108 protein-coding genes, 15 tRNA genes, 3 rRNA genes and 1 riboswitch (3 of these 127 running past the window's edge) are annotated in these 115,343 nt (G+C 38.7%); of the genes, 41 read left to right on the top strand and 85 right to left on the bottom strand.

Features of this window, described 5'->3' with window-relative positions:
• From CEQ21_RS09615 to CEQ21_RS09635, 5 genes are all read left to right on the top strand, one after another.
• Positions 1 to 1,325, top strand: partial view of a YheC/YheD family endospore coat-associated protein gene (locus CEQ21_RS09615; RefSeq protein WP_185764429.1) — the 3' portion only. The gene continues 40 nt to the left of window position 1, outside the view; 1,325 of the gene's 1,365 nt are visible here — the last part of the coding sequence; its start codon lies off the left edge, out of view; its stop codon occupies positions 1,323 to 1,325.
• Positions 1,322 to 2,494 carry a YheC/YheD family endospore coat-associated protein gene (locus CEQ21_RS09620; protein WP_185764430.1) on the top strand — a complete coding sequence of 391 codons (1,173 nt, stop codon included), beginning with the start codon at positions 1,322 to 1,324 and terminating at the stop codon, positions 2,492 to 2,494. The genes CEQ21_RS09615 and CEQ21_RS09620 overlap by 4 nt, the downstream gene beginning before the upstream one ends.
• A 55-nt stretch (positions 2,495 to 2,549) precedes the next feature.
• Positions 2,550 to 2,726: a hypothetical protein gene (locus tag CEQ21_RS09625; protein ID WP_185764431.1), complete on the top strand. Its 177-nt coding sequence runs from the start codon at positions 2,550 to 2,552 to the stop codon at positions 2,724 to 2,726.
• Positions 2,727 to 2,858: 132 nt separating this feature from the next.
• Complete coding sequence (locus CEQ21_RS09630) at positions 2,859 to 3,767, top strand: PucR family transcriptional regulator (RefSeq protein WP_185764432.1); 909 nt, start codon at positions 2,859 to 2,861, stop codon at positions 3,765 to 3,767.
• 112 nt (positions 3,768 to 3,879) lie between these two features.
• A complete protein-coding gene (locus CEQ21_RS09635; protein WP_185764433.1) occupies positions 3,880 to 4,506 on the top strand; it encodes a metal-dependent hydrolase in 627 nt (208 codons plus the stop codon).
• A gap of 105 nt (positions 4,507 to 4,611) precedes the next feature.
• Here the strand turns inward: CEQ21_RS09635 and CEQ21_RS09640 are convergent.
• Positions 4,612 to 6,170 (bottom strand): IS3 family transposase gene (locus CEQ21_RS09640; RefSeq protein ID WP_235907232.1). Its coding sequence is split into 2 segments (ribosomal slippage): positions 4,612 to 5,519 and positions 5,519 to 6,170, totalling 1,560 coding nucleotides; the frame shifts between segments, so codons are not numbered across the junction.
• A 492-nt stretch (positions 6,171 to 6,662) separates the two neighbouring features.
• Between CEQ21_RS09640 and CEQ21_RS09645 the strand changes: the two genes are divergently transcribed.
• Complete coding sequence (locus CEQ21_RS09645; RefSeq protein ID WP_185764434.1) at positions 6,663 to 7,760, top strand: ABC transporter ATP-binding protein; 1,098 nt, start codon at positions 6,663 to 6,665, stop codon at positions 7,758 to 7,760.
• A gap of 36 nt (positions 7,761 to 7,796) precedes the next feature.
• On the opposite strand, the gene CEQ21_RS09650 is transcribed toward CEQ21_RS09645, so the two are convergent.
• A complete protein-coding gene (locus tag CEQ21_RS09650; protein ID WP_185764435.1) occupies positions 7,797 to 8,036 on the bottom strand; it encodes a hypothetical protein in 240 nt (79 codons plus the stop codon).
• A gap of 263 nt (positions 8,037 to 8,299) precedes the next feature.
• Here CEQ21_RS09650 and CEQ21_RS09655 point away from each other — a divergent pair, with 263 nt between their 5' ends.
• A complete protein-coding gene (locus CEQ21_RS09655; RefSeq protein ID WP_127736396.1) occupies positions 8,300 to 8,503 on the top strand; it encodes an alpha/beta-type small acid-soluble spore protein in 204 nt (67 codons plus the stop codon).
• 62 nt (positions 8,504 to 8,565) lie between these two features.
• On the opposite strand, the gene CEQ21_RS09660 is transcribed toward CEQ21_RS09655, so the two are convergent.
• Positions 8,566 to 10,569 carry an ABC transporter ATP-binding protein gene (locus tag CEQ21_RS09660; protein WP_185764436.1) on the bottom strand — a complete coding sequence of 668 codons (2,004 nt, stop codon included), beginning with the start codon at positions 10,567 to 10,569 and terminating at the stop codon, positions 8,566 to 8,568.
• Positions 10,566 to 12,332, bottom strand: a complete 1,767-nt coding sequence (locus tag CEQ21_RS09665) for an ABC transporter ATP-binding protein (protein ID WP_185764437.1) — start codon at positions 12,330 to 12,332, stop codon at positions 10,566 to 10,568. Before CEQ21_RS09665 ends, CEQ21_RS09660 begins: the two co-directional genes overlap by 4 nt.
• A 641-nt stretch (positions 12,333 to 12,973) precedes the next feature.
• Here CEQ21_RS09665 and CEQ21_RS09670 point away from each other — a divergent pair.
• Complete coding sequence (locus tag CEQ21_RS09670; protein ID WP_185764438.1) at positions 12,974 to 13,267, top strand: hypothetical protein; 294 nt, start codon at positions 12,974 to 12,976, stop codon at positions 13,265 to 13,267.
• Between the two features lie 65 nt (positions 13,268 to 13,332).
• Here CEQ21_RS09670 and CEQ21_RS09675 read toward each other — a convergent pair whose 3' ends face one another.
• Together CEQ21_RS09675 and CEQ21_RS09680 are read right to left on the bottom strand one after the other, a co-directional pair.
• Positions 13,333 to 13,791, bottom strand: coding sequence for a helix-turn-helix transcriptional regulator (locus CEQ21_RS09675; RefSeq protein WP_185764439.1), 459 nt, complete (start codon positions 13,789 to 13,791; stop codon positions 13,333 to 13,335).
• A 151-nt stretch (positions 13,792 to 13,942) separates the two neighbouring features.
• Positions 13,943 to 15,217 carry a methyl-accepting chemotaxis protein gene (locus CEQ21_RS09680; protein WP_185764440.1) on the bottom strand — a complete coding sequence of 425 codons (1,275 nt, stop codon included), beginning with the start codon at positions 15,215 to 15,217 and terminating at the stop codon, positions 13,943 to 13,945.
• 270 nt (positions 15,218 to 15,487) lie between these two features.
• On the opposite strand from CEQ21_RS09680, the gene CEQ21_RS09685 reads away from it, so the two are divergent.
• From CEQ21_RS09685 to CEQ21_RS09695, 3 genes are all read left to right on the top strand, one after another.
• Positions 15,488 to 16,042 carry a GNAT family N-acetyltransferase gene (locus CEQ21_RS09685; RefSeq protein ID WP_328593471.1) on the top strand — a complete coding sequence of 185 codons (555 nt, stop codon included), beginning with the start codon at positions 15,488 to 15,490 and terminating at the stop codon, positions 16,040 to 16,042.
• 194 nt (positions 16,043 to 16,236) lie between these two features.
• On the top strand, positions 16,237 to 17,535 hold the full coding sequence (locus tag CEQ21_RS09690; RefSeq protein WP_185764441.1) for a hemolysin family protein: 1,299 nt from the start codon (positions 16,237 to 16,239) through the stop codon (positions 17,533 to 17,535).
• A 436-nt stretch (positions 17,536 to 17,971) separates the two neighbouring features.
• Entirely contained in the window at positions 17,972 to 19,348 is a 1,377-nt protein-coding gene (locus CEQ21_RS09695) for a hemolysin family protein (RefSeq protein ID WP_185764442.1), read from the top strand.
• Between the two features lie 37 nt (positions 19,349 to 19,385).
• Here CEQ21_RS09695 and CEQ21_RS09700 read toward each other — a convergent pair whose 3' ends face one another.
• Together CEQ21_RS09700 and CEQ21_RS09705 are read right to left on the bottom strand one after the other, a co-directional pair.
• Positions 19,386 to 20,087 (bottom strand): response regulator transcription factor, encoded by a 702-nt coding sequence (locus CEQ21_RS09700; protein ID WP_185764443.1) that lies wholly within the window; start codon positions 20,085 to 20,087, stop codon positions 19,386 to 19,388.
• 318 nt (positions 20,088 to 20,405) lie between these two features.
• A complete protein-coding gene (locus CEQ21_RS09705; RefSeq protein ID WP_185764444.1) occupies positions 20,406 to 21,032 on the bottom strand; it encodes a nitroreductase family protein in 627 nt (208 codons plus the stop codon).
• Positions 21,033 to 21,181: 149 nt separating this feature from the next.
• Between CEQ21_RS09705 and corA the strand changes: the two genes are divergently transcribed.
• The 5 genes from corA to CEQ21_RS09730 all read left to right on the top strand — a co-directional run bounded on the left by corA (position 21,182) and on the right by CEQ21_RS09730 (position 26,074).
• Positions 21,182 to 22,132 (top strand): magnesium/cobalt transporter CorA, encoded by a 951-nt coding sequence (gene corA / locus CEQ21_RS09710; RefSeq protein ID WP_185764445.1) that lies wholly within the window; start codon positions 21,182 to 21,184, stop codon positions 22,130 to 22,132.
• Between the two features lie 195 nt (positions 22,133 to 22,327).
• Complete coding sequence (locus CEQ21_RS09715; protein ID WP_185764446.1) at positions 22,328 to 23,230, top strand: YitT family protein; 903 nt, start codon at positions 22,328 to 22,330, stop codon at positions 23,228 to 23,230.
• Positions 23,231 to 23,404: 174 nt separating this feature from the next.
• A complete protein-coding gene (locus CEQ21_RS09720) occupies positions 23,405 to 24,193 on the top strand; it encodes an SGNH/GDSL hydrolase family protein (protein ID WP_235907233.1) in 789 nt (262 codons plus the stop codon).
• On the top strand, positions 24,190 to 25,101 hold the full coding sequence (locus tag CEQ21_RS09725) for an ABC transporter ATP-binding protein (protein WP_235907234.1): 912 nt from the start codon (positions 24,190 to 24,192) through the stop codon (positions 25,099 to 25,101). The genes CEQ21_RS09720 and CEQ21_RS09725 overlap by 4 nt, the downstream gene beginning before the upstream one ends.
• Positions 25,094 to 26,074, top strand: coding sequence for an ABC transporter permease (locus tag CEQ21_RS09730; RefSeq protein WP_185764448.1), 981 nt, complete (start codon positions 25,094 to 25,096; stop codon positions 26,072 to 26,074). The genes CEQ21_RS09725 and CEQ21_RS09730 overlap by 8 nt, the downstream gene beginning before the upstream one ends.
• 27 nt (positions 26,075 to 26,101) lie before the next feature.
• On the opposite strand, the gene CEQ21_RS09735 is transcribed toward CEQ21_RS09730, so the two are convergent.
• Both CEQ21_RS09735 and CEQ21_RS09740 read right to left on the bottom strand, forming a co-directional pair.
• Complete coding sequence (locus CEQ21_RS09735) at positions 26,102 to 26,431, bottom strand: DUF3889 domain-containing protein (RefSeq protein WP_185764449.1); 330 nt, start codon at positions 26,429 to 26,431, stop codon at positions 26,102 to 26,104.
• Between the two features lie 27 nt (positions 26,432 to 26,458).
• The gene (locus CEQ21_RS09740) at positions 26,459 to 27,451 is read right to left on the bottom strand and encodes a M14 family zinc carboxypeptidase (RefSeq protein ID WP_185764450.1); all 993 of its coding nucleotides are present in this window, start codon (positions 27,449 to 27,451) and stop codon (positions 26,459 to 26,461) included.
• Between the two features lie 173 nt (positions 27,452 to 27,624).
• Here CEQ21_RS09740 and CEQ21_RS09745 point away from each other — a divergent pair, with 173 nt between their 5' ends.
• Positions 27,625 to 27,870 carry a YhdB family protein gene (locus CEQ21_RS09745; RefSeq protein WP_185767212.1) on the top strand — a complete coding sequence of 82 codons (246 nt, stop codon included), beginning with the start codon at positions 27,625 to 27,627 and terminating at the stop codon, positions 27,868 to 27,870.
• A 57-nt stretch (positions 27,871 to 27,927) separates the two neighbouring features.
• Here CEQ21_RS09745 and CEQ21_RS09750 read toward each other — a convergent pair whose 3' ends face one another.
• Both CEQ21_RS09750 and CEQ21_RS09755 read right to left on the bottom strand, forming a co-directional pair.
• Positions 27,928 to 29,475, bottom strand: coding sequence for a bifunctional GNAT family N-acetyltransferase/carbon-nitrogen hydrolase family protein (locus CEQ21_RS09750; RefSeq protein WP_185764451.1), 1,548 nt, complete (start codon positions 29,473 to 29,475; stop codon positions 27,928 to 27,930).
• Between the two features lie 142 nt (positions 29,476 to 29,617).
• On the bottom strand, positions 29,618 to 30,007 hold the full coding sequence (locus CEQ21_RS09755) for a DUF5365 family protein (RefSeq protein WP_185764452.1): 390 nt from the start codon (positions 30,005 to 30,007) through the stop codon (positions 29,618 to 29,620).
• Between the two features lie 154 nt (positions 30,008 to 30,161).
• On the opposite strand from CEQ21_RS09755, the gene CEQ21_RS09760 reads away from it, so the two are divergent.
• Positions 30,162 to 31,091 carry an RluA family pseudouridine synthase gene (locus tag CEQ21_RS09760; RefSeq protein ID WP_185764453.1) on the top strand — a complete coding sequence of 310 codons (930 nt, stop codon included), beginning with the start codon at positions 30,162 to 30,164 and terminating at the stop codon, positions 31,089 to 31,091.
• Positions 31,092 to 31,137: 46 nt separating this feature from the next.
• Here the strand turns inward: CEQ21_RS09760 and CEQ21_RS09765 are convergent, their stop codons facing one another.
• The 3 genes from CEQ21_RS09765 to CEQ21_RS09775 form a co-directional block, all read right to left on the bottom strand.
• Positions 31,138 to 31,392 carry a GlsB/YeaQ/YmgE family stress response membrane protein gene (locus CEQ21_RS09765; protein ID WP_185764454.1) on the bottom strand — a complete coding sequence of 85 codons (255 nt, stop codon included), beginning with the start codon at positions 31,390 to 31,392 and terminating at the stop codon, positions 31,138 to 31,140.
• Between the two features lie 200 nt (positions 31,393 to 31,592).
• Positions 31,593 to 32,420, bottom strand: coding sequence for an aldo/keto reductase (locus CEQ21_RS09770; protein ID WP_185764455.1), 828 nt, complete (start codon positions 32,418 to 32,420; stop codon positions 31,593 to 31,595).
• Between the two features lie 81 nt (positions 32,421 to 32,501).
• The gene (locus tag CEQ21_RS09775) at positions 32,502 to 33,341 is read right to left on the bottom strand and encodes an SDR family oxidoreductase (protein ID WP_185764456.1); all 840 of its coding nucleotides are present in this window, start codon (positions 33,339 to 33,341) and stop codon (positions 32,502 to 32,504) included.
• Between the two features lie 331 nt (positions 33,342 to 33,672).
• On the opposite strand from CEQ21_RS09775, the gene CEQ21_RS09780 reads away from it, so the two are divergent.
• Both CEQ21_RS09780 and CEQ21_RS09785 read left to right on the top strand, forming a co-directional pair.
• A complete protein-coding gene (locus CEQ21_RS09780) occupies positions 33,673 to 34,290 on the top strand; it encodes a DUF47 domain-containing protein (protein ID WP_127736466.1) in 618 nt (205 codons plus the stop codon).
• Between the two features lie 16 nt (positions 34,291 to 34,306).
• Entirely contained in the window at positions 34,307 to 35,305 is a 999-nt protein-coding gene (locus CEQ21_RS09785) for an inorganic phosphate transporter (protein WP_185764457.1), read from the top strand.
• A 353-nt stretch (positions 35,306 to 35,658) separates the two neighbouring features.
• Here the strand turns inward: CEQ21_RS09785 and CEQ21_RS09790 are convergent, their stop codons facing one another.
• On the bottom strand, positions 35,659 to 36,630 hold the full coding sequence (locus CEQ21_RS09790) for a LacI family DNA-binding transcriptional regulator (protein WP_185764458.1): 972 nt from the start codon (positions 36,628 to 36,630) through the stop codon (positions 35,659 to 35,661).
• 173 nt (positions 36,631 to 36,803) lie between these two features.
• Here CEQ21_RS09790 and CEQ21_RS09795 point away from each other — a divergent pair, with 173 nt between their 5' ends.
• Positions 36,804 to 37,376 (top strand): YitT family protein, encoded by a 573-nt coding sequence (locus CEQ21_RS09795; protein ID WP_185764459.1) that lies wholly within the window; start codon positions 36,804 to 36,806, stop codon positions 37,374 to 37,376.
• A 38-nt stretch (positions 37,377 to 37,414) separates the two neighbouring features.
• Here CEQ21_RS09795 and CEQ21_RS09800 read toward each other — a convergent pair whose 3' ends face one another.
• The 8 genes from CEQ21_RS09800 to CEQ21_RS09835 form a co-directional block, all read right to left on the bottom strand.
• Positions 37,415 to 40,276 (bottom strand): ATP-binding protein, encoded by a 2,862-nt coding sequence (locus tag CEQ21_RS09800; RefSeq protein ID WP_185764460.1) that lies wholly within the window; start codon positions 40,274 to 40,276, stop codon positions 37,415 to 37,417.
• Complete coding sequence (locus CEQ21_RS09805) at positions 40,266 to 40,634, bottom strand: response regulator transcription factor (RefSeq protein ID WP_185764461.1); 369 nt, start codon at positions 40,632 to 40,634, stop codon at positions 40,266 to 40,268. Before CEQ21_RS09805 ends, CEQ21_RS09800 begins: the two co-directional genes overlap by 11 nt.
• Positions 40,635 to 40,647: 13 nt before the next feature.
• Positions 40,648 to 43,893 carry a hypothetical protein gene (locus CEQ21_RS09810; protein ID WP_185764462.1) on the bottom strand — a complete coding sequence of 1,082 codons (3,246 nt, stop codon included), beginning with the start codon at positions 43,891 to 43,893 and terminating at the stop codon, positions 40,648 to 40,650.
• Entirely contained in the window at positions 43,890 to 45,242 is a 1,353-nt protein-coding gene (locus tag CEQ21_RS09815) for a glycosyltransferase family 2 protein (RefSeq protein WP_185767213.1), read from the bottom strand. Before CEQ21_RS09815 ends, CEQ21_RS09810 begins: the two co-directional genes overlap by 4 nt.
• A gap of 61 nt (positions 45,243 to 45,303) precedes the next feature.
• Positions 45,304 to 46,353 carry a HEAT repeat domain-containing protein gene (locus tag CEQ21_RS09820; RefSeq protein WP_185764463.1) on the bottom strand — a complete coding sequence of 350 codons (1,050 nt, stop codon included), beginning with the start codon at positions 46,351 to 46,353 and terminating at the stop codon, positions 45,304 to 45,306.
• A 1-nt stretch (position 46,354) separates the two neighbouring features.
• Positions 46,355 to 47,971 (bottom strand): GGDEF domain-containing response regulator, encoded by a 1,617-nt coding sequence (locus tag CEQ21_RS09825; RefSeq protein ID WP_185764464.1) that lies wholly within the window; start codon positions 47,969 to 47,971, stop codon positions 46,355 to 46,357.
• A 112-nt stretch (positions 47,972 to 48,083) separates the two neighbouring features.
• A riboswitch (cyclic di-GMP riboswitch) is annotated at positions 48,084 to 48,167 on the bottom strand.
• Positions 48,168 to 48,402: 235 nt separating this feature from the next.
• Complete coding sequence (gene proC / locus CEQ21_RS09830) at positions 48,403 to 49,212, bottom strand: pyrroline-5-carboxylate reductase (RefSeq protein ID WP_185764465.1); 810 nt, start codon at positions 49,210 to 49,212, stop codon at positions 48,403 to 48,405.
• Positions 49,213 to 49,592: 380 nt separating this feature from the next.
• Positions 49,593 to 49,820 (bottom strand): helix-turn-helix transcriptional regulator, encoded by a 228-nt coding sequence (locus CEQ21_RS09835; protein WP_185764466.1) that lies wholly within the window; start codon positions 49,818 to 49,820, stop codon positions 49,593 to 49,595.
• A gap of 168 nt (positions 49,821 to 49,988) precedes the next feature.
• On the opposite strand from CEQ21_RS09835, the gene CEQ21_RS09840 reads away from it, so the two are divergent.
• Together CEQ21_RS09840 and CEQ21_RS09845 are read left to right on the top strand one after the other, a co-directional pair.
• Entirely contained in the window at positions 49,989 to 50,372 is a 384-nt protein-coding gene (locus tag CEQ21_RS09840) for a helix-turn-helix domain-containing protein (RefSeq protein WP_185764467.1), read from the top strand.
• A gap of 141 nt (positions 50,373 to 50,513) precedes the next feature.
• Positions 50,514 to 50,948, top strand: a complete 435-nt coding sequence (locus CEQ21_RS09845; RefSeq protein ID WP_185764468.1) for a DUF4395 domain-containing protein — start codon at positions 50,514 to 50,516, stop codon at positions 50,946 to 50,948.
• A gap of 37 nt (positions 50,949 to 50,985) precedes the next feature.
• Here CEQ21_RS09845 and CEQ21_RS09850 read toward each other — a convergent pair whose 3' ends face one another.
• The 5 genes from CEQ21_RS09850 to CEQ21_RS09870 all read right to left on the bottom strand — a co-directional run bounded on the left by CEQ21_RS09850 (position 50,986) and on the right by CEQ21_RS09870 (position 54,460).
• Positions 50,986 to 51,429 (bottom strand): DUF6376 family protein, encoded by a 444-nt coding sequence (locus CEQ21_RS09850; protein WP_185764469.1) that lies wholly within the window; start codon positions 51,427 to 51,429, stop codon positions 50,986 to 50,988.
• 366 nt (positions 51,430 to 51,795) lie between these two features.
• Positions 51,796 to 52,686 (bottom strand): phosphotransferase, encoded by an 891-nt coding sequence (locus CEQ21_RS09855; RefSeq protein WP_185764470.1) that lies wholly within the window; start codon positions 52,684 to 52,686, stop codon positions 51,796 to 51,798.
• A 48-nt stretch (positions 52,687 to 52,734) separates the two neighbouring features.
• On the bottom strand, positions 52,735 to 53,214 hold the full coding sequence (locus CEQ21_RS09860; RefSeq protein WP_185764471.1) for a VOC family protein: 480 nt from the start codon (positions 53,212 to 53,214) through the stop codon (positions 52,735 to 52,737).
• A gap of 94 nt (positions 53,215 to 53,308) precedes the next feature.
• Positions 53,309 to 53,707: a YbaN family protein gene (locus CEQ21_RS09865; protein WP_185764472.1), complete on the bottom strand. Its 399-nt coding sequence runs from the start codon at positions 53,705 to 53,707 to the stop codon at positions 53,309 to 53,311.
• Between the two features lie 162 nt (positions 53,708 to 53,869).
• Positions 53,870 to 54,460 carry a hypothetical protein gene (locus tag CEQ21_RS09870; protein ID WP_185764473.1) on the bottom strand — a complete coding sequence of 197 codons (591 nt, stop codon included), beginning with the start codon at positions 54,458 to 54,460 and terminating at the stop codon, positions 53,870 to 53,872.
• 150 nt (positions 54,461 to 54,610) lie between these two features.
• On the opposite strand from CEQ21_RS09870, the gene CEQ21_RS09875 reads away from it, so the two are divergent.
• Complete coding sequence (locus tag CEQ21_RS09875) at positions 54,611 to 54,841, top strand: hypothetical protein (protein WP_185764474.1); 231 nt, start codon at positions 54,611 to 54,613, stop codon at positions 54,839 to 54,841.
• 113 nt (positions 54,842 to 54,954) lie between these two features.
• On the opposite strand, the gene CEQ21_RS09880 is transcribed toward CEQ21_RS09875, so the two are convergent.
• A complete protein-coding gene (locus CEQ21_RS09880; RefSeq protein WP_185764475.1) occupies positions 54,955 to 55,605 on the bottom strand; it encodes a FusB/FusC family EF-G-binding protein in 651 nt (216 codons plus the stop codon).
• A 115-nt stretch (positions 55,606 to 55,720) separates the two neighbouring features.
• Entirely contained in the window at positions 55,721 to 55,993 is a 273-nt protein-coding gene (locus tag CEQ21_RS09885; RefSeq protein WP_185764476.1) for a CD3324 family protein, read from the bottom strand.
• 330 nt (positions 55,994 to 56,323) lie between these two features.
• On the opposite strand from CEQ21_RS09885, the gene CEQ21_RS09890 reads away from it, so the two are divergent.
• Positions 56,324 to 56,995, top strand: a complete 672-nt coding sequence (locus tag CEQ21_RS09890) for a cupin domain-containing protein (protein WP_185764477.1) — start codon at positions 56,324 to 56,326, stop codon at positions 56,993 to 56,995.
• A gap of 219 nt (positions 56,996 to 57,214) precedes the next feature.
• Here the strand turns inward: CEQ21_RS09890 and CEQ21_RS09895 are convergent, their stop codons facing one another.
• Both CEQ21_RS09895 and CEQ21_RS09900 read right to left on the bottom strand, forming a co-directional pair.
• Positions 57,215 to 57,706: a hypothetical protein gene (locus CEQ21_RS09895; protein WP_185764478.1), complete on the bottom strand. Its 492-nt coding sequence runs from the start codon at positions 57,704 to 57,706 to the stop codon at positions 57,215 to 57,217.
• Between the two features lie 174 nt (positions 57,707 to 57,880).
• Positions 57,881 to 58,315, bottom strand: a complete 435-nt coding sequence (locus tag CEQ21_RS09900; protein ID WP_185764479.1) for an HIT family protein — start codon at positions 58,313 to 58,315, stop codon at positions 57,881 to 57,883.
• Between the two features lie 187 nt (positions 58,316 to 58,502).
• On the opposite strand from CEQ21_RS09900, the gene CEQ21_RS09905 reads away from it, so the two are divergent.
• Complete coding sequence (locus CEQ21_RS09905; protein ID WP_185764480.1) at positions 58,503 to 58,802, top strand: hypothetical protein; 300 nt, start codon at positions 58,503 to 58,505, stop codon at positions 58,800 to 58,802.
• A gap of 41 nt (positions 58,803 to 58,843) precedes the next feature.
• Here CEQ21_RS09905 and CEQ21_RS09910 read toward each other — a convergent pair whose 3' ends face one another.
• Positions 58,844 to 59,362 (bottom strand): spermidine/spermine N(1)-acetyltransferase, encoded by a 519-nt coding sequence (locus CEQ21_RS09910; RefSeq protein WP_185764481.1) that lies wholly within the window; start codon positions 59,360 to 59,362, stop codon positions 58,844 to 58,846.
• Between the two features lie 123 nt (positions 59,363 to 59,485).
• On the opposite strand from CEQ21_RS09910, the gene CEQ21_RS09915 reads away from it, so the two are divergent.
• Both CEQ21_RS09915 and CEQ21_RS09920 read left to right on the top strand, forming a co-directional pair.
• Positions 59,486 to 60,118, top strand: a complete 633-nt coding sequence (locus CEQ21_RS09915) for a YczE/YyaS/YitT family protein (protein WP_185764482.1) — start codon at positions 59,486 to 59,488, stop codon at positions 60,116 to 60,118.
• A 100-nt stretch (positions 60,119 to 60,218) separates the two neighbouring features.
• Entirely contained in the window at positions 60,219 to 60,425 is a 207-nt protein-coding gene (locus tag CEQ21_RS09920) for a DUF5348 domain-containing protein (RefSeq protein ID WP_185764483.1), read from the top strand.
• Positions 60,426 to 60,480: 55 nt separating this feature from the next.
• Here the strand turns inward: CEQ21_RS09920 and yhbH are convergent, their stop codons facing one another.
• The 6 genes from yhbH to queG all read right to left on the bottom strand — a co-directional run bounded on the left by yhbH (position 60,481) and on the right by queG (position 67,498).
• Complete coding sequence (yhbH, locus tag CEQ21_RS09925; RefSeq protein ID WP_127736547.1) at positions 60,481 to 61,656, bottom strand: sporulation protein YhbH; 1,176 nt, start codon at positions 61,654 to 61,656, stop codon at positions 60,481 to 60,483.
• Positions 61,657 to 61,880: 224 nt separating this feature from the next.
• Entirely contained in the window at positions 61,881 to 63,776 is a 1,896-nt protein-coding gene (locus tag CEQ21_RS09930) for a PrkA family serine protein kinase (protein ID WP_185764484.1), read from the bottom strand.
• A 177-nt stretch (positions 63,777 to 63,953) separates the two neighbouring features.
• Positions 63,954 to 64,703 carry an oxygen-insensitive NADPH nitroreductase gene (nfsA, locus tag CEQ21_RS09935; protein ID WP_185764485.1) on the bottom strand — a complete coding sequence of 250 codons (750 nt, stop codon included), beginning with the start codon at positions 64,701 to 64,703 and terminating at the stop codon, positions 63,954 to 63,956.
• 132 nt (positions 64,704 to 64,835) lie between these two features.
• Positions 64,836 to 65,321, bottom strand: coding sequence for a tRNA (uridine(34)/cytosine(34)/5-carboxymethylaminomethyluridine(34)-2'-O)-methyltransferase TrmL (gene trmL, locus CEQ21_RS09940; RefSeq protein WP_185764486.1), 486 nt, complete (start codon positions 65,319 to 65,321; stop codon positions 64,836 to 64,838).
• A 77-nt stretch (positions 65,322 to 65,398) separates the two neighbouring features.
• Positions 65,399 to 66,268 (bottom strand): amidase domain-containing protein, encoded by an 870-nt coding sequence (locus tag CEQ21_RS09945; RefSeq protein ID WP_185764487.1) that lies wholly within the window; start codon positions 66,266 to 66,268, stop codon positions 65,399 to 65,401.
• A 96-nt stretch (positions 66,269 to 66,364) separates the two neighbouring features.
• Entirely contained in the window at positions 66,365 to 67,498 is a 1,134-nt protein-coding gene (queG, locus tag CEQ21_RS09950; RefSeq protein ID WP_185764488.1) for a tRNA epoxyqueuosine(34) reductase QueG, read from the bottom strand.
• A 95-nt stretch (positions 67,499 to 67,593) separates the two neighbouring features.
• Between queG and CEQ21_RS09955 the strand changes: the two genes are divergently transcribed.
• Positions 67,594 to 68,259, top strand: a complete 666-nt coding sequence (locus tag CEQ21_RS09955) for a B3/B4 domain-containing protein (RefSeq protein WP_185764489.1) — start codon at positions 67,594 to 67,596, stop codon at positions 68,257 to 68,259.
• A gap of 217 nt (positions 68,260 to 68,476) precedes the next feature.
• Here the strand turns inward: CEQ21_RS09955 and CEQ21_RS09960 are convergent.
• Together CEQ21_RS09960 and CEQ21_RS09965 are read right to left on the bottom strand one after the other, a co-directional pair.
• Positions 68,477 to 68,550, bottom strand: a tRNA-Gly gene (locus CEQ21_RS09960).
• A gap of 282 nt (positions 68,551 to 68,832) precedes the next feature.
• Positions 68,833 to 70,308, bottom strand: a complete 1,476-nt coding sequence (locus CEQ21_RS09965) for an MFS transporter (RefSeq protein WP_185764490.1) — start codon at positions 70,306 to 70,308, stop codon at positions 68,833 to 68,835.
• Positions 70,309 to 70,719: 411 nt separating this feature from the next.
• Between CEQ21_RS09965 and CEQ21_RS09970 the strand changes: the two genes are divergently transcribed.
• Positions 70,720 to 71,511 carry a formate/nitrite transporter family protein gene (locus CEQ21_RS09970; RefSeq protein WP_185764491.1) on the top strand — a complete coding sequence of 264 codons (792 nt, stop codon included), beginning with the start codon at positions 70,720 to 70,722 and terminating at the stop codon, positions 71,509 to 71,511.
• 60 nt (positions 71,512 to 71,571) lie between these two features.
• Here the strand turns inward: CEQ21_RS09970 and CEQ21_RS09975 are convergent, their stop codons facing one another.
• The gene (locus tag CEQ21_RS09975; RefSeq protein ID WP_185764492.1) at positions 71,572 to 77,739 is read right to left on the bottom strand and encodes a lamin tail domain-containing protein; all 6,168 of its coding nucleotides are present in this window, start codon (positions 77,737 to 77,739) and stop codon (positions 71,572 to 71,574) included.
• Between the two features lie 290 nt (positions 77,740 to 78,029).
• On the opposite strand from CEQ21_RS09975, the gene CEQ21_RS09980 reads away from it, so the two are divergent.
• On the top strand, positions 78,030 to 80,249 hold the full coding sequence (locus tag CEQ21_RS09980; RefSeq protein ID WP_185764493.1) for a choice-of-anchor I family protein: 2,220 nt from the start codon (positions 78,030 to 78,032) through the stop codon (positions 80,247 to 80,249).
• 106 nt (positions 80,250 to 80,355) lie between these two features.
• Here the strand turns inward: CEQ21_RS09980 and CEQ21_RS09985 are convergent, their stop codons facing one another.
• From CEQ21_RS09985 to CEQ21_RS10010, 6 genes are all read right to left on the bottom strand, one after another.
• Positions 80,356 to 80,508: a hypothetical protein gene (locus CEQ21_RS09985; RefSeq protein ID WP_185764494.1), complete on the bottom strand. Its 153-nt coding sequence runs from the start codon at positions 80,506 to 80,508 to the stop codon at positions 80,356 to 80,358.
• Positions 80,509 to 80,570: 62 nt separating this feature from the next.
• Complete coding sequence (locus tag CEQ21_RS09990; protein ID WP_127736580.1) at positions 80,571 to 80,792, bottom strand: hypothetical protein; 222 nt, start codon at positions 80,790 to 80,792, stop codon at positions 80,571 to 80,573.
• Positions 80,793 to 80,871: 79 nt separating this feature from the next.
• Positions 80,872 to 81,729, bottom strand: a complete 858-nt coding sequence (locus CEQ21_RS09995; RefSeq protein WP_185764495.1) for a type II toxin-antitoxin system SpoIISA family toxin — start codon at positions 81,727 to 81,729, stop codon at positions 80,872 to 80,874.
• Positions 81,730 to 82,017: 288 nt separating this feature from the next.
• Positions 82,018 to 82,656, bottom strand: coding sequence for a nuclease-related domain-containing protein (locus tag CEQ21_RS10000; RefSeq protein WP_185764496.1), 639 nt, complete (start codon positions 82,654 to 82,656; stop codon positions 82,018 to 82,020).
• 151 nt (positions 82,657 to 82,807) lie between these two features.
• Positions 82,808 to 83,632: a hypothetical protein gene (locus CEQ21_RS10005; RefSeq protein WP_185764497.1), complete on the bottom strand. Its 825-nt coding sequence runs from the start codon at positions 83,630 to 83,632 to the stop codon at positions 82,808 to 82,810.
• A gap of 24 nt (positions 83,633 to 83,656) precedes the next feature.
• Positions 83,657 to 84,250, bottom strand: coding sequence for a matrixin family metalloprotease (locus CEQ21_RS10010; protein WP_185764498.1), 594 nt, complete (start codon positions 84,248 to 84,250; stop codon positions 83,657 to 83,659).
• A gap of 229 nt (positions 84,251 to 84,479) precedes the next feature.
• On the opposite strand from CEQ21_RS10010, the gene CEQ21_RS10015 reads away from it, so the two are divergent.
• Positions 84,480 to 84,692 (top strand): helix-turn-helix transcriptional regulator, encoded by a 213-nt coding sequence (locus CEQ21_RS10015; RefSeq protein ID WP_185764499.1) that lies wholly within the window; start codon positions 84,480 to 84,482, stop codon positions 84,690 to 84,692.
• Positions 84,693 to 84,866: 174 nt separating this feature from the next.
• On the opposite strand, the gene CEQ21_RS10020 is transcribed toward CEQ21_RS10015, so the two are convergent.
• The 21 genes from CEQ21_RS10020 to CEQ21_RS10120 form a co-directional block, all read right to left on the bottom strand.
• A tRNA-Leu gene (locus CEQ21_RS10020) sits at positions 84,867 to 84,947 on the bottom strand.
• 13 nt (positions 84,948 to 84,960) lie between these two features.
• Positions 84,961 to 85,034: transfer RNA gene (locus tag CEQ21_RS10025), tRNA-Cys, on the bottom strand.
• Positions 85,035 to 85,044: 10 nt separating this feature from the next.
• A tRNA-Gly gene (locus CEQ21_RS10030) sits at positions 85,045 to 85,119 on the bottom strand.
• A gap of 4 nt (positions 85,120 to 85,123) precedes the next feature.
• A tRNA-Gln gene (locus CEQ21_RS10035) sits at positions 85,124 to 85,198 on the bottom strand.
• Positions 85,199 to 85,242: 44 nt separating this feature from the next.
• Positions 85,243 to 85,318: transfer RNA gene (locus CEQ21_RS10040), tRNA-His, on the bottom strand.
• Positions 85,319 to 85,331: 13 nt separating this feature from the next.
• Positions 85,332 to 85,405 (bottom strand) — tRNA-Trp (locus tag CEQ21_RS10045).
• Between the two features lie 8 nt (positions 85,406 to 85,413).
• Positions 85,414 to 85,497: transfer RNA gene (locus CEQ21_RS10050), tRNA-Tyr, on the bottom strand.
• Positions 85,498 to 85,505: 8 nt separating this feature from the next.
• Positions 85,506 to 85,581: transfer RNA gene (locus tag CEQ21_RS10055), tRNA-Phe, on the bottom strand.
• 21 nt (positions 85,582 to 85,602) lie between these two features.
• Positions 85,603 to 85,679 (bottom strand) — tRNA-Asp (locus CEQ21_RS10060).
• Positions 85,680 to 85,683: 4 nt separating this feature from the next.
• A tRNA-Met gene (locus CEQ21_RS10065) sits at positions 85,684 to 85,757 on the bottom strand.
• Between the two features lie 9 nt (positions 85,758 to 85,766).
• Positions 85,767 to 85,842, bottom strand: a tRNA-Val gene (locus CEQ21_RS10070).
• 18 nt (positions 85,843 to 85,860) lie between these two features.
• Positions 85,861 to 85,935: transfer RNA gene (locus tag CEQ21_RS10075), tRNA-Glu, on the bottom strand.
• A 26-nt stretch (positions 85,936 to 85,961) separates the two neighbouring features.
• Positions 85,962 to 86,053, bottom strand: a tRNA-Ser gene (locus tag CEQ21_RS10080).
• 6 nt (positions 86,054 to 86,059) lie between these two features.
• Positions 86,060 to 86,134, bottom strand: a tRNA-Asn gene (locus CEQ21_RS10085).
• Between the two features lie 10 nt (positions 86,135 to 86,144).
• Positions 86,145 to 86,261 (bottom strand): 5S ribosomal RNA (gene rrf, locus CEQ21_RS10090).
• Positions 86,262 to 86,435: 174 nt separating this feature from the next.
• A 23S ribosomal RNA gene (locus CEQ21_RS10095) occupies positions 86,436 to 89,370 on the bottom strand.
• A 240-nt stretch (positions 89,371 to 89,610) separates the two neighbouring features.
• Positions 89,611 to 91,160: ribosomal RNA gene (locus CEQ21_RS10100) — 16S ribosomal RNA — on the bottom strand.
• The 16S, 23S and 5S rRNA genes sit together here with 14 tRNA genes alongside, the layout of an rRNA operon.
• Before the next feature lie 302 nt (positions 91,161 to 91,462).
• Positions 91,463 to 92,338 carry a nucleotidyltransferase-like protein gene (locus tag CEQ21_RS10105; protein ID WP_185767214.1) on the bottom strand — a complete coding sequence of 292 codons (876 nt, stop codon included), beginning with the start codon at positions 92,336 to 92,338 and terminating at the stop codon, positions 91,463 to 91,465.
• 213 nt (positions 92,339 to 92,551) lie between these two features.
• Positions 92,552 to 92,995: a peroxide-responsive transcriptional repressor PerR gene (perR, locus tag CEQ21_RS10110; RefSeq protein WP_419181587.1), complete on the bottom strand. Its 444-nt coding sequence runs from the start codon at positions 92,993 to 92,995 to the stop codon at positions 92,552 to 92,554.
• A 341-nt stretch (positions 92,996 to 93,336) separates the two neighbouring features.
• A complete protein-coding gene (gene bcp, locus CEQ21_RS10115) occupies positions 93,337 to 93,801 on the bottom strand; it encodes a thioredoxin-dependent thiol peroxidase (RefSeq protein WP_185764501.1) in 465 nt (154 codons plus the stop codon).
• 79 nt (positions 93,802 to 93,880) lie between these two features.
• Positions 93,881 to 94,291, bottom strand: coding sequence for an ion channel (locus tag CEQ21_RS10120; RefSeq protein WP_127741635.1), 411 nt, complete (start codon positions 94,289 to 94,291; stop codon positions 93,881 to 93,883).
• 189 nt (positions 94,292 to 94,480) lie between these two features.
• On the opposite strand from CEQ21_RS10120, the gene CEQ21_RS10125 reads away from it, so the two are divergent.
• Positions 94,481 to 95,779 (top strand): glutamate-1-semialdehyde 2,1-aminomutase, encoded by a 1,299-nt coding sequence (locus CEQ21_RS10125; RefSeq protein ID WP_185764502.1) that lies wholly within the window; start codon positions 94,481 to 94,483, stop codon positions 95,777 to 95,779.
• Positions 95,780 to 96,186: 407 nt separating this feature from the next.
• Positions 96,187 to 97,275 carry an FUSC family protein gene (locus CEQ21_RS10130; protein WP_185764503.1) on the top strand — a complete coding sequence of 363 codons (1,089 nt, stop codon included), beginning with the start codon at positions 96,187 to 96,189 and terminating at the stop codon, positions 97,273 to 97,275.
• Positions 97,276 to 97,318: 43 nt separating this feature from the next.
• On the opposite strand, the gene CEQ21_RS10135 is transcribed toward CEQ21_RS10130, so the two are convergent.
• From CEQ21_RS10135 to CEQ21_RS10160, 6 genes are all read right to left on the bottom strand, one after another.
• Complete coding sequence (locus CEQ21_RS10135) at positions 97,319 to 99,067, bottom strand: ABC transporter ATP-binding protein (protein ID WP_328593472.1); 1,749 nt, start codon at positions 99,065 to 99,067, stop codon at positions 97,319 to 97,321.
• Between the two features lie 144 nt (positions 99,068 to 99,211).
• A complete protein-coding gene (locus CEQ21_RS10140; RefSeq protein WP_127741643.1) occupies positions 99,212 to 99,742 on the bottom strand; it encodes a nucleoside tri-diphosphate phosphatase in 531 nt (176 codons plus the stop codon).
• A gap of 185 nt (positions 99,743 to 99,927) precedes the next feature.
• Positions 99,928 to 100,188: a YgaB family protein gene (locus CEQ21_RS10145; protein WP_185764504.1), complete on the bottom strand. Its 261-nt coding sequence runs from the start codon at positions 100,186 to 100,188 to the stop codon at positions 99,928 to 99,930.
• Between the two features lie 298 nt (positions 100,189 to 100,486).
• Complete coding sequence (locus CEQ21_RS10150) at positions 100,487 to 100,660, bottom strand: gamma-type small acid-soluble spore protein (RefSeq protein WP_185764505.1); 174 nt, start codon at positions 100,658 to 100,660, stop codon at positions 100,487 to 100,489.
• A 131-nt stretch (positions 100,661 to 100,791) separates the two neighbouring features.
• Entirely contained in the window at positions 100,792 to 101,577 is a 786-nt protein-coding gene (locus CEQ21_RS10155; protein ID WP_185764506.1) for an SDR family oxidoreductase, read from the bottom strand.
• A 29-nt stretch (positions 101,578 to 101,606) separates the two neighbouring features.
• Entirely contained in the window at positions 101,607 to 102,344 is a 738-nt protein-coding gene (locus CEQ21_RS10160; protein ID WP_185764507.1) for an SDR family NAD(P)-dependent oxidoreductase, read from the bottom strand.
• Between the two features lie 188 nt (positions 102,345 to 102,532).
• On the opposite strand from CEQ21_RS10160, the gene CEQ21_RS10165 reads away from it, so the two are divergent.
• Entirely contained in the window at positions 102,533 to 103,147 is a 615-nt protein-coding gene (locus CEQ21_RS10165; protein ID WP_185764508.1) for a TetR/AcrR family transcriptional regulator, read from the top strand.
• A 36-nt stretch (positions 103,148 to 103,183) separates the two neighbouring features.
• On the opposite strand, the gene fabL is transcribed toward CEQ21_RS10165, so the two are convergent.
• Positions 103,184 to 103,927 carry an enoyl-[acyl-carrier-protein] reductase FabL gene (gene fabL, locus CEQ21_RS10170; protein WP_185764509.1) on the bottom strand — a complete coding sequence of 248 codons (744 nt, stop codon included), beginning with the start codon at positions 103,925 to 103,927 and terminating at the stop codon, positions 103,184 to 103,186.
• 117 nt (positions 103,928 to 104,044) lie between these two features.
• Between fabL and CEQ21_RS10175 the strand changes: the two genes are divergently transcribed.
• The gene (locus CEQ21_RS10175) at positions 104,045 to 104,269 is read left to right on the top strand and encodes a hypothetical protein (protein ID WP_185764510.1); all 225 of its coding nucleotides are present in this window, start codon (positions 104,045 to 104,047) and stop codon (positions 104,267 to 104,269) included.
• Between the two features lie 342 nt (positions 104,270 to 104,611).
• Here the strand turns inward: CEQ21_RS10175 and mutY are convergent, their stop codons facing one another.
• Positions 104,612 to 105,700, bottom strand: a complete 1,089-nt coding sequence (gene mutY, locus CEQ21_RS10180; RefSeq protein WP_185764511.1) for an A/G-specific adenine glycosylase — start codon at positions 105,698 to 105,700, stop codon at positions 104,612 to 104,614.
• A 279-nt stretch (positions 105,701 to 105,979) separates the two neighbouring features.
• Between mutY and CEQ21_RS10185 the strand changes: the two genes are divergently transcribed.
• Positions 105,980 to 106,960 (top strand): metal-dependent hydrolase, encoded by a 981-nt coding sequence (locus CEQ21_RS10185; protein WP_185764512.1) that lies wholly within the window; start codon positions 105,980 to 105,982, stop codon positions 106,958 to 106,960.
• Positions 106,961 to 106,987: 27 nt separating this feature from the next.
• Here CEQ21_RS10185 and CEQ21_RS10190 read toward each other — a convergent pair whose 3' ends face one another.
• A complete protein-coding gene (locus CEQ21_RS10190) occupies positions 106,988 to 107,257 on the bottom strand; it encodes a YfhJ family protein (protein ID WP_185764513.1) in 270 nt (89 codons plus the stop codon).
• Between the two features lie 128 nt (positions 107,258 to 107,385).
• Between CEQ21_RS10190 and CEQ21_RS10195 the strand changes: the two genes are divergently transcribed.
• A complete protein-coding gene (locus CEQ21_RS10195; protein WP_185764514.1) occupies positions 107,386 to 107,535 on the top strand; it encodes a small, acid-soluble spore protein K in 150 nt (49 codons plus the stop codon).
• Positions 107,536 to 107,563: 28 nt separating this feature from the next.
• Here CEQ21_RS10195 and CEQ21_RS10200 read toward each other — a convergent pair whose 3' ends face one another.
• Together CEQ21_RS10200 and recX are read right to left on the bottom strand one after the other, a co-directional pair.
• Complete coding sequence (locus CEQ21_RS10200; protein WP_185764515.1) at positions 107,564 to 107,887, bottom strand: YfhH family protein; 324 nt, start codon at positions 107,885 to 107,887, stop codon at positions 107,564 to 107,566.
• A 79-nt stretch (positions 107,888 to 107,966) separates the two neighbouring features.
• Positions 107,967 to 108,773 (bottom strand): recombination regulator RecX, encoded by an 807-nt coding sequence (recX, locus tag CEQ21_RS10205; RefSeq protein WP_185764516.1) that lies wholly within the window; start codon positions 108,771 to 108,773, stop codon positions 107,967 to 107,969.
• Positions 108,774 to 108,888: 115 nt separating this feature from the next.
• Here recX and CEQ21_RS10210 point away from each other — a divergent pair, with 115 nt between their 5' ends.
• Positions 108,889 to 109,788 (top strand): TIGR01777 family oxidoreductase, encoded by a 900-nt coding sequence (locus CEQ21_RS10210; RefSeq protein ID WP_185764517.1) that lies wholly within the window; start codon positions 108,889 to 108,891, stop codon positions 109,786 to 109,788.
• Positions 109,789 to 109,848: 60 nt separating this feature from the next.
• On the top strand, positions 109,849 to 109,974 hold the full coding sequence (locus tag CEQ21_RS10215) for a YfhE family protein (RefSeq protein ID WP_127741671.1): 126 nt from the start codon (positions 109,849 to 109,851) through the stop codon (positions 109,972 to 109,974).
• Between the two features lie 677 nt (positions 109,975 to 110,651).
• Here the strand turns inward: CEQ21_RS10215 and CEQ21_RS10220 are convergent.
• Positions 110,652 to 111,722, bottom strand: a complete 1,071-nt coding sequence (locus CEQ21_RS10220) for an ATP-grasp domain-containing protein (RefSeq protein WP_185764518.1) — start codon at positions 111,720 to 111,722, stop codon at positions 110,652 to 110,654.
• Positions 111,723 to 111,951: 229 nt separating this feature from the next.
• On the opposite strand from CEQ21_RS10220, the gene CEQ21_RS10225 reads away from it, so the two are divergent.
• Positions 111,952 to 113,010 (top strand): lactonase family protein, encoded by a 1,059-nt coding sequence (locus CEQ21_RS10225; protein WP_185764519.1) that lies wholly within the window; start codon positions 111,952 to 111,954, stop codon positions 113,008 to 113,010.
• Positions 113,011 to 113,242: 232 nt separating this feature from the next.
• Here CEQ21_RS10225 and CEQ21_RS10230 read toward each other — a convergent pair whose 3' ends face one another.
• The gene (locus tag CEQ21_RS10230) at positions 113,243 to 113,767 is read right to left on the bottom strand and encodes an acyl-CoA thioesterase (RefSeq protein ID WP_185764520.1); all 525 of its coding nucleotides are present in this window, start codon (positions 113,765 to 113,767) and stop codon (positions 113,243 to 113,245) included.
• Between the two features lie 68 nt (positions 113,768 to 113,835).
• Positions 113,836 to 115,343, bottom strand: partial view of a HAMP domain-containing sensor histidine kinase gene (locus CEQ21_RS10235; RefSeq protein WP_185764521.1) — the 3' portion only. The gene runs 34 nt beyond the window's last position; only the last 1,508 of its 1,542 coding nucleotides appear in the window; its start codon lies beyond the right edge, outside the window; it ends in the stop codon at positions 113,836 to 113,838.
• Positions 115,316 to 115,343, bottom strand: partial view of a response regulator transcription factor gene (locus tag CEQ21_RS10240; RefSeq protein ID WP_185764522.1) — the final stretch only. Its footprint extends 662 nt past the window's final position; only the last 28 of its 690 coding nucleotides appear in the window; its start codon lies off the right edge, out of view; the stop codon is at positions 115,316 to 115,318. Before CEQ21_RS10240 ends, CEQ21_RS10235 begins: the two co-directional genes overlap by 62 nt.

A 115,343-nucleotide genomic window follows, 5' to 3' on the forward strand; every position in this document is an offset into this window, starting at 1 on the left:
AAAATACTATCCTCCTTCCTGCAGATGCCTCCATTCCTGCAAATCTCAAGCGAGCGGCCTTCGGAACAATAAAGGTAGATTGCTCCATCGCCCTGCAAAAATTTGGCGGCAATGTTGTCAGGATAAGCGAGGACTTATTGCAAACATTAAAAATCCCGCCTGTTTCACCTGTCCTACATGTTTTTTTTGAGGGAGAGATTCTCTATCTCGGCCCTCTTGTTGGAATATTTACCTCGGGATTCGGTTCTGGTGAGGTCAGACCCATTGGCGACCGCTCTATCATTTTCTCTAAGCTTTTAGCCGTCCAAAATACTGCTGGTGTTACTGCCTTTTTATTTGGAGCCCAGCATATTAACTGGGATACAGGCACAATAAACGGATTATTTTATCATGATGGCTGGAAACGGTTTGAGGTGCCATTTCCAGATGTTATATATGACCGCATCCCAAACCGTCGCACAGAGAATATGCCGAAAATAAAAAGGGTAAAAGAGCGGCTCCAAAAGGATTACTTAATTCCTTGGTACAATCCAGGCTTTTTTAACAAGCTCGACATTTATGAACGCTTGCTTCAAGAGGACAGTATTGCAGATTTTTTGCCAGAAACCTTGCCATTTACCTCCTTTTCCATCGTGGAACGAATGCTGGGAAACTATGGGCATATTTACATTAAACCGAAGAACGGCAGCCTTGGAAAAGGAATCCACCAAGTCCTCTTTGACAAAAAAGACCAAAACTATTATATGCGCTTTAAAGAACAAAGTGGTGAGAAGCGACTGTTGAAATTCGATACACTCGAAAAGCTCGTGCAGCATATTACCGCAAAGCAAAGCATATCGAATTTGATTGTCCAACAAGGCATCCATTTAATGCGCTCTGAGCAAAAACCAGTCGATTTCCGTGTCCATACAAATAAGAATAAACAAGGGATTTGGGAAGTGACAGCTATCGCTGCCAAGATTGCTGGCGCAGGCAGTGCTACTACACATATGAACAGCGGCGGTATTGTCAAAGCAGTCGACGAGCTAACCGATCTCGATAAGGATTACGAACTGCTTAAGGAGAAACTGATCAGCTCCGCATTAAAAATCAGCAAATCATTGGAAAAGCATACGGAGGGTACAATCGCCGAGATAGGCTTTGATATCGGCATTGACCGTAAAGGGAGAGTATGGCTGTTTGAAGCAAATTCAAAACCGGGCCGAAGCATCTTTAAGCATAGCTCCTTGAAGAAGGATGATTTGCTCACAAGAAGATTGTCCTTAGAATATGCTGTCTTTCTACATGAACAAAGCATTAAAAAGCCTGAGGACATATACAGATGATGATCTATTATGATGGTAATGCAAAGTCATGGCATTCCAATCATTCCGGTTTCACTTTAGGAAGCAACAACCAGCCGCTGTTGCCTTCATTTACTACTCCGCTTGAATTTCTGCCATTTAAAATGATGACAAGGGGAAATAATATTGGGCCAATTGTCGGTATATTAACTTCCTATAATTCTAATAACAAGCTTATCGGCAATCGTCCCCTTTTCGAAAAGCTGCAAAGAGAACTAGATGAGTTCGGGGGGATGATTGTCATCTTCCCTCCCGAACAACTAACAACCACGAAGGTGGATGGATTTACGTACATCGCCTCTCAAGATAAATGGTTGCCAATAACTACTCCTCTTCCACATGTAATCTATAATCGTGTTCCATTCCGCAAGACGGAGGAAGGCTATTCGTTTGCAGCAGCCATTGAGCTTATTAAAAATAATAGCCTTCCTTTTTTTAATCCACATTTCATTAATAAGTACGAATTAAGTCAACTTCTCAAACAAGATATCATGCTACAAAACTACCTTCCTGACACTGAATTGCTTCACTCAGAACAAACAGTAACAGATTTCATAACAAAATATGGCTCAGTTTATGTTAAACCGGCAGCTGGATCTAAAGGAAAGAATATTTACAGGCTCAGCAAAAAAAACGATGGCTCCATACTGCTGCAAAGTATTCAAGGAGAACAGCAATTTTCCTCACTCCACGAAGTAGTTAATGATTATTTGTCGATATGGACTACGAAAGAACATATTATCCAAGAGGAAATAAATGTAGACTTATTTAATGGGCACCGCTATGACTTTCGGATACTTGCAACATATCTTGATGGCAATTATAAACTGACTGGAGTCGGCATAAGACAATCCTCTCGTCAGGATGTCACTACACATGTGCCTGCAGGCGGGAAAATCATTTCATATGAACATGTACAAAACAAAGAGCATGACCGTTTTTTTCTGCTTGCTGTTAAACATTGCGGTGAATTGTTAACAAGCCGGTTTGGCTTTTTCGGCGAATTTTCGATAGATGCCTGCATAGATAAAAGCGGTAATTATTATATTTTTGAAGTAAATTCGAAACCAATGCTGTTCGATGAGCCTGAAATCGAAACAAACCGCTGCAGACAGCTTGCCAAGCTTTTCTATGAGCTGTCAGGCTTTTAAGTAGCCCGAATGAAATATATCCACCTGACACATTCTAACAGCAGGAGGGATAATAATGGACAAAAAATACGAAGACACGGGTTTTGAAGGCAGAGACAAAGCTTATGTAGACATTGACAGAATGATTAATGAAGGCCTATCTGGCGGCAAAGTATTTCGTCACGACAGTAACACGAATATTGAAGAAGCAAGGGAACTGGCAGAAGAAGCACCACCACATGTTACGGAGTAAATAAGTGGTTCAGAAGAAACACAGCTATATCAGGCTGTGTTTTTCATTGCCGTTTTTCTGTAACTATTATAAGATTATGATAGCGATTTCATCTAACTAAGACAGTGTAATTCACCCTTATAAGGAGGGATAATGATGAAGCAAAAATTATTAACGTATTTTCATGGTGCAGTAGAGCAAACGGCACCTCCTTCTGATTTTCAGCTTGATAGCTACCACTGGTTTCACATTGATGGGGAAAACGGATGGTTCGGGTTTCAAAAAAATGAAATGGACCTTTCCCAATTCGATTTATTAAAAACCCTATTTAATCATTATTTGCCAGAGGGAACGAAGGAAAATCGTGAAGAGGCAATGTGGAGCGAATATTTGTTTTTCGGTGGCATGCTTCCAGATAATCCTTGTGAAAATTTTCGAATCATCCAGTTTCAAATAAATGACCCACATGTTGACAAAGACGCAATTGAAACTGTATTTAAAGGATTTACCCATAGCAGCAGTATGGTCATTTGGAATGGTGCTAACAGAGGAATTATTGTAGAACGTAACGGAAACTTTCTGGAAGACGAGGAATATTCCTCTTTTGCAGAGGCTATCCAGTCTGATTTTTATTTTACAATAACCTTTTATATTGGAAAAGTTATGGCTTTTCTTCAAGAAAGTGCAGCAATATTCTCGCAAGAAAAAAGTTTTTTCACAGCAGGCTTAGCTATAAATCCTGGAGACAGGACTCTTTCCTTTGAGACAATTCTGCCCCACTTACTCATAAGCAGGCTTGATGAGCAAGAACTGGAGCCCTTTAAAAAATGGTTCTCCATCCTAGAGGAAGATAAGGAACTGCTTCTAACGATAAAAACATTTATTGAAAACAATGGTCATAATACTAATACTGCAAAAAAACTGTTCATCCACCGCAATACATTGCAATATCGACTTGATAAGTTCACTGAAAGAACAGGTCTGCCATTAAAAAACTATCATAACTTTTTTACAGCCTATCTTGCTTGTTTATACTTTAGCAATAAAAAGCCTCGAAATTAAATAGACAAGAACGTATGTTTCCATTTTTTTACTGGTCAACTCTAACTTCCTATCATATAATAGAGCATTAGAATACTAACTTATATGATAGAAAGAAATGAGGATTAACAGTTTGAAAGGTACAGCACATTCTTGTATTGGCGCAGGAGTCGGGTTTGCAGTTGCCAATTATGTTGATGCCGCTCCATCCACTACTCTTCTTTTAGTTGGAATCGGCGGGATTGCGGCACTTATGCCTGATATGGACATTGACGGTAAGCTGAGTAATAAAATAACTATATCTCATAAAGTATTTCGAGCAATTGCTCAAGCGGTTGGCGCGCTGATGATTTTATACAGCATTTACGCTGGAAACGAGACAGAGCTTTTGTTCAGTATAGGAGCAGGGCTTGCGATAATTCTGATTTCTTGTTTAATCAAGCAGCGGCATATGCTGACGATAACAGGGGCTGGTGTCCTGTTTGGCGGGATTTCTCTACAGGAAACCTGGCTGATACTTTTGGCAATTTTCATTATTATTGCCTCCTTCACCCCACATAGAAGCTATACCCACTCCATTATCGGAACCATTTATTTTGCTTATATTTCGTTCCAATTTGCACAGTCACTGCAAATTGATGGTGTTTATTTGACTTGTTTGCTTGCCTACATAAGTCATCTTGTCGCAGACATGTCCATTTTCCCTTTCAACAAAAGGGGCGTCAAATTATTTCTACCCTTGTCATCAAAGGATTTCTAAACGAAGAGGCTTGGACAAAAGTATGTGAACTATTGTAAAAACCGAACTATAATCGTATATTGAAATGCCCCCTGTCAAGTAGACAGTTGAAATAATAAAAAAGATTTAAACAGCTTGAGCTCTATATTCCATAGGGCTTAAGCCGTTTAATCGTTTTTGATATCTTTCATAATTATAAAAATGAATATACTCCTCTATCGCATGTTCAAGTTCCTCAAATGTATTATATTTATGTATATAATACTTCTCACATTTCAGTGTTCCCCAAAAAGATTCCATCGGTCCATTATCAATACACCGACCAACTCTTGACATACTCTGCGTCATTTTCGCCGCATCTATCCTTTGCTTAAATCCTTTGGAGGTATATTGATACCCACGATCACTATGGATAAGTGGATGTTCCTCCTCTAATAATAGTGCAGTTGCTTGGTCTAGCGTCTTAAATACAAGTCTATTATTATTGGAATGTCCTATAACAAAACTTACAATGGAGCCATCATAAAGGTCACGAATCGCACTTAAATAAGCCTTCCTTGATTGGCCATACTTAAATTCCGTTACATCTGTAACCCATTTTTCATTTGGTTTTTCCGCAGTAAATTCTCGATTTAGTCTATTTTCCGCCACCTGTTTAGGAGTAAAGTGTTTATAACGTTTTTTCTTGGTGCGGATAATCGAGCGTAAGCCCGCCACTTTCATTAGTCGATAGATTCTTTTATGATTAAGTTTCTCTTTAAACTGTCTATTCATGTGAAGCGTCATTTGACGATAACCGAAGGTGCTATCCACTTTTTCATGAAGAATCTTCATTTCTTTTATGATTTTTTCATTCAGTAAATCCTGGGAAGTAGGGAGACGATTCAGCCATTTATAATAGGCGGATCGTGCTATTTTGACTATTTCACAAAGTAAAGAAATACTTATGTTTTCTTCCCTGTGAAGCTCCTGGATAGCGATATATTTATCCTCGAATCGGATAGGCTTTATTTTCTCCTCCTTTCTATCTCCTCCAACTTTTTTAAATACAAATTCTCCGCACGTAACCGTTCATTTTCTTTTTCTAGCTTTTTCATTTGAAGCTTGAATTTTTCTTCTGGAGTTAGCTTTGATTCCTCTTTCCTTTTACCACGTCTATCTTTCAACGCTTCTTCTCCGCCATCTTCATACTTCTTTACCCAGTGATAAACTTGTTGATAAGAAACTTGATACGTATCCGCTGCTTCTTGATAATTTTTTCCGTTCCCCAAGCAATCAAGTACAATATGTAATCGTTCTTCCCAAGTTAGTTTGCTTTCATTAGTCATAGAGCCCGTCCTTTCTTGTGACGCATCTTTTAATTCACTATGACTATTATACTTCCTAATCCAACTTCTGAGGACAGAGGGATGGGATATTTCATACATTCTAGAAACCTCACGAATCGAAGAACCACCGGACAAATACTCTTTTATGGCGGATAACTTTAGTTCTTCCGAATATTTTCTCCATGCGGAAGACTCCTTTAATCCTTCTAAGCCAAAGGTATCAAACTTATATTTCCATTCCAAAACGGTGGCATGATGTACTTTATAAATGGATGCCACTTTAAGTGAAGAAAGTGATTCATCAAACGCCTTCACTATTTCATATTTTTCTTCTGCAGAGTAAAACTTTCGAGACATAAAAAATACTCCCCTATAGTATCCAGATTTTATTTTTTAACCTGTCTACCTATAGGGGAGCTTATCATATCGATTTAATGGTTCGGTTTTTTAGTTTTAATACAATAATTAGAAATCTTAGTGAAATGGAGTGGAGGCACTCGACTCCTGCGGGAAATAGAGGAAAGGATGAGACCCCGCAGGCGAAGACTAGGAGGTTCCATAACCTCCCCGCGGAAAGCGCGAGGACGAGCGTGCAATGAAACGAACTAATTTTAACTCCAAATTCAATTTAGTCACAAGCTTCATTTTTCATTTTTCAAATATTGATGTAATTTTATTATTCGTGTTTAGAAAGGTTATCTTTTGTTTTGTCCCAGCCTCCCAATATAAAGAAAGCGCTTTTATGCAAATTGTTCAAAACAAGCTGTTATTTTTCATGCAAACCGCCGATGTGAAAACGTTATCAATCATGTTACATTATATATATCAAATTGCAGGGGGTATGGAACGATGGCAGAATTAGTATTGAAGAATATCTATAAAATTTATGATGAAAAGGTAGAAGCTGTACGCGACTTTAATTTACATATTGAAGATAAGGAATTTATCGTGTTTGTCGGGCCTTCAGGCTGTGGTAAATCTACGACACTTCGAATGATTGCAGGATTGGAGGATATTTCTAAAGGCGATTTCTTTATTGATGAACAGCGTGTCAATGACGTTGCTCCAAAGGACCGCGATATTGCAATGGTATTCCAAAACTATGCTTTATATCCACATATGACAGTTTACGATAATATGGCATTTGGATTAAAGCTGCGCAAATTCCCAAAAGCTGAAATTGATGAAAGAGTAAAAAACGCAGCGAGAATTCTTGGCTTAGAAGAGTATTTAAAGAGAAAACCAAAAGCTTTATCAGGTGGTCAGCGTCAAAGGGTTGCACTTGGCCGTGCGATTGTCCGTGACGCAAAAGTCTTCCTTATGGATGAGCCGCTTTCCAACCTTGATGCTAAGCTTCGTGTGCAGATGCGTGCGGAAATTTCAAAGCTTCACCAAAGACTGCAAACAACTACAATTTATGTAACACATGACCAAACTGAAGCAATGACAATGGCTTCAAGACTTGTTGTTATGAAGGATGGCATTATCCAGCAGGTCGGTGCTCCAAAAGAAGTATATGAAAAGCCTGAAAATGTTTTTGTAGGCGGATTTATCGGATCACCTGCAATGAACTTCTTTACAGGAAAAATCACTGACAATAAATTAGTAATTGGTGATGCTTCTTTCGTTATCCCTGAAGGAAAATTAAAAATTCTTCGCGAGCAAAACTACATCGGGAAAGAAGTTATTTTCGGAATAAGACCAGAGGATATCCATGATGAGCTTGTATTCCTAAGCAGCTCTGAAAATACGAGCTTTGATGCAAGAGTTGACGTATTTGAATTGACTGGTGCAGAAAGCTTAGTCTACTCAACACTTGCTGGTAAAGAGTTTGTTGCACGCCTTGATTCAAGAGCTAATTTGGCAGCAGGAGCAACTGTGCAATTAGGCTTTGATATGAATAAAAGCCATTTCTTCGACAAAGATTCAGAAAGCCGTATCCGCTAATATACTGAAAAGGAAGGGTTAATCCCTTCCTTTTTTCTATTCCTGAATAAACACTAAGTCCTCCATCCCGCATGACTCACATAATACAAGATGCGGACATAAATGCTTTTCCAAATCTGGATAGCCGTTCTCTAGCTTCATTTGATCAATTGGCATATATGCGCTGTAGTCATCATAATAATCCATGATTCTTCCCTTATCCTCTACCTGCTGTCCGCAATCGGCACAGACTTTATTAAGTTGTTCCAAGCCATTGCATAAAGGGCAAATATTCATTTCCACACCTCATTAATAAAAAAGTTTCCGTTTATTTTCTGTTTGATAAGAAAAAACTATTCGAGATCAATAATTCTCCACACAGTTAATTGGAATATATTTCATTAAAAAATAAATGCATAGAAAAGCTCCTGGTAACCATAATAAGAGTACAAGCAGCACATCAATGGACCATATCAAGCGATAGTAAGATTCTCTTACTTGCTGGTGCAAATCCAGCTGGTCCAACCAAAAAACTAATTATACAAGGAGCTGGAAACAAAATGGCAAACAACAATTCATCTAACAACCTTTTAGTACCAGGAGTATCTGAAGCTCTAGACCAAATGAAATACGAAATCGCATCAGAGTTCGGTGTTAACTTAGGTGCAGAAACAACTGCTCGCGCTAACGGATCTGTTGGTGGAGAAATCACAAAACGCTTAGTACAAATGGCTGAACGTCAACTTGGCGGTTCTCAATTCTAATTTGCAAAACTTAATATAAAATGGCAAGAAGCCCCCATGTAAATGGGGGCTTCAGCGATTTTTTAACCTGCCTTCGAACCTTGTTGAAGCTGGTACATTTGATAATACCTTCCTTTAAGCTCCATCAATTCTTCATGATTTCCTTTTTCTACTATTTGACCGTGATCAAGAACAATTATTTGATCAGCATTACGGATTGTTGAAAGACGATGGGCAATAATAAACGTCGTTCTGCCCTTTTTGAGAACCTCCATTGCCTGCTGGATAATCTGCTCTGTTTCCGTATCAATACTGCTTGTTGCTTCATCCAAGATGAGGATAGCAGGATCAAAGGCAAGTGCGCGTGCAAAGGAAATGAGCTGGCGCTGGCCACTCGACAACGTGCTTCCCTTTTCAATAACAGGTTCATCATAGCCTTTCTCAAGGTTTTTGAGAACTCGATCTGCCCCAACATCCTTTAATGCTTTTTCGACTATCTCTCTTGTAATGGCAGGATTGTTAAGGGTTACATTTGAGGCAATCGTTCCTTTAAAGAGAAACGGGTCTTGCAAAACAATACCCATATGCTTCCTTAAATCCTGTCTCGACATTTCGGAAATATCCATACCATCAATCGTTATTTTACCTGACTGGATATCATAAAAACGGAACAATAAATTCATGATAGAACTCTTCCCTGAACCGGTGTGCCCAACAAGTGCGACCGTATCTCCATGCTGCGCCTCAAATGAAATGTCTTTTAAGACATATTCATCCTCCTTATAAGCAAAGTTAACGTGTTCAAATGCAACATTGCCTTTATATCTCGTTATGCTTGGGCTTGCTACGTCAATACCGTCCTCACGAAGCAATTCAAATACTCTGTCACCTGCAACTAGTGCCTGCTCTAAATTTGCCAATTGATTGACAATTCCCTGCACTGGCTGAAACAAGCGGTTAATATAATCCACAAACGCGTAAAGAACACCTAATGAAATGGCAGAGGATACACTTAATGTCTGCCCTGCAACAAACCAGATAAATGCTACAAAAATAAGGTTTCTGAGTACAGCGACTAAATTATGTGAAGTCAAGCTGTTCAAATTAAGCATTTTGTTCTGGTACTTAAAATGCTCTTCATTTAGGGTCTCAAATTCACTAGAGGTTTGTTTTTCCTTGCCAAATGCCTGAATGATATTCATCCCTTGAATGGATTCATTCACCATTCCGTTAATATCACTGATTCTTGCTCTAATAACATGATTATATTTTGCTGCAAATCGTCTGTATCCGATCATCCATAAATACAGGATCGGCAGCAGCACAAGACAAATCGCCGCAAGCTTCGCATTAAGGATAAATAATGCAACGTATATACCAATAATATAAATACCGCTTGAAAAGAAGTTAGAAAGAACTGTCACATACAGCTCTCTGATTGCTTCTGTATCATTTGTTACTCTTGCAACAACCTTGCCTGCTGGCAGGTTATCGAAGTATTTAATTGGCATCCGCTGAATTTGGGCAAATACGTCCTCTCTCATCTTCTGAATTATTCTGTTTGCAGATTTCTGCAAGTAGAGATGCTGTCCATATTGAAATATGGAAGCAATAATAACAAGCCCGAAATAAAAGGCAAGCAATTTAATAATCGAAGGCACTTCTAGTTTAAAGAATGCAAAGACATCCTCCATACTGAGACGCTCTGCTTCATACTTGGCAATATCACTGCCTGAGGAAATCGTCAAGACTCCATCTTTATAGCTTCTTTCTCCATCAAAGCGAATGTCTTCTTGTACAAACAAGAAGTTCCTTCCGACTTGAAAAATCCTCGCATCCGCTGTATCATTTTCTCCTGTCGGCTTAACTTTCGTGTACAAATTGCCGTCATACTCGACTGCTCCTGTACTTGAGGTAGTTTCATACCATTTATTTTCAATCCCCATAATATGGTCATCAATAATTTTTTTGGCGATAAATGGTCCAGCTAAATCTGCAACAACCGCTATCGTGAGCATGATGAGAGCGAATATTATTATTTTTTTAAATTGTAATGCATATTGAAGCAATCTTCTTCCAGTGCTCATGCTTGCACCTCAATCCCTGTAGACTGTTCCGTTTTTGTTTGCTGGATTTCAAACTGTTCTTTATACCAGCCGTTTTTTTGCAGCAGCTGTTCATGTGAGCCATGCTCTATAATTCTTCCGTCTTCTAGGACGATAATTTGGTCTGCATGCTGAACCGCTGTCATTCTATGTGTTGTGATAATTGTTGTTTTCCCTGAACGTTCTTTTTTAATATTTTGGATAATATTTTGTTCTGTTTTGGCATCAACTGCAGATAAGGAATCGTCCAAAATCAGAATTTCAGGATTTCTAATTAACGCTCGCGCGATTGAAATCCGTTGTTTTTGTCCGCCAGATAAAGCAACACCCTTTTCTCCCACAAGCGTTTCCAATCCTTCTGGCAGCATTTCAATATCCTGGTTAAATGAAGCTAAGCGAATTGCTTCATCTAGCTGACTTTCCGTTGCACGCTCTAAATTCCCAAATAGGATATTTTCTTTCACTGTTTTTGAAAACAGAACATGATCTTGCGGTACATAGCCAATCCAGCTACGGAGCTTTTGCAAATTTATTTCGTCAATGCTCGTGCCATTGATCGATAATTCTCCTGCACCTTTTGGATACTCTCTCAGCAGCTGCTTCACCAATGTTGTCTTACCGCTACCGGTTTTCCCGACAACCCCAATTGTTTCACCTCTGTTAACCCGCAAATTAATATCGTTAAGATTAACAACGGCAGATGACGGGTACTGGAATTGTACTGCATTAAATAATATAACGTCAGGAACAACTACTTCATTTCCTGTACTAGGATTTACGACATCAGGCTCATAATCTAATGTTTCCTGCACCCTGTCTAATGAAGCGTTTCCTCTTTGCATGACATTCATTAATTCACCAATCGCAAACATTGGCCATACAATCATTCCAAGGTAGACGTTAAAGCTAACAAGCTGACCAATGGTAATTTGCTGCTGAAAAACCAGATAGGACCCGTAACCTAGGCCAATAATATAGCTCAGCCCAACAAGGATACGAATCGTTGGTTCAAATAAAGAATCAATCTTTGCAACCTGAATATTTTTGTTATAAACATCCTCTGTCATCTCATGAAATTCTTTTTCATCATCCTTCTCCAATACATATGCCCGAATAACACGGACACCACCGATTGACTGAAGGACTTGATCATTTAAATCTCCAAAAGCATCCTGAGCCTCTGTAAATCGTTTATGAATTCGATCACCGTATATTTTCATGATGATAGCCATAATCGGCAGTGGCAATATCGCTGCAAGTGTCAGCTTCCAGCTGACTAAAAGGCACATCGTAATAAGAATGGTAATCATAAACGCTGTCGAATCAATCAATGTTAATATCCCGAATCCCGCTGTAATACTAATTGCCTTCAAGTCATTTGTCGCCCTTGCCATTAAATCACCAGTACGGTTTTTTTGAAAAAATGTCGGTGTCATTTTAAGCAAGTGTCCCATGAAATTACTCCGCAGCTTTCGCTCTAACACAAAAGCTCCGCCAAACAGCTTATACATCCAAAAATAGGTTATTGCATATGAGCTGATTGTGATGATTGCTACCGCAGCAATATATTGCATTGTCTTAACGCTTGTTAACGAACCTACATTAATTTCGTCAATAAACATTCCGAGAATTTGCGGCGGCAAAATATCGATAACGCCCACAAGGATAAGTAACGTGATAGCTATCGTATATCTTTTCCAGTGTTCTTTAAAAAACCATTTTAATTTAAATAAAATCGAAAACATATTTTTCTCCCCTCATCTCACAAAACTTAACTAGCCGCTTTCCAGATCCATTCTGTTTGCTCCAAAACTTCTGTTACTTACAATCATTAACATCTTCCTCCTTAAATTTTCAGTAATATATATAGAAAAGAGGCAAATTATTATTTCCCTCTATTTCTCCAACACAAAAAAAGAGACAGACCGCCCCATGCGATCTGTCTCTTTTGATGCTTGCCATTTAACATAAAGCCGAAAATATTCGGCAATTATCTTTTGTGCATCAATTATCCAGATAGAAGCTAAGGCCACTGATATATAAAATTCCAAGGTTGATATCCATCATTTTGTTGTTCCACATATCAGTCGCCTCCCTTCTTTTCATTAATTTTCCAATATAATATAATTGAAGATTAACACGCTCCAATATTAAAGTCAATTGCTAATATTTCGACAAATACCGCTTGTAATTGGAGACCTATTACCTTCCTCCCCTATTTCAGTATACTTATTCCTCCTTAAGTCGGAGTTACTTTAGTATTTAAGTCACGTTTTTTCTTAACAAAGTTTAACCAACAGCGATTCGGGTACTTGAATGTTACATAACAAAGATTAATAATGGACGATTATCTTTAAAACAACAGGTAGAAAAAGGAGCGAGAATAATGGAGACATTTTTGAAAAGGGTAACTCTTCATGAAAATATGACGGTAAAGGATATTCTTTCCTTTTATGAGGCAACAAAAAAATTCAATGTAAAGTGTCAGCTTTTATGCAGTAAACACGTTGTGGAGACAACCAGCCTTCCTAAGCTTGTTTCTTTTTTCTTAACAGCAGGATCAAAGCAGGATATCCAAATTAAATTAGAAGGAACACAGGCCAACTCTTTCTGGAAGAGCCTCGTATCTAATAAGGAAAATTCGTTCTTAAAGGCCTATAACCAAAATGGCATAGCTTAAATAATAAAAAGCTTGAAATGCATCCATTTCAAGCTTTTTATTATCCATCAGATACTTACTATTTATCATGACTGCGCTGTCGACAATTCCTGGAATCGCTCCATCGACTCTTTTTCGTCAAAGCTTGAAAAGATGCGGAAATGATCTTCATCAATAATTCTGAAATGCTGGCTGATGATGTTCTGCTGAAGAATAAATCCGTTTTTCCTGTCTGCTTCACGCCACCATACTTTACCGCCAAGTGTCTTTTCCTTTCTGTAGTCCATGCCGTCACGTGCTACTGTTTCCAACACTTCTAACGGCTCATTCCCAAACAAGAAACGCACTGTTTCTGTTTCTCTGAATAAAGCACAAACTGCCACAACAGTCGACCAGCCTGCATACAATCTGCCTTTTTCAATTTGAACGAGAGTTTTTTTTGATAAACCAATAACTTCAGCCATCTTGTCCTGAGTGTAGCCTGCCTCAGTCCGTATTAAGCGCATTTTTTCCGATACATTAAAAATAATCTCTTCTCTTGTCAAAATGCATTCATTCCCTTATTAGTTATGTGTAATTTTACACTTGTACTTTTATTATAAGCCTATAAAAGGCAAATTTCAATTTTTAGCTTGTTGAATTTCAGTGTAATTGTTATCGAAGAAAAAATGCCTGCTAAATAGCAGACATGTTTCTTTAATGCTGTTTGTAATTTTTCAATATATCCTGCAGCTTTTCTCCATGTTTAACCATTTCTTCGGCAGCATTTGTTACATTTGCGATTGCTGTAATTTGTTCATCCGTTGAAGAGGCCACTTCCTCGACAGATGCTGCGTTTGATTCAGATACAGCGGAAATAGCTGAAATAGATTGGAGAATATGACTATTCTGCTCTACTACTGTCTTAAGCTCTGCACCAAGATCTTGGACTGCATGAATCGTTTCATTAACAGCTGAGGATATGTTAGTGAATTCATTTTCAGTGCCATTAACCGCGTTATTTAATTCCTCTGATTGTGTAGTAGTTTCAAATAATGCCTGGACTGTTTTTTCCGTTTCCTTTTCAATAGACTGAATCATTTCCTGAATTTGCTTTGTCGCAAGGTTTGTTCCTTCTGCAAGCTTTCTGACCTCACTTGCTACAACAGAGAATCCTTTGCCATGCTCACCTGCTCTGGCTGCTTCAATACTGGCATTCAATGCAAGCAGGTTCGTTTGATCTGAAATTCGGTCAATTGTAACAGTAATATTGGATATATCGAGAATTTTTGTATAAAGGCTCGATATTCCCACACTCACTTCGTCTGTAGCCCTTTTTGCAAGCTCATTCGATTTTTTCAGCTGATTGATCATTACTTGACCTTTTTTGGTTGCCGACTCTGAAACTTGAGCAGCATCCTTAATCTGATCATTTTTTTCATTCATTTTATTAATTGAATTATTTAATCTGCCCATTTCCTTGTTTACATCTTCTAATTCAGCCGCCTGCTCGCCAGCCCCATGAGCCATATCTCCCATTGCTCTGCTTATTTCCTCTGAGCTTGCAGACGTTTGCTCCGCAACTGCTGATAGTTCTGCTGATGATTCAAGAATTAAATTACTGATATTGCTGCTTTGACCAAGCAAATATTCAAGCTGGCCTTTTAAACTTTCTATGCTCAAAGCTAGCTTGCCAACCTCATCCTTAGAAGTATGAGAAATCTCCTGTACATCCAGATTGCCCTCCGATAGCCTCATGAAGGATTCGCTTACATTTGCTAATATCACAAATTTCCTTCTCCATGCTATGTAGAATACTGCTGAAAGTACAACTGCTGAAAGGATTACTGTTGCTCCAATCAAAGCAAGCGGCTGTGTAAAGCCATTTTGTAACGCGTAATATCCTGCCATACCAGAAGCGGCTGCACCAACAACGATAACTATAAATACAAGTGCCACCATTTTCGCCAATAAGCTTTCCCTCTTTTTCACTACCATCTATCTCCCTTCTAGCTACTGTTATTATTGAGGCACATATCTCAATAATAAAGCGTTATCAAATGAACTTACTATAAAAACAACTACTTATTTACTAAGTCTATCGGCTTATAAAAACAAATATTAAGCTGTTTTTAAATTTTTTCTTCCTTTAAAGCATTTGCCCAATATGCTTAAACTGCGGCTTTTTTTATATCACCTGTTGTTAAAGTCGCATAAGCTAAAGGGAAAATGATCATATAAGGAAGGGAGTGAACTCCCATTTTGCATATACCTGTAGATCAAGAAACCCATATTCGTATGCTGCTTTTACAGGACAGCAATGAACTGTTTCAACTTATTGACCAAAATCGAGCCTATTTAAAGGAATGGCTTCCATGGATTGATCATATTATCTCTCCTTATCAATATCAGTCAATCATTCCAGATTGGCATAAACAGGTTTCGGAAAATAACGGCTTTCAAGCAGGCATTTTTTACAGAGACAAACTTGTTGGCATGATTTCACTTCAGCAGCTCGATTGGATGAGCAGGCAAGCGAGCATTGGCTATTATTTAGGCAAATCTGTGCAGGGAAAAGGAATTATGGCTAAATGTGTTGCTGCTGTCTTAAATCACGCTTTTTATTACTTGAACCTTAATCGCATTGAAATACGATGTGGTATCAGCAATGTCAAAAGCCAAGCAATTCCTAACAAGCTCCAGTTTAGAAAAGAGGGTATTATTAGAGATGGAGAATGGCTTTACGACCATTACCATGATTTATATTTATACAGCATGCTTGAACGAGAATGGACAGCACTACACCATCGTAATTAATCCGCTTTTTTCCCCTTTCAATTTACTTTAAAAAAGAAAAATGTTTAAAAAAACCAAAAATGCGCTAATAGTTTAATGATGCGATAAACCTTAAGCTAATTCTTACTAGGAATGATTAGTTTGGTGTACACTAATACAAACTTACGTGTATGTAGGATTAGCAGGAAAGATAATAACGAATGGTGTTGAGCGCAATGATAGTATCAAATCTTCTGCTTATTTTTGTATTAATAGCCTTCTCGGCCTTTTTTGTTGCGATTGAATTTGCCATGGTTAGGGTAAGACCAAGCCGGCTCAATCAGCTGGTGGCTGTAGGACATAAAAACGCCGCTTCAGCCAAAACGATAACTACCCATTTAGACAGCTACCTATCTGCATGCCAGCTCGGTATAACTATTACCTCGCTCGGCCTTGGCTGGTTAGGTGAGCCAACTGTACTGAAGTTAATGGCGCCTGTTGTGGAAAAGCTGCAGCTACCTGATTCTGCCGCACACATTATTTCATTTGTGCTGGCATTTTCCATTGTAACGTATATTAATGTTGTGATTGGAGAGCTTTTTCCAAAGTCTATTGCAATTGGATATGCAGAAAAAGTTACTTTGGTTTTGTCTAAACCGCTGATTATATTCTACAAGTTGACCTTCCCTTTCATCTGGGTTCTGAATAATGCGGCAAGGTTAGTTGCCCGCCTATATGGTGTCAAAAGCACGGACGCAAATGAAAATGCCCTTTCAGAGGAAGAGCTTCAGCTTATCTTAAAGGAAAGCTACCAAACTGGGGAAATAAACAGGACTGAATACCGCTATGTCCAACGCATTTTTGAATTCGATAACAGGATTGCAAATGAAGTAATGGTTCCACGCACCGAAATGGCTGTCTTGTCCGAAGATATGCCACTTAAGGATGCGATCACTTCCATCAGCTCCCAACGCTACACAAGATACCCGATTACAAAGGATGGTGATAAGGACGCTATCGTCGGGTTTATTCATGCAAAACAGATTTTGACCGATTGTATAAGAAATAGCTGTAAGGAAGAAACCCCATTAAAAGAATATATACAACCGATTATCCATGTAATGGAAACAATTCCTATCCAACTGCTTTTATTAAGAATGCAGAAGGAACGAATCTCCATCGCAATTCTCCATGATGAGTTTGGCGGCACAGCTGGCCTTGTTACTGTCGAGGATATATTAGAAGAAATAGTTGGTGACATTATGGATGAATTTGATGTCGATGAATTACCTTCCATTCAAAAAATCGGCGAAAACCATTTTAGGTTTGATTCTAAACTTCATATAAATGAAGTAAGCAATCTGCTTGGCATTTCGATTGAAAATGATGGTGTTCATACAATCGGAGGATGGCTTCTTTATAAAAAGCCTGACATAAGCCTTGGTGATTCAATTGAATATGAGGGCTTTCATTTTCAAGCAATTGATATTCAAAATGGACACATATCTTCTATTGAAGTAATGAAAGAAGTATAGCTTTACATAAATCGGCAGCCTTATTTATATGGCTGCCCTTTAAAAAAGGGACAAAATGTCTTTTTTACCTTAAACATATTTTTACTTCTCTCACATAAAATGATAAATAAGAGCCATAATCAATTAATAAACTGAAAATTGAGATATTACATCGTTTGACTGCGCAGTTTGGCTTAAAGTATAATTGTTAATACATCTAACGGAAAGATTGAGGTGGTAAGATGGGATCGTAACTTTAAAAAGAACCTCTGATTCTTTTCCTATAATTGATCATATCCTAAAACCTACAATCAGCAACCTAACAAACTGGAATAGATCGATATATTAAAAGAAATCAGAATATCAGCAGATATATTACGTACAGCCATAAAAAACTTAATACATGTATTAATCAGGAGGTGACTCCTTACTCGCATCCGCGGGATAGGGAAACTTATTGGACATATTTAACTTGGTTATAATAGCCATTTTGATTGCTTTTACTGCATTTTTTGTAGCTTCAGAGTTTGCTATTATCAGAGTGCGCAGTTCTAAAATCGACCAGTTAGTGGAGGAAGGCAACAAAAATGCCATTGCTGCAAAAAAAATCATCACACATCTTGATGAATATTTATCAGCATGCCAGTTAGGCATTACTATTACTGCACTTGGCATCGGCTGGCTTGGAGAGGAAACGATACATGAAATACTTTCCCCTTTATTCCAACTGATTCACATTCCAGAAACAGCTGTGACTATTCTATCCTTTTCTTTATCATTTGCCATTATTACTTTTCTTCATGTAGTAGTGGGAGAATTGGCTCCGAAAACATTTGCTATTCATAAAGCTGAGGCAATTACCTTATTATCAGCAAGACCATTAATTGCTTTTTATAAGGTTCTCTTCCCATTTATATGGGTCTTGAACGGATCTGCCAGAGTTATTACACGCATGTTTGGACTTAAGCCTGTTTCTGAAAATGATTTAGCTCATTCGGAAGAAGAACTTCGCATCATTGTCTCTGAAAGTTTTAAAAGCGGCGAAATAAACCAATCAGAGTTTAAGTATGTAAACAAAATTTTCGATTTTGATGATCGAATTGCGAAGGAAATTATGGTTCCACGTACAGAAATCATCTCATTGGAACAGGCAAGCTCTCTTGATGACTTAATGGAAGTCATTCAAGGTGAACAGTTTACAAGATACCCAATTACAGATGGTGACAAGGATCATATTATTGGCATGATTAACGTCAAGGAAATCATGACTGCATTGATTCGCTCAAAAGACTTGAGTGCCAAAAAGCTAGATTCGTATATTCGCCCTGTCATCCGAGTTATTGAAACCATTCCAATTCACGATCTGCTTGTCAAAATGCAGAAAGAACGAATTCATATGGCCATATTGATGGATGAATACGGCGGTACTTCAGGCTTAGTCACTGTTGAAGACATTATTGAAGAGATTGTCGGCGATATCCGTGATGAGTTTGATATGGATGAAATTCCAAGCATTCAAAAGGTAAAGGAAAATCACTTTATCCTAGATGCAAAACTGTTGATTACCCAAGTTAACTCCCTTCTTTCCATCGAATTGGATGATGAGGATATTGACACTTTGGGCGGTTGGATTCTTACTTCCAACTATGATGCAACAGAAGGAGACATTCTGACATTTGATTCTTATAGCTTTAAAATAATCGAAATGGAAGACCATCATATCAGATATGTGGAAGTAATGAAGATGCGTGAAGTGGAAGAAGTTCCAGAAACCGCAGGTCAAAGGCAACTTGCCCAATCTGCTGTGTCCACATCTGAAGCCGAAATAGTATAAAAAAAGGAGGGAAAATCCCTCCTTTTTTTATTGCTCTTTATTCTCCATTTCCAACGGTTTCGTCAAATTTATAACCTACTCCCCAGATTGTATGGATAAACGGCTGCTCCTTTGTGCCAATCTTGTTGCGAAGTCTTTTAATATGCACATCTACCGTTCTTTCGTCTCCATAAAACTGATAACCCCATACTCGGTCCAACAGCTGCTCTCTTGTAAATACCTGCTTAGGATTGCTGATTAAGTAATACAGTAGATCAAATTCCTTTGGCGTTAAGTTGGAAAGCACCTTGCCATTGTAAATGACTTCTCTCGTTTCCTTGCTGATTTTGAAATGCTCGCTTGTCAGGAAGTTTGAATCTACTTTACTGACAGAATCCTTTTGATAGCGGCGGGTAACTGCCTTTATTCTTGCCATCAGCGTCAATGGGCTGAACGGCTTCGTTACATAATCATCTGCTCCCATTTCGAGACCTAACACTTGATCTGACTCACTGTCTTTGGCTGTCAGCATAATAATAGGTACAGAGCTGACCTCTCTAATCTTTCTGCAGATTGTGACTCCTTCCATTCCTGGTAGCATCCAGTCAACAATGATGATATCCCAATCCTGGTTCTCTAGAAAAAAATCAAGCGCTTCTTTACCATTATGTATAAACTTTCCATCATAATTTTCCTTAAGAAAAAACATCTCCAACATGGAGCATACACTTTCATTATCCTCTATAACTAATATCTTCATATTCATTCATCCTCACGGCATTGACATGCTTTTTACTATTCTCTATTATAGCAAAAAAAGACTATAAGCATTACTTACATAGAAAAAATCCCTTTATGGGTGGACCCCTTAATATGGAGCCTCCTCGTCTTCGCCTGCGAGGTCTCATCCTTTCCTCTATTTCCCTTAGTAGTCGAGTGGCCTCCGCTCCATTCCACTAAGATTTCTAATGATTGTATGAAAACTAAAACAAAAAAACCGATCCATTTAATCAATAGTTGATTAAGTAGTTCGGTCTTTACGCTGGTTCACATACTTATGTCCCAGCCTCTTTTATCTTTATATCCAAGTTGTTGTCTTTTCTAATGGAAGTCGGTCTGTTTCTCTTCCAGGTGCGGCTGCTTTACCAACCGTAATTAGCATTAGCGGCAGGTAGCGTTCAGAGATTTTGAACTCTTCAACAAACTTTGTACGGTTAAATCCGCCGATAGCACATGTATCAAGTCCTTTTCCTTTCGCTGCAAGCATCAGTTGCATAGCTGCCAAGGAAGCATTTGAGTTCGCCGCATCCCTAGGATATACGTCGTTTGAATAAGCTCCATTAATTTGTCCTTTAATGACCTCTGCAAGCTCTTCTTTTATTCTGCCTTTTCCAATATCCTGGCCGAATACTTCCTCTGCATTTTTATCTGCTTCCAAATCACCAAGTATTGCGATTACACAAGATGATTGTGTTATTTGCTGTTGATTAAAAGCGATTGGGAGAAGTCTTTCCTGAGCTTCTGTTCCGTGAAAAACAACAAAATGCCAATGCTGCAGATTCCAAGCAGACGGCGCTCTTCCTGCCAACTCAAGGAGTTCCTCAATTTCTTGCTTCGATAATTGATGGCTCTCATCATAAACCTTCACTGCTCTGCGTGCTTTTAAAATATCCAAAAATTGCCCACTGCTAATTTCTGTAGTCATTGGTTCCCTCCATAAATACTTACTTTTTGTAACTAACTTATTAATGAAATAATAACCTTGAAAACTTTTTTCGTCAAGAATATGATATACATACACTGTTGTTTATATGGAATTAAGCCTTCCATACTTTACTTATACAAGGAGAAATCATGATTGAGATTATTGCACTAACAAAGAACAAAACAATTGAAACTGGTCTGACAATAGAGGATTGGAAGAAAGGGACATATGAATGGTATTGGATTGATTTTCATGCACCTGATGATAATGAAGTTGATTATTTACGGAATCCCCTTCAATTCCATCCCCTTTCAATTGAAGATTGCCTCCATAATTTGCAGCGACCTAAAATAGACTATTTTGATGAATATACCTTTTTTGTCACACACAGCCTCGAAGCAAAAACTTATGCGAAAGAAGAGCTTAATCTTTTTGTAGGTGATAACTATATCGTCAGCTTTCATAAAAAGCCTTCCATTGAGGTTCAATATGTTGCTAAAAAGCTTTTAGGTGAAAAGTCTCCAGCTAAGTGGAGCCAATTTACGGTGCTGTATGAATTACTTGACCATCTTGTCGATAACTATATCCCAATTATTTATGAAATTGAGGATTTTTTGAATGAAATTGATGAGAATTCTGACAACAAATCAATGGAAGTATTGTTAGACGACCTTTATGAAACAAGACATCGTCTATTATCAGTACGCCACACGGTCGTCCCGATGCGTGATCTCCTTTATACATTGCTGAATACGAAAAAGCTGACAGCGGTGTCAAATAAGCGGGAATATTACTCCGATATTTATGACCACCTGCTAAAGCTTGCAGAGGTAATCGAGTCAAACAGAGAAATGACAGCCGATATTAGAGACAGTTATCTCTCTTATAATGCCCACCAATCTAATCGCATTATGCAAATCCTTACGGTGATTACGACCATATTTATGCCTTTGAGCTTTCTTGTTGGCCTTTATGGTATGAACTTTCAAAATATGCCTGAGCTGACTTGGAAATATGGCTATTTCACCCTATTAGGCGTTATGGCTACAATTGCTGTTTGTATGTTTTTATTCTTCAAAAGAAAAGGCTGGTTTAAATAAGTTATGCAAATCAACCTCCGAATTGAAGGTTGTTGATTTGCTTTTTTCTCTTTTTGCAGTTCAGAACAATGCCAAACATAACATTCGTATGGTAAAATAATGATATCCCCTCTATTTTGAGTATCCCCATGACTCATTGCCTTTTCTATATTTCAAAAATTCATAAAATTCCACATAAAGATTGGAGGAAACTAAATGGAAGCACCGCAACTCGAAACGTCTATAGACGTTCAAAAACCTCAGCATAAAGTGCTGCCAAAAAGCGTGTTATTAAAAAGAGGGCTTTTTATCATTTTAGGAAGTGTCATGATGGGTGTTGGCATTGAGGAATTCCTCGTTCCTAACCAAATCCTTGATGGAGGAATTGTCGGCATTTCCATTATCCTTTCCCACTTGTTTTCCATTAAGCTCGGTTTTTTCATTTTCCTGCTTAATATTCCATTTTTCTATATTGGCTATAAACAAATCGGAAAGACTTTTGCCCTCTCTACTTTGTTAGGAATCACCGTATTATCCATAACCACCATTCTGCTTCATGATGTTCCAGTATTTACGGAAGATCTGCTCTTAGCAACCGTCTTTGGGGGAATTATATTAGGAGTCGGTGTGGGAATTGTTCTCCGCTTTGGAGGGTCTTTAGACGGCACCGAAATCCTTGCACTTCTTTTTAGCAAAAAGCTTCCCTTTTCAGTCGGAGAAATCATTATGTTTTTTAACTTCTTTATTTTCATTACAGCAGGTTTTGTTTTCACATGGGACAGAGCAATGTACTCTATTATTGCTTACTTCATCGCCTTTAAGGTTATTGATATTGTAATAGCTGGTCTTGATGAGTCGAAATCTGCCTGGATTATCAGTGACCATGCTGAAGTTATTGGAGAAACCATTATCGCTAGATTAGGACGAGGGGTTACTTATCTTAAGGGAGAGGGTGCTTATACTGGGGATAATAAGAAGGTTATTTTCTGTGTCATTAACAGGCTTGAGGAAGCAAAGCTGAAATTGATTGTAGAAGAACTTGACCCGACTGCATTTCTTGCTGTTGCTAATATTGCAGAAGTCCGGGGCGGCCGCTTTAAGAAAAAAGACATCCATTAATACCTCTAAGGAGAGCTTTATTTAAGCTCTCCTTCTTTTGCTTGTCTTTCCTGCCTGCAAATCGTCTATTTAACTGTATATTTGTCAACACTTGAAACAGGTTATTATTTGATTCCGTTTACAAGCATCGTTAGAATATGACTAAAGAAAATAAATACATAAGGGGGATAAAATTTGAAGAAGAATGCAACCATCTACATTCTTTCGCTTTCTACACTCGTTTGTTTGATGTGGATGTTTGGCCTCGGCTGGGTTCTTGTCGATTATGCGCAAGGCTCAAAAAAAGAACTGAACACACCTAATACACTTACTGAAAAAGCACCTTCTGGCGGTCTCCAGCTTCTCGCATTAGGAGATTCACTAACAAGAGGAACAGGTGATCAGGCCGGAAAAGGTTATATCGGCTACCTGAAGGACAAGCTTGCAGAGAAAACAGATGAGCAAATCACTCTAACAAATTATGGTGTTAAAGGCGCAACCTCTAAGGATCTTACTGCCCAAATCAAGCAGCAGGAAATTCAAAGACAAGCAAAAACTGCTGATATTATTTTTATTACCATCGGCGGAAATGATTTGTTCCAAGGCGGGGAAACCCTTTCCCATATAGACGACAATACTATTTCTGATCTATCTGCATCTTACAATCAAAACTTGAAGGAAATATTAACTACCATTAGATCTATTAACAAGGAAGCACCAATTTATTTGATTGGTCTTTACAACCCATTCAGCGATTTGGAAAACAGTGACGCTACATCCAAAATTGTCCGTGATTGGAATTATGCAAGTTCTGAAACAAGCTCTGCCTTTGCAAAGACAATTTTTGTTCCTACATATGACATTTTCCAGCAAAATGTACAGACTTATCTTTATTCAGACCACTTCCATCCTAACAAACAGGGGTATGAATTAATGGCAGATAGAGTTGCTTCCTTAATTTCATGGGAGGTGGAGGAAAATTGAGTGAGACTACCTTATCAGTAAAAAATTTAACCAAAACAATCGGAAAAAGACAAATTATCAAAGATATCAGCTTCGAGCTGAAAAGCGGTGAGGTGTTTGGCTTTCTTGGACCGAACGGTGCCGGAAAGACAACAACAATACGTATGCTTGTCGGTTTAATTAAACCTACATCAGGCTCCATTCAAATATGTGGCTACGATGTAAAAAAAGATTTCTCGAAAGCGATGGAAAGACTCGGTTGTATTGTAGAAAACCCAGAGCTTTATCCCTATTTAACAGGCTGGGAAAATCTTCAATTCTTTGCCCGTATGCTAAAGGGCGTTGACGACAAACGAATTCAAGAAATTGTTGAGCTAGTTGGTCTAAAGGAAAGAATTCACGATAAGGTTAAAACATACTCCCTCGGAATGAGGCAAAGGCTGGGAATAGGCCAAGCTCTGTTAAGCAGACCTAAGGTGTTAATCCTGGATGAGCCAACAAACGGCTTAGACCCGTCCGGCATAAGGGAAATGCGGCAGTTTATCCGCTTTCTGGCAAAGGAAGAAGGATTGAGTGTTTTAGTTTCGAGCCATCTCCTTAGTGAAATCCAATTGCTGTGTGACAGGGTGTCCATTATATTAAGCGGAAAAATTATCCATACAGAAACAGTTCATTCCTTGCTGACAGCACAGGAAAAGATATTTTGGCGCTTTACACCAATGGATGCTGGTGTAGAAGTATTAAGAAGCGTCTCACCAAGTGTCAAAATTGATGGGGATACAGTTATCACTCCATTTATTGAAGAAGAAGCGGGCCAGTGGAGCAGACTGTTATTCGAGGCAAATGTACAAGTAATGGAAATGAACAGGAAAATCCCTTCCTTAGAGCATCTCTTCCTTGAACTGACAGGAGGTGAATCCATTGAGTAAACTTGTCTACAATGAAATGCTTAAGCTCGTCAAAAGCAAGCGACTGTATGTTGTTACATTGATTATCGGCATCATGATTGCTATGTTCACATATGCACAGTTTAGAGAAATGGAAAACGTGAAGAAACGCTTAGGGGATGTTGACTGGCGCACCACCTTGCAGCAATCGATCATCGATACACAAAACAGGATTGGCTCAAGCGGTATTTCAGATGAATGGCGGGACCAATTAAAGGTCCGCATCAATCAATCTCAATATTATCTTGATCATGACATCAACCCGCAAGAACCAGGTGCTCCAACATTCCTGCGTGTATTTCTAGATAACTCGATGCAGCTGTTACTGCCATTAATGGTGATGATTGTCGCTGCTGACCTTGTTTCCTCTGAACGCAGTATCGGCACCATTAAGCTGCTCTTAACACGGCCAGTCCGGAGATGGAGGATTTTACTCAGTAAGTACATTACATTAGTTTTGTCCATTTCGTTCATTCTCTTTATGTTCGGATTATTTGCTTATATTATCAGTGGACTATTCTTCGGATATGTTGGCTGGACCGCTCCTATTCTTACCGGCTTTACAGTTGAAGCAGGCGAGCTAAATACTGCCGGGGTTCATCTTGTACCACAATGGCAATATATCATGATGGTATTTGGACTAGCCTGGTTTGTTTCCCTCGTTGTTGGGACTCTTTCCTTTATGCTGTCAATTCTGATAAGGAGCACTGCTGCCGGGATGGGCGTTATGCTTGCCTTTTTAATTTCAGGGACAATTATCAGCAATATCGCCTCCTCCTGGGAGTCAGCAAAATATTTGTTCATGGTTAACTTGAGGCTCACCGACTACTTGCAAGGAAATATCCCTCCAATTGAAGGCATGTCGTTACCCTTTTCCTTGACTGTTCTAGCAATATGGGGAGCAGCAGCTTTAGTCATTTCGTTTTTTACCTTTACAAAAAAAGATATATACTAAAAAAAATCTGGGTTTCCCCAGATTTTTTTATGGCTGATTAGGTTCACTCACTGTCAAAGAGATGAACTTATCGTTTTCCAAATCATGCTTTATTATTACTTGTACTGTCTTTTCTTTGCTGTTTTCCTTAACAATAAACTGAAAGCTGTCTTCCACTTCCATTGTTGTAATCTTTTTTCTGCCCATATATTTATAATCAGTAACAGCCTGATCTGGATAATCTGCTTTCACTACAGCAATAGCAATGCTCCCGTATTTTTCATAATCCGATTTTTGAACCGCTATATTATGGGACGGAAATAAGAATGCCATAATTAATATGGATGCAACTAAAATAGGAAAAGCTCGATTTTTCATGTTAACCTCCTAAAATCTTTTTTCCTATTATCTGTAATCCAAGTTCCTTTTATGTATATTCTCCAATTGTTTTGCTTCTTGAAGCAAAACCTCTGTCACATTCCTATTGCGTTGCCATTCGTCTGCAAAGGTGCCGAGAGGAGGACTAGTCTCTTCGACAGAAGGACATATTTCAATCGTAAAAGCAGGCAAATGATAGGTTGTAATAAACCAGTCCGTGTATCCTGCCCCAATGGCATCAGGGTCTGGTTTACCAAGCTCATAGCCTGTTGTTGCTGCTAATTTAGAGGCAATGTCCCTGTCCCTTTCACTGTTCTCCTTATTGTTGTACTGCCAGTATATTTCTTGTCCTGATGAATGATAAGCTACAGCCAAAGTTGGCTTTATTTTGTCTGTTAAGCTGACAATTGCTTGAACCTCTTTGGCCTCAAGCGGTTTTTCTCCTTTATAGTTTTTAAAGGAAGGTTTGGGACTTTCCCCCTCAAGCTCTTCCCAGCCTGCAGGGTATTGACGGTTCAAATCGACTCCTCTTCCATTGCTCTTCCAATGGGCAAAGTCTTTAGAACCTTCATTCATTTTTTTGATGGCCATGCGTGAAAACAATGGAAATTTCCGAACTTCCCCCTGCTGAATGGTTACACCGTCTGGATTAAGCATAGGAACAAACCAGATTGAATAATCTCCCATCCTATTGTAAAGATCCTCTTCTTTTACTTGATTCTCGACCATTTTCATCACCATGAGCGCTGTGATCCATTCCCTGCCATGATGGGTTCCACTTATCAAAATGGATTTTTTGCCTGTCCCTACTTTTATTCCATACAGCTTTCTGCCGTATTCAGAATAGCCAATTGTATGTACTTCAAGCTTCTTTTTGTATTTGCTTTTCATTTTCCATATATCGCGCTGATACTCTTCATATGTGTATTGCTCCTGCCTGCTTAACTCCTTCGCCAGAATATCCCCTGGAAATGGAAGTAAGAATACAAGACAAAGCATAACTATAGTTATTTTTTTCATAATGCCTCCTTTTCCTTTTTATGTTTTGATAATAGAAGATTTTTATTCAGCTTTTTATACAGGTAAATAAAGAAAAGCCTTTTAAATTGGGATAGCCAAGTTTTAGAATGAAATATTATCGTGATCAATCGCATACTAAAATCATCTCCTTAAAACAAAAGGAGGCGGACAGCTTGAATAAAGTTGATTATGATCGTGCACTGTACTACACCCACCGTTCTGAGTGGGATAATCTTTTAATACTGATGGTGCGCACAAAGGATCATTTTCTTTCAAAAAAAATCGAACATTTCCTGCACGCCTACAATTTTGAACATGATTATACTGTAATCGAAAATAGCTTGTATTCATTACTGCGCTACATTGACCACGCCAACGACAATGTAAGCGAAACTGACATTCACACAACCGTAATGTAATAAAGAATTCCACCAATCAAAAAAACCGCGGTCAGGGTTCCGCGGTTTTTATACAGATTAAAACTTCTTATGTTTATAATCAATTTCATAAAGGTCTGTTCTTCTGTCCTTTAGCTGTCTAACAGTACCATTTTGGCGTTTTCTGCGAAGCACCTCTAAATCTACATCACCAATCATGACCATTTCAATATTCGGATTCGTCTCCCCGACAATTCCATCTCTTGCAAATTCAAAATCAGATGGTGCAAAGATTGCTGACTGAGCATATTGAATATCCATATTTTCTGTTTGTGGAAGATTACCGACAGTACCTGCAATCACTGTATAAATCTGATTTTCAACAGCTCGCGCCTGGGCACAGTAGCGGACACGCAAATACCCTTGACGGTCTTCTGTACAAAATGGTGTAAAGATAATTTTAGCACCCATATCTGTAGCAATCCTTGCAAGCTCCGGAAATTCGATGTCATAACAAATAAGGATGGCAATTTTTCCGCAATCTGTATCAAACACACGAACTTGATCTCCTCTGCTTATCCCCCACCATTTTTGTTCATTTGGCGTTATATGCAGTTTATATTGCTTTTCAATGCTGCCATCTCTTCTAAATAAATAGGAGATATTGTAGATTTCCTCATCATCCTCTTGCACAAAGTGAGAGCCGCCAATAATGTTGATATTGTATCTGATAGCAAGGCTCGAGAACAGCTCCATATATTGCTCCGTATATTCTGTCACCTTACGGATTGCATTTATGGGAATTTTCTCATCTAGAAACGACATAAGCTGTGTGGTAAATATCTCTGGAAATACAACAAAATCAGATGAAGCATCTGATGCGACGTCCGTATAATATTCAACCTGATTAGCAAAGTCTTCAAAGCTGTCAATTTGCCTCATCATGTACTGAACAACACAAATTCTAACAGGATAGCTGCTTTTAAAGAAACGTTTTGACTGTGGAAGATATTCAACATTATTCCATTCCATCAATGTTGCATACTTACTTGATTGTCTATCATCTGGAAGATAATTGGGATTTATCCTCATTAAGGTAAATCCGTTAATTAACTGAAAGGAAAGAACAGGATCATAAATGCGGTGATGAATTACCTCCTCGACATATTCTCGCGCAGACATCTCACTTTCGTATTTATAATAATTAGGTATCCTGCCGCCAATAATAATGCTTTTCAAATTAAGTCTGCGAACTAGTTCTTTTCTCGCTTCATATAAGCGGTGCCCTATTTTCATCCTTCTATATTGCGGATCAACCATCACTTCAATACCGTATAAATTATATCCATCTGGATTATGATTCGTTATGTAACCTTTGTCTGTCACATCATCCCAGGAATGTCTGTCATCATACTCATCAAAGTTGATGATAAGACTTGAACACGATCCGATGATTTCTCCATTATATTCTGCGACAAATTGTCCTTCCTGAAACAAATCTAAATGGCTTTTAAGCTGTGCCTTCGTCCATGGCTCCATCCCTGGAAAGCACTCCGCTTGAAGCTGCAGGATTTTATCTATATCCTTGTACTCCGTATTTCTTATCATCAAACGCTTTTCAAACTTCGATAAATCTAGTTTAGTCATTTAAGCTGCTCCCTTTTTCCTCTTTTTCTTCTACATTTCCCTATTTTCCCGTAAGCTAATCTTTTTAAAGTTGTATAACTTTATATATATGCAAAAAAAGAGCCACATATCTTCTGCGGCTCTTTTCACTGTAATAAAAAAACTATAATAAATACTCGTTTGCAGCCTCTGAATAGATGCTCAAACTTTTATCTTTTTTTGAGAAATTGTCCAGACGGAAAGGGAAAAATAACTCGAACTCATCTAATATCTCGACATTTCTTTCGAATAATTGATCGTATTCGTCGTCACTTTCATCCGAATTCTCAACAATCGATATGATTGTCTGCAATGCAGCAATCACTTGGTAGGAATTCTTTAAAGTACTTAGCATATATGATTGCTCTTGAGTTAAACGTAAAACATTCAAGTTTGAAAACTTGTTTATTTCGTCATCAGAAAAAAAGTCGGGAAAAATGGACGTATAAAAAGTTTGGATAAGTTCATTTATTTGCTCTTCCTGTGCAGGCGTTGAAGCATAAGCTACCTTCATTGGATTTTACCACCCTCTAAATATTAATTATAATTGTTAACATTAGAATAACATACACCCCCTGCAGTTTTCCGTGGTAATTAAAACCATGATATGATGGGTTATGCAATACTATTAAAATTTAACAAAAGAGAAATAACGGAGGTTTTTAATCATGCATTTCGACAGAAAGGGCGAATGGATGTTACTTAAAATTCCAGAAAAATGGAATTTGATATCGATAGATGAACTGTTCCGCACCATTCTTCTTGCATCAAAGAAGCAAGTACATTTATTTAAGATGCAGAAAAAAGTGATGCTGAATAATACTGTCATAACAAATTGGTCAACTCCTCTCCAAACTGGAGATTTATTATCAATAAAAATGTTTGATTCTGAGCCTAACAATATCGAAGCATCCTATATGGAGCTCAGCGTATTGTATGAGGATGACTTTTTAGTGATTTTTAACAAACCTCATGGAATTGATACACATCCTAACGCGCCAGAAGACATTTCCTCCCTCACAAATGGGGCAGCTTTTCATCTGCTGATGAATGGAGAAGAACGGCAGCTTAAGCATATACATCGCCTTGATCGGAATACAACTGGCTGTATATTATTTGCCAAGCATGAATTAATAGGAAATATGCTTGATCAGAACTTAAGAGAACGAAAAATCAAAAGAACATATTTAGCACTTGTTCATGGCAATCTGAAAGGAAAAAAAGGAAGTATAAACAAGCCGATAGGCAGGGACAGGCATCATGCCACAAAAAGAAGAGTTTCGGAAAATGGACAAGCAGCCGTTACTCATTATAAACGGCTGCAATACTATCCTGAAACTGATTTAACACTTGTTTCCTGCAGTCTTGAAACTGGTCGAACACATCAAATTCGTGTTCATTTCAGCTCAATTGGCCACCCTCTTGCAGGTGATGTTCTTTACGGAGGCAGAGCTGCTGCTTACAACAGGCAGGCACTGCATGCAGCAAAGCTGGAGTTTGAACACCCAATTACAGGAGAATATATGAAGGTCTTTGCTCCATTTCTGGACAGTCCTGCAATATTCCCTGAAAATGCACTTGAATTACTTGGAGAATAAAAAAAAGCGGAGAAGGCTATTTGCCTTCTCCCGCTTTTATAGGTTATTATGCTGTTTTGCGCATTTTTCTTAAGATGAAGCTTAATACAAATACTAGGATAACTGCTCCAATGATACTTGGGATAATCGCGAAGTCAGCAAGTGTTGGACCCCAGTCTCCAAGAATTAATGAACCAAGCCATGCACCTACAAAACCTGCGATAATGTTACCGATAATTCCACCTGGTACGTCTCTGCCTACAATGATACCTGCAAGCCAACCGATAATCCCACCTATAATTAATGACCATAGAAAGCCCATTTAAAACACTCCTTTTATAATTCCATTTTTGTTAAAATAAATAATGCAATAGCAAAGGGTTAATAAGCTGCAGCTAATCTGTAATTTCTTTTGCTATTTGCTTGTACTCTATATTTACCACGGGAATATATTTTTAAACCTAGCATTTTAAAACAAAAAAATACAAGCCATCATTTGATAGCTTGCACTCGTATTTCCATTTAAAAAAGTAATTTATCAGGATCCTGCCCAATCCGTTCATTCATATTAAGACTGTCGATTAAGTTCATTTCCTCCATACTTAGCCGAAAATCAAAAATACTCGCATTTTCTTTAAGCCGCTTCTTCGAGGATGTTTTAGGGATAACAATAATATCATGCTGAATATGCCATCTTAAGATAATTTGTGCCGATGTTCTGCTGTGTTTTTTGGCAATATAATTGATTGTCGGTTCATTCAACAGCCTGCCGTTGGCCAATGGAGACCATGCTTCCACCTTAATGTCCATTCTTTTACAATACTCTCTCAAGCTTTCAGATGTTAGACGAGGATGAAGTTCAATTTGGTTAACAACAGGCTTCTCATTACTTGCTGACAGCAGTGTTTTTAAATGATGCTCTTTAAAGTTGCTGACACCGATTGCCTTAACAAGTCCTTCATCATACAGGCGCTCAAGAGCCTTCCATGTTTCCACATATTTATCCTTGCCAGGCCAATGAATTAAATATAAATCAACATAATTCAAATCAAGCCTCTGCAAGCTTGCTTCAAAGGCTTTTAAAGCTTTATCGTATCCGTGGTCATCATTCCAAAGTTTTGTTGTAACAAAAACATCCCCTCTATAGACAGCGCTTTCTTTTATTCCTTCTCCTACCTCTTTTTCATTATTATAGAAGGAAGCTGTATCAATCGAACGATATCCAAGCTCAAGGGCCGCTTTCACCGTTTCTGCCGTTGTTCTTCCTCCGTCTGCGCTGTAAGTACCAAGGCCGAGAATAGGTATTTCTGTTCCATTATGCAGTTTTAACTTATGATGGATGTTCATCATGCACCTCCGAACACGAAATGACGACATAAAAAATTTTGCAGCAAAGCAATTGCTGCATTATCCAGTTACTACCTATATGTATTATTTTTTTAAATTATATAGAACAATTTTTTCCCACCATTTCCATGGTAAACATGCTTTAAGGAAGATAGTCATTCCCACTCCTTTACCGAGCTTATAGCGCAGCTTTGGTTTTTTTTCTTCAGCAATAAAGACTATTTTTTTTGCTACCTCTAACGGATCTCCATAATTATGTTCACTTTTTTGCAAGTACTGCTCCAGACTTTTCATTTGCTGTGCATAAGGAGAATTTTCTTGAATTGATTTTTCCGTAATTCTCTTACCGTCCGTCCAAATACTTGTTTTGTATGAACCTGGCTCCACTAATGTGACATAAATGGAAAATGGCAGCAGCTCTAATCTGAGCGACTCACTAAAGCCTTCAAGAGCAAATTTAGAGGAAACATATGGGCTTAAACCAGGGAACCCTATCTGACCGCTTACGCTGCTCATCATAATAATTCTTCCGCTTTGTCTGTTTCTCATTAATGGAAGGAAAGCTTGTGTCACTGCAATTGCTCCGAAAAGGTTTGTCTCCAGCTGTTCGCGGTACTCGTCGACTGGTATTTCTTCGGCAAAACCAGCACCAGCATAACCGGCATTGTTAATAAGTATGTCAAGCCTTCCTTTTGCTTCCAACTTTTCCGTTAATGCAGCAATAGACTTCGCACAGGTTACGTCAAGAGCCTCCAAAGTAATTTTATCCTGCAGTTTAAGCTTTGTTGCTTCCGTTATAAGCCTTGCCCCTTTTTGTATATTGCGGACCGCAGCTATTACCTTATAACCTTTTTTAGCAAATTCCAACGCAGTTAAATAGCCAAAACCACTGCTTGCACCAGTTATTAGAACAACTTTTTCCATTAACTTCACCCTTTATAACCATTTTTCTTTTTTATTGATTAACATCATATCATTTTCCAACATATCACTCACTCTTTTAGCAAATATTAAAGCATATATAATAAACAAAAACCTGCTGCATTTATGATAGAAATAGTCGAATAAAGGGAAGGTTATTGTAAAGCTAGTTTAAAGAATGTAAATTGCAAAAGATGGTAATTTATAGTTTTAGTAAACCAATTATTAAGATTTTGTAAATTTTTCGCCGAAATACTTTAAGAATCGACAAATTTCCTATAAACTATGTAAGGCTTAACTAATTTGGGGTCTAAATTAATTTGGGGGTAACAAAATGGTTTTCAAAAAACAAGATAAATTCGCTGTACTTTTAAATAACATTGCAACGAACTTAAAGGAAGGCGCTGACTACTTCGCAGATTTCAAAATCAGCAACGTAACTGATTTAAAGACGTTTTCCGAAACCATGAAAGAAATTGAAACAAAAGGTGATACATACATCCATGATGTAATTACTGAATTAAATAAAGCTTTCATCACTCCGATTGAAAGAGAAGATATTCTTGCACTGTCCATGAGCATGGATGATGTTCTAGATGGCCTTGAGCACAGCGCAGCATTATTTGAAATGTACAATATTACAACTGCTGATGAATTTATGAACCGTTTTGCAGAAGCAATCAAAAGCTGTGGAGTTGAAATTCAAAAATCAGTTGAACTTCTGTCTACAAAAAAACTACCAAAAATCAGAGAATATGCAATTCGTATTAAAGATACAGAATCTAAATGTGACGGCATCCTTCGCCAATCCATTAAGCATTTGTTCTCAGTCGAAAAAGATCCAATTCGCATTATTCAATATAAAGAAATTTACGAAAACCTGGAAGACGTTGCAGATTACTGCCAAAACGTTGCCAACACACTTGAAAGCATCATAATGAAGAATGCGTAAGGAGTCCTAAACAAAAATGGATATGATTTTATTTGTAACAATTCTAATCGTCTTTTTTGCTTTGGCATTCGACTTCATTAACGGCTTCCATGATACAGCAAATGCAATTGCTACATCTGTATCAACAAAAGCCTTAAAGCCAAGGCATGCCATCATTTTGGCTGCAATCATGAACTTTGTTGGTGCAATGACCTTTACAGGTGTGGCAAAAACCATTACAAAGGATATCGTTGACCCATTCACATTGGCTAACGGTTCGACAGTTATATTGGCAGCATTAATCGCTGCTATTTTCTGGAATCTTTTGACATGGTATCTTGGAATACCAAGCAGTTCTTCTCATGCCATCATTGGATCAATCGCTGGTGCTGCCATTGCCTCTTCTGGCTTTGAAGCACTTAATTATTCTGGTTTCATGAAAATAATCCAAGCTTTGATTATTTCACCAATCATCGCTTTCGTTATCGGTTATATCGTTTATACACTTTTCAAGATTTTCTTTAAAGATTTAAACTTAACAAAAACAAACCGCAGATTCCGTTATTTCCAAATTTTCACTGCGGCATTGCAATCATATACACATGGTACAAACGATGCTCAAAAAGCAATGGGTATTATTACAATGGCCCTTATTGCTAATGGCTATTTAACAACAAGTGACATTCCTCATTGGGTTCAATTTGCCTGTGCGGCAGCAATGGGTCTTGGAACATCTGTCGGTGGCTGGAGAATCATTAAAACAGTTGGCGGAAACATCATGAAGATCCGTCCTGTAAACGGGGTTGCTGCAGACATAACTGGTGCGATGATTATCTTCGGTGCAACATACATCCACCTGCCTGTCAGCACAACACATGTTATCTCTTCCTCTATTCTTGGAGTTGGTGCATCACACCGTCTAAAAGGGGTTAAATGGGGTACAGCACAAAGAATGCTGATTACTTGGGTAATTACCCTTCCTATTTCTGCAACTGTTGCAGCATTAGTATATTATGTACTGAATCTGTTCCTATAAAAAGAGGCTGGGAAATAAGTATGTGAACCAGCGTAAAGACCGAACTACTTAATCAACTATCGATTAAATAGTTCGGTTTTTTTTGTTTTTAGTTTAAATACAAAAAATTAGAAATTTTAGTGGAATGGAGCGAAGGCCACTCGACTCCTGCGGGAAATAGAGGAAAGAATGAGACCCCGAAGACGAAGAGGCTCCATAACCTCCCCGCGGAAAGCGAGTGGGTGCAGCGCAATGAAACGAACTAACTTTCACTCAAAATTTTATTTAGACACAACCTTCATTTTTCAGATTTAGTTGTAATTTTATTATTCGTGTTTAGAAAGGTTATCTTTTGATTTGTCCCAGCCTTTTTTTCATACGGTGGAACGGATGACAAGCTTTGCCTTCAGCTCAATTGGAGTTTCCTGTTTCTGCTCCTGCAGCTGCTGAAAAAGTTGGAACGAACGCCTTCCCATCTCGACAATTGGAAGATCCATTGTGGTCAGCTCAAGCGCTTCTGAAATCGGATGGTTATCATAGCTTAACAATGCTAAATCCTCTGGAATATTAAGCTTGTGCCGCCTCGCTTCTGTCATTATTCCGGCAGCTACCTGGTCACTCGTTACAAGCAGTGCATTTGGTCTGTCCTCTAATTCTAAAAGTTCCTTGACGACTCTTTTCCCATCCTCTATCGACAAGCAGCTATCAAACACCCATTCTTTAGCCACATGCAAACCTAGCTCAGCTAAGCCTTCATAAAATGCCTTTTCTCTTAGCTTGCTGTTTAAGCTTTTCGCTCTGTTCACACAATAGCCGATTTTTTTGTAGCCATTCTCATGGAGAAAATCAATACCTTGTCTGAAAGCGCTGTAATGGTCAATATACACTGCTGCAATATTCTTTTCTGCAACCTTCTCACAAACAATGATTGGATGCTCTTCTGCATATTTGCGGATAATGTCCATATTTGCAGTGTGGGAACAAATAATCATGCCATCCACCTGCTTGCTTTTTAACTTCTCGAGCGCTTCCATTTCTTTTTTCTCATCATAATTAGTCTGAAAAAGATTGATACTGTAATTATTCTTTAATGCTGCCTCTCCAATGCCATCTAATAGGTTTCCATAATAAGGGACTGCAATATAAGGCACCATAACACCGATCATGCTTGTCTTGCCACGAGAAAGATGGACAGCATTTAAATTTTGACTGTAATTTAATTTATTAATCGTCTCAAGGACTGCTTTTCTTTTGTCTTCTTTAACATAAGGATGGTTATTTAATACACGTGATACGGTTGTAACAGACACTCCTGATAATTCTGCGATTTTTTTTATATTTCCCATTCGCCCTCTTACTCCCATACGTTTTAGTCTCCTATAAAATACCAAGCATCACCGAAATTATCAATGGTGATTTTGACATGTTTCCTACCTTGTACCAAATTCTCCTTCTATTTCAGTTAACTTGTCCATATATATGTATTAATTAGTTTGGACTTAGTTAGGGTGATTGTTTAATGTCTGAGAAAATCGGCGCTATATTAATTGGCAGTCTTCTTATTGGAATTGGTGTTAATGGCTTTTTAGTTCCGCATCATCTTCTTGACGGCGGCCTGATTGGGATAGGGCTCATCCTTCATTATCATTATGAAATCCCGACAGGTTTGTCGATGATTCTAGTCAGCATACCAATTTATATCATTATATGGTTTTACAATAAACGATATATAGCCTATGGATTAATAGGTTTCTTAATTTCATCTGGTATGATTGACGTGTTTTCTTTTATGCGCGAAACATTCTCTACTAATATTATCATAAGCTCTGTAATTGGCGGGAGTATCATTGGAATTGGCATTGGGATAATGCTCCGATTTGATACGAGTACTGGCGGAACTGATATGCTTGCACAGATGCTTGCAAACATCTTCAGATTTCCTGTAGGCATCATTATATTTATAATAGATGGACTCGTCTTGTTAGGCGGATTAAAGATTGTTGGACTTTCCGTTTTAGCTGCTTCATTTTTAACGATTATATCTGTCGCCATCTTCACTACAATACTTACAAAAAAAATAGCTTCTGCATAAAAAAACTGCACTCCAATTATCGGAGTGCAGCATACTCACTATTCTTGCTCTTCTGGGATTAAAACTTGCCCGATTTTGCCCATTTTCAGTAATGTTTGCATGATGGAACGAGAAAGCTGGCTCGGCGGATATGGTTTAACCAAATAATCATTTGCGCCAAGTGCTATTCCCTTTTCCTTTTCATCTAATGCAGTGGAAACAACGATGGGGATATTTTTCATATTCTCTGAACTCTTCATTGCTTTCATAATATCCCAGCCATCCATTTTGTTGTCTTCTAGCATGATGTCAAGAACGAGGGCATCAGGCTGCACTTCCTCCATTTTCTTCAGGCCTTCTATTCCATTTTTTGAATAGAAGGCATGGAAGTCGCTTTCTTGCAGCTCTTGAATAATAAGCTCTGCCAAGCTGTAGTCATCTTCCACTACCATTACTTTATAACGGACCTTTTCGTCTGTTACATCCTTTGCAGATGTCTCCATATTCCACTCAACACTCGGGAAGCTCATGATGAATGTGCTGCCTTTGCCATATTCGGAGTTAATCGTTATATCTCCTTCATGTGCTAGCATGATTTCCTTAACAATTGCTAATCCCAAACCAGTACCGCCAATTTTACGACGGTCTGAATTATCTATTCTATAAAACTTTGTAAACAGCTTATCAAGGGCTGTTTCTGGAATTCCCAAGCCTTGATCCTTCACAGCAACCTTCAGGTATCCATCCTCTTGATAGATGCTGATATCTATATTACCGCCGTCAGGAGAATACTTGATGGCATTATTAATAATATTTGTGAATGCCTGCTCGATTTTTGATCTGTCACCAAGGATAAACGTATTCTTTTGTGAATTGTGGATATTAATTTGATGCTTTGTAATATTAACCTCTTGGTTCTCAACAACTCTTTCTAAGATTGGAAGCAATTCAATATATTTTTTCTCATATGTCTGTTTGCCTGCTTCCATTCGTTGAACATCAAGGAAGTCATTAATTAAAGAAGTTAATCTTTTTGTTTCTCCATATATTGTGTTCAAATACTTTTTCTGTCTATCAGGCTTCAAATCACGGTTTATAATTAGCTCAGTAAATCCAAGTATACTTGCAAGCGGTGTACGAAGCTCATGACTAACAGTGCTGACAAACTCAGACTTCATTTTGTCCACTTCATACTCCATCGTGATGTCTCTGTAGACAAAAACAGTCCCGAATTTTTCGTCCCCTCTGTATAAATGCTCACTGTATACTTTAACTATCCTATCTTCCCTTAATTTATAAATGAATGACTCTGTTTGAGAATCCTCCATCGACTGTTTGATATAGGAGATTAACGCATCTGTATCCTCTAGATTTTCTTGCAGCTTTCCTGTCCATTCCTGCCACTTCTGCCCACCAAGAATCTCTAGCTTGCCCTTATCAGACATAATTTCATAAAACTTGCTGTTCGCATGAATGATGTCACCTTTAGTGCTCACTAATTGGATGCCTTCTTGGACGTTGTTAAGAATATCTCTGTTCAAGATTCTATCCTTTTCTGTTTGTTCGAATAAATGAATCTTATCTAAAGAAATTCCGATTTGTTTTGCCAAAGCAATAAACTCTTCCATTTCCATTTCTGTGAAGCCACAAGCAAATCTGCTAAGCATCATAATCGCTGAAATACCGCCAGAAGCTGCTATTATTGGCACATAAAGATCATGTACTTTTCCTGTTTCAAGGTGGTAGCCTTTTTCAGATATATGCAAATCCCTTACGATTGTAAAAGGTGATTTCTCCATTTCAAGGCGATGAAACATCCCAGTATAAAGATGTCTTGTAAATTGCTCTGCTCCTTCATTGGAAATACCGTATGCTGCAAAGGCACTGCTTTCAACCTCTATAATAATTCCTCTGTCAGCACGAACAACGTCACACATATTTATAATGATGCTCTCAAGCACCTCCTGCTTATCAAGAGAGCTTGACAAACCATTAATAAACCTATTTCTGCGCATTAATGCATCTTCATTTAACTGAACAGTCTCAAGTACCTTTTCCAATTCAAATTGCTGTGCCTGCAGTTCATCCTGCTGTGCCTGCAGCTCTTCATTTTGGGCAAGTAAATCTTGTTCTTTTTCTTGAATGCTTAAATACATCTGTTCAAATGCAGTAGACAATGTCGCCAATTCATCTTCCCGATTTTTAACAAGTGTAATTTCTGCTTCATTTCCTTTAGCTACTTCATTTGCTGTAAGTGCAAAATCTGTTAATGGTTTGCCAATTCTTCTTACCATCATTCTGCCGAGAAGTAACACTATTGCTAAAACGATAATGATATATATAAGAAAAGCGACTTGCAGCATGGCAATATGACTTGTAAGCTTACTTACTTCATCCGTCAGCGACTTAGATACCGATTGAAGATAGCTTGTTTGCAACTGCTGAAAAGTATTAATTCTATCCGTTGCACCATTATTGGCAATGGAAGCAACAGCATCATTATCACCAGACTCAAAGTAAGCAATAGCTTCAGGCATAGCTTCATCAAAGTAAAAATGATAGAAGGACGAGAGTTCTGTTGAAAAACGAATATCCTCCTCTGTTGTCACCATTTTATCTAATTCATTGATCAGCTTAGCAACATCAGCTTGCTGGCTTAGTGCTGACTCCTTTAAATTCTCATTATTATAGGCAAAATACCCTCTGACATTAAACATAGCGCTGTTCAGCTTTGTTTCTATCTGTCTTACCGTCGCCTGCTTTTCAACAAGCTCTTTGCGGTTATTAACATATTCATTGTTAACAGAATCCTGTAAATAAACTAGTACAAGCCCACCTAATAAAAACAATAGAATGAAAAAGCATATTAAGGCCATAAATTGCCTTGATATGCTTTTTCTAATATAGGAATTAATCTTCATCAAGAATATCCCCTACTTTGTCTAGTAATGCGAGCGGACTAAAAGGCTTCGCCATAAAGTAATCTGCTCCGACTTCCAATATATAATTTTGTTCCGATGCTTGATTTTTCGCTGACAGCATCATTATTTTCAAATGCTTTTTCGCTTCATTAGCCCTTACCTTTTGGATTACTTCCAACCCAGTCATAATTGGCATCATATAATCTAATATTATTAAGTCATAGTCATGCTTTTCAATCAGTTGGAGAGCCTCTTCCCCATCTGGCGCTTCATCAACTGTATAATCTTCATCTTCAAGTGTGTCTACGATTAACATTCTCAAAACATCTTCATCTTCAGCCAACAATATTCTCTTCATGTGTCTCTCTCCCCTAATTCCCTACTTTGGAGAAGGCCTCTTGTAATATATAATAAGATTCTTTTAATCGTTCATGATAGGCAGGTTCTTCCCAATTGTCCCAAGTAAACTGCTTCGTATTTTCTAAGTGTATTTTGTTGTCACTTCCCATTTCAGGAAGTGTTTGCACAACCTTTTTATCCTTTTCCATCACGATAGCCATATGGATACCTTCAATTGTTTGGCTGCCTTCCATGCCCTTCTTCCACAAGTCGGCTATTATTTCCTTCTGACTCGGATCTTTTATATTCAATAAAGCCCATGGTATGCGGAGCTCTATTGTCTTCTTATCCTCACTTACACTAATATCGGTAAGGCTGTTAAAATCTTTACTAGTTGGATTCCCATTGCCGTATAATAATTCCCCTGTTTCATACGAATTGAACGGAATCGTTTCTCCTTGTATTTCCAGCTCTTTATTAAGGGCAAGTCTGATTGGATGGTATACACCATTATTCTTTTTACTCACATAGCTTTCTTTCTTTATCATGTTTAAAAGATGTCCATAATGGAAGTAATAAGAGTCATAGTAGCTGTCGATAAGAATATGTGAATCATTCTTTTCCCCAATTTTAACAGCAAAGTCGACGCCAAAATCTGTGTTCACTTTTTCTTTTCCTTCTAGGGCAGTACTTTTCTGACCTTGATCTGCAATTGTATCTAACAAAAGATAAGTATGATCCGTCTCAAGGTTAACCGGATCCTTATAATTAATCTTAAAGCTTAGCTGCTGCTCATCTGATGTAACACTTACATCTTGAATAGGATTTTCTTCCTTGTCAGCAGTATATAATGGCGAAACATTTAGCTTATTCCAATCCTCTGTGCTTCCATCTATATAGGTGGTTGGCTCATACTTTCCAGGATCAAAGCTTAACAGACCAAAATGCTGCTCATTTGTTTGGATATTGGACCAGAACGGCCGCCTGTTTGGATTATCATAATCCATTGTGTTCCATGTCCTTTTAAACCATTCATCCTGCCATGTAAACACAAGGCCACCTGCATATTTCTCGTCGAGTATCATCTGGAAAAGGCTCTTATCAATCTCGCCCTGCTCTGTCTCAGAAATAAAGCCTTGATTCATTCCATTAACATTTTCATGCGTTTTTCCACGTGATGCTGGTACACCAAACTCAGCCACCACTACTGGCATGTTATGCATCTTACGCAGCTGGTTTAAATAAGCCGCATAATTGCTTTGCTCACCTTGTTTATTCTTGTAGGTGGAATAGCTCTTCTCATAGTTTAAAAAGTCTGGATAATACGGATAGACATGATAGGCTGCAAACAGGCCTGCATGGAATTTATCTGTTCTCTTAATATGATTTGGATCAACGACTGCCTTGTCTTCATCCTTGCTCGGCTCTGCTGGATGGTCAAGCATATCTGTTGTCACCCAGTTCGTAAAGCTCATCGTATGCTGCCATTTGTATTGCTTTGCTTCATAATCTGCCGAGTAATCCATAAGCTTTGCAAGCCAAATCTCAAATGGAGAAGCTTTTTCTGTTTTGAAGTAAGTACCTTCATAGCTTTTTGCACCCTTGTGCTTATCATCCGTATAGTTGACAACATCTGGGTCCCACTCTGTTCCAAGCATGAATCCAAGCACATATGGAGATACGTCATACTCATACTTACCTGAAGCGTGGCCCGTTCTTTCCGGCAAATCCGCATTTCCGTGGATGATGTCAATCATGTTCTTGATTTCTTCCTTCGCATCCGCTGTTACTTCTTTAGAATAAGCATCTTGCTTTTCTGTCAGAACATCTTCATTAACCCAAGAGCCGTGAATCAGATACAACGGTTCTTTTGTACTTTGGTTATATTCATATAATGCTTGATAAAATCCTGGGGGATGCAATGTGTATACCCTGATTGTATTGGCATGCATTGCACCAATATCTTTAAACCAACGATAATATTCATCCTTTGTTATGGATGTTTCACCAGGAAATGCTCCAGGCTTGGAAATCCCCATATTAACACCTTTAATTACGAGGTCTTCCCATTTCCCATTCTTTTTAATCTGGATAAATTCATCATTTGTCCGACTGTTTGTGTCCATTTGACCAAACTTCACTGTTTCAACATTGCTTTCTTTAACTGCTGGCTTATGTAAACCGTCCTTAAGAAGACTTTTCATAATCGGTACATAAGTGTTCCAGTAAAAGGACTTTCGATAGGTGATGTATTTTTTCCACGTATCAAACCCGACTGTTTGATAAAGACTCGGCACTTCTGCTTCATCTGCATAGTCCCCTGCAAAATAATAGGAGGTATATTGTCCATTTGCGTTTTGAACAATTGCAGGAAAAGTGCTTGGTATATTATAACCTTTCAGTTTTTCCTTGCCTGCTTTTGATACTGGCAGTGTATATTGTGCAAGCACACCCTCCTGATCGTTTGCTTCAATAATGTCAAACCAGTAATCATATTGGGATTTCAATTCTTTATTCAAAACAGAGCTGCCTTTGTTTGTTGTCGTAAACTCGACACCAGTATCTGTTAAATCCTCGTTATTCAGAACAACAATATAATCATCTTTATTAATTAAAACAATACCAGAGCCTGTGAAACTCCATTCCTTGCCACTTTGCTCTTTATAGTTATCCCTTACCCAAACAGGAACTTCATCCCCATTTAAGTCAGAAAAATTCCTGCCAATCCAGCCACTCCACGATACATTAAGCAAAGTGGTGATTTTCTCTCTTGCCTCGTCACTTGTCGGACTAGCAAATGTGTTGAACTCAGCAATTAACGTCTTATTATCTGATTGGAAAAGAGCATTCTCTATTTTGTCAACATCCTCTGTTTCCAACCCGCCATATAATTTATCTGATCTCTCTCCAAGCGAATTGCTTCCATAGAATTCCTCTTCATATACTCCATACTGATCTGTCAAATACAGTACATCATAATTACTTAAATCGTCAGGGAGCTCACTTATCTTGTACTTGTTGTCATCTGTTGGCTTAAAGCCTTTATAATCACTTTGACTGTAATACTTGTCTTGATTCGCCTTCACATATTTTTGGTTATTCAATATGTAAACAAGCCCATTATGCTCCCTATATGTTTTATCTGGAACAGTTTTATCCATTATCAATACATTCAGTTCCTTCGTCTCCTTCAACTGCCAAAGCCAAAAGGGACTTAAAATGATGCCAATACCAAGTATGATTAACAGAAAAAACAACCATGTAGTTCTTCTTTTCATTTAGATACTCCTTTACGACTCATGTCTCCCCAAGACTTCTCACCTTTAATGAGCTGGAATATCCCTTCACAGCGCCAAAAAACGGTTAATGGCCTGTACCAGAGTGACTCTGTTAGCGAAAAGAAAAACAGCTTCAGCAAATGTGTTACCTTTGGATACTTGCGAAGGCTCCATTCCTCCAATAAAACTGCTGCCATTGAAAAAATCGATCCATATATACAGGATAATAAAAATATTAAAATGGCAAATTCTAAATAAATACCACCAAAGAAAATGGCAATAACAGCATATATATATCCTAATACTTCTACAATTGGACCGAAAAACTCAATCAACCAAAAATACGGGAAGGAAATCATGCCGATGCTTCCATACTTCGGATTGAATGTCAGTTTTCTGTGATTCCAGAGACTCTCAAACAATCCTCTATGCCATCTGCGCCGCTGTCTTCTTAGGAATTTAATATCCTCAGGAACCTCTGTCCAGCAAACAGGATCAGGAACATAGACAATTCGTTTATTGACCTTTGATTCCTTTAATATTCGGTGAATACGGACAACAAGCTCCATATCCTCACCAACCGTATCTGTTTGATAGCCGCCAGCCTTAATTACCCATTGTTTAGAAAACACGCCGAAAGCACCGGATATTATTAATAATAAATTATGTTTGCTTAGACCAATTCTGCCCATTAAGAAGGCTCTTAAATATTCAATAATTTGCATAATAACAAGAGGATGGTTAGATAAACCAATCTCCAATATATTTCCGTCCTTAATCTTACAGCCATTGGCAATTCGGATACTTCCGCCTGAAGCCACTACCTCTTCATTGCTGTCCATAATTGGCTTCATCACCTTCAGGAAAGCATCACTTTCAAGTACAGAATCGCCATCAAGGGAGCATATATAAGGATAGTTAGAAAAGTTCAGGCCTACATTTAAAGCATCTGCCTTCCCTCCATTATCCTTATCTATCAAGAATAGCCTTGGCAAAAGCTTTGATTGATAAATTGCCTTGATCGGCTTTGTTTCCACTTGCTTGCGGACAACCTTTTGAACCTGCTCCATATCATAATAATCAATCACCTTTTGCAGTGTCTGGTCCTTCGAGCCGTCGTTTACAACAATAATCTCATATTGAGGGTAATCAACACTAAGCAACGAGCGAATACTCGGTATGATTCCCGCCTCTTCATTGTATGCAGGAACAATGATAGAAACAGGCTTTGTGTACAGCCCATTTGCTATGTCCTCAAAGGATTGCTCCCTATTAAGTTGATATTCTCTGCGAAGCTGCACCATTGATACGATAAGAATTGCTGTGTAAAAAGTTATAATTAGAACCATATATATGGAAATAAACCCGCCGAAAAACAATACAGCATTTGACCACCATTCTAAAACCAACTTAATTAGCTCCTTTTATAAGACCTTTATTGATCCATTCCCAAGCCATATCTCTTGCAAAGGGATCTGTTGAATGCTGAAGCACATCTTCAAGCACTATCGTTCCATTCTTAAATTTCATAATTGATTCAGCTGCTTGAGACCTAACCCACCATGACCTATCATGGAGCAGCTCCTTTAAGAGTGATAAAGCGGTATCTCCCTTAACAAATCCAAGCAGCCTTCCAGCCATCATTCTTTCCTGCCAAACATCTGATTGACATAATGGCAAATAAGTATCTATGCTTGGTACAATTCCAATATTAGAAATGGCCTTTAAAGCTCTTAGTCTTAGCTCTCCTTCATAGGAGTTAAACACATCTTCCAAAAATCGAATATACTCAAGCTCCTTCCTAACACCCATTACGTCAAGAATTGCCAGCTTAAGCTCTTCCACACATTCATCAAACTGCTCAAGCATGCTCGCAAAGATATCTTGGTCCAGTCTTGTCAATATACTTCGAAAATCCTTTTCTGCTAAGTATTCCTGTTTATTGATAAGTAAAAAGATACCATCATACTGGAAAGAAGCAAGAATCCGGTATATTTGGATCTTTTCCTCCTTCGATTGCTTAGAATCTGCCTCAGCCAAAATAATCAATTCATCTTTTAACATTTCAAGATGGAAGCTTTCGATATGATAAAGTGTATTCATACGCGTGCTCCATTTTCGAGCAGTTACGTTTTTTCGATAATAATCTGTCAAGTTAGCTGCAGCTAACTCTCTTAGGCTTGCCTTCTCCTGTTCACCCTCAAGTACTTCCGTATACTTTGTAAGAAGCTCTTCAAGCGCCTCCTTTTCAAGTAATGATTCAGCAGTAAAGACAAGCTCATTACGTTTGTCCTGAAGCGTCAGAAAGACATCCTGTGCTATATTTTCCTTTATGTCGTTTATCTGTTTACGCCTGCTGTTTTCTAATACCTTTCTAATTACTAGATAGGCAAGGAGCACAAGCAAGATCAGAATGGAACCTGCAGCCACAACTGCTAATAAAATAATCTCCTTCGCCACGTTAAACCATCCTTTTAATGAGACGGACGATTCTTGCCTGCAGTTCTGTCAAACTAAAAGGCTTTGTCACGTAATCATCCGCTCCAAGCTTCAATGCTTCCGCAATATCATTTTCACTTTTTCTACCAGTAAGCATGAGTACATGAACATTATTGCGATACTGAGACTTCTTCACTATTTGTAAAATTTCAAGACCGTCCATGACAGGCATAATTCCATCCAAAATTAAGAAGTGAACTCCATTTTGAGTCAGCCTGTTAGAATCAAGGAATTGCATACCATCTTCATAGGCTTTCACGTCAAGACTGATATTATCAAATTCTAAGGAGCTGAAAATATTGATTAAGATCGAGCGGATAAGTGCGTCATCATCCACAATTGAAACATTCAATTGCTTTGTGGCTTTTGATATCTTAAGCTTGTTGGCTGTTTCCACCCTCGCTCTGCCACTTTCCTTCGCCAAATACAAAGCTTCGTCTGCGGTTTTTATTGCTGACTGCAAGCCTATTTCTTTGTTTTCAATTCGATAAATTCCGGCTGAAAATGTAAGTCGGAAGGTTTGTTCACCGTCTTTAAAGTCTATTTGTGAGAACTCTTCAAGCATGCGCTCCAAAACTTCTTTTATTTCTGTTTCTGTCGCCCTCTGGAACAGAATGACAAATTCTTCTCCACCATAACGGAACAGTGTATCTGTACTTCTAATACTTTTTTTCAAGAACTGAGCGAATTCCATCAGCACCTTGTCACCAACAATATGCCCATATGTATCATTAACGCGCTTAAAATAATCAATGTCTAAAACAGCAATTGTTCCGTTAGCATTAAGCCTCGCCATATCACTGATAAACCTACTGTAAGAATCCTTAAGAAATTTACGATTATACACTTGTGTCAATTCGTCAATTAACACAGATTGGTCGAATATTTTCTTTCTTTCTAAATGCCGTTCCACTCGTATTAAAAACTCCTCGACATCAATCGGCTTCTCAATAAAATCATCCGCACCCTTTTTGTATGCTGCAATTCTTGAATCTCTGTCTGTTTTAATACTGCACATTATTTTCGGAATAAATGCTCTATTTGTATGTTTTTGGATAACACTAAGCACCTCAAAGCCAGATTGCTCAGGCAGGTTAATATCAATAATGATGCAATCAGGATGCATATTATAGTATTGCTCTATCGCTTTTTCTGCTGTCGTGTTGGCAATAACCATCCAGCCTTTGCTTTCTAATTTATCTTTAAGGAAGATAAGCAGGGAAATATCATCATCAATAATTTGAATAAGCGGTGCATCACCATCCCTTAAATCGGGTGTTTTCCCAATTTCCTCGTGGAAATGTTCGTATTCATAGCTAATTTCCATAAGGCCGTTCAAAAAGTCTCTTAACTCCTGAATGGACCACGGACTTTTTCTATTTTCCACCTTTGCAAGCAGCTCTGAGGAAATGCTGTAAAGCAAATCAAGCTCCAGTGTTCCAGATGTTCCTTTAATAGAATGCAAAAACCGATAAACATCCCTGTTTTCAATCAATGCTTGCTCATTATTATCAAACCAACCTGTAAGCTGATTTTTCATCTTCGTAATCAATATGCTTTTATATTTATCGAAAATCATTTGCCACACCTCTTTTACATATTCCCTTACAAAAAACGTATCTATATTTGCCGTTCTGTGTTTTGTCTGGTTAGCTTTCCCCTCATAAATAAAAAAAAACCAGCTAAACTCATGAATAACGGCCGGTTGCACTAGTTGCTCCAAACAGCTTAAGTGCCCAAATAAAAGCTGTTTTTCATTGCAGTCCAAAAGGTCTATTATTATCATAAATAAGCTAGTATTATTGATGTTGTGGATATTGAATAAAGCCTATTATACATAAATCATGCTGAACTTAAAAGCCGAAATAAAAGAAATGCCAAGGATTAATGACCTATTTTTACTTACAAAAAAGTCCGAGTTGTTAGGAAAGACTCACAACTCGGACTTTTTTATGGTTTATTTTTATTATAATTACTACGAATATACCTAGTACGTATATCCTATCGTTCTTATTTTTGTAATTCTTTATTTTTTCTTGTACAGTTATCCATTGCAGCCATAACTGTTCCCCTAAACTGCAATTGCTCCAATGTGGCAATTGCTTCAATTGTCGTACCACCTGGTGTACAAACCTCATCCTTAAGAATGCCAGGATGCTTGCCAGTTTCAAGGACCATCTTCGCTGCACCAAGCAAACTTTGAGCTGCGAGACGATAGGATGTTTCTCTCGGGATGCCGCTTCGAACACCACCATCTGCCAGCGCTTCAATAAACAGAAATGCATATGCAGGAGAAGAACCGCTAATTGCAGGTATTGCATCCATCAACCGTTCTTCCATTACTTCAACCTTACCGAAAGACGTAAACAGGTCGACCGTATACTGTAATTCATCCTCAGATATATTCTGATTCGGACAAATTACTGTCATCCCTTCACCTACCAGGGATGGTGTATTTGGCATTGTTCTAATAATCTTGCTACTCATTGATAATTGCTCTTGCATATACGAAATATCAACACCAGCAGCGATTGTTACAATAATAGCATCCTCCTTTAAGGAGTCTTTAATTTCATTTAATACTTCTGTATGCAAATAAGGTTTTACAGCAAGGACAACGATATCACCGTATGATGCTGCAACCCTATTATCTGTTGTTGTCTTAATTTCATATTTTTTGGTTACCATTTCAGCAGTAGCTGCTGTTTTCGCACTTGCAATCAAAGCCTCGTGACTTGTGAATCCTGCCTTTAGCATGCCGCCGAAAATTGCCTGTGCCATTTTACCGCTGCCTATAAAACTGATTCTTTTATTATTCATGTTTACAAACCGTCCTCCTCTATTTATATTCTCTACTTTTACACAGTAAAGAGAGAAAATCAATCCCATTCGGAAAATTGTGATAAGAAGGGAAAAAGAGAATCGCAGCAGTATTTCTATCATTATGAACGGCTATAAAAAGAGGAGAAACAGATGATTAAGCTTTTAAATTTCGCATATACCTTACACTTATATTAATGAGCTAATATTTGCACTAAAATACATATCTCGCTGATTCAAGTTTCACTGCGACACTTTATTTTTGTTATAATAAAAGCATTGTTAAAGGCTTATCAATAATCGCTAAAAGCCAGGAGAACATCTCTCAAACATTAATGACATCCATAACCCAAAAACTTCAACAACCTGTCTTCACTAACTTATTCAGAATTTGCTAGGCGGCTCATATGATTGTTCTCTGGCAGAAAAATGTCATCTGGATTCCTCTGAAATATGCTTGCTATTTTGAGCGCATTATCATATGATAAACCTCGTTTTCCATTCTCAATTTGCCAATAGTAGGACTTCGTGATGCCTAGCTTACTGGCCATTTGCTGATAAGTATAGCCATACTCCTTCCTAATATAGCGCAATTTAATTCTAGTCATCCTATCACCTCTTCCCAGTCATAGCCGTTATATCTCCTTCTATTATACGTAAACCAGAGGTTAACTTCAACAATCTAATCACTAATTAGTTAACTTATTTATGAACATTTACTGTTAGCTATAAGTTAACTTATAATAGAAGCATCTAAGAAGAACGGGAGGAGTTTTATGAGTTTTCCAGAAAGACTTAAAGCACTTAGAAAGTCAGCTAATATTTCACAGCAAATATTAGGAGATGCAATGAACGTAACAAAAGTGTCTATTTCTGGATATGAAAATGGCAATCGTAAGCCAGATACAGAAACACTGCAAAACCTCGCAGATTACTTTAATGTGAGCACAGATTATCTTTTAGGCAGATCTGCAGTTATGGAAACTGCTTCACAGTATGGTAGTGACATACACTTAGAAATCCCTGCAGAAGATTACAGTATTCTTGTAGCCCTCCAAAGGTATCCTGACCTCCATCAGGAACTAAAGAAAAACCCAGATAAGGTTGCCGGTCAATTATTTCGTTTCTGGTCCTTTTTGCAGGAAGAACGCAAGCTCTAACTCACTTTGTACTAAGATATTCCTTAGTACCTCCGTTATCCCCCCAAAAAAAACTGAAGCTGTTTTAATTAAGAATACACTTAACTTTTCTATGCGCACAGCGTACAATAATAATAAATCGCATAAGAAAGGTTGGTATTTATGGCAGATATACTCAAAACTATCCCTCGTCCCCTTGTTCGAACAAACCAATGGGTCATTTTTCTTTCCACCTTATTAAGCCTGCTCTTTCATTTGCACTGGGCATTGCTCATTCCCCTTAGTGCAGGGCTGTTTGGCCTACTGTTTAAATGGAATCCAATCATGAAGTTTGCCGCTATGTTCCTAAGGAAAACCAAAAGTAGCTATATAGCGGAAGACTCGGATCAGCAAGCATTTAACCAAATCATTGCTGTCATCTGTCTTGCAGGGGCTGTCCTCTCCTTTCAATTAGGCTGGAGCATCCTTGGGACTGCCTTCACAATAATGGTAGGTCTTGCATCCGTTATTGCTATACTCGGCTTCTGTATTGGCTGCTTTATTCGTTTTCAGTGGCAGCAATACCAATATCGCCGAAATGCTGCTAAGACAAAATAAAAACGGCAGTCACTAAACTGCCGCTCTGCCAGAAGCTCTATTCATTCCCTAGCTTCTGGATATTTTCATATATACCTTGAATGTCCTGCAAAGAATTCAACAGTTCACTGTTTTGAAGAATATCAGGCTGAAAGGAACCATCCTCGATCGCTGTAATTGCATCCTCGACTCCCGCTTGAATTTTTTCATTCTGCTCACTTATTTGTCCATTCAAATCTTCCATTAATTGCGGCACTTCCACTTGATTAAACTCATCTATTTGTGCTTGGAAATCCTTTAATGTGCTCTCAAGCTGTTCAAATTTCTCTGGATTTGTTACAGCATCTTGTGCCATTGCAGGAAGCTCTTGTGCAAATGTTGCTGCCTCATTGGCATACTCTGTTGCTTCATTAACATAAGTAATAGTGTTTTTCGTCTCTTCAACAGGTGAACAGCCTGCTGCAATTACCAGCAGCATAGGTAATAACCATAATTTTTTCATTTAAATCACTCCTTTATTTTTTTCCCTTGCGCTTTTCCCATTCTTTTTTTAGTAAGGGCAGCCCTTTTTCTTTCAGCATTTTAGCACCTTCCTTTTGAACATACTTTTTCATAAGCTTTTTTATTGTCGACATCTTATCCCCTCCCTTCATTAACATTCTAAAAAATAGGCATAACAAAAAGACCTCACCAAATAAATGGCAAAGGTCTCACAAACAACATTTGTTGCCAACAAAGCCGAGGTCTCATTGACCTGTATTGACGACTTTATTGTCCTAGTTACTCCCCTTTTGACAAAGGATATGTTCATTCAATTATTAACTATATTATATAATATCATGAAATTTCAGTCAAATGAGTACCTTGTTTAGCTTAATGCAATAGCAAGGCTTGTCATTGCTTCCTTATACAATTTCTTATTCCTTTTATCTGAGGCATATGCAAGCAGCATTACGAGTGTATAAACTGCTTTAAACTTAGCAAGCTCCAAGGAAATAGCGTCCACCTCTCCATAAATAGAGAAAAATGCTTCTCTTTCATTTATATTGATTAAACTGTATACAATCGCCAAATCAATTGCCCGATGACCTATATGCACATCGCCCCAATCAATAATCGCTGTTAATTCCTTGTTTTGATTAACAAGCATATTGCCTAAGTGAAGATCACCGTGCACTAGTACATGCCTTTTTGGCACCTCGATTGGCTCGATTTTCTCCACATAGTTTCTCGCCATATGCAGAACCGGGCTCGAATCAAGCTCCAACAAAAATTTCAGCTTTTCAATCAATCTAGGCTTCCGTTTTTCTATATCAAGGCGGGCAAGTGTATCATATGGAACAGGTATATCCGTTAATTTGGCAATAGGTATATGATGGAGACACTTAAGAAACTCTGCAAGTGGCCGAATTAGTTTTGACCGATTACTTTTATCCAATTCAGCCGGCATATCACCAAGAAGATAATCATAACCTAAAAAGCTCCATTTATACTCTTTCGATTTTTCGCCAAAAAATATTGGCACAGGTATTTTCATCGGTAGCAAAGGTTGAAGAAATGGCAGTAACACAGCCTCCGTCTTCATAAGATTTTCTGCTATTTCCCTGCGGGGAAACCGAAACACATATTGGCCATTAACTACATATATCGTATTATCAAAGCCTTCCCCCAATTCCTTAATCGACTCCAACAATATTTCTGGAACCTGCTTGCGAATTAATCGAACTGCCAATTCTTTTTCAACCACAATCTCAGGCACCCAAGCTTCCCCCATATTCCCACCGCTTTCACAATTAAAAGATTTTTTTTATGTTTCTTTGTTTCCATACATTAGCTCAGTACTATGCGAATAAAGTTCAATAATATTTCCAAAGGGATCTTCACAGTATACTAAATGATACGGCTTTCCTGGCCACGTATTCCAAATATCACTTCTAATTATTCCGCCGGTCCTGCTTATTTCCTTAGCCTTTTCTTCCACATTATCAACAACTAAACAAATATGAAAAAAACCAGCTTCGTAAATTTGTTTTTGCTTCATGCTCGTTTTAGGATCTTGAAACTCAAACAACTCAATCCCTACTTGGTTATCGGCAGTTAAATGAGCATTTCGCATTTTTTTTATATGCTTTCCTAATAAATCATTTGTCATATTTTCACTGTCTTCTTCCTCTTGAGAAAAGGAGTACGGTCCAGCAATTAGCTTAAAGCCAAGTGTATTTTGGTACCATTCAATTGCTTTATTTAAATCATCAACTGCAAGTCCAATATGTGTTATAACTGCCAAAATCAACACTCCCTTATTGTTTATTCTTTTCTATATATTCCCACCCCTTTATCAGCCAAACAAAAAAGAGCTGGAATTTATCTACAGCTCCTATTTAATCATTTTTTATAATGATGTCCTTCGGTTCATCAGCCTTTGTTTTGATTATGAACATAGAAATCAACTGGACAATTGCGATACAGGCAAGCATTAAGCGCATATACATATGCGGTGCGAAGTAAGCACTTATACCGATGCAAATATAGCAGGTAGCCAGTATTTTTATTTTTTGTTTTTTCGTTAGTTCTCCTTTTTTAAACCCTTTAACGTATTCCTCATAAAATCTTGTTGAACGAAAATATGTATTCAGCCTTTCTGAGCTTCTTGTGTAAAAAAATGATGTTAGCAGCAAAAACGGAGTTGTTGGCAGTAAAGGCAGAAATATCCCGAGAATACCGATTCCTAAAAATATCGTTCCTAGCACAATATAAATCCATCTATATAATTGCTTCACTTTTCAATAATAGCTCCTTTCATCCAATCACACTTGCTTAAATAATATTGATTAGTAAGCAAGATTTCTTTTATACCTTCATTATAGACGTATACGAACCCTCTTGAAGAATCTTTTTTAATGTATACGCCAAAATTCATTTTTATGTGAACAAATAAAGAATTATTCAATCATTTGATCTTGCCTACCCTTTTTCTCACCTAAATACATAAAAAACTTTACTAGCAAAACAGCAGTAACAAACTGCACATAATCAAACAGAAATATAAACCCCACATTCATCCAGTGATAAAGCTGGATATAGTCAATTGCCTTTGCAAAGCCGCCAAGGACGATTCCTGTTCCAATGCTTGCGAATATGCCGCCAATATACACGTTTTTGTTTCGTTTAATACAGTATTGATATGTCAGCATAAATGTAACCGGAATGAAGGATGTGTTGATAGATAAGTTAATATTCATTAATGGTGTAAGTGGAAAAGGATGAAATACAAGTCCCTTCAATACGGCAACAGAATCTAAATAATTCATCAATGCATGAATGGCAAAGCCAAAGAATAAAATCTGAAAGATCCTTTTGCGATCAATGAATATGAGCAAAAGAATAAGTGGCGCTAAAAGGAAAAGGATATTAAGCCAAAAGTGCCAATTCTCAAAATCAGCAAAACGGCTCCAATACTCTGTATGAAAGTCATCCCCCTTGGCCGTCATTTCTCGCATCTTATCGACCATTTGCTGTTGTTCCTGCTTCATTGATAACACCTACAATTGTCTTTTTGCTACTTAACATCTCCAAATTACTTCTTAATACTCTTTAACGAGGAAAAAAATTGCACTTTTTTAGACTATCTGCCACAATATAAACAACATATATTTCCATGTTTTAAAAATGGAGGCAATAACATGACCAAAATCCATGAAACACAAATTGATGAAACTAAATATATGTACAATAAGGAAGAAATATTTGTACCCTCCGAATTTAAGGCAGCGCAGCAAGTAACTGGCGACCGTTTCCCAGAGCAGGATTATAATGTCAGCACATTTCCAAAGCCTGTCCGATATGCCGGCTATGTGCTTGCCACCTTCCTTGTCATAATGGTTGGCTTCGCTCTTTTTTCTATGTGGCTGTAAAAAGGCAGATGCTTTATGCATCTGCCTTTAGTTTTAAGAAACTAACAAATGTAAGTCACTCTAAGTTAATATCTTTCCTAGAGTGATTTTTCGTTTTATTTCCTCTTCACTTTTTATTTAGCAAGTGCTTCGTTCAAAAAAGCAGTTAAATGTTCAGCATTCGTTATTTTCTGATTGCATTCAGTACTGTCTGTACAAATTAAATTACCAATCGCCTTATAATAATCGGGATTTTTTGGGTTTTTTGCTTTTGTAACAGTAGAAAAATAAGTTACCTCTGTGAAGCAGTTACAAAAGGTGCAAAGATTTTTTTTACTTGTTGGTGTTAAACTGCCTTCAATCCCGACTAGCTTTCCATTCAACGCATAGACAATAAATTTCTTATTCGACCTTAAATCATTCCAGCATAAATACGTAAGCTTGCTGTAATCTATACTCTCTAAATCAGGCAGCTTTAACTTTTTTTGCTTTGGAAACATTCTCTTCAGCTGTTGCTCCGTAATTCTAGGAAAGGGCAATAAATAGGGTGCAAGTTGCTCAATATATCGATCATATTCTTTATCTGATTTTAGTTTAGAAACATCCAGCATGTCCTGTTGTTCTTGTGTTGCATTTTGAAAAAGGGCAGAGATTTTGCTATTGGCTAAATCAATCACCGCCGTTAACACTTTTTCAGGTACATTCTTTTTCATACTATCGTTTATTAAAGCAACCTGGCTTTTCACATAATTCAACTGTTCATTATTAATAAACTGGTTAGTCATTTCGTTTCTCCATTCCATTATTTCTATCCTTATTTTAAATGCTGAAACGACTTGCTTAAATGGATAAAATAACTTAGAAATGTTTTTTACATAAAAAGCACTGATGCTTAATTCATCAGTGCTTTTTATGTGTATAAACTATTTTCTTTATCGTTTCTAAAGACAGAAAATATTCCTCCGCTAATTGCGGGATACTTCTGCCATTTATAAAGGAATTTCTTATTTCGGCATTGCGGCAATCGAGCTGATGCCTTCCTCCACTTGAACTTCCCCATTTTCGATATTCTGATTGCTGCTTCGGAATATATATAGTTTCTCCCTGAATATATTTCTGGATCTCCAAAATCAGCTTTTCAGGAAGCACCTTATTTGCATTTGTATATTTCAATTTCGCTCCACCCCTTATTTAATAATGAATAAAAGGAGCAAAGCCAAAATTATTAGAAAAGCTTTTAGCGATATTTTTAAATATTTCGCCCCATGCAAAGTATCGCCTTTCCAATAACAGGCTTTGCATGAGTGGATGAAGTACTAGATAATTCTTTATGATTATCCATGTGTATACCTCCTTTACGTTTTTATTATATCGAAGTTCCCTCCGCAATTAAATTGTTTTTATCCTTTAAGTGTCGCATTCACACTCTAAGCCCATTATACATATATCATTACAGAACCCTTTTTATGCACTTTAAAGCTTTGAAGACAGGAGGAAAAGAAGATGAGTACGTCTGGTTTTGTCCCTGATAATACAAACATAAAGAAAACAAGTGGCACTCCTAATCTCTTTTTTGATTCTAAAAATAATGTCGAGTTTGAAAAGGATGCTGATAATATTATTTATAAAGTGACCTCAACCCAGCTCCCGGCAATGGTTGGTGGCGCTTTTGCAGATGTTTATCTTTCACGTGGGCATATACGAGAGCCGCATTGGCATCCTAATTCATGGGAATTAGATGTCATCGTCTCAGGTGAAGCACAAATCTCTATTGTTGATCCAGATACAAATAAACTGCACAAGTTTAATGCCAAAGCTGGTCAAGTTGTATTTATCCCTATGGGCTGGTGGCATTGGATAACTACGCTGTCAGATAAACTGCATATGCATCTCTTTTTCAACAACGACCAATTTGAGACTGCGTTAGGCTCAAATATGCTGCGGCTAACCCCACCAGAGGTATATCAGCTTTCATATGGGGTTGCTGCAGACAAAATCGCGGACGTTCTTAGCCCCATTGATTCTGCTGTTGAAATTGGGCCACCATCTAAATCTGCAGTCCGCAACCTAAAGAAGACAAAGAATTCGGAAATCACAAAATCTGCTAACCAATGCAAATACCTGAAATCAGAAGAAATAGTTGTTACTATTAGCGGCAAAAACATGAAGCTGTAAATGCTGACAATCCAGCATGGGATACCAACTATGTATTTTGATATCTTCATGTCCAACACAGCTAAAAAAAGCACCTCTAATTATTAGACATGACCAATAATTAGGGTGCGCTTCATTCTGTGAAAAGCATCAATACTTTGCGGGTTGGAAATGTATTAAGAAGACATTATAGAGAGGGATTGTGAAATTAAATTGGAAGAATGTTAAGAAGGAATTTTATTAAACAACTGTAACAAAATCGCGGACGTTAATACGGTATAGATCTGTACCAACAAGTATTAAAGCATATACTCCTGTTTTATCTTTAATTAATCCTTGGTAGGTTCCATATGTTGGTTGTCCATAGAAAGGAACAGTAGCTTGCAGTGTAAAGTAAATACCTTGATTTCTAGCTATCCCTGCAAACAAGCCCTGCTCTGTAATAGGGATATACTTAGCATAATCATCATGCTTCTTATCATCGTGTTTCTTTTTGTCATCATGTTTCTTTTTATCATCATGTTTTTTGTCGTCATCTTTCTTTTTATCCCACGGATTTTCTCCATTTGGAGGCATCATCATACTATCTTCCCCTTTATCTAATAAATTTTCTTCAGGTGCCATATCGTCCAATGGCTTGTCCACTTTCATACTTTTACTTTTGCGTTCTTGGTGCCCTTTGTGCTGCTTATGCTTTTCGAATAACAAAACTTCAAAATTAAATTTCATCAATTAGCTCCTCCCTCATGAATTCTTAATACTCTATACTATATTAATGCTCGTCCTTTAAAGAAACCGCATTCCCCCAAGAGTTCGTCCATTTTAACAGAAATAATAAAATCGTGGAGGTTAACGTTAAAACTCCATAAAAAAATAGGCGTACTTTAAAGTACACCACAGTCTCTTTTAGAGGTTATCATTTATCTCTTGAATAGCTGCTTTCAAGTCAGTCTGAGTTTCTAATAGTTTATTCCTTAAATGTTCATTATCAAAAGGATCACCTAAATAAAAAGCTGCGAAAGCCTGTTGCTTATATCTTGGTACAATATGCATATGAAAATGTGATAATTCGCTAAAAACTCCGCCATTTTGGCAAATCGTGATACCATCTGGTTTGTAAAGAGTCTTTACCGCTTTTGATATTACTCTTGCTGCTTGGAAACAGTAGCTTGCTGTTTCTGCATCCAGTTCATCCATATCCTCGTAATGTTTTTTGGTTACTATTAAAACATGGCCTTCATTGTAGGGATCATGGTCTGAAATACAGCTAACATAATCATTTTCAAATACTACATGCGCTGGGATTTTTTTATGTGCTAAATTACATCCTAAACAAGTCAAATTCTCACTACCCTCTGGTTCTAATTTACAAGCACTTCTTTTTTCCTAAGAAATATTCTTTGTAAAAAAGTAATCTCCTGCTTAAAAAATAATAATAGAGGGTAAAATTCCCACGTAATATGTGAACTTTTTTTGAGAACATATTATTAAATAACTCGCTCCTTAAAACATGAAAAGAGGGTTTAGGATGGACAAACATATTCAAGAGTTACAAGATCAGTTAAAGCCAGAACATAAAAATGTAGCCAAATACACGCAGCATGTACTGGAGGCACTTAATACGCTAACAGAAGAACATCGTCGCATAGTTTCCTCAAACGCACTCGCGGGAGTTAAGCCAGACGGTTGTGAAGAGCATGCTTTTTATAAAACAATTAATGACGTTAAATTCACACTTGTGAATGAATTACGCAAAACGGTTGATGATTTTAATCATTTAGGTGATAAGCATCATTCACATAATTATTCAGATGGTGTTAAAGAATAATTGGAGTGAAGTCGGGAGCAGTGAGCTCCCGACTTTTTTTGTTACAGTATTGTTTTAGTCATAATAAAGTCTATTTGTTCTTCCTCTCCCATATAAAAGGAATGAGATCCAGTCTGCACAAATCCGATTCGTTTATAAAAGGCGATGGCATTTTCATTCTTTTCCCATACACCAAGCCAAATTTTCTTTTTATTAAGCTGACGGGAAACGTCTAAAGCTTTATTAAACAGCTGTTTCCCAAGCCCAAGCTTCTGATACTGGCTCTTTACATATATTCTTTCCACCTCAAGTGACTCTGCCCCCATGGCTTCAGACTGAGCATCATCTATATTGACCTTTAAATATCCAGCTATTTCGGTATTAACAAAAACAAAAAAGAAATGGGAAGAAGTATTTTTCAGTTCTGTTTTTAACTTTTCTATAGTGAATGCCACTACCAAATAGGCAGTCATATTTTCAGGTGTGTTCTGATCTTTAAATGTTTCATTAAATGTTTCGTAGCTGATTTCTTGGAGCATGTTAACATCCTCAACCGTGCATTTTTTTATCGTTATAGCCATGTAAATATAATCCTCCTTTTTGGTTTCTACTCTTTATTTATTATTGCAATTACAACAATTATATTTTATATTAAGTATATCTTAATTTTGTTGTATTTACAACAATACTCAAGGAGGAGTAACATGAAATATATTGTTTTTATAGTAGGGATTGCCATCTTAACCATCGGTATTTCCTTTACCATTCAATCTAACCTTGGAACTTCACCTTTTGACGCACTTTTAGTTGGCTTGTCCATGAAAGTAGGATTGACTGTTGGAAGCTGGGAAATACTTCTCGCTGTTATCCTTATCATTTGCAATGCCTTATTAACGAAGCAAAAACCAGAAATCTTAGGACTTTTAACGGCATTTATAACAGGTTTCTTTCTTGATATATGGCTTTTCTTAATAGACAGCTTGCTAACACCTGAGCTATGGTACAGCAAAGTAATTTGCTTTACGATTGGGTTAGTTCTTATCGGTCTTGGGACTGCTATTTACCTACACACAAATATTGCCCCGATACCAGTGGATAAATTAACCTTAATTATCCAAGAATTAACGAACACAAATATATTTATTGCAAGAACATTCATTTATTTTTTATTTTTAATGATGGCAGTACTACTAAAAGGGCCAATTGGTGTTGGCACATTACTAACTGTTTGTTTAGGGGGAATGGTTCTCCATTTCTTCATGCCATATACCGAAAAATTTCTAAGGCATTATATAAATTATTCAAGTACATCAGAAAAGCAAAAGCCTTCCGTATAAACTGCTATATCAGCTCCTATTATTCACTTAACTTAACTAAAAAAGTGTTTATGAACAGTTAAAATTGTTAATGCTATGTAGCAATAAGGAGCTGATAATTATGTATGCAGAATTAGCTAAGAATGACCAAGGCAGATACGCTTTACCTAATGGCGAATATTTTACAGCAGATGACGACATTGAAGCTTTAATTAAGGAGCAATGGATTAAAACAACTGTTCATCATAATCATGATGATTATTATCTGGTCGGCTTTGCAGATATCCCTATGGAAGGCTTAATTGCCAAGTATCCTAATGTTGTTTAATAATTAGATAAACAGAAAAAAAACACAGCCCTGTTTAAGAGCTGTGCTTTTTTGTTTATGCATACATCTTCCCATTCTCTTCTTTGCGGAAAAAGCTCGTCATCGCGTTGAAGACATCTGCCTTCTGTCTCAACAAGTAATGCCTAAACTTTTCATTAGAGATGTTTTTGTAAGCAGACATTAATGTGCTGTGGCGGTTGTATTGATTTACCTCTCCATAACCAAACATATTGGACACTTCCATCAGCTCCTCGACAAGCTTCACACAGCGTGCGTTGTCGGATGTGAGATTGTCGCCATCTGAGAAATGGAATGGATAAATATTAAACCTGTTTGGATCGTATTTGTCATCAATCAGTTCGAGCGCTTTGCGGTAAACTGACGAACAAATCGTCCCGCCGCTCTCTCCTTTAGAGAAAAAGTCTTCTTCTGACACGACTTTTGCCTCTGTATGATGGGCGATGAATTCGATTTCCACTGTTTCATATTTCGTGCGGAGAAATCTTGTCATCCAGAAGAAAAAGCTTCTTGCCATATACTTTTCCCACAGTCCCATTGAACCGCTTGTGTCCATCATCGCCAGAACGACGGCCTTCGATTCCGGCTTTGTCACTTCATTCCAAGTTTTAAACTTCAAATCCTCTGGATAAATTGGATAAAACCCTGGTTTGTTGTTCATCGCATTTCTTTTAAATGCTGACATCATCGTACGCTTCTTATCAATATTGCCCATGAGCCCCGTTTTTCTAATATCATTAAATTCAATATTTTCGACTACAATTTGATCCTGTTCCTTTCGCTTAAGATTCGGCAGCTCTAATTGTTTAAAGAGTGCTTCCTCCAGTTCCATTAAGGACACTTCTGCTTCAAAGTAATCTTCACCAGCCTGGTCGCCGGCACCTTGCCCTTTGCCAGGTCCCTTTTGGCCGCCAGATCCATCTCGAGCCACAACATCGCCAACTTGGCTATCTCCGTTTCCTTGCCCAACATGTTTATTTTTATCATAATTATAGCGAATTTTATATTCATCTAAAGAACGGATAGGGATTTTCACTACTTCTCTTCCATTAGACATAACAATGTTTTCTTCTGTAATTAAATCGGGCAGATTATTCTTGATTGCCTCCTGTACTTTTTCCTGGTGTCGCTGCTGGTCATCATGGCCTTTACGATGGAGGGACCAATCTTCTTGGGAAATTACAAACTGGTGATTATTTTCAGGCTTTGTCATTTTTACCCCTCCTAAAAAAATTATTTGCACCATTTTCTGGTTCCATGCATAAACTAATTCGGGCACAACTTCCAAAAAATTAGTGATTACTCTATGATATGCATGGTGTTCAAATAATTTACTAATAATTTAGATAATTAAACAATATGGTCAAATGACAATTACTTTTCTATATGGATAAAAGAAGGAACAGACAAATCCATGCCCGTTCCTCCCTTTAATCATCAGCGATTTAATAGACTTCCAACATAACGCAGCAAATCATTTGCAGAGGTTGAATTGTAGCCATGCTCATCAATAAGGCGGGCAATGACCTCATTCACTTTTTTGAGCTGCTGCTCATCAGGTGTTTTAGTGGACGTTGTAATTTTAACGACATCCTTCAAATCAGCAAATAGCTTCTTCTGTATTGCTTCTCTCAAGCGGTCATGAGAGTTATAATCAAATCTTTTTCCTTTTCGTGCATATGCAGAAATACGGATAAGAATCTCTTCACGGAATGATTTTTTCGCATTTTCAGAGATGCCAATTTGTTCTTCAATCGAACGCATCAGCTTTTCATCAGGATTGATTTCCTCGCCTGTAAGTGGATCGCGGAGTTTATTCTTGTTGCAATATGCCTCCACATTATCCAAATAGTTATCCATAAGTGTTTTAGCTGATTCTTCATAAGAGTAAACAAAAGCCTTTTGCACTTCTTTTTTCGCAATTTCATCATATTCCTTGCGAGCAAGAGAAATGCAATTCAAGTACTTTTCACGCAATTCATTCGTAATGGATGAATGCTGATCCAAGCCATCCTTTAAGGAGCGAAGCACGTCTAATGCATTGATTGTCGTGATGTCCTTACGGATGATAGTTGATGAAATACGGTTGATTACATAACGTGGATCAATCCCGCTCATGCCCTCATCGCCATATTCATTCTTTAATTCTTTAATGTCAGCCGAACTGAAGCCTTCAACACTTTCACCATCATAAAGACGCATCTTCTTGACTAAGTCAATATCACCTTTTTTCGGTTCCTTCAGTCTTGTTAATATTGTGAATATTGCCGCAATTTTTAATGTATGTGGAGCAATGTGCACATCTGCAACATCACTTTCTCTTATCATTTTTTCGTAGATTCGTTCTTCCTCAGATGCCTTTAAGTTATATGGCACAGGCATTACAATGATACGTGAATGCAATGCTTCGTTTTTCTTGTTGGAAATAAAGGAGCGATACTCTGTTTCATTCGTATGTGCCACAATCAATTCATCGGCAGAAATAAGAGCGAAACGGCCAGCCTTGAAATTCCCTTCTTGTGTTAAAGAAAGCAAATGCCATAGGAATTTTTCATCGCATTTGAGCATTTCCTGGAACTCCATCATCCCTCTGTTCGCCTTGTTTAATTCTCCATCAAAGCGATAGGCGCGCGGATCTGATTCTGATCCGTATTCAGCGATTGTCGAGAAGTCAATGCTTCCAGTTAAGTCGGCAATATCTTGAGATTTCGGGTCAGATGGGCTGAATGTTCCAATTCCTGTACGTTTATCTTCTGAGAAGAAGACCCGTTCAACCATAACATCTTCAATTTTCCCATTATATTCTTCCTGCAGTCTCATTAAATTTAATGGTGATAAATTACCTTCAATGCGAATGCCATATTCATCGTAAAAATCCTTGCGTAAATTTTGCGGAATCATGTGAAGAGGGTCTTCATGCATCGGGCAGCCTTTAATTGCATAAACTGCGCCTCGGTCTGTGTATGTGTACTCTTCCAATCCCCTTTTCAGCATGGTTACAAGTGTCGACTTACCGCCACTGACTGGCCCCATAAGCAGCAAAATACGTTTTCGGACATCTAGACGTTTTGCCGCAGGATGGAAATACTCTTCTACTAAGCTTTCTAATGACTCCTCTAAACCAAATAGCTGATTCGAGAAAAATTTATATTCCTTTTTCCCATTTACTTCATCAATGCCAGCGTCTTTAATCATATTGTAAACACGTGAATGCGCTGATTGAGCTACCCATGGCTTTTCCTTCAAAATCTCCAAATACTCAGCAAATGTTCCTTCCCACTTAAGCAAGTCTTCTTCCTGTCTATACATCTCGATTTTTTTTAATATACTCATATGGACCTCCCCTGTCACTTTATCAGAGACGATTAATATAATCTATGCAGGCAAGAGAATGAACATGCTTAAAAAGATAAGCTTTGTTTCAAAACCGAGCTGAAGTGCTATTAAGCTAATTGATCAAAAGCCCGAAAAAAAAAGGAATTCTCGTTATAAGAATTCCTTTTTTCACCTTTATTTTAAATCGAATTTTTTTTCTTTTACAAATTCCTTCATATATAAACGAGATTTTTTATCTAGCATGCCTACCAGTTGGGCTGTCCATGTATCGCTTCTTTCCTTGTTTGTTCTTTCTTGGTAGTAAGCAGAAATGATGTCGTTATATTCTACTAGCTCTTGCTTGTACGTGTCCAAGTCTTGTTCATATTCATTTTCATGATACACATGATGGAAAGGTACTCTTGGTTTAATATCTGTATGCTGATCTGGATAACCTGCGACAATGGCGAATAATGGCAGCACTCTGTCCGGAGTTTTTAACAGTTCAACCACCTCTGGCAATTGATTGCGGATTCCGCCAATATAGCAAATACCAAGTCCCATTGATTCTGCAGCAAGAGCTGCATTTTGGGCTGCTAGGGCTGCATCAATAAGGCTGACCATAAATTTCTCTGTGCTTTCAAGGGATGTAGTAACATCCTTTCCTTCCATTGTTGCTGCAACGTCATGGCGATGCAGATCTGCACAAAATACGAAAACATGTCCATTCTCAGCAACATAGCTTTGATTGCCGGCAAGCTCTGCTAGTTTCTTTTTCTTTGCTTTATCTGTAATGCCGATAATGCTGTATGCTTGAATGAAGCTTGACGTTGAAGCACTTTGAGCTGCTTCGACAATCGTTTTAATTTGCTCGTGAGTTAATTCCTCATCCTTAAATTTTCTTACAGAACGATGGTTCAGCATCGTTTCAATTACATGATTCATTCCATACATCTCCATCTTTTTGTATTTTCGTCTATCCTCATTATAATTAAAAAGGCTCACAGCTAATAATAATCTGCTCTTAGCCTCTCCATAAAAAAACAGGGATAAACCATACGGCTTATCCCTTAAAAGTTATTCGTACTTTTTATTTAAATCACGATAGTCCTGCTGGCGCAGCGCTTCATAAACAAGAATTGCCGCTGTATTTGATAAATTCAAGGAACGGATATGGTCTGTCATTGGAATGCGCAATGCTCTGTCTATATTGTTTTCAATAATATCTTTCGGCAAGCCTGTCGTTTCTCTGCCGAAAATGAAATAATAATCCTTGTCCTTGTCACTGTAATCAAAGGAAGAATGTGGCTTCGTGCCAAACTTCGTCAGATAGAAGAATTCTCCATCTTTATTTTCTTCAAAGAAAATGTCAATGGAATCATAATAACGGATATCGACATGCTCCCAGTAATCTAATCCAGCTCGTTTCAGCATCTTGTCATCTGTTGAGAAGCCTAATGGACGAATAAGATGGAGCACTGTATCTGTTCCAGCACAAGTTCTTGCGATATTGCCGGTATTGGATGGAATTTGTGGTTGATATAATACGATATGTAAAGCCAATCTTGTCACCTCTATCAATTACTTCATTGTTTATTATACACCTTGCCGGCAAAAAAATAATGATTTTGCTAATTTCTTTATTGACCGTCAATTATTGAGAAAAAGCGGTATTTAATATTTGGTGTATATGCTGTTGAATCTTCATATGCCCAATATCTCATTCTGCTGTTATACGTATGGGCATTTACTAATGGTTCCCCATTTCCATCCTTGGCAGTCACAATTGTTGTGTGATTGTACTTGCCGTCACCCTCGAAATCATAGCAAATAACATCACCAAGCTTTAATTGCGATACATCGCTTACCACTTTTGCCCGCAAGCCCTGCTTTGAAGCTTCTAGATACCGAGGAAAGGCATTGGCGACAGCCCAGCTGTAGCTCCAACTGTTATTCTGCATCCACCATCCGGTCCCCCTGTTTGGATAACCTCTCATAGGCGCCCCTCCAGCACGGACGCATTGGGAAATATAATTTGTGCAGTCCACCTCAAATTGGTGATAAGTAGGATTATAGCTATTCCACCATTTTTCAGCATATTGAACTGCTTTCCGTCTGTCATACGTATATCGCACCTCATCCATCTGTGCATCAACTACACTTAAGTCCCTCATTAAATCATCCTGAGGTGAAATAAGAATTTCCTTATCTTCTATTAATATCCCTTTATAAAAAATCCCTCTTCGGTTTTCAATCTCTTCCTCTACATAAAAATGATCCTTCTGCTTAATAAAATATTGAAGATGTACTTGATAATCCACTTCCTCTGTATCTTCCTGACTGTTAATCACCTGTATATTTCCACGTGCCTTCACATTTACAATAGATGAATTCCGTCTTTCAAAAAGCCTTGTTTTTCTTTCAAATTTATCATCTAAAACAGGACCTCTGCCATCTGCAACACATTGCTGCATTCTTTTTTCCAACAGCTCTAACAACTGAATTCTCAATTTATACACTCCTTTCCATGCTTATACATATGTAAAGGAGCTTCATACCTTGCTAGAAAATCAAAAAAGGAAGACCCGAAAGTCCTCCTTTTATTCTCAAGATGACAGACGGGCAAGTGCATCCTGCATTTCCTGCAGCACTTCTTGGTCTGTTTCTGAATTGCTAATTGCTTCTAAAGCCTGCTTTGATTCAGTGCCGCCAATTTTGCCTAAAGCCCAAGCAGCAGTTCCTCTTATAACAGGTCTTGGATCATTTTTCATTACGCCAATGATATCAGGCACTGCACTTTCCTCCTTGAAATGGGCAAGTGCAATAATCGCATTCCGCTGGATTGGCTTCTTCCCTCTCCAGGAGCCTGATATATGTCCGTACTTCTCTTTAAATTCCTTATTGCTGATCGTCAAAAGCGGCACAAGCAGCGGCTTAGCGATTTCAGGATCTGGTTCCATTTCAATATGATTATGGAAATCCATGCCTTTGTTTTTCGGACAGATAGTCTGACATGTGTCACAGCCGTATATTCTATTGCCGAGCTTCTCTCGGAACTCTTCTGCCAAAAATCCCTTCGTCTGTGTCTGGAAGGCAATGCAGCGCTGTGCGTCAAGCTGTCCGCCTTGAATAAGCGCGCCAGTTGGACAGGCATCAATACATTTATTGCACTCTCCACATTGGTCCTCCATCGGTGTATCCGGTGTGAGAGGCAGATTTGTAATCATCTCTCCTAAATATACGTAGGAGCCAAATTCTGGAGTAATAATGGCACAGTTTTTTGCTGACCAGCCAACCCCTGCTCGTTGGGCAACAGCCCTGTCAACTAGCTCACCTGTATCTACCATTGATTTACATAGTGCGTCCGGAACTCGCTCCATAATATATTTTTCCAGCTTGGAAAGCCTGTCCCGCAACACAACATGGTAGTCTGTTCCCCAGGATGCACGGCAAAATATTCCCCGTCTTGCTCCTTTTTTACTTGTGACTCGCTCCTTCATTTTTGAAGGGTATGCTAACGCAATGGAAATAATCGATTTCGGTTGATCCAAAAGGAGGGAGGGATTCACTCTTTTTTCTATATCCTTCTCCTCAAAACCTGATTGATAGTTAAGCTCTTGCTGCTTAATCAATCTGATTCGCATTTCCTCAAAGGTGCTTGCCGTAGTAAAGCCAATTTTATCAATTCCAATTGTTTTGCTGTAGTCGATAATATCCTGCTTCAATTGATCGTAGTCCATGCTGCTCCCTCCTTTCTTCTTCTTTGGTTTTTTGGTGTTTTTTCGCTAAAATAATAGCATAACATATAGACATTATTTATTGGAGGTACATATTATTGGATATTTCAATTACAAAGGAACTCGCTTCGCTTATACCTGGCTTTAAAATCGGGGCAATTTTCTATAACAATATTGAAGTTGGCGAATCACCGCAAATGGTGAAAGGCCGTTTACAGCTTTTCCAAGAATCCATCTATTTCGATTTACTTGAGCAAAAAGTCCAAGACATTCCGTCGATTCAAGAATGGCGCCAAATTTTTAAAAGCATCGGCAAAGATCCGAACCGCTACCGCCATTCTGCTGAAGCACTATACAGGCGGGTTCACAAGCAGAACTATCTGCAGCCAATCAACAGCAGCATTGATTTGAACAATTTCTTTTCCCTTCAATACGGAGTGCCAATCGGCGTTTATGACCTGGCTAAATTAAATGGTGACATTACAATCAGGCTTGGAAAAGCAGGTGAGCAGTACACAGGATTGAATGGCAGAGATAATTCACTTAAAAACTTAATTATAAGTGAGGATGTATCCGGTCCATTCGGCAGTCCTTTTGTTGATTCGGACAGAGCCCCAGTGACGACTCATACAAAAGACGCTGTCCAACTTGTTTACCTACAACCTTCCACACAAAAAGAAACAGCAGAACGTATGGTAGCTTCTTTAATGGATATGTTCGTTCAAATTCACGGCGGGCAGGCACAATTTTCAATTGTCGAATAAACAGGAAAATCATCGAATAAACAGGAGCATGTTCAATTGCTTGAGCATGCTCCTACATATCTGCAGTGTATCCCGTTCCTTCCCCGCTGAAACAAAAAGTTATCCACAATTCAAATCATTTTAAGAGTTATCCACAGGGAACAGAAAATCTCCCCATAATGAAAAAACGCAATGCTTCGTTCTTCTTTGAAACGAAACACTGCGTTGTGACTATGTATGGAGCGGGTGATGGGAATCGAACCCACGACATCAGCTTGGAAGGCTGAGGTTTTACCATTAAACTACACCCGCATTTTCAATAAGTTTCTTTACGAAAGAACTACTTATTTTTAACACGTTTTTTATTATATAACTGCAGTTTTAAAAAATCAACTACTTTTCGACATTTTTTTTACAAATATTAAATTTTGATGTTTGGTTTTCAACTTTTAAGGACTAACTTTTTACTATAGTATGAAGACTTTCTTTAAATAGTACCTTGTAAATAAAAAAAATTAGACCAGAGTAATTGTCTGGTCTAACTTTTTTTGCAAACAGAGCTAATCAGCTATGATATATATATCTATATACCTTTTAAAATATATTCTTCCGCTCCTTTAAGCCAAACATAATTGTCAAAAGCATCAGTATTCCAATAATAAGGACGTACAGGTTAACAGCTCCGCTGACTCCTAATGCTTGAGATAGGAAACCTAAGCCAATTACGGGCAGGCTAACACCAAGATATGTGATGACAAAGAATGTTGAAACGATATTCCCTTTCGTTTTTGACGGAGATCTTTCATTAATTAAAGCAAGGCTGCCTGCATAGGCAGGACCGTTTCCTCCACCGATTAGCACTGCTGAAATAAGCAGCAGCACCAGTGATTTTGCTGCTAGTGTAATGACAAGCAATATAAGTCCAAGTGCCAGCAATATATAGCCAATAGTTATCATCGTTCGTAATGAGAACTGCTTCAGCAATATTTGGTTTGCAGCTGCGGCAATTAAACCTAATGCAACGACAATCCCTGAAATAGTTAGTGAGTGTACTTGTGTAAAGCTTGATAGATTAGCAGGAATCAAGCTCATGAACATGCTGATAATCGACCATGCTAAAAATGATGTAATGGATGCTAATATAAAACTTTTCAGCATTGATTTTGGTACATACGGCTTTTTCAGTTTAACAGGCTGCAGACCAGGACGAACATTTTCATTCAAGAAGAACAAGGCCGCAAAGCATGGCAGGATAAACAGTAAATGCGCATAGTATGATAATCTCAATGGGAACGGTGCGAAATCGCCCAGCAAACCAGATAAAATCGGGCCAATTGCATTACCTAGCGTTACAGCCAAGGCGCAAATAAGTGCCGTTTTCTTTTTGTCCCTTTTCTCGTCTAATTCGGTCAAAGCCGCAACAGCAACACCATTTAAAATCCCAACAGACAAGCCTTGGAACAGTCTTGCAAGCAAAAGCATGCCAAGACCGTCAGCAATCGTGAAGCACGCGGTGCCGATGATCGAAAACAGAATTCCCGGTATTAATACCTTCTTCCTACCAATCTGATCCGAAAGCTGCCCTGCAACCATAATTGCCGGTATCACAGTAAATGCATATATAGCGAAAACTAATGTAATCATTCCTGAAGAAAGTCCCCACTCTTGACGGTAGAGTGTGTAAAGGGAAGCAGGAATATTTGTACCAAATAGCGTTAAGAATAAACAGCAAGCAACAAGCCAGAAGGACATCTTTTTGCTTAATGTCCGTTGTTCTCGCATTACTTGGATAGAGCTTGTGCGCTGCATAAGTCTTTGTTGGAAAGCGGAACGGGCAATCGCTGAAGCGTCAATATCCACAACATCCATTAAGCCTTGCAAGCCGACAATCAGGTTTTGAACCTGATGCTCTTCTGCATTGCTTGCAATCCTGATTCTTGTAGTCTCTTTATATTTTTTTGTTTGAATACTTTCTATATTAACTTCGTGTGCTCCAAATAGATTGGATATACGAGCCAGGACTCCCGGCTGATCTATAACTAGCATGGAAATACGATAATCAGAAGCCAACAGCTCTTCACTCCCTTACTCAAGTATCTTTACTTATATTGTAAAGCATGAATAAATATAAAGTCTATACACTTGTAAGAAAATATAACATGAAAATATCGACAAAATGTGCCAACCGGTGTAAATACTATTAAATCAAGGTTTTTTAGGCTCTTCCAATTATATGACTTTATTGAATTTACTTTATTTTCAGAAAACTTTTGCATATTTTTTGTATATTTTATTCATTCTTTTTATAATGCAGTACCGCTGTCTCTCCTAAAAAATGAACATTTCATGAACATACATATATATTGTGATTTTTTTCACAAATATCCATTGTAAATATCAACAACAACATTCATAATATGGTTATCAAATGTTTCCATAGTGTTAACACATATATAAAAGCTTGAACTTGGAGGAATCGTGATGGAAGGCGCATCTTTATATCAAGTAGAAAAACTGGCCTTAAAAAAATGGAAAATATTCAAACAGAGCAAATTTCGATTTTTCATGCGGGCTGTTGTTGCGAGCATGTTTATTGGCTTTGGAGTAATTGTTGCATTCAAAACAGGAAACTTCTTTTATGCGGAAGGCTCCCCCTTCGCTTATCCTGCGGCGGCACTCGTGTTTGGCGCTGCCATTATCCTAATAGCGTACGGAGGCGGGGATTTATTTACAGGCAATACCTTTTACTACACATATGCGGCATTGCGAAAAAAAATTGCTTGGCGGGATGTCTTTAAGGTTTGGGGCACAAGCTATGCAGGTAACATATGCGGCGCTATTTTCTTTGCTGTCTTCATCTACTTAACAGGCTTGTTCAAGTCACATGAGGTGAATGAATTCTTGCTGCACGCTGCCCAGACAAAGATTGAAGCACCAATTAGCGAATTGTTTTTCCGGGGAATCCTTTGTAACTGGCTTGTCTGCCTTGCCTTTTTTATTCCAATGTCCCTAAAAGAAGATATTGCAAAAATATTCGCGATGATTTTGTTCGTATTCTGCTTCTTTATTTCTGGATATGAACACAGTATTGCTAATATGGCAACCTTCTCTATCTCCCTTATACTTGATCAAAATCCGGCCATCACATTGCCTGGCATCATCCGCAATATTATTCCTGTCACATTAGGTAATCTAGTTGGCGGCGTTGGATTTATGGGCGTGATGTACTATTATGTAAACAAACCGTTTATGGACGATATCGACGAAAAATAAAAGGAAGCCTGAACACATTGTTCAGGCTTCCTTGCTTTGAGCAGAGCTGAGTCTGCTGCTTTAACGATCTTGAACCATTTTAGCTCTTCTTCTAATGATTGCATATATGCTTATACCAGCTGCTGCCAGTACTGCACCAATAATAAGAAGATTGTAATTATCTGTAGCCGTGTCTGGAAGGACAGAATCATTACTGCTATTATTATTAGCTGATGCTGAGACGTGTTGGACATTGCTTCCCTTTTGTCCACTTGTATTCAAATTGTCATCTCTAGAATTATTACCTGTATCTGTGGGCCCTGGAATATTTCCGATATTATCTGATGGATTAGACGCCACAGGTTTCTCTCCATCATCACCATCAGTTGGATCGGTGCCTCCCGGTGTTTCTCCGTTATCTCCGTCAGATGGATCGGTGTCTCCCGGTGTTTCTCCGTTATCTCCGTCAGATGGATCGGTGTCTCCCGGTGTTTCTCCATTATCTCCATCAGATGGATCGGTGTCTCCCGGTGTTTCTCCGTTATCTCCGTCAGATGGATCGGTGTCTCCCGGTGTTTCTCCGTTATCTCCGTCAGATGGATCGGTGTCTCCCGGTGTTTCTCCGTTATCTCCATCAGATGGATCTGTAGGCGTTTCTGTATCGTCCTCTTTGGCTCCCTTTATAAAAGTCCAAATATCAGATACGGCACTGCCTGTATAATCATCTGCTGCAACAGCATACCAAGCGTATTCGTTGCCCTCCTCAAGACCTTGCCACTCGATTTCTGCTGTCTTGCCGCTTTCTACATTTTTCTGTTTGCCAATTTCATCATCTGTATAGACATTGACGGCAAAATAATCTGTTGCGACTCGTTTCTTTTCTGCTTCAAGATCCATATTGATGATAAGCTCATCCTTGCCTGGATATTCTGCAGGATCATAGAAATTATAATCATCAAGATATGGTGAATAGGTGTTAACAATTATCCGGTTATTATCCTGGTCAAAGTGGAGCAGCTTTAAGTAGCCTTGCCCGCCTTCTGGCCCGCCTTGATAATCGCCAAGCATCTGATACACTTCTCTATCAGAGATTCCATCACCATTATCGTCCACTTCACTGATAAGTGTTTCTGAATCATGGTAATGACCGCTTAGCACTGCAAGCACATTTTTATTTGGTTTAACAACTGCTTCATAAATCTTATCACCAATTGGACTTCTGTTACCTGATACTAGCAAATATTCATGGAAGTTCAGAATTGCTTTGCGATTTGGATATTGCTTAAGAACGTTGTTCATCCAGGCAATGTCCTCATCATCTACACCCCAGCCCATATACAGCATAATAAAGTCGTTTCCGCCAGCTGAGATTAAATCATAATGTCCGCGATTGTTTTTGTAGGAATCACCATAATAGGATTTGCTGTTGAATCTGTCAGCACCGAACCACTTATAGTATTCATTGTAATCATTCGACAATTGGTCAACATCATGGTTCCCTGCCAGCACTCCATATGGAATGTTGTTATCATCCAGCACCTGCATATATTCATCTGCATATTGCCATTGCTGTACCTTATCTGATTCATCAACAAGGTCTCCAGTATGGAAAACATACTTTATCTTCATTTGCTCTTTCATTTCTGCAATCCATTCTGTCTGGCGCTTGAAAATATACGGGTAACTCTCTGCATAGTATTGTGTATCTGACATCCATACAAACGTGTAATCGTAATCATCTGGAGTGCTTGGAATTTCATCCTGAATAATTACATTGATTTTGGAATCCTTCGCAAATTCCTTCACAGATGCATCTGCTTTTAATTCAAAATCAGCATTGCCAGCGATTTTATAAGTGAGCATTTTCCATTTGTTCTCACTAAAGCTCCATGCATACATGGATACCTTTCTGCCCTCGAGCGACTTTCCGCTCCATGCAAGCTCAACTCTGTCATTTTCATCTACAGATGAATCTAGTTCGACATCAAAGCGATGATATGGAAATTGTGTATCCGAGTCTGTTGTTAAATACTTCCCATCAAGGCTTGAAACTGTGTTTATTTCCTCTTCAGTAAGAGCTGCTTCTCCAGCCGGTTTTTGATCTGTAGGCGGCTCTGTGTCACTTGCATGCTTGTATGCATTCACATTGCTGCTTTTCGCTGAGTACTTGAAGCCCTTATAAAACGTGACATTCAGTTTGTCGTTAGTCGGATCTGCAACCTTAACCTTTAAAATCGGGTTGCCCTTGATGCTGTCAGCAATATCTGCAGGAGCTACAAGCTCAGGCTTAGTTGGGTTCTCATCATTGACAGTAAAGGAAACCTGTTTATTAGCGATATTTCCAGCCTTATCTGTCGCAGTGATTGTTAAAACATGCTCACCAGGAGAAAGCTTGGAAGATGCCGTCTCATAAGGAACTTCAATTACTTCATCGTCAAGCATTGCCTGGAACGACTCCATTCCAGCTAATTCATCACTTGCCGTAGCATTAATAGTAAAGGCGCCTCTGTATTCTTGTTTCTTCATATTAGTGTCAATTACTGGTGCTGTATTGTCTACCATCACTGAAACAGATGTTTCAGTCTGGCCATCCTCAGCACTAATTGTATGCTTTCCGTCTGAAACAGTTTTGCTGTCCCAATTATAGGCCGCAGCACTTGTCTGCTCACTAGTCAGCGTGAAATGAAAGTGCTCGAATGGGCGATATGTTCCGTCGTCACCCATATCATATATCTTAGCAGGATCACTCTTTTCAGGGTCTCTGATAATAGAGCCATCAGCTAGAATAAGTCTGACATTGCGCAAAGAATAATCATCCCTATTTTCTTCACTTTCTTCCAATTGGAATGGGGAAGATTTATTTCCAGCACGAACAGTAATTTCATTTATGCCCTGCTTCAGTTTGTCAGCGTCAATCGGAATTGTGAAGGTTTTCCAATAAGACATATTATCTTTATCCAGTAGCTGGATAATTTCATCACCCATCGTGATGGCGTTTTTGAAATACATATTCAGCCCGCTAATATCAACAGCTAAATATGCTTGTGTTTCCAAGGATGGATTCATTGCTGCTGACAATTCTTTTCCATCAATGAAAAGCTTCACTTTTTCTGCATCATGACTATTGGAAGTTCCTTTCAGCAGGACATTGCCGCTGACAGTGCTGCCATCCTTCACATTAAGTCGCAGCTTTTCTGTATTTTCCGGATTATTTATTTTGATTTTGTGATTCTCTGTCTTCACTTCATTTACGCCATCAGATGCTGTCATATAGTACTCAACATACTCTTTGGCAATAAAGTTAGCAGCATAAATCGTCGTTGTATACAGATTGTCATTGCCATCCTTTTTAAGAAGGAGACGCTCATATTTCTGTTCACCATTTGTACGATAATAAACAGCTACTGTTTTTATCCCGTTATTATCGTTTGCTTTAGCAGAAACAGTAATATCCTCTATCCCAGTGTCTGTCAATGCTGTCGTATTTTCTATTGTTGGCGGTGTTGTATCCTCCTCCACCTGAACAGACTTACCAGGTACTTGATTAGCTTCCACACTTCCTGGAGTTCCTTGCTTTACACCACTGCTTATCTTAATGGATGTTGTTGAACCATCTTGCGGAAATTTGTACAAAATCCCCTTGTCCGCAACAGTATCATCCACTTCAAGAACATCATTATAGTAAGCTACATTGATTTCCTCTTGTGTGTTTGTGGCTATTGCCACTCCTCTTAAGCCACTGTTCGCCATTCCGTCACTTTGGATGCGGACAATGTCTTTGTTTTCAACTAGTTTAGTGCCATAGTTGGCATTAAAGTCCGCTACTGTCTTATCTCCATTAGCATTGTTAATAATCCAGAATACCAATGTTCCTTTTGCAGGAATAACAACATCCTCAGGGATAGACGGCCAGACGACATCACTTGCAGGATCTGCCCCATACCTGTATTGAATCTTATAATCTTTAAAGTTAACAGGTTTATTTGTATTGTTATATACTTCAATGAATTCATAACCATCTGCTGAGTTGACATTTGAGCTGTCTGGCACCAATTCCGTTACAAATAGCTTTGGCACCTTCGCATAATCGACATCAGCTTTTTTGATTTCCACAGTATATTTGCCAGTTTCCGCTTTGTTGAATCCATCACTAGCTTCAATATAGTAAGTCAGATTAGAATCAACGTCTTCTGCTGGAATAATCGCCTTAAACTTGCCTTTTTCCTTTGTGTCCTCTGTCATGGACAAGGAGATATAGTCTTCTGTTGATTCAGTCTTGTAATACAATGTCGCAAACGGGTTAGCTTTATCATCAGTCACAACTGCCTCTACGGCAATATCTGCGAAAGCTTCCCCAGTGCTCACTGCTTCATGGCTAATAGTAGGAGCCTTTGTATCTTCTGTTTGTTCAGGAAGTTCTACCGGTTTTGTTGGCACCTGTCCCTGCTTCAGACTGCCTGGAGTTGGATCTGCAAGCACTTCAAGCTTTGCCATCACTGTCCCGCTTTTCGGGAATTGATATTGAATGACTTTGCCATCATTATTATTCTCTGTTCCTAAGTAGGACGCAGAAACAAGCTCACTTCCGCTTCGATCCTTAATAACGACTGCCCTGTTGCCACCATTAGCAAATCCAGGGAAAGCATCTGTGAAAGACAATAGGCTGTCATCTGTTAAACTTGTACCAAACTGACTGTTAAAATCAGCAAGTGATTTTCCACCATTATTGAACCAAAGTACAACTGTTGTTTGCGGTTTAATAACTGTGTCTGGCACTTTAAAATTAACATCTTCCCTGCTGCCATCTGTGTAACGATAGGCGAAAGAGTAATTAGTCAAAGGCAGCGGCTGATTGGAATTATTATAAAGCTCGATATATTCATAATAGTCTGTTCCGCCACCTTGCGAATTAGGAGCCAATTCTGTTACAAGAAGCGGTATGGAGCTATATGTATCTTCCTGTTTGTCTACTTCAATCACATATTCCTCTGTTTTGGCTGTTGCACTTCCGTCTGTCGCCTCCAAGAAATAATGAATATTTTTAACAACATCTTCTTCTGGAATAACTGCAGAATAGCCAGTACTACTGCTGGAATCCTTGCTCATAAGCATAGATTGATAAGTGTCATTTCCTTCTTGTTTATAATGAAGAGTTGCTGATGGAATCTTTGCATTATCTGTAATATCTGCTTCTATTTTGATAGATACAGCTTGCTTGCTGTTTTTGATTGGGTTATGCGAAATTTGTGGTGCTTCATTATCGATAACAGGTGTATCAATCTCCACTTGCTTAGCTGGAACTTGTTCATCTAAAAGTGAACCTGGTGTTGGAGCTGCTTTTATTTGCAGCTTATCCATAAGAGTTCCGCTAGCAGGATAGCGATAAGCAACCGTTAATCCAGTATTATCTGTTTCGCCAGGCATGTAGTTCGCAGAGATAATTTCATTTCCTGCAAGGCTTTTAATCGCAACTGCTCTATTGCCACCATTTGCAAAACCTGAAAAATCGCCTTTAAACGAAGTGACCTGACTATCACTTAAGGATGTTTGAAAATGCTTGTTAAAATCACTGATGCTTAAATCATCCTTATTAAACCAGATTACTTGCGTTTTCCCTGAGGCAATAGACGTATCTGGTAACTGGAGAAGCTTATCAGCTTGGCTTTTGTCTGTATATTGGTAGTAAAATGCATAGCTTGCTAGATTGAGTGTTTGATTCGTATTATTATATACCTCAACATACTCATATAAATCAGTACCCTTTGAATCTGGAGAAAACTCTGTTATTAATAACTGTGGGTACTTGCTGAAATCTTCTTCAGCCGGTTCTTGTTGCTGCTCCTTCTTTTCCTCCTCCTGCTGCGATTCCGTTGCAGGCTGTTCTAGTTGTGCTGGGTCTTGTGCCTCTTCTTCCGTTTGAGACTGTGTATTCGATTCTGTTTGTACATCTGTGGAAGAAGACTTATCTTCCTCTTTTGTTACTGTTTGTTCCGGTGGCTGTGTTTCTTTTGTCTCTTCTGGCGAATCACTTGCTGGTAAAGTTTGCTCCTTTTCAACTGTTTCTTCAGAGCTGTTTGCCGTTTCTGATTCCCCGTCAGATGTTGACGGAGCTTGCTGAGGATCTAAAGGTTGTGCTGCATACGATATTGCAGGTCTACTGCTTGTAAAGATAGTAGAAAAAAAGAATACAACCATAAGTACAAGTAACATCCATTTCTTACTCGTCTTTCTCCCCTTGCGATTAATCATATTTGCCTCCTCTGCTTATTCAAATGCCACCCTCGTCCATCATAATAAAAAGTTTTTAAACTGCTTTTAACAATTTGTGAATAATTGTTAAGAAAAGGGGATATATGTAAACGAATTGTGAGAATTATATTTCCCGCAAAACAGAAAATGGATTAATCCCTTGTCTCATCTGCGTTATTCTTTATTTACAAAATGTAAACAAAAAAATTACATAATTCAGATAGTTATACCATAGTAGAAAGTTATCCTATTTATAGATTTATACATATAGAGGAGGAACAAGAGGAAAAATGAAGCTACCAAAAAAATTAAAAGGAATTTCCGCATTATCACTAACAGGCCTAATGATGTTTTCTGCCTATCCATCTCTCACACTTGCCGAAGGAAGCTTAGATGTGAAAAAAATTGCCAGTTACAGTACAGGCATAACGGATGAGGATGGCGGCGTTGCCGAAATCGTCAAATACAATAAGGATAATGAGAAATTCTATGTCATTAACGGTAAAGCCCAGACAATTGATGTTGTAGACCTGTCAGGTTTATACTCCACAGAAGTACAGAACCTCCAAAAAGAGAAGTCGATTAACATTGCTGATGCAGTCAATTCAGACTCCTTTCAATATGGTGACTTAACGAGCATAGATATTAACACAGATAAAAAAATTATTGCTGCAGCTGTGCAGGATGCTGATTATACGAAAAATGGCCGAATCGTTGTCATCAACTATGATGGAGAAGTTCAGGAAACATTTGAAGCAGGTGTACAGCCTGATATGGTTAAAATTTCAGCAGATGGGACGTACATCCTGACTGCAGACGAAGCCGAGCCAAGACAAGGACTTGAAAACGGAGTAGATCCAGAAGGTTCTGTGACAATCGTTAATTTCGATACGAAAAAAGTTAATAAAGTAAAATTTGATGATACAAGTGTGATTAATCAGGATGTACATATTCGCAATGGCGGCACAACAGCTGATGCAGTTCGTGATCTTGAGCCAGAGTATATTGCTTTAAACAAGGATGCAAGTAAGGCCTATGTAACATTACAGGAGAATAATGCAGTTGCTACAGTTAATGTAAACACAGGCAAGGTGTTATCTGTTAAATCATTAGGATACAAAGACCACTCCTTAGAAGGAAATGGTCTTGATGCAGCCCGTAATGACAAAATTGAAATTAAGCAATTACCAATTTTAGGTGCATATATGCCTGACTCAATCACGCAAACAGAAATCGGCGGTGTTGAATATCTCCTTACTGCAAATGAAGGTGATGCGACAGAGTGGGAAGAATTTGTTAATATCGAAGACTTCAAAAAAGTCAAAGATTCTATTACCTTAGATACTTCCCTGTTTAAAGGCTTTACGAAGGAAGAGGCAGAAGCAGCCTTTCAAGAAATGAAGGATTCAGGAGACTATGACAAGCTAGAGGTGCTTACAGACAGAGGCACAGACGCAATTTATACATTGGGCGGCCGCTCGTTCTCCATTTGGAAAGCAGATACGATGGAACTAGTATACGACAGTGGCAGCGATTTTGAGGATATTACAGCAGCACAATACCCAGATGTATTTAACTGGTCAAACGATGACGATGTTTTTGAGAAACGAAGCGCCAAAAAAGGGCCAGAACCTGAAGATGTTAAAGTCGGTCAAATCGGTAATGATCTTTATGCATTTATTGGACTTGAAAGAATCGGCGGTTATATGACCTATAATATTTCTAATCCTTCCTCCCCAACATTTGCTAACTATTTGAATACTAGAGATTTTTCTAGTGCAGTATCAGGAGATGTGGCACCAGAAGGTCTGGAATTTATCCAAGCAGTGGATAGTCCAACAGGCAGACCACTTGTACTTGTCGGCAATGAGGTAAGCGGTACTGTTTCAGTTAATGAATATCAGACAGAACAGGTTATCCCGATTGAAGGAATTACTCTTACTGAAACAGAAGCAGCATTGGAAGTCGGCAAAACTTTAGCCCTGACTGCTGCCGTTAAACCAGCAAACACAACAGACAGCAAGGAATTAACATGGATAAGCTCTGACGCAAATATTGCTGCTGTAGACGAAACAGGATTAGTTACAGCTGTAGCACCAGGTACTGCAACTATCATCGTGGAAACTGCTGATAAACAGCATCAGGCAACAAGCGTTATTACAGCTACAGCACCAGTTGTAGTTGATGATGAAACTGATGCCGACCCAGATACAGATACAGGCTCAGATGAAGACACGGAGACAGACACAAATCTTCCTGATGAAGATACATCTTCACAAGACGATCAAGATAATTCTGGCAACGAAAACAATAGTGACAATAACAGCAACGAGTCTGATGACAATATCGAGGTTGTTGAAACTGTTACTGCAAATGACGACAACAACACTAATAATGGCAATGCACTTCCAGATACAGCAACGAGCAATTACAGCTTCTTATTGTATGGCGGTATCATTCTTGCCGGCGGCGGTATTCTTTACTTTATTGCGAAGCGCAGATTAGCATAAATGCAAAATCCCCCTTATTGCAAAAGGGGGATTTTTTCATTTCTTTGATAGACAGAAAAAAACAGCTTAACCTAAGCTTCGGTCAAACTGTCGTAATATTTATATGTTAATCAAGTATTTTCGTCTTTAGTTGCTGTAATTTGAATTTCAGCTGTGCATTAAGCTCCAATAAGACATCTTGCTCCAAATCGATCTTTGGAAGCTTTCCGCTTGGCTTTTCCAGTAAAAAGGGACTTTTTCTTTTCTTTGATGTCATCATATTCCCCCACGCTGTTTTTAATAAGCTTAGTATATTTACTGTATAGGCAAAATATGTGTTGCTTAATCATGCAGATGAATAATATTTGTTCCTCTGGCAGTCTTGTTGTATTTTAAGTGATTGACCACTTCATCACTCTTTTCAAACAATTCCCTCGTATATAAAGCTGTAGGAACATGTGGAAGAGATGATGTAGATTTTTTGACAATAAGAGGCGATTGGTTCTTTTTTCTCATCCGACCAGCTTCTCTAACTGCAGGCATCGTGTAATCTTTGTCCTCCATGATATCTGTTCCTTTCCTTGTTTATACTTCTATTTTATCATCATATCCTTGAATCTTCCACTTAAAAGAGCGCCCGTTTTTATTGCTCTTTATACCATGTGTGAATTACTGCAAGGTCAATAATATAGTCAAAATCGATCTGCAGCAGCGGCTCCTTTTCCGATTCAACAGAAATGATGACAGGATGAATCAATTTCGTGAAAGGAATAAGCACAATCTTTTTGTCTAATTGCACAATTGTCTCTTCATTTAAACGGTTTAGCTGATCCTCATCCAGTTCAATTCCGAGAGTAGTCCCGACTTCAGCAGTAAAGATGCTGTCATCCTCCTTGCAGAAAACGGTAATATCCTGTCTGCACACTTCTCCATAAGCATACAGGAAATCCTCAAGGCTTATCCGGTAGTCTTCTATGTCTGTCCAATCCTGTGTTCCAAATGATACTGTCGCAATACTGTCCAAAATCGTCGTGAACTGTTTACTTCTGCTTTTCGTCTGAATGATTACTTTTTTCATCTCATCATTAATGCTTTCTACTTCATTAATGCTTTCTACTTCTGCTACTCCGATTCTTTTTATATTCGGTGTGATAAATATCGCCAAGTCAACAAAAACAAACATAAGAGCCATCAATGCATAGCTCCTCCATTCGCTCTCCTTAAACCCTATATCCATCAGCAGCAAAATCATGCTAACAATAAACAGAAAATACCATGTCCGTCTCAGGTTTTGCTTGGATTCTCGGAAGAAAATTGGAAACGCCCAGCTAATATATAACATAATAGCCGTAAATCCAATTATTAAACTCCATTTATTTCCCTGTAAAAAAGCAACAGCCTCATTGCCCCAATAATTTTTCGTCAACACTATAAGGGCGAAAACAATAAGCGGAAACGCTAACTTGATTATCAGCTTCTGTGAATCCTTTCTAATCATCATCCCTGTTTCCTTCCCCTCTTTTTTAGCAGTGATTGAAGATTGGACAAGTATAGAACTCTAGCTGTTTTAGGTTAATTATAACTTTATAGTGTTATAGTAATTCTACCAAAAATATGGATTTATATGGAATGAAAACTGTTGTTTTTAACCAAAAACACCAAAAATAGGACATATTTGCTAGAGTAACCTATTTATAGTTAATCAGACTAAAAAAACAGGGAATAATGTTTTTCCCTGTCAGATTGCACAAATTATCATCCATTTGGAGATCAAACTTGAATGTTTTTCTTACGGGCTGCTGCTTTGTCCGTCTTTCTGCAACTCGTCCACATGCAGCTTTCGTAATTCAGGGGATGTGACATTTGCCTTTTCTAAAGCACTATGCATAATTTTAATGATAAGATCTGAAAATATTGGATTTGGATTAACCAGCTTAAGTACATTACATTTTCTTGTGATAAAATTGGAAAGCTCTGTATCATATACAATAAGATCATTTGATTTCATTTGTCTCAGTTCCTCATTAACTTTAAATACGGCTCTTTTAGTAAAGGAAATCATTGATACATATGTTATCCCCTTAACAGCGCTCAAAACAGCTTTAATAGCCTCTATATGCCCATAGTTTTGATTAAATGGGTTCATCATTGGAAACTTCCCATTAACACTCCAACTCTTTCGCTTGCGGTCACCGTAAATCGTTCCTTTGTAATTTTTTGTTTCTATTACAAAAATGGCATACGGAGTAAACACAATATGATCAATTTGAGAATAGCCAGATTTGGCTTTGCTGTTTTTGATAAGCAAATCGCTGAGATACAAGTAATTTTTTGGCAGCTGGTCTAACTGGATATTTATCTTATATTCTCCTAATTCACCAATTCTGTCCGCAGTAACTTTTGCTTTTATGCCCTTTTCCTGAGTCATTATTTCCACTCTTTCTCTGAATGTATGTATATATAACTATTTTACTTATTGAATACACAAAAAACCAGTTCCCTATTTTTTTACTAGGAGCTGGTTTAAAGGAAAGAAATACATTCTATATCCTATAATATTTCCATCCATTTGTTGAATTTCATCTAGCTTCGTTCACTAATTTAGTTACTTCTTCGTTAACTTTTTCCTCGACCTCTACTTCTTCTTCAACGAAAGTTTTATCAGTTTTTGTTCTAGCCTGCTTAAGCATTACATCAAAATTCTCAGCCGGCCTCATGTATTTACTGCTTTTCTTGTCATAATCAAATTTCGCTTGATATGCCCCAATAAAAGAATAATAATCAAAATCTGTTTTAAAATCAGTTTCAGATTTGCCGTATCCATTTAAAAAGGCAACCATTTCATCACCTTTTGATGATGGTTTATGTCCATTCAGTGTAATGAGATAAGTTTCCTTCAATTCTTCTTCAGTCAAATCAGGAAATTTCTCATCCATTCCATCTTGTTCTGCAGTAATATAACCTCCCTCCTCCAGTATTAATATTTCACTGCCTTCTAAGCTTGGATCACCATTTAACACTTGATTAATTTTAAAGGTTAGTTTTGTGTAAGGATAGCCTTGTGCAGTTTCTTTATCTATGTGCACATAATTCTCAGTAGATACCACTACTCCCTCAACTGCTATTTCTGAATCATCCACTAACTCTCTAGCATTCTCGTACTTAACTACGAATGATGCTTGAGTTTCTATAATAGTAGCATTATCTACCGAAATTTCTTTATTATTGTCTACAAGGTTTTTTTCTTCTAAAGAACTATTTGAAGTATCTTTTTGAGAAACTGATTCAGTATGATTATTCTTTTTTTCTTGCTCTTCAATCTGTGATTCGTTCCCTATGCTTCCACATCCAGTTAAAATGAACATCGATAATATCCCAAACCGTATAGACCTTAGGTTTTTCATTTTTCTTTCCTCCTAAACTATAATTTATTTATAAAGATAATTGATTCCGTTATACTCATCTTTATATGGATATTGTCTTGGTGCTTCATTTACTAATGAATCCATTAACTGATTATTTGTATGATTTAAACCAAATGCATGTCCTATCTCATGACTGATAACCGACTGCTGGTATTTAGAATATGAACTATTATTCATTAAGCTTTTAGAAAACTCAATCCTTGTCCAATACCAATTTTGGGCATTAGCATTAACATTTGTACTATTCACCATGAATCGTGCTCTTCCCATAACACCATTAGCTATGGATGATATTGCATAAAAGTCAATGGTACTAGCACTTTTACTTGTTGTTTTTCTATAAGAAGTTGGGGTTAATATCCCAGCATATTTGGTAGAATCTATCCATCTATCAAAAGCATTATTAATTTTAGTAGAATAAGTACTTGCAGATGAATCTACCCAAAAATATTTTTTACTTTTCCCATAATTCCCAATACCAGATGACATTTTATGTCCATTATATGTAGAATAAGCATTGGTGTTATTTGGCACTAAAAAAAGTAAACATACGAAAATAATTATTGTTATCTTGACATATTTCTTACTAATTTCCATGTAACAACATCTCCTTCTGTTTAAAATAAAGAAAAACCAATATCACCTGATAATAGATTTAAATGTATTTCTCACTCAGTTCATTTTGTATACCCTTACTTTTTTAGTCTATCTTATTTTCTAATAAATTCAAAGAAACTACTTGTTGCTTCTCCTTTAATTTAAAAACTCTTTCTCTTATAATTACTTTCAAATAGAATTTACTTTTTTGTCCAGGAGGATATAACATTTGAAATTCGCCACATGGTTACGAAGAAAAAGGGAATCCCTTAGTTATACGCAAGCATTTGTTGCAAAAAATCTAGGGGTTACACGGCAAGCAATAGTACGCTGGGAAAATGCTAATACTAGACCCAATTATGAAATGCTTTTAAGGCTATTAGACTTTTATGGATGCTCAAATGATGAAATTTTAGAGTTTCTGAATACCATTAGAATTTAAAACCAATCAATACGGTTTCTAGTATAATACTTAAGGAACCAAATTGGCCGGATTTAATAAGCAGACTAAAGAAGTGAGATGATCTGTTTTAATCAATAAAGAAAGTGGAATTAAACCATGATAAACACGAAAAAAAGCTCCCTACATTGTAGAGAGCCTTTAATTTATACATGATACCGGTGGCCGGGGTCGAACCGGCACTCCAGAGGAACACGATTTTGAGTCGTGCGCGTCTGCCAATTCCGCCACACCGGCGTAATAAATATATTGGAGGCGGCAACCGGATTTGAACCGGTGATAAAGGTTTTGCAGACCTTGGCCTTACCACTTGGCTATGCCGCCTTGACAATATTGGAGCGGAAGACGGGGTTCGAACCCGCGACCCCCACCTTGGCAAGGTGATGTTCTACCACTGAACTACTTCCGCATAATGGCTGGGCTAGCTGGATTCGAACCAACGAGTGACGGAGTCAAAGTCCGTTGCCTTACCGCTTGGCTATAGCCCAATATCATTATATTCAGCATTATCATAATTTATTACAAATATATATGGGGCGAATAATGGGAATCGAACCCACGAGTGTCGGAGCCACAATCCGATGCGTTAACCACTTCGCCATATCCGCCATAAAATTTATTTGGCAGGGGTAGTAGGAATTGAACCCACACCGGAGGTTTTGGAGACCTCTGTTCTACCTTTAAACTATACCCCTGTAATGAATGGTGGAGGGGGACGGATTCGAACCGCCGAACCCTAAGGAGCGGATTTACAGTCCGCCGCGTTTAGCCACTTCGCTACCCCTCCGACATAAATGGTGGCTCAGGACGGAATCGAACCGCCGACACAAGGATTTTCAGTCCTTTGCTCTACCGACTGAGCTACTGAGCCTTAATACTTTTTAAATTATAATGGCGGTCCGGACGGGACTCGAACCCGCGACCTCCTGCGTGACAGGCAGGCATTCTAACCAGCTGAACTACCGGACCGTGATTGCGGGGACAGGATTTGAACCTGCGACCTTCGGGTTATGAGCCCGACGAGCTACCAGACTGCTCCACCCCGCGATGATTTTATGGTGGAGGATGACGGGATCGAACCGCCGACCCTCTGCTTGTAAGGCAGATGCTCTCCCAGCTGAGCTAATCCTCCATATTTGGTATGTAATATTGGTGACCCATACGGGATTCGAACCCGTGTTACCGCCGTGAAAGGGCGGTGTCTTAACCGCTTGACCAATGGGCCATTATTAATGAGCTACTGAGTGAAAATGGCGGAGAGCAAGGGATTTGAACCCTTGAGACAGGGTTACCCGCCTACACGATTTCCAATCGTGCTCCTTCGGCCACTCGGACAGCTCTCCATATAATGGCTCCGCAGGTAGGATTCGAACCTACGACCGCTCGGTTAACAGCCGAGTGCTCTACCACTGAGCTACTGCGGAATAATGGTATGCCTGGCGACGTCCTACTCTCACAGGAGGAGAACCTCCAACTACCATCGGCGCTGAGAAGCTTAACTTCCGTGTTCGGTATGGGAACGGGTGTGACCTTCTCGCTATCGCCACCAGACTTTTTTCAAGACAAGAATTATTATATCTTATCTCCGAGTGTTTTGCAACACTTTTTTAAAAAGTTTTTTTCAAAGAATTTTATTCCCTGAAAACTAGATTATGTTGTAAGAAGAAAAAGTGAGTAATCTTTTGTGCAGCTACAGAAGCCAAATGGCATTGAAGCACACTTATTTTAGTTAAGTCCTCGATCTATTAGTATTTGTCAGCTCCACATGTCACCATGCTTCCACCTCAAACCTATCAACCTGATCATCTTTCAGGGATCTTACTAGCTTACGCTATGGGAAATCTCATCTCGAGGGGGGCTTCATGCTTAGATGCTTTCAGCACTTATCCCTTCCGCACATAGCTACCCAGCTATGCCTTTGGCAAGACAACTGGTACACCAGCGGTGCGTCCATCCCGGTCCTCTCGTACTAAGGACAGCTCCTCTCAAATTTCCTACGCCCACGACGGATAGGGACCGAACTGTCTCACGACGTTCTGAACCCAGCTCGCGTACCGCTTTAATGGGCGAACAGCCCAACCCTTGGGACCGACTACAGCCCCAGGATGCGATGAGCCGACATCGAGGTGCCAAACCTCCCCGTCGATGTGGACTCTTGGGGGAGATAAGCCTGTTATCCCCGGGGTAGCTTTTATCCGTTGAGCGATGGCCCTTCCATGCGGAACCACCGGATCACTAAGCCCGACTTTCGTCCCTGCTCGACTTGTAGGTCTCGCAGTCAAGCTCCCTTGTGCCTTTACACTCTACGAATGATTTCCAACCATTCTGAGGGAACCTTTGGGCGCCTCCGTTACTTTTTAGGAGGCGACCGCCCCAGTCAAACTGCCCACCTGACACTGTCTCCCACCCCGATAAGGGGTGCGGGTTAGAATGTCAATACAGCCAGGGTAGTATCCCACCAATGCCTCCACCGAAGCTGGCGCTCCGGCTTCCAAGGCTCCTACCTATCCTGTACAAGCTGTACCAAAATTCAATATCAGGCTACAGTAAAGCTCCACGGGGTCTTTCCGTCCTGTCGCGGGTAACCTGCATCTTCACAGGTACTATAATTTCACCGAGTCTCTCGTTGAGACAGTGCCCAGATCGTTACACCTTTCGTGCGGGTCGGAACTTACCCGACAAGGAATTTCGCTACCTTAGGACCGTTATAGTTACGGCCGCCGTTTACTGGGGCTTCAATTCAGAGCTTCGCGCGAACGCTAACCCCTCCTCTTAACCTTCCAGCACCGGGCAGGTGTCAGCCCCTATACTTCGCCTTACGGCTTCGCAGAGACCTGTGTTTTTGCTAAACAGTCGCCTGGGCCTATTCACTGCGGCTCTCTCGGGCTTGCACCCAAAAGAGCACCCCTTCTCCCGAAGTTACGGGGTCATTTTGCCGAGTTCCTTAACGAGAGTTCTCTCGCTCACCTTAGGATTCTCTCCTCGCCTACCTGTGTCGGTTTGCGGTACGGGCACCTTGAATCTCGCTAGAGGCTTTTCTTGGCAGTGTGGAATCAGGAACTTCGGTACTATATTTCCCTCGCCGTCACAGCTCCGCCTTCACGGTAATGGGATTTGCCTCATTACCAGCCTAACTGCTTGGACGTGCTAATCCAACAGCACGCTTACCCTATCCTCCTGCGTCCCCCCATCGCTCAAACGATTCATAAGGTGGTACAGGAATATCAACCTGTTGTCCATCGCCTACGCTCTTCAGCCTCGGCTTAGGTCCCGACTAACCCTGAGTGGACGAGCCTTCCTCAGGAAACCTTAGGCATTCGGTGGATGAGATTCTCACTCATCTTTCGCTACTCATACCGGCATTCTCACTTCTAAGCGCTCCACCAGTCCTTACGGTCTAGCTTCAACGCCCTTAGAACGCTCTCCTACCACTGACATCATAGATGTCAATCCACAGCTTCGGTGATACGTTTAGCCCCGGTACATTTTCGGCGCAGAGTCACTCGACCAGTGAGCTATTACGCACTCTTTAAATGGTGGCTGCTTCTAAGCCAACATCCTGGTTGTCTAAGCAACTCCACATCCTTTTCCACTTAACGTATACTTTGGGACCTTAGCTGGTGGTCTGGGCTGTTTCCCTCTTGACTACGGATCTTATCACTCGCAGTCTGACTCCCAAGGATAAGTATTTGGCATTCGGAGTTTGTCTGAATTCGGTAACCCGATGGGGGCCCCTAGTCCAAACAGTGCTCTACCTCCAATACTCTTACCTTGAGGCTAGCCCTAAAGCTATTTCGGAGAGAACCAGCTATCTCCAAGTTCGATTGGAATTTCTCCGCTACCCACACCTCATCCCCGCACTTTTCAACGTGCGTGGGTTCGGGCCTCCATCCAGTGTTACCTGGACTTCACCCTGGACATGGGTAGATCACCTGGTTTCGGGTCTACGACCACATACTCTATCGCCCTATTCAGACTCGCTTTCGCTGCGGCTCCGTCTCTTCAACTTAACCTTGCATGTAATCGTAACTCGCCGGTTCATTCTACAAAAGGCACGCTATCACCCATTAATGGGCTCTAACTACTTGTAGGCACACGGTTTCAGGATCTATTTCACTCCCCTTCCGGGGTGCTTTTCACCTTTCCCTCACGGTACTGGTTCACTATCGGTCACTAGGGAGTATTTAGCCTTGGGAGATGGTCCTCCCTGCTTCCGACGGGATTTCTCGTGTCCCGCCGTACTCAGGATCCACTCAGGAGGGAACGAAGTTTCGACTACAGGGTTTTTACCTTCTGTGACTGGCCTTTCCAGACCTATTCATCTACCCCGTTCCTTTGTAACTCCATGTAGAGTGTCCTACAACCCCAAGAGGCAAGCCTCTTGGTTTGGGCTAATCCCGTTTCGCTCGCCGCTACTAAGGGAATCGCGTTTGCTTTCTCTTCCTCCGGGTACTTAGATGTTTCAGTTCCCCGGGTCTGCCTTCTGTTACTCTATGTATTCAAGTAACGATGCTATCCCATTACGGATAGCGGGTTTCCCCATTCGGAAATCTCCGGATCAAAGCTTACTTACAGCTCCCCGAAGCATATCGGTGTTAGTCCCGTCCTTCATCGGCTCCTAGTGCCAAGGCATCCACCGTGCGCCCTTTCTAACTTAACTTGATTTTGGCTAAAGATGTTACTCTTTACCCTCAATTTCTCTAATTTAATAGAGAATCTAAGATGGCGATTACTCGGTTTTTTTCTTGGTTCTTACTATACATAATCTAGTTTTCAAGGAACAAAATCGGCTATTGATTAATTTACTTATCAATACCCTCATGTTTTGAGGAATTGCTCCCTCAAAACTGAACAACAAACTGTCAACAATCTATGAATGGAATAAATCCATTTTCCTTAGAAAGGAGGTGATCCAGCCGCACCTTCCGATACGGCTACCTTGTTACGACTTCACCCCAATCATCTATCCCACCTTAGGCGGCTGGCTCCCAAAAGGGTTACCCCACCGACTTCGGGTGTTACAAACTCTCGTGGTGTGACGGGCGGTGTGTACAAGGCCCGGGAACGTATTCACCGCGGCATGCTGATCCGCGATTACTAGCGATTCCAGCTTCATGTAGGCGAGTTGCAGCCTACAATCCGAACTGAGAATGGTTTTATGGGATTGGCTCGACCTCGCGGTTTTGCTGCCCTTTGTACCATCCATTGTAGCACGTGTGTAGCCCAGGTCATAAGGGGCATGATGATTTGACGTCATCCCCACCTTCCTCCGGTTTGTCACCGGCAGTCACCTTAGAGTGCCCAACTGAATGCTGGCAACTAAGATCAAGGGTTGCGCTCGTTGCGGGACTTAACCCAACATCTCACGACACGAGCTGACGACAACCATGCACCACCTGTCATCCTGTCCCCCGAAGGGGAACGTCCTATCTCTAGGATTGTCAGGAGATGTCAAGACCTGGTAAGGTTCTTCGCGTTGCTTCGAATTAAACCACATGCTCCACCGCTTGTGCGGGCCCCCGTCAATTCCTTTGAGTTTCAGCCTTGCGGCCGTACTCCCCAGGCGGAGTGCTTAATGCGTTTGCTGCAGCACTAAAGGGCGGAAACCCTCTAACACTTAGCACTCATCGTTTACGGCGTGGACTACCAGGGTATCTAATCCTGTTTGCTCCCCACGCTTTCGCGCCTCAGCGTCAGTTACAGACCAAAGAGTCGCCTTCGCCACTGGTGTTCCTCCACATCTCTACGCATTTCACCGCTACACGTGGAATTCCACTCTTCTCTTCTGCACTCAAGTCCCCCAGTTTCCAATGACCCTCCACGGTTGAGCCGTGGGCTTTCACATCAGACTTAAAGGACCGCCTGCGCGCGCTTTACGCCCAATAATTCCGGACAACGCTTGCCACCTACGTATTACCGCGGCTGCTGGCACGTAGTTAGCCGTGGCTTTCTGGTTAGGTACCGTCAAGGTACGAGCAGTTACTCTCGTACTTGTTCTTCCCTAACAACAGAGTTTTACGATCCGAAAACCTTCATCACTCACGCGGCGTTGCTCCGTCAGACTTTCGTCCATTGCGGAAGATTCCCTACTGCTGCCTCCCGTAGGAGTCTGGGCCGTGTCTCAGTCCCAGTGTGGCCGATCACCCTCTCAGGTCGGCTACGCATCGTCGCCTTGGTGAGCCGTTACCTCACCAACTAGCTAATGCGCCGCGGGCCCATCTGTAAGTGACAGCGTAAACCGTCTTTCAGCTTTCCTACATGAGTAGAAAAGGATTATCCGGTATTAGCTCCGGTTTCCCGAAGTTATCCCAGTCTTACAGGCAGGTTGCCCACGTGTTACTCACCCGTCCGCCGCTAACTTAAAAAGCAAGCTTTTTAAGTCCGCTCGACTTGCATGTATTAGGCACGCCGCCAGCGTTCGTCCTGAGCCAGGATCAAACTCTCCGATAAAGAGTAAGATTAGCTCAAATGCTAAACTCTAGCTTTTTGTTACTTGTTTTTCATTTCTATAACGAAGTTATAAAAACGATTATTGTTGACGTTTGTTTGTTCAGTTTTCAAAGAGCAATATTTCCTTGCGCTTCCTTGTTCTTCCAGAAGCGACTTTATTAATATAACATCTGGTGTTTTTTATGTCAAATGTTTTTTAAAAAAACTTTTCCGTCGTTTCAGCAACATTTTGTGTTGTTTCAGCGACGGATATAAATATACCAAGTAATTTAGTTAGCGTCAACACTTTTCCTAAAAAAACTTCAATCTTTTTTTGAAACCTTATAATAACGGTGATATACCTTAGGACTTTTAGTTTCTACCTCGACTACCTCAATAAAGTGTTTCTCAATTAAATATTCAATCAGCCTGCCCAAATCAACGGAATATACAAGAAACAATTCTTCATTCTCTATAAGGTCATTAAAAGACCAATAATCTTGTTCTGCTAAGATATCTGTAATATGCTGAATGCTCATTTTCGTTTTAGAGTGGATAAGGAATTCACTTGCCAAAAACAGCAACTCAAGTCTTTTTTCCAAAGGCTCCTCACTATTAATCAATTCGACATACAATTTATATATCTCTGGTTCAATTTGCTTAACTTGACTCCATACTGTAACCTCTGGATGGAACCCATTTTCAATAACAGCAAGTCGCGCAAGATGATGTAAGGAGTGAACGACATCATTATATGCATCAAGATAATGTTTGTTCTCAAAAAACGCTTTACCATCCATATATCTTCTAATTAACTTAGCAAACTCCACCCCCATCTTACGTTTCCTTTGGATGACAGGGAAATCCTTTAACTCGCTTTTCAACTGGGATACATATTCATTTCGATCAAATATGACTCTCCCATTATATAGCCATTCAAATATTTTTTTATTTGTACCAAGCAAAATCCATTTTTTTAATTGTGTTTCCGTAATAATATGAAGTGCAGCTTTTTTGTCTGTATACGTGTAATGTTTAATAAAAACAGGCTTGTCTGCCTCTTTCACGATGATAAGCATCACCGAGTCAAATGTATCTGTTACCGTCATTTCTTTTTGTCTTTTTTCTATCATAAGAACTCCAAGTGTATTCGCTTGGCTTGCTCTCTCTTGATAAATCGGACGAAGAATGTCTTCCATCATTATTCCTCCATCATAAAAAATTCGTTTTTAATACTTTCGACACTTTATTTCGAATTCCTGCATCTCCTTTTTACGGAGCTGAACCCTTTTTCGGTATGATCTATTTACTCTTTAACACAAATAAAAAACAAAAAGAGGAGTCATCCACTTTAAAATCACCTCCAGAACCTGGCTTGTAATTTTAAAAGAGACAATCCTCTTTATACTTGCTTAGTGCGCTTCGTTTTTTGCACAGTCAGGACATGTTCCATAAATTTCTAAGCGGTGATGACTGATTTTAAAACCTGAAACATGGCTTGCGAACTGTTCTACCTCGTCCAGTCCAGGATAATGGAAATCCACTATCTTCCCGCAATCCTTACAAATGATATGGTAATGATGGGAAGTTATAAAATCAAATCTGCTTGAGGAATCACCATACGTCAATTCCTTTACAAGACTCACTTCTTTAAAAACTCTTAAATTATTATAAACAGTGGCCACACTCATATTTGGAAATTTGCCTTCCAGTGCTTTATAAATTTCATCGGCAGTCGGATGTGACATTGAGCTTATTAAGTATTCAAGTATCGCATGACGCTGCGGGGTAATGCGCACTCCTGTTTCTTTTAATTTATCAAGAGCTTCCTGTAACTCATTATGTTCCACAGACATGCACCCCATTTCTAAAAGATATTCTTATTTTATAATGTTTATAATTAGTGTACTAACAATATCATGTATTTGTCAATAAGAATGGCGGAATAGCCGTTAATTCCAACAATATTATATGTTATCAATCGTTCAAACTAGAATAATTCTCTTTCAATACTTTTTATTATATGCTAATGCTCCTATTTAATGCTGTTCTAAATTTAATTTGAATAAAAAAGGCAGACCACCGAGTGTGATCTGCAACATATATCTGAGGAGGTATGCCCTAATATAATGTATTCATAACTTGTATATTGGAATGGACAAAAGCCTCGAGGTAATAAAATTAGGCAGAAAAAGCTTTATAGCTTTTTCAGCTCTTCTGCAATTTCCTCGACATGACCGGCAACTTTGACTTTTCTCCACTCACGAACAAGCCTTCCCTCCTTGTCAATCAGAAAGGTAGATCGTTCTATCCCCATATATTCCTTGCCAAAGTTTTTCTTCAGCTTCCATACGTCATAACTCTCTGCCACTTTATGATCTTCATCTGCAAGCAGCAGGAACGGCAGCTCATGCTTTGCAATAAACTTCTTATGTTTGTCTACAGGGTCTGGGCTTACACCGAGAACAACAGCTTCAAGTTCCTCGAATCTCGAATGACTGTCCCTAAAATCACATGCCTCCGTTGTACAGCCAGGTGTCATATCTTTTGGATAGAAATATAAAACAATATTTTTTCCTCTATAATCAGACAGCTTAATTCCCTTGCCACTGTTTGCCTCTAATTCAAAATCAGGTGCTTGCTCTCCTATATTTACACTCATTCTCTTATCCTCCAATGCTGGTATTATTATTAGACTAGCTAATGAAGGAAATAATTTCAACTAGCATACTCTAAACAAATTAACTTTCCATATCTAACACAGCTCTTGCAACAAATGCCGCTGGGATGGTATACCCAATAAGTGCTTCAATTACTACTATCAATCTGCCGAGACCGATTGGTGTCAAATCACCAAAGCCTACTGAAAACAGCGTAATCCCACTAAAGTATATACCTGTTTGCAGCTCATCTAGAAAATGTAGTGACGAAGCATATATTTGCTGGCTTTCGTTATAGACCTGCACGCCATTCAGCTGAAGCAGCGTGTAAATTAGGCCAAAGCCTATCATTATGGTGATATAAACAAAGAAAAGATACAAAAAATTTTCAAATGAAACCCATTTTTCTTTCAGGCGATAAGGAACAAACAGCGTTCGCAAGCTCATCATAATAAAAAAGATAATCATCGCTAACAAAAAATAAAAAAACACGTTCCTCCCCCTATCCATATCTCCCGCCAAGTCCAATATATTTTAAATGTATGCTTGTCTGCCTGTTTAAAGACCTTTTCTAAATTCCTATGAAAACTAAGGTAGTACCTTTATCGTTTATCTTCTGAAAAAAAGTGCTAAAATTATAAAGAACATCTTTTAATGATGATAAGTTTTAGGAGGAATATCATGCAGCATAATAATTCTGAGAGATTACATGAAGAAGCACTTAAAGTAATCGTAGGCGGAGTCAACAGCCCTTCTCGTTCGTATAAAGCAGTTGGTGGCGGAGCACCTGTAGCAATGGAAAGGGGCCAAGGCGCTTACTTCTTCGATGTAGATGGGAATCAATATATTGATTATTTGGCAGCGTACGGACCAATCATTACTGGACACGCTCATCCCCATATAACAAAGGCAATCACTAAAGCAGCTGAATCAGGGGTTTTATATGGAACGCCAACTCCTCATGAAGTTACATTTGCAAAAATGCTTCAAGAGGCTATTCCTTCCCTAGAGAAGGTCAGATTTATGAATTCTGGTACAGAAGCAGTCATGACTACAATCAGGGTCGCAAGAGCATATACCGGCAGAAACAAAGTAATTAAGTTTGCAGGCTGCTACCACGGTCACTCTGACCCTGTTCTTGTTGCAGCAGGCTCTGGTCCGTCTACACTGGGAACTCCAGATTCAGCTGGTGTGCCAGCAGTGATTGCAGCAGATGTTATCACTGTTCCATTCAACGATCCTGACGCATTCAAGGATGCCCTAAAAAAATGGGGTCAAGAAATTGCGGCAGTACTTGTAGAACCAATCGTTGGTAACTTTGGAATTGTCGAGCCGATTGAAGGGTTCCTTGAATTAATAAATGAGTATACACATAACGCTGGGGCACTTGTTATCTATGATGAGGTAATCACAGCCTTCCGCTTTACATATGGCGGTGCACAGGACTTATTAGGAGTTCAGCCAGATTTAACTGCATTAGGAAAAGTGATCGGCGGAGGCTTACCAATCGGAGCTTATGGCGGGAAAAAGGAAATTATGGACAAAGTGGCCCCAGTAGGACCTGCATATCAAGCTGGTACACATGCTGGAAATCCGGCATCTGTTCTTTCAGGTATCGCTTGTCTTGAAGTGCTTAAGCAAAAAGGTGTATACGAGCATTTAGACAGACTTGGAGCATTGCTTGAAAAGGGTATCGCCGAAGCTGCCGCTACACATAATATGCCAATTACAATTAATCGATTAAAAGGCGCATTGACTGTTTATTTCACAAACGAGAAAGTCATGAATTATGAGCAAGCCGAAAATACAGACGGCGAGCTGTTCGGTAAATTCTTTAAATTAATGGTTGAACAAGGCATTATGCTTGCCCCTTCCAAATATGAAGCATGGTTCATAACAATCGCCCATACAGAGGAAGACATCGAAGCAACAATACATGCAGTCAACAATGCTTTCGAAGCATTAGCAAAAGAACTATAAGAATAAACTGCTGTCAGTAAGACAACAATCACAGTTGTCTACAATCAAACATGGATCATAATTTACGCAGCAGGGAAACTTCTACTTAAGTGGTTAAACACCAGCTAGAATCCCTGCTGTGAAAAATTTAGAAACAGAGAGCATGCCGCTCTCCGTTTCTAAATCTATACATCACAACAACTATTCTAATATTCTCTCCCCTTCATATCTATTAAGGATAACAAACAACACCCACATCAGTACTACTTTCACTAACTTTTCATGAAAATATCATATAATCCTACAAATGACTATTGATGTTAACAAGCAATCACTGTATAGTACATTATTGTTTAGTTTTTCTATAAATTGTTTAAAGTAAAGGTATACTACGCATAAGAAAATGTATGAGAGAGGATTATTTCAATATGACACTTGGAGCGCGCATTCTTAAAACAGGAATCGCCATCGTTTTAGCATTATTTCTTGCACAAACACTGCAAGTACCAACTCCTGTATTCGCGGGGATTTCAGCAATATTTGCGATACAGCCTACTATCTATCGATCTTACTTATCTATAATAGAACAAATTCAAGGTAATATAATCGGCGCGATAATCGCAGTTGTCTTCGTACTTAGCTTTGGCAACAACATCTTTATTATTGGTCTAGCAGCCGTTATCGTAATTACAATTAACTTAAAGCTTAAACTGGAAAAGACGATCATCTTGTCGACAGTAACGTTGATCGCTATTATGGAAACAACAACAGATGACTTTATCATCTTTGCGATAATACGGTTTTCTACTATTATGCTTGGGATTATTTCAGCATTTATCGTTAATCTCGTATTTTTGCCTCCTAAATATGAAAACAAGCTGTACAACAGCATTTCTGATATTAGTGAAGAAATTACAAAGTGGATTCGCCTCAATATTAGGCATGCATCCGAACATAGTCTATTGAAAAATGATATCGACAAGATTTCTGACCGGATAATTAAAATAGATCAGCTTTATTTAATGTATAAAGAAGAAAGAAACTATTTTAAGAGGAACACCCCTCTTAAAGCAAGAAAGCTTGTTATCTACAGGCAGATGATAAACACATTGAAAAGATCCTTTCATACTTTGAAAAAGCTGCACCGTTTTGAGAATGAGCTTAAAACACTGCCAGAGAATTTTCAAAACATTATCCAGCAGCAGCTCGATTGTCTAATCCATCATCATGAGCATGTTATGTTGAAGTTCATCGGAAAGGTAAAGCCAAATGTAACCTTTGAAGAGGGTAATATCACTTTAGATAGAAAAGAATTGTTCTATCAGCTTATTAACCATTACCGGGAAACAGTAGATGAGCGGGTATGTGAGCAAAACGAGGAGCTTGTACAGTATCATGCGATGCAAATCATTTCTGCCATCATTGAATATGATGAGAATGTGGAGCATTTAGATACGCTGATTACTACAATTCAAGTCCATCATAATCATGAGCCCGAAGTGAAAATGGAAGAATAAATAAGAAAGGATGACCTCAAGTAGGGTCATCCTTTCTTATTATCTATACTCCTAGCTGTTGAATTTGAAACAGATTGAAATAATGACCTTTTAGTTTCATCAACTGTTCATGGCTGCCATCTTCGGCAATTTCGCCATTGTTGATTAACACAATTCGATCTGCATGTGTAATCGTCGAAAGCCTATGAGCAACTATTAATGTCGTTCTCTCTTTTGCCAGTTTTTCAATTGCCTCTTGTATCGACTGCTCGCTTTCTAAATCAAGTGCTGATGTTGCTTCATCCAAAATTAAGATCGGCGGGTTCTTCAGGAATACACGAGCAATGGCAACACGCTGCTTTTGACCGCCACTCAGCTTCACGCCTCTTTCCCCTACCTTCGTATCATAGCCATCCGGAAGCTGCATGATAAATTCATGGGCGTTTGCAGCCTTTGCTGCCTCCATCACTTCTTCTATTGTTGCATCTGGCTTACCAATCATAATGTTCTCTTTGATTGATTCACTGAATAGAATATTTTCTTGAAGAACCATTCCGATTTTATCTCTCAATGTTCGGACTTGAAAATCGCGGATATCCCTTCCATCAAGCATAATCGTACCAGCAGTAACATCGTAGAAACGAGGTATTAAGCTAATGAGTGATGACTTTCCGCCTCCGCTCATACCAACAAAAGCAACTGTTTCTCCTTGCTTGATTTTCAAAGAGATATTATTGAGCACAAGGGAATCATTTTGATCATAGGCGAAATCAACTTCCTTAAATTCAATCTCCCCTTGTACTTCCTTACAAGGAATTGCATTCGGCTTATCCTGGATATCGTATTTCTCATCAATCAGCTCAAACACACGGTCCATCGAAGCAATTGACTGTGTCAGTGTCGTTGAGGAATTCACCATTCTTCGCAACGGATTATACAGCCTCTCAATATAAGCAAAGAATGCTACCATTGCACCTAATGTCAGCTGACCGGTTATTACTTGATACCCAGAGTATGCAATCACAATGATTGGTGAGATGTCTGTAATCGTATTAACTACAGCAAAAGCTTTAGCATTCCAGCGTGTATGATCTGTCGCCTTTTCTAAAAATGCATGATTATACTTTTTAAAGTGCTTTTGTTCATAATCTTCTGTCGCAAAGCTTTTAATAACTGAAATTCCTTGTACTCTTTCGTGTAAGAAACTCTGGACTCCTGCTAATGCTTGCGATCGTTCTCTTGTCAGTGTTCTTAAGTTTCCGAAGAAATGTTTGATTGACAATGCGTAAAACGGCAAAAGAATGATTGAGATAATTGTCAGCTTTACATTCATTGTCAGCATGATACCGATTGTTATTAATATCGTGACACCATCAAGCCATAAATTCATCAGCCCTGTCAGGATAAAATTCTTTGTTTGCTCCACATCATTAATGACCCGTGAGATAACTTCACCAGCCCTTGTATTGGAGTAGTACTTTAAGCTCAGCTTTTGCAGGTGAGCAAACAGCTGATCGCGAATATCATACAGAATCTTATTCGATGTCCACTGTGCAAAATATTGACGGTAGTATTCAACAGGCGGTCTGACGATGACAAAAATGACCAGCATTATCCCCATCATCTTTAAAAGACTGTTGATTCTTTCTTGCTTATCCAAATCTGTTGCATTGATGATGTCATCAACTACATATTTCAGTAAAAGCGGAATGAGCAAGGGAATAGCGAATTTAACGATGCCAATGATGATTGTCCCTATAATTTGCATTCGGTATGGTTTAACAAAATGCAAATATCTTTTTATACTGTCCACACTCTCTCCTCTTTCCTTTCTAAAATTTTATGTAAACAATAAATTAGAACGAAACTTCAAACAAGAAGTTATTTTACCACTTGCATAAATGAAAACAAAAGAAAAAGCTTGCTGAACTTTCAACAAGCTATTCTTCCTACCATATTAACTTCTGTACGTTAAATACCTTTCATACCATAAATCAATAAAATCTGGTGCAAAGGGACCCTTTCTTTGGCGTATCCACTGGATTAATTGATTAACATGCGATTTCAAAATACGGTCGATCGCTTCTGGATAATTCATTTCCGCACGATGACGTTCATATTCATCCTCATCGAGAAGATTAAATGTCATATCAGGGAAAATCTTAATATCCAAATCATAATCAATATATTTTACTGCTTCTCCATCATAAATAAATGGCGAACTAAGGTTACAATAATAATGGATTCCGTCTTCCCTTATCATTCCTATTACATTAAACCAGTATTGGGAATGAAAGTAGCATATTGCCGGTTCACGGGTGACCCATGTTCTGCCGTCTGATTCTGTAACAATTGTCCGATCATTACCGCCTATTATTAAATTTTGCGTCCCTTTAAGTATCGTTGTTTCGTCCCAGATTCGATGGATGTGACCATTATGCTTGTAGCTATGGATTTGTATTGGTTCACCCTCGATAGGTACGCCCATTATTCTCCCCTACTTTCATTTTGCGGACGCTTTGCAACCTACTTACATTTAAATATTCTATTTCCCAATCAAGGCAACAAAGAACAATTCCTCTTTTTTCTATTATTATAACGGTTAATAGAAAAATTTAAAACAAAAGAACCATTGAAATTGCGAAAGGAATGAGAAATATTTAAAAATTCCTATTAAATAGAGCTTAAATTCATTTCATTTTCCTGATATACCTTAATTACTTTTTCTGTCTGTATCTCAAAAATCCGCTGTATTTCTTTTAATTCGCTTTTCATATTCATGATTTCATGCTGCACTTCTTTCAATTCTGTTTCACTATGCAATTGCTGCAGCTGATCTTCAATTTCTTCACACCGTTCAAGCTCACTCTGCAAATACAGCAGTTTTTCCATAATTTTCATCTGTTCTCCTACTAATCCATTGAACACGTCCATGAACATACACATCCTAATTAATATTTTTTGGAAGAAATTCTTGACCTCTCAACATAAAAATGGAAGTCTCTCTTCCCTATTAACAGACTGATTTCAAAAAATTTTTATTTATGGGGAATTAGATTGTTTTTGCTCTGTTGATTATTTCCACTTCCTCTAGTCTATTTCCTTTGACAACTTCTGTAGACTGACAAGAAGTTTTGTCGAACTGTAAGAGGAGCTTATCGGAGTGTTATTAATTGGAGAAAAATGAACGAAGACACTTTCCTCTAAGAAAAGTGCCTTCGTATCAGCTAAATTATGAGTTTTTAGATTTGTTTTGCTCTGCTTTAGCGTTACGTTGTTTTACTTCTTGTACATCAGTTTCGCTAGCGAATTCTGTACCGTATTGTCCAGAAGTTGCTGCAGCGTTTTGTTGTTTTACTTCTTGAATGTTAGTTCCTGATTGTGTGCTACCTGCTTTTTTAGCCATCAATATCACCTCCACGAATATTAATTTGTCCCGTATGCAGAAGTTCTATCCATATTTTTTTTATTCCAATAAAATCCATACAAAAAAAGCACGGAATAGCCCGTGCTTTCAACTAAATAATATCTTAAATATTAATATTTGTACGACTGACCACCGTCAATCGGAATGACTGTCGCATTGATGAAGTTCGCTTGATCTGAAAGAAGGAATGCTACTAGATAGCCGACTTCTTCTGGTCTTCCGAAACGCTTCATCGGGTTTGGCTCAACAAATTGCTTGCCGACCTCTTCCCAATTGTCTGCATCGATTTGTTTTAATGACCCTTCAACCATTGGTGTCATGATAGCACCTGGTGCAATTGCTTTAATGCTCACACCATATTGGCCGTATTCGATACCAGAGTTGCGAGTTAAGCCGACCACACCGTGCTTACTTGCTGCATATCCAGATTGGTTACCAACTCCGCGGATACCACCGACTGAGGCTGTGTTAACAACTGAACCAAAGCCTTGTTCTCTCATAACCTTTAATACATGCTTTAAGCCATAAAAGACACCATTCAGGTTAACGCTAACAACTTTTTGGAATTCATCTAAACCGAAATCCTCTGTTAAGTCCTGCTTTCCTTCAATTCCAGCATTATTAAAGAAGCTGTCAATTTTGCCAAATTTAGCAACTGTTTCATTCACATAATTTTCGACTGCCTTTTCGTCTGCCACGTTTGCAGTAAGAAGCAGTATTTCAGCATCTGGTGCTACTTCAAGCACTTTTGCTTTTGTTTCTTCTAATGAAGCAGCATTTAAATCGACAAGCGACAACTTAGCGCCTTCTTTCGCAATTTGCAGAGCGGAAGCTTGACCTAATCCAGATCCAGCTCCTGTGATTAAAACAACTTTGCCATCAAAACGATTATTCATGATTGCTACCCCCTTTAATTGTTTAAACGTTATTGTGCAGTATAACCGCCATCTACAATCAGGCTGTTACCAGTCATATAAGAAGAATCATCAGAAGCAAGGAACAGAACTGCTTTCGCCATTTCTTCTGCTTTACCAAGACGTTTTACAGGTGTTGCTGCTGCTAGTGCTAATTTGCTTTCTTCTGGAATGATTGGTGTATCAATAAATCCAGGACATAATGCATTAACACGAATATTCTGTTCTGCATACTCCAATGCAAGGGAACGAGTCAAGTTGACCACTCCGCCTTTTGCAGCATTATAAGCAGCAGAGCCAGGTGAACCAACCCATCCATACATAGAAGCAGTATTAACAATAGCGCCTCCGCCTGCTTTTAACATTTCACGAATAGCTTCACGAGCTACTAGGAATACACCATCCAAATCCACATTCACTGTTTGACGCCATTCAGCATAGTCCAATTCATGTGAAGGATGAACACGGCCAATTCCTGCATTATTGAAGACAATATCCACTTTGCCAAACTTTTCGATTGTTTGTGTGAAGATATTAGCAACATCTTCTTCACTTGTAATATTTGCTTTTACAAATAGCGCATCCGCATTAAGCGCTTTCAATTCTGATTCGAATGCCTTGCCTTTTTCTTCATTTAAGTCTACAAGAACAACCTTCGCACCTTCTGAGACGAATAAACGTGCTGTTGCTGCACCAATTCCAGATGCTCCACCTGTTATGACTGCAACCTTATCTTGTAATTTTCCCATTGTAAATCCCCCTTGTTAAAATAAACTTACATATTCATGTAAAAAGTACTAGACTAGTGAATATGTGATTGATAACAAATTAAATTTTACTCTTTTGTTCACAATTAACAATCATTAAGATATTATCAAGTGACTATTAGTTAGACACTTACCATAAATATGTCTAATTCCAGGGAGGTTTTTTTTTCATGGATCAGGAACACCCAGCAACTGCTCGGCAAAATAGAACGAGAGCACATTTAAAGCAAGCATTAATAGAATTAATTAAAGACAAAGGCTATCATGCTGTCACAGTTAAAAATATAGTGGATCATGCAGCCTATAACCGCAGCACCTTCTATATACACTATCCGGATAAAATAGAATTGGCAGAGGACCTGCTCACTTCTATGCTCAAAGGCCTTGAGGAAGCAGTTGGTATTCCATACATGCATGGCCATAAATTCTATACAGCTAAGCTTAATACACATTCTTTCAACATCGTTTCTTACATATATAAAAACCGGCATTTTTTTGAGCTAATAAAGCTTGAAGATACGTTGCCTGGTTTACATACTAGATTTCCGCAGACCATTTTAAAGATATATAAAGAACAATTTGTCTTCGATACAATTAATCATATTCCTGTTAACATGGATTATTTTAAGCGTTATACGGCATATGGATTTTACGGGCTTATTTTAAATTGGATAAGAGATGGCTTCAAGGAGACACAGGAGGAATTCATTAATGAAGTGATCGAGCTGACGAAAACGCATATTTATTCGTTTGAGTTTATTGGTAATAATTCACATAAGCAGTAAAAAAAGGACCTGTATTCGGTCCTTTACATTTCTTTGTCACACTAGTAAAGAGATGCCTCCATCGACAATGATTGTCTGCCCTCTTATCATGCTTGCCTGGTCGCTGACTAAGAACATGACTGAGTTAACCATATCCTCGATTTCGACAATTCTTCCTGCAGGCGTTCTTTCGGCAGAGTGACTTAACAACTCTTCTCTGTTCGGGAATGATTTAAGTGCTTCTGTATCAATTGCTCCACCTGATACAGCATTAACGACAATATTTTTTGGTGACAGCTCTACAGCCAAATAACGTGTCAAAGCTTCCATTGCTGCCTTGCTTACACCGACAGTCGTGTAGTTTTCCAAATATCTGATAGAGCCTAATGAGCTGATGCTGACGATTTTTCCGCCGTCTGCCATTAGCTTCGCAGCCTCTTGGGCACAAAACAACAGTGCCTTGCTGTTAATATTCATTGTCCAGTCCCAATGTGATTCTTCAAGCTCCATAATTGGTCTAAGTACACCAGATGCTGCATTATTAATAAATACATCCAGTCTGCCAAATTCATTTTTAATCTCGACAAACATAGCTTTAATTTTGTCCACATCGCCTACATTTGCTCTAACAACAAGAGCTTTTCGGCCAATTGCTCTAATTTCCTCTGCTGTTTCTTCTGCTGCCTTCTTACTTCTGGCATAATTTATAACAATGTCATAACCTGATTCTGCAAGTCGTAATGCAGTCGCTTTACCAATTCCTCTTGAACTGCCAGTAACTAGCGCTACTTTATTTTCCATTCTTTCTCCAGTCCCTTCCGTCATTGACTCGTTTCACATTTTACCTGTTCTATGCATAGTTATCAATCAACATCAACACAATACTTATAGAAAACCTAGTAAAGGAAGGTGCTTTTTATGTATGTTGGCAGAGATATGACAGAGCTAGCAATGATAGCTAAAGGTGAATGGAAAGACAGCGAACTTGCTTATTTCCATCACTCCTTACAGCAAATGGCCCAGTACTTAAATGTAGAGGGTGTTTCCATCCATAATAAGATTATTGAGGAAATTGAAAATCGCGGCGGCTTACAACGAAATGAAGCAACTTGGACTAGTGGCACGGAGGTCAGCTACGACTAAACTAAAAAAGAGGCTGGGACAAAACAAAAGATAACCTTTCTAAACACGAATAATAAAATTACATCCATATTTGAATAATGAAGCTTGTGACAAAATTAGTTCGTTTCATTGCGCGCTCGTCCTCGCGCTTTCCGTGGGGAAAGCTTAAGCCTCTTCGCCTGCGGGGTCTAAAGCGTCCTCTATTTCCCGCAGGAGTCGAGTGGCATCCGCTCCATTCTACTAAAATTTCTAATTATTGTATTTAAAAAAACAAAAATAAGAAACCAAACTATCCAATCGAGATTAGAATGGATAGTTCGGTTTCTATACTGATTCATATACTTATGTCCCAGCCTCATTTACTTATTCTGATTCGGGCATAAATTTAAGCATCTTTTGATGGGAAACTGGGAATGGGTATGGTTCAACTTCACGGGCATTCACTTTTCTTAATGTATCGGTTTCTTCTTCAAGCTTAACGAGCTTCCCCTTATAAACAGTTATCTGCCAGATAAGATGGGAGAATACATGCTCAATCCTTGTTATGCTTTCCTCTACTTCAATCGTCGCTCCGTACTGGCTCTGCAGTTCCTCTTTCAGCTGTTCTGCTTCACTTGTAATGGTCTGGACGATTTCTATGTTTGGAAATTCCCACAGGTTGGCAAGCAGGCCTTTATGAGACCTTTTATGAATAAGTGTTCTTCCGTCTTCATCTGATAAGATGATTGCTGCTATTTGCACTGTCTTTTGCTTTTTGTTTTTTGTCTTCACAGGCAATTCTCCCTGTGTGCCGTCCATGAATGCCTGACAATGCTCTCTTACTGGGCATAAAAGGCAAGATGGTGATGTTGGTGTACAAATCAGCGCTCCAAGCTCCATTAATGCTTGGTTGAAATAAGAAGGATTTTCATGGGATATTAGCATCCTGACGGCATCCTCGAATGTTTTTCGTGTTTTGGGTTTGGCGATGTCTTCCCATATTGACAAAATTCTCGATAGCACTCTCATTACATTTCCATCTACCGCTGGCTCTGGAACGCCATACGCAATACTAAGGATGGCTCCAGCAGTGTACGGGCCAACTCCACGTAATGTCGCAATCTCTGCAGGAGTATTCGGAACCACACCAGCATATTTCTCCCTTACTTCCTTAACAGCCGTATGTAAATTCCGTGCACGCGAATAATATCCAAGCCCCTCCCACGCCTTCAACACCTTTTCCTCCTCAGCATCTGACAATGCATCAATGGTCGGAAATAAATCAACAAAGCGGTTGAAGTATGGAATTACTGTATCTACTTTTGTTTGCTGTAGCATAATTTCTGATACCCAAACTTTATATGGATCCTTGTCCTTACGCCAAGGCAGGTCACGCTGTTCTGCTATGAACCAATTAAGTAAGTCATCTCTAAATTGCTGTATATCCAATTGGTTTTGTGCTTCTTCTTTCACTTTTACCCTCCACCATGTTAATATTTTTTGAAATGGGGAATAACATAAAATGTGTTCTTCTCTTTCACTTTAGGCTTTCATCAAAACAATCGCAATGATAAGGTATAGATATCGTCTTTCTTTCACAAAGTAAACAGAGATTATATTTCACTTAAATTCCAATCAATGTCTAATATCAAAGTGTATCTTTACTCATAAAAAAAATAAAGCTATTTTTTATAGAAATTATTAGGTAGTTAACCATTAATTGCTTATGCAAAACAAGGAGGTTTTTTATTCTTGGATACTGGGACACATGTAGTGATGGGATTAGCGCTAGGAGGCTTGGCTACTCTTGATCCAGCAGTTGCAGGAAGCCATGCAACAACTATAAGTGTAATGATTGCAACATTAGCCGGTTCTCAAGCTCCTGATGTCGATACCGTCTTAAAACTAAGAAATAACGCTGTATATATCCGAAATCACAGAGGCATCACACACTCCATTCCAGCTGTAGTCATATGGCCGTTATTGATTGTTGCTGTTTTATATCCGTTTTTCCCTGATGCAAACTTACTGCATTTATGGATGTGGACATTCATTGCCGTATTTCTCCATGTTTTTGTCGACATATTTAATGCATACGGAACACAGGCATTAAGGCCATTTTCATCTAAATGGGTAGCACTAGGCTTCATCAATACATTCGACCCGATTATTTTCAGTTTGCACGTTGTCGGTCTGTTCGTTTGGGCATTCGGAGCACCACCAGGCTATACTTTCCTTGTACTGTATATTGTATTGGTTTTTTATTATGTACTCCGCTATATTGCTCAAAGAAGGGTGAAGCATAAGGTTAGAGAAATTATTCCAGATGCAAATACGATTATTTTATCCCCGACAATGAGGTTCAGCCATTGGCGCGTTGCAGTTATGACAGATGAATACTTCTATGTTGGGAGAGCACATAACTACAAAATTGAAATCTATGATCAGTTTAAGCGAATTGATATCCCGGCAACACCAGTTTTGGAAGCAGCCAAAATAGACAGTAACCTGTCTGCTTTTCTTTCCTTCTCTCCAGTATATCGCTGGGAAGTAACAGAGCTTGAGGATCAGTACCAGGTTCGGTTTATTGATTTACGCTACCGCAGCAATGGTCATTATCCATTTGTCGCTGTCGTCCATCTCGATAAAGACTTAAATATTATGTCTTCCTATACTGGCTGGATATTCAGTGAAGAAAAACTTCAGAAAAAATTAGATATCTTGACGAACTAAAAAAATCCAGCTTTTGCTGGATTTTTTTTAATGGAAGCTTCGTTTATTTTCTGTAAGAAAATCTTTATACTTTGGGTTTTCCGCTACAAATTCGTGAAGCTTTGGTCCATAATTTTCAATCCACTGGCTGACAACCTTCTCTGTCATTTCAGCTCCTTTATAATCTCTCCCTGCTTTCGCATATGTTGATTCGAAATCTTCCCATAACAGCTCTATCCAAGTCTGGGCCTGAACAACGTTGATACTTTCGTTAATCTCCAGCAGTCTGTCCACAAGCCTTTTTTGATAATCATACATGGTAACGACCTTCTTTCATTTAAAATAACGCTTATAGTTTGCTTACATGCTACAAATACTAAAATGGTTGACAAAGAAATGCTCGGCATATTTGTCATACATGAACATACAAAGGAGGATTTTGCCCCATGGTTAAAGGCGTAGATAATATAAATGATAACAAATTTGAAGGTGAGCCAAGAGCAAAACCGGAGTATGCATCTAAAAGAGCAGATGGCACAATTAATACACATCCTCAGGAAAGAATGAATGCTTCATCACATAGACATAAACAGTAATAACATCTGGCATAAGAACAGCTTGTTCTTATGCCTCTTGTTTCTTCAATAAAGAGATCGGAATTCCTTCTTCTGTGTTTTGCCCATTGTCTCGTATCCCCCAAGCAAAAATGCCGTTCATATAATGAAGATGGAATTTCACACCCGGATCTCCCTCTATTTCATACACTTCACCTTTAATAAATTGATTTGGATCGAGTAAATATGCTTTTGCCATATGAATTTTCCGTTCTAATACAGCGAACTCATTAACCATACCGAGCTGCTCTGCTTTTTTGGCCTTATCATTTAATTGGGCAATTTCTATACGTAATTCGTGTTCGGACATCATGCTGTATCTTTTCGTTTGCATATACTTCCTCCTCAACCCCACTATGATTTTATTGTAAATGACGTCTTAGCTTTGAGCAAAAAAAATGTACTAAAAAAAATCAGTCCTCCATAGAAAGCTCATCAAGATACCTTTCAATCAGTTCAATGGAAAAGCCTTTTCTGTATAAAAACTGCTTCATCTTTTGCCTGAATTCGTAGCCAGAATAAGCAGCAAACTTTCGTTCTGCCTTTTGTCCATGAACACGTAATGCGCTGAGTTCATCCTCTTCATCATTTCCTTCCAATGACAGCTTTACTTCCTTGATAACTGCAGAAGAGTATCCCTTCCTTGTCAATGTCTGCTCCACCTTTTGTTTAGCCATTTTAAAGGAGTTATTTTTGTTGCTGCTTAACGCCTTTGCAGCTATTTTTTCCGCATTGGCAAGCTGTACATCAAAAGGTAGCTCCTCTAAAGCACTGCTTATCAAGTCATCTCCTAAGCCTTTTTCCCTTAGCTCTCTTCTTATCACTGTAGGACCTTTATCTGATGTATTGCGTTGTGTTCTTACATAGGAAAAAGCATAATCCTCATCATCAAGAAACTTCATATCGTACAGTCTCCGAATAACCTCGCCAATAACCATGTCTTCTTCTATTTTTGTACTGAGATGTGCTCGTACCTCTTTTTCCGTTCTTTTCACCCTTGCCAAATAATTAACAGCTGTATGATAGCCTTTACGAATTTCATCACTGTACTGTATTTCATTCAACAGAAGCTTATCAAGCTCCATGCCTTTTCGCAGCTGGTATTTAACAAGCACCGATTCATCCACACTGAAAGCATATTCATCTTTACCAGCTATTTCGGAAAAGATATTGTAGCGGTCACTTAAATTCTTTTGTCTCGTTATTTTACTGATAATCAATTATGTCAATCTCCTTTCATCATTACAGGTAACATATATTTTTTAGGACGTTAAATTGGGAAATGTTCTTATGTGAATATTATAATGAAAATAAAATATTTTGAGGAGGAAAACAATGAACTTCCTGATTGCAGGCGGAACTGGTTTAATCGGTAATGCCCTTATACAGAGTTTAACGCAAAAAGGGCATACCATCTATTGTTTAACAAGAAGCACAAATCGGGAGAACAGCGGACAAATTTTCTATATTAACTGGGAGCATGCAAATAATAATTCAGCTTCTGCCATTCCTGATCCTATCGATGCTGTCATTAATCTTGCTGGTGAATCCTTAAACAGCGGCCGCTGGACAGCTTCTCGTAAACAAAGAATAGTGGAAAGCAGAATCTCTGCAACAGACAGGCTCCTTTCTATTATAAAGCAGCTTCCAGACAAACCTAAAGTTTGGTTAAATGCAAGTGCAATTGGAGTATATGGAACGTCCTTAACAAATAACTTCACTGAGGCCTCGCATCTTGGTAATGACTTTCTTGCGGACACTGTAAAACAGTGGGAAGCACATGCGCAGCAGGCAGAGCATCTAGGGATAAGAACCGTTTATTGCCGATTTGGCTTAGTCCTGTCTAAAGATGGCGGAGCATTTCCAACCTTGCTTCTTCCATATAAATTATTTATCGGCGGTAATTTAGGCAGCGGAAACCAATGGGCTTCTTGGATTCATATAGAGGATGTTGTTGGCGGTATGCAGTTTATTATTGGAGACGATACAATTTCTGGTCCAGTCAATTTCACTGCGCCTGCTCCTGTGAAGATGCAGGTTTTAGGTAAAACAATAAGCAGGCATTTGCATCGTCCACATTGGCTGTTAGTCCCTTCCCCGCTTCTCAAACTAGTATTAGGAGAGATGAGCATCCTTGTGGCAGAGGGCCAGCATGTACTTCCCACGGTTTTAACAAGCCAAGGCTATCCCTTTGCTTTTGAAACAATCGAATCTGCGATTTCAAGCTTTGACTAATGTATCTTTCTAAAAAAGAGGGAAATAATATCATTAACTTAGCGTGAAAGGATGGTAACAATGGACAAGAAAAAAGCATTCAAAGGTAAACCTAAACTTTCTAGTATGCAAGAGGTTACATATCAGCATGAGTTCAAAATGGCAGATAGAGCTGCAAGCAGAAAATCCGGCCAAGAGAAACAGTAAACAATTTGAAAATTTAAACATTGGGGATAACTTTCTATTTTGTAAGCATTTTCACCATTTTCGCTTACAATAAGGTTATTTATCCACAAATCCACTGGTATACCCACATAAAAACTGTGGATAATGTGCATAAACCTGTGGAATACTTCTATACCATAGTTTTAGCATGTGTATAAATTCGTGTATAACTGAACTGTTTTTCCACAATGCCATAATAACAAAATCCACCAGTTAGTTTACTGGTGGATTTTTTGCATGCTGCTATACTATTCAAAATTCTCTGCCAGAAACTTGCCTATCTTGTAGCATCCTCAATTTATCTTGATAATAGCAATATTTTTGAAAGTACATGTTTCTATCTAAACCTAATACAGCTTTATTCGATTTTTGTGAATACTTGTTAATAAGTCTCACATAATAGCGCATTTTTATAGATTGAATAATGGCATCCATTAATATTCCTCCAATTATAAGTCGTTCTTTATAAAGAACCGACAAGTAAAAAAATAACGCTCTTTATAAATTAATTCTTTATAAAGAACACATTTCGTTTGTTATTACGTATTATTGAATAAATAATACGATGATTTGTTCTTTATGTCAATACACTTTGTTTTTTATAACGAACTTTTTACATAAAAAAAATACCCCCTTTCTTTAAGGGGCATTTCATTTGCTTATAAATGGACAATTTTCGACGACTGAAAGACATTATCTTTTAAAATTATCTCTTTCTCTAAATAGCTCGATTTCACACCGAAATGGGGACGGAATTGTTTAATAGCCTTTTTCCCTTGCAGTAGCAGCAGAATCGCTCTGTATGGCATATTAATACCTGCTAGACAGCTGTAATGCAGTCCTCCAGACATTCTTGGGTTAATTTCTAGCAGCTTTGGAATGCCATTCTGATATTTCACTTGTATATTATAAATAAACGGAATTTTTAGTGTGTCATTAATATCTTTAGCCAGCTTTAGCAGAACAGGATTGTCCTCTAGCTCCCTGAGCCTTCCTTGTCCTTTTTTTCTCGGAATGGCAGCCATCAGTTTGCCGTCAAATGATAGACAATCAATACTGTACTCATATCCTTCAAGATATTCAAGCACCATTAGTGGTGGAAAAACCGCTTGTTGCTTGAATATATTATAAGCAGTGTCAAAGGATATATTAGCATTGATTCCTTGATAGAAAAGCTCTTCAATAGAATCAGGCTGTTCTTGCACAAGTCTGAATCCATTTCCTCCCTCACCAATTACAGGCTTAAAACAAACTTTATGACCCTTTTTTCTTAAAGCTGTATATGCCTCTTTAAAACTTTCTGCATTGTTGACAATAATATAATCTGGTATGTTAACAGCCGTCTTGAGGATGGAATGCTGCTTCATCAATTTATACGTTGCCTCTTTATCATCAAGCATTTCCATCAATGACGCATCAGGACATACAAGGACCTTAACTCCAATTTGCTCGAATTTAGACAAGTTCTTTGATATAAGCACATTCTCTTTCCTTGGAACAAATAGATCTATACGATGAATTTTGCAAAAGCGCAGACAAAATTCAATATAATCCTCCCCAATTATGTCTGGTTCTATAAATGCTGCATCGCAATAGCTTAAATATGCGGCATGTTCATTATTTGAGGTTCCATACACCTCAAATTCCATCCCATCTGCATTATATTTAATCATATCAATAAAGTGAGCAGCTGTTGTGAACCATTGATTAAACCATATTTTTTTCTTCATTTTCCTATCCTTTCCATAATACTGCATTGCTATTATCTCTCTCAAACTAACAGTATGCTCAAACTTTTTTTATTTATACACATATCCCAACAATGCCTTCTAGTTCAGGTGTTTTCTTTCTGCTAACGTCCTGAATTTTCTCTCTATTTGTAATTTGAAAGTTCTTTTATTAGTGAGTGGGCTTACAATTTGCTATAATATATTTAAATCTTTTAAAGGAGTCCTGTTCATGACAAATTCAAAAAAGTTCATAGGTTATGTTGGTACATATACAAAGTCAACTAGTAAGGGAATCTATTCATTCGTTCTGGATACAGAAGAAAAGAAAATTACTAATGTCGAACTGGCAGCTGAATTGGAAAACCCGACATATGCAACAGTTTCTAAAGATAATAAATACTTATATGCTGTAGGTAAAGAAGGCTCACTTGGAGGAGTTGCAGCTTATACTGTTGATCCTGCTACAGGAAAGCTTGAATTCATTAACAAGCAGTTCACTGAAGGCGCTTCCCCATGTCATGTTAGTGTTGATAACAACAAAAGCTACACACTAACTGGAAATTACCATAAAGGGACTGTTGAAGCATATCCTTTAAACGCTGATGGAGCAGTGCAGGAATTAACAGCAAAGGTAGAGCATACTGGTACAGGACCAAATACTGCACGCCAAGAGAAACCTCATATGCACTTCACTGGTTTTACACCTGATGAGCGTTATGTTGTTTCTGTCGATCTTGGTATCGATAAAGTAGAAACTTATAAGCTTACAGATGGCAAGCTAGAAACAGTATGCAGCCTGAGTGTGAAGCCTGGAAGCGGTCCAAGACATATCGCATTCCATCCAAATGGCAAATTCGCTTATGTGATGACAGAATTAAGCAATGAAGTCATTACATTATCTTATAACAGCGAAACAGGCGAACTAAAAGACTTGCAATATATTTCTGCATTACCAATCGACTTTACTGAAAACAGCCAAGGCAGTGCTATTCACTTGTCATCTGACGGCAAATTTGTCTATGCAGGAAATCGCGGACATAATTCAATTGCCCTTTTCAGCATCAACAGCGAAACTGGAGCATTGACATTTATTGAACATACGTCAACAGAAGGAAATTGGCCACGTGATTTTGTTCTTGACCCAACAGAACAATTCATTGTTGCATCTAACGAACAATCAGACACACTTACTCTGTTTGCAAGAGATGAAGCTACAGGTAAATTAACATTGCTTCAATCAGAAATTCATGCTCCAGAACCAGTTTGTGTGAAATTCTTAAATTACTAATAAGTAAATAAGCAACCGAGCTACGTATAAACCCCAGTCGTATTTAATTGCGACTGGGGTTTTTCATTTCAATATATCACTGAATATGGTGTCCTCCAAGACTGCATCGAATGCAAGGCAACAATTCTTTTTGGATTGCCTCCTTGTTTTTATCTTGTGCCATCCTAACTGAGTATCGGTAAAAAAAAACTGCCGACAAACTTAAGTTTGTCGGCAGACTGAATGAATTTATTTAAATCCAAGGGGCATCTGTCTTAACAACCTTTGCAAATGCCTTGCTGTGCTCTCTTCTATCTTTTCTTACTTTCACACGCTGTTCTGCTGTGTTGAAGAGCATATGCTCCTCTGCTAATTGGGGAACGATTTGGGGAATTTTTGTCGGTTTGCCTTCCTCATCAAGAGCTACAAATGTTAAAAATGATGTTGCGGCAAGCTTACGTTCACCAGTTTTTAAGTTTTCTGCCACTACTTTAACAAACACCTCCATGGAGGACCTGCCTGTATGTGTAACATATGACTCAAGGCATACTGAATCAGTTGGCCTTATGGGCATTAAGAAATCAACGGAATCTGTTGAAGCTGTAACGACATTGCTTCTTGAATGCCTTGATGCTGAAATCGAAGCTACATCATCAATATAGCTCATCAGCTTCCCTCCAAATAAAGAGTTATGATTGTTTGTATCAATCGGGAATATACGGCTTGTCTTAACTACTAATGAATCTTTGCAAAATTTCTCTGTTGGCATATTCACCATGCTGCACTCCTTTTTATGCCTATTGTGACTGCTTTTCGAAGATGATATTTAAAGGCCAGTATTGCAGCCTATTTGCTTTCTTCTTTGCATAATGGCAACTTCAATAAAAATATTGTAGTGGAACCGTCGGATTTTTGTAAAGATAAAAGTCCTCCAAGCGCCTTCGCCAAAAGCAGGCTGTACGGCAAACCAAGTCCAAGTCCCCGCTCAACATCCTTCTTATTTTTCCCTCTGTAGAAGCGTTCAAATATATAATGCTGCTCTTCATTCGGGATTCCGTAGCCATTATCCTCTACCATTATCAGAATATCATTATTATCATATTTCAAGCTGACTGACAATTCGCCGACAGCCTTGCCTTTAATGGCATGAAGGCTGTTATTGAGCAGGTTAACGATAATTTGCTGCAGACGAACACTGTCCGCATTGGCATATACAGGCTTTTCCATACTATTATAGGTTATCTTCACATTTTTTAATGCATCTGCATGAACGATTTCCCATTGATAGATGATTTCTTTAACAGCAGCCTGGATGTTTGTTTTTTCGAGATTCACTCTGATAGAGCCTGCACTGAAGCTGTTGAAATCAAGCAAATCCTCGACCATGCTTTGCAGTCTTTTGGCTTCCTTTAAGCTCATTGCCAAAAACTCTTTTTTCCGGCTGTCTGAAATGATATCATCATTCACAGCTTGAACAAGGGCGCTAATGGAGGTAATTGGTGTCTTTAATTCATGGGTAACACCTGCAAGGAGCTGTGTACGCAGACCTTCTAATGTTTGCAGCCTGTTTGTCATTTCATTAAAGGACAGCACAAGCTGATGCAACTCCTTCTCTTGCACATCCTCACTTAGGCGAATATCATAGTTTCCATTCATTAAGTTTTGGGCTGCATTCGCTACTTCCTCCACCGGCTTTGCCAGCTTCTTCGACAATGAATAGATGACAAGCCAGCCAAGAATTGCAAGACCTGTTAAAAGCAGTCCAAGCAGCTGATACTCCTCTGTATTTATGCGAAGCTGATCATGGTGCTGGACAATATACACATTACCTACTAATTTATCATCCTTCTCTATCGGAGCAATTACAACAGATGCCTTTCTGCTATCGCTAAGCGTTATCGTTTTAATCGTCAGCTCTTCAACCATATCCATACCCTCTATTTGTTCAAGCTGACCAGAATTATTAGGTGTTGGTTCATTCATTGCTTTTCCCTGTTGATTCCCATTTGGGCCCATATCCTGCATTGGAGAAAGAAGATTTACCTCGTTTGAGTCGTCCTTTATATAGACACTCATCGGCTGATAAATGCTTTGGGAATCCTGTCTATCCTGCATAAAAGGAAACCTGATGTCTGTAATATTCTCCAGATTCTCATCAGACGCCCTTCCGGCAATCTCCTGGGCAACGAACTTTGCCAGCTCAAGCCTGTTTTCTAAGGCATTATGTCTGATCCAAAGGATGGAAACAACACCAATAATGACGAGTCCGAGTATTAATGTGAATAAATATCTTTTTGTCCAATAGTATAGGAGCGGCGTTTTCTCCTTACTTTTTCTCTTGAATATAGAATTGA

Origin of the sequence: Niallia circulans, assembly GCF_007273535.1 — a bacterium.
GTDB lineage: Bacteria > Bacillota > Bacilli > Bacillales > Cytobacillaceae > Niallia > Niallia circulans_B.

Bases quoted from the DNA above. Each gene is read 5' to 3' on its own strand.
- CEQ21_RS09620 (WP_185764430.1), top strand. From the start codon at position 1,322: ATGATGATCTATTATGATGGTAATGCAAAGTCATGGCATTCCAATCAT.
- CEQ21_RS09625 (WP_185764431.1), top strand. From the start codon at position 2,550: ATGGACAAAAAATACGAAGACACGGGTTTTGAAGGCAGAGACAAAGCT.
- CEQ21_RS09630 (WP_185764432.1), top strand. From the start codon at position 2,859: ATGATGAAGCAAAAATTATTAACGTATTTTCATGGTGCAGTAGAGCAA.
- CEQ21_RS09645 (WP_185764434.1), top strand. From the start codon at position 6,663: ATGGCAGAATTAGTATTGAAGAATATCTATAAAATTTATGATGAAAAG.
- CEQ21_RS09650 (WP_185764435.1), bottom strand. From the start codon at position 8,036: ATGAATATTTGCCCTTTATGCAATGGCTTGGAACAACTTAATAAAGTC.
- CEQ21_RS09655 (WP_127736396.1), top strand. From the start codon at position 8,300: ATGGCAAACAACAATTCATCTAACAACCTTTTAGTACCAGGAGTATCT.
- CEQ21_RS09660 (WP_185764436.1), bottom strand. From the start codon at position 10,569: ATGAGCACTGGAAGAAGATTGCTTCAATATGCATTACAATTTAAAAAA.
- CEQ21_RS09665 (WP_185764437.1), bottom strand. From the start codon at position 12,332: ATGTTTTCGATTTTATTTAAATTAAAATGGTTTTTTAAAGAACACTGG.
- CEQ21_RS09670 (WP_185764438.1), top strand. From the start codon at position 12,974: ATGGAGACATTTTTGAAAAGGGTAACTCTTCATGAAAATATGACGGTA.
- CEQ21_RS09690 (WP_185764441.1), top strand. From the start codon at position 16,237: ATGATAGTATCAAATCTTCTGCTTATTTTTGTATTAATAGCCTTCTCG.
- CEQ21_RS09700 (WP_185764443.1), bottom strand. From the start codon at position 20,087: ATGAAGATATTAGTTATAGAGGATAATGAAAGTGTATGCTCCATGTTG.
- CEQ21_RS09705 (WP_185764444.1), bottom strand. From the start codon at position 21,032: ATGACTACAGAAATTAGCAGTGGGCAATTTTTGGATATTTTAAAAGCA.
- corA (WP_185764445.1), top strand. From the start codon at position 21,182: ATGATTGAGATTATTGCACTAACAAAGAACAAAACAATTGAAACTGGT.
- CEQ21_RS09715 (WP_185764446.1), top strand. From the start codon at position 22,328: ATGGAAGCACCGCAACTCGAAACGTCTATAGACGTTCAAAAACCTCAG.
- CEQ21_RS09735 (WP_185764449.1), bottom strand. From the start codon at position 26,431: ATGAAAAATCGAGCTTTTCCTATTTTAGTTGCATCCATATTAATTATG.
- CEQ21_RS09740 (WP_185764450.1), bottom strand. From the start codon at position 27,451: ATGAAAAAAATAACTATAGTTATGCTTTGTCTTGTATTCTTACTTCCA.
- CEQ21_RS09750 (WP_185764451.1), bottom strand. From the start codon at position 29,475: ATGACTAAACTAGATTTATCGAAGTTTGAAAAGCGTTTGATGATAAGA.
- CEQ21_RS09755 (WP_185764452.1), bottom strand. From the start codon at position 30,007: ATGAAGGTAGCTTATGCTTCAACGCCTGCACAGGAAGAGCAAATAAAT.
- CEQ21_RS09760 (WP_185764453.1), top strand. From the start codon at position 30,162: ATGCATTTCGACAGAAAGGGCGAATGGATGTTACTTAAAATTCCAGAA.
- CEQ21_RS09765 (WP_185764454.1), bottom strand. From the start codon at position 31,392: ATGGGCTTTCTATGGTCATTAATTATAGGTGGGATTATCGGTTGGCTT.
- CEQ21_RS09770 (WP_185764455.1), bottom strand. From the start codon at position 32,420: ATGATGAACATCCATCATAAGTTAAAACTGCATAATGGAACAGAAATA.
- CEQ21_RS09775 (WP_185764456.1), bottom strand. From the start codon at position 33,341: ATGGAAAAAGTTGTTCTAATAACTGGTGCAAGCAGTGGTTTTGGCTAT.
- CEQ21_RS09780 (WP_127736466.1), top strand. From the start codon at position 33,673: ATGGTTTTCAAAAAACAAGATAAATTCGCTGTACTTTTAAATAACATT.
- CEQ21_RS09785 (WP_185764457.1), top strand. From the start codon at position 34,307: ATGGATATGATTTTATTTGTAACAATTCTAATCGTCTTTTTTGCTTTG.
- CEQ21_RS09790 (WP_185764458.1), bottom strand. From the start codon at position 36,630: ATGGGAAATATAAAAAAAATCGCAGAATTATCAGGAGTGTCTGTTACA.
- CEQ21_RS09795 (WP_185764459.1), top strand. From the start codon at position 36,804: ATGTCTGAGAAAATCGGCGCTATATTAATTGGCAGTCTTCTTATTGGA.
- CEQ21_RS09800 (WP_185764460.1), bottom strand. From the start codon at position 40,276: ATGAAGATTAATTCCTATATTAGAAAAAGCATATCAAGGCAATTTATG.
- CEQ21_RS09805 (WP_185764461.1), bottom strand. From the start codon at position 40,634: ATGAAGAGAATATTGTTGGCTGAAGATGAAGATGTTTTGAGAATGTTA.
- CEQ21_RS09810 (WP_185764462.1), bottom strand. From the start codon at position 43,893: ATGAAAAGAAGAACTACATGGTTGTTTTTTCTGTTAATCATACTTGGT.
- CEQ21_RS09815 (WP_185767213.1), bottom strand. From the start codon at position 45,242: ATGGTTCTAATTATAACTTTTTACACAGCAATTCTTATCGTATCAATG.
- CEQ21_RS09825 (WP_185764464.1), bottom strand. From the start codon at position 47,971: ATGATTTTCGATAAATATAAAAGCATATTGATTACGAAGATGAAAAAT.
- proC (WP_185764465.1), bottom strand. From the start codon at position 49,212: ATGAATAATAAAAGAATCAGTTTTATAGGCAGCGGTAAAATGGCACAG.
- CEQ21_RS09835 (WP_185764466.1), bottom strand. From the start codon at position 49,820: ATGACTAGAATTAAATTGCGCTATATTAGGAAGGAGTATGGCTATACT.
- CEQ21_RS09840 (WP_185764467.1), top strand. From the start codon at position 49,989: ATGAGTTTTCCAGAAAGACTTAAAGCACTTAGAAAGTCAGCTAATATT.
- CEQ21_RS09845 (WP_185764468.1), top strand. From the start codon at position 50,514: ATGGCAGATATACTCAAAACTATCCCTCGTCCCCTTGTTCGAACAAAC.
- CEQ21_RS09850 (WP_185764469.1), bottom strand. From the start codon at position 51,429: ATGAAAAAATTATGGTTATTACCTATGCTGCTGGTAATTGCAGCAGGC.
- CEQ21_RS09870 (WP_185764473.1), bottom strand. From the start codon at position 54,460: ATGAAGCAGGAACAACAGCAAATGGTCGATAAGATGCGAGAAATGACG.
- CEQ21_RS09875 (WP_185764474.1), top strand. From the start codon at position 54,611: ATGACCAAAATCCATGAAACACAAATTGATGAAACTAAATATATGTAC.
- CEQ21_RS09880 (WP_185764475.1), bottom strand. From the start codon at position 55,605: ATGACTAACCAGTTTATTAATAATGAACAGTTGAATTATGTGAAAAGC.
- CEQ21_RS09890 (WP_185764477.1), top strand. From the start codon at position 56,324: ATGAGTACGTCTGGTTTTGTCCCTGATAATACAAACATAAAGAAAACA.
- CEQ21_RS09905 (WP_185764480.1), top strand. From the start codon at position 58,503: ATGGACAAACATATTCAAGAGTTACAAGATCAGTTAAAGCCAGAACAT.
- CEQ21_RS09910 (WP_185764481.1), bottom strand. From the start codon at position 59,362: ATGGCTATAACGATAAAAAAATGCACGGTTGAGGATGTTAACATGCTC.
- CEQ21_RS09915 (WP_185764482.1), top strand. From the start codon at position 59,486: ATGAAATATATTGTTTTTATAGTAGGGATTGCCATCTTAACCATCGGT.
- CEQ21_RS09920 (WP_185764483.1), top strand. From the start codon at position 60,219: ATGTATGCAGAATTAGCTAAGAATGACCAAGGCAGATACGCTTTACCT.
- yhbH (WP_127736547.1), bottom strand. From the start codon at position 61,656: ATGACAAAGCCTGAAAATAATCACCAGTTTGTAATTTCCCAAGAAGAT.
- CEQ21_RS09930 (WP_185764484.1), bottom strand. From the start codon at position 63,776: ATGAGTATATTAAAAAAAATCGAGATGTATAGACAGGAAGAAGACTTG.
- nfsA (WP_185764485.1), bottom strand. From the start codon at position 64,703: ATGAATCATGTAATTGAAACGATGCTGAACCATCGTTCTGTAAGAAAA.
- queG (WP_185764488.1), bottom strand. From the start codon at position 67,498: ATGGACTACGATCAATTGAAGCAGGATATTATCGACTACAGCAAAACA.
- CEQ21_RS09970 (WP_185764491.1), top strand. From the start codon at position 70,720: ATGGAAGGCGCATCTTTATATCAAGTAGAAAAACTGGCCTTAAAAAAA.
- CEQ21_RS09975 (WP_185764492.1), bottom strand. From the start codon at position 77,739: ATGATTAATCGCAAGGGGAGAAAGACGAGTAAGAAATGGATGTTACTT.
- CEQ21_RS09980 (WP_185764493.1), top strand. From the start codon at position 78,030: ATGAAGCTACCAAAAAAATTAAAAGGAATTTCCGCATTATCACTAACA.
- CEQ21_RS09985 (WP_185764494.1), bottom strand. From the start codon at position 80,508: ATGATGACATCAAAGAAAAGAAAAAGTCCCTTTTTACTGGAAAAGCCA.
- CEQ21_RS09990 (WP_127736580.1), bottom strand. From the start codon at position 80,792: ATGGAGGACAAAGATTACACGATGCCTGCAGTTAGAGAAGCTGGTCGG.
- CEQ21_RS09995 (WP_185764495.1), bottom strand. From the start codon at position 81,729: ATGATGATTAGAAAGGATTCACAGAAGCTGATAATCAAGTTAGCGTTT.
- CEQ21_RS10000 (WP_185764496.1), bottom strand. From the start codon at position 82,656: ATGACTCAGGAAAAGGGCATAAAAGCAAAAGTTACTGCGGACAGAATT.
- CEQ21_RS10005 (WP_185764497.1), bottom strand. From the start codon at position 83,632: ATGAAAAACCTAAGGTCTATACGGTTTGGGATATTATCGATGTTCATT.
- CEQ21_RS10010 (WP_185764498.1), bottom strand. From the start codon at position 84,250: ATGGAAATTAGTAAGAAATATGTCAAGATAACAATAATTATTTTCGTA.
- CEQ21_RS10105 (WP_185767214.1), bottom strand. From the start codon at position 92,338: ATGGAAGACATTCTTCGTCCGATTTATCAAGAGAGAGCAAGCCAAGCG.
- perR (WP_419181587.1), bottom strand. From the start codon at position 92,995: ATGTCTGTGGAACATAATGAGTTACAGGAAGCTCTTGATAAATTAAAA.
- bcp (WP_185764501.1), bottom strand. From the start codon at position 93,801: ATGAGTGTAAATATAGGAGAGCAAGCACCTGATTTTGAATTAGAGGCA.
- CEQ21_RS10125 (WP_185764502.1), top strand. From the start codon at position 94,481: ATGCAGCATAATAATTCTGAGAGATTACATGAAGAAGCACTTAAAGTA.
- CEQ21_RS10130 (WP_185764503.1), top strand. From the start codon at position 96,187: ATGACACTTGGAGCGCGCATTCTTAAAACAGGAATCGCCATCGTTTTA.
- CEQ21_RS10140 (WP_127741643.1), bottom strand. From the start codon at position 99,742: ATGGGCGTACCTATCGAGGGTGAACCAATACAAATCCATAGCTACAAG.
- CEQ21_RS10145 (WP_185764504.1), bottom strand. From the start codon at position 100,188: ATGGACGTGTTCAATGGATTAGTAGGAGAACAGATGAAAATTATGGAA.
- CEQ21_RS10150 (WP_185764505.1), bottom strand. From the start codon at position 100,660: ATGGCTAAAAAAGCAGGTAGCACACAATCAGGAACTAACATTCAAGAA.
- CEQ21_RS10155 (WP_185764506.1), bottom strand. From the start codon at position 101,577: ATGAATAATCGTTTTGATGGCAAAGTTGTTTTAATCACAGGAGCTGGA.
- CEQ21_RS10160 (WP_185764507.1), bottom strand. From the start codon at position 102,344: ATGGGAAAATTACAAGATAAGGTTGCAGTCATAACAGGTGGAGCATCT.
- CEQ21_RS10165 (WP_185764508.1), top strand. From the start codon at position 102,533: ATGGATCAGGAACACCCAGCAACTGCTCGGCAAAATAGAACGAGAGCA.
- fabL (WP_185764509.1), bottom strand. From the start codon at position 103,927: ATGGAAAATAAAGTAGCGCTAGTTACTGGCAGTTCAAGAGGAATTGGT.
- CEQ21_RS10175 (WP_185764510.1), top strand. From the start codon at position 104,045: ATGTATGTTGGCAGAGATATGACAGAGCTAGCAATGATAGCTAAAGGT.
- CEQ21_RS10190 (WP_185764513.1), bottom strand. From the start codon at position 107,257: ATGTATGATTATCAAAAAAGGCTTGTGGACAGACTGCTGGAGATTAAC.
- CEQ21_RS10195 (WP_185764514.1), top strand. From the start codon at position 107,386: ATGGTTAAAGGCGTAGATAATATAAATGATAACAAATTTGAAGGTGAG.
- CEQ21_RS10200 (WP_185764515.1), bottom strand. From the start codon at position 107,887: ATGCAAACGAAAAGATACAGCATGATGTCCGAACACGAATTACGTATA.
- CEQ21_RS10210 (WP_185764517.1), top strand. From the start codon at position 108,889: ATGAACTTCCTGATTGCAGGCGGAACTGGTTTAATCGGTAATGCCCTT.
- CEQ21_RS10215 (WP_127741671.1), top strand. From the start codon at position 109,849: ATGGACAAGAAAAAAGCATTCAAAGGTAAACCTAAACTTTCTAGTATG.
- CEQ21_RS10220 (WP_185764518.1), bottom strand. From the start codon at position 111,722: ATGAAGAAAAAAATATGGTTTAATCAATGGTTCACAACAGCTGCTCAC.
- CEQ21_RS10225 (WP_185764519.1), top strand. From the start codon at position 111,952: ATGACAAATTCAAAAAAGTTCATAGGTTATGTTGGTACATATACAAAG.
- CEQ21_RS10230 (WP_185764520.1), bottom strand. From the start codon at position 113,767: ATGGTGAATATGCCAACAGAGAAATTTTGCAAAGATTCATTAGTAGTT.